This is a genomic window from Stenotrophomonas sp. YJH_SMC_80 (assembly GCF_059372495.1).
Map to the genome: position 1 here is coordinate 57,672 of NZ_JCAFVP010000007.1, position 111,895 is coordinate 169,566.

The 111,895-nt window shown below is 67.6% G+C and carries 102 protein-coding genes, 1 other RNA gene, 1 pseudogene and 1 riboswitch (2 of these 105 only partly in view); of the genes and pseudogenes, 55 read left to right on the forward strand and 49 right to left on the reverse strand.

Translation table 11 applies throughout. The features are described 5' to 3' along the window. Positions 1–1,888 carry the 3' portion of an acyltransferase family protein gene (locus AC5P99_RS13055; protein WP_322534333.1) on the forward strand. The gene continues 134 nt to the left of window position 1, outside the view, so only the last 1,888 of its 2,022 coding nucleotides appear in the window; its start codon lies beyond the left edge, outside the window; its stop codon occupies positions 1,886–1,888. 100 nt (positions 1,889–1,988) lie between these two features. On the opposite strand, the gene AC5P99_RS13060 is transcribed toward AC5P99_RS13055, so the two are convergent. The 4 genes from AC5P99_RS13060 to AC5P99_RS13075 all read right to left on the reverse strand — a co-directional run bounded on the left by AC5P99_RS13060 (position 1,989) and on the right by AC5P99_RS13075 (position 6,205). Continuing rightward, entirely contained in the window at positions 1,989–3,374 is a 1,386-nt protein-coding gene (locus AC5P99_RS13060) for an FAD-binding oxidoreductase (RefSeq protein ID WP_049451407.1), read from the reverse strand. Then, positions 3,371–4,015, reverse strand: a complete 645-nt coding sequence (locus tag AC5P99_RS13065; RefSeq protein ID WP_049451408.1) for a metal-dependent hydrolase — start codon at positions 4,013–4,015, stop codon at positions 3,371–3,373. The genes AC5P99_RS13060 and AC5P99_RS13065 overlap by 4 nt, the downstream gene beginning before the upstream one ends. Positions 4,016–4,125: 110 nt before the next feature. Continuing rightward, positions 4,126–4,494, reverse strand: coding sequence for a YraN family protein (locus AC5P99_RS13070; protein WP_024957270.1), 369 nt, complete (start codon positions 4,492–4,494; stop codon positions 4,126–4,128). Next, entirely contained in the window at positions 4,484–6,205 is a 1,722-nt protein-coding gene (locus AC5P99_RS13075) for a penicillin-binding protein activator (RefSeq protein ID WP_049451409.1), read from the reverse strand. Before AC5P99_RS13075 ends, AC5P99_RS13070 begins: the two co-directional genes overlap by 11 nt. 81 nt (positions 6,206–6,286) lie before the next feature. Between AC5P99_RS13075 and rsmI the strand changes: the two genes are divergently transcribed. Beyond that, positions 6,287–7,105 carry a 16S rRNA (cytidine(1402)-2'-O)-methyltransferase gene (gene rsmI / locus AC5P99_RS13080; protein WP_005408070.1) on the forward strand — a complete coding sequence of 273 codons (819 nt, stop codon included), beginning with the start codon at positions 6,287–6,289 and terminating at the stop codon, positions 7,103–7,105. Between the two features lie 155 nt (positions 7,106–7,260). Continuing rightward, positions 7,261–7,612: RNase P RNA component class A (gene rnpB / locus AC5P99_RS13085), an RNA gene on the forward strand. Positions 7,613–7,750: 138 nt separating this feature from the next. Here rnpB and AC5P99_RS13090 read toward each other — a convergent pair. Next, the gene (locus tag AC5P99_RS13090) at positions 7,751–8,230 is read right to left on the reverse strand and encodes a DM13 domain-containing protein (RefSeq protein ID WP_495213227.1); all 480 of its coding nucleotides are present in this window, start codon (positions 8,228–8,230) and stop codon (positions 7,751–7,753) included. A 317-nt stretch (positions 8,231–8,547) separates the two neighbouring features. After that, positions 8,548–9,300, reverse strand: a complete 753-nt coding sequence (locus AC5P99_RS13095) for an NRDE family protein (protein ID WP_099605851.1) — start codon at positions 9,298–9,300, stop codon at positions 8,548–8,550. Positions 9,301–9,623: 323 nt separating this feature from the next. Between AC5P99_RS13095 and mraZ the strand changes: the two genes are divergently transcribed. From mraZ to lpxC, 15 genes and pseudogenes are all read left to right on the forward strand, one after another. Next, entirely contained in the window at positions 9,624–10,070 is a 447-nt protein-coding gene (gene mraZ, locus AC5P99_RS13100) for a division/cell wall cluster transcriptional repressor MraZ (RefSeq protein WP_004143635.1), read from the forward strand. A 14-nt stretch (positions 10,071–10,084) separates the two neighbouring features. Then, positions 10,085–11,053 (forward strand): 16S rRNA (cytosine(1402)-N(4))-methyltransferase RsmH, encoded by a 969-nt coding sequence (gene rsmH, locus AC5P99_RS13105; RefSeq protein WP_012479154.1) that lies wholly within the window; start codon positions 10,085–10,087, stop codon positions 11,051–11,053. Continuing rightward, positions 11,050–11,313, forward strand: a complete 264-nt coding sequence (ftsL, locus tag AC5P99_RS13110; RefSeq protein WP_005412242.1) for a cell division protein FtsL — start codon at positions 11,050–11,052, stop codon at positions 11,311–11,313. The genes rsmH and ftsL overlap by 4 nt, the downstream gene beginning before the upstream one ends. Continuing rightward, a complete protein-coding gene (locus tag AC5P99_RS13115; RefSeq protein WP_049451412.1) occupies positions 11,310–13,154 on the forward strand; it encodes a peptidoglycan D,D-transpeptidase FtsI family protein in 1,845 nt (614 codons plus the stop codon). Before ftsL ends, AC5P99_RS13115 begins: the two co-directional genes overlap by 4 nt. Next, positions 13,151–14,659 carry a UDP-N-acetylmuramoyl-L-alanyl-D-glutamate--2,6-diaminopimelate ligase gene (locus AC5P99_RS13120; RefSeq protein WP_495213228.1) on the forward strand — a complete coding sequence of 503 codons (1,509 nt, stop codon included), beginning with the start codon at positions 13,151–13,153 and terminating at the stop codon, positions 14,657–14,659. Before AC5P99_RS13115 ends, AC5P99_RS13120 begins: the two co-directional genes overlap by 4 nt. Continuing rightward, entirely contained in the window at positions 14,656–16,050 is a 1,395-nt protein-coding gene (locus AC5P99_RS13125) for a UDP-N-acetylmuramoyl-tripeptide--D-alanyl-D-alanine ligase (protein WP_123958220.1), read from the forward strand. Before AC5P99_RS13120 ends, AC5P99_RS13125 begins: the two co-directional genes overlap by 4 nt. Beyond that, positions 16,040–17,125: a phospho-N-acetylmuramoyl-pentapeptide-transferase gene (gene mraY, locus AC5P99_RS13130; RefSeq protein WP_004154219.1), complete on the forward strand. Its 1,086-nt coding sequence runs from the start codon at positions 16,040–16,042 to the stop codon at positions 17,123–17,125. The genes AC5P99_RS13125 and mraY overlap by 11 nt, the downstream gene beginning before the upstream one ends. 1 nt (position 17,126) lies before the next feature. Beyond that, positions 17,127–18,446 (forward strand): putative lipid II flippase FtsW, encoded by a 1,320-nt coding sequence (gene ftsW / locus AC5P99_RS13135; RefSeq protein WP_005408078.1) that lies wholly within the window; start codon positions 17,127–17,129, stop codon positions 18,444–18,446. After that, a complete protein-coding gene (gene murG / locus AC5P99_RS13140; RefSeq protein WP_088436074.1) occupies positions 18,443–19,531 on the forward strand; it encodes an undecaprenyldiphospho-muramoylpentapeptide beta-N-acetylglucosaminyltransferase in 1,089 nt (362 codons plus the stop codon). Before ftsW ends, murG begins: the two co-directional genes overlap by 4 nt. 40 nt (positions 19,532–19,571) lie before the next feature. Further along, positions 19,572–21,008, forward strand: coding sequence for a UDP-N-acetylmuramate--L-alanine ligase (gene murC / locus AC5P99_RS13145; RefSeq protein WP_005408080.1), 1,437 nt, complete (start codon positions 19,572–19,574; stop codon positions 21,006–21,008). Beyond that, complete coding sequence (locus AC5P99_RS13150) at positions 21,005–21,967, forward strand: D-alanine--D-alanine ligase (protein WP_049402364.1); 963 nt, start codon at positions 21,005–21,007, stop codon at positions 21,965–21,967. Before murC ends, AC5P99_RS13150 begins: the two co-directional genes overlap by 4 nt. Further along, positions 21,964–22,641 (forward strand): annotated as a pseudogene (locus AC5P99_RS13155) (cell division protein FtsQ/DivIB); the annotation flags it as partial. The gene AC5P99_RS13150 and the pseudogene AC5P99_RS13155, both read left to right, overlap by 4 nt. A gap of 68 nt (positions 22,642–22,709) precedes the next feature. Continuing rightward, the gene (gene ftsA / locus AC5P99_RS13160; RefSeq protein ID WP_005408083.1) at positions 22,710–23,945 is read left to right on the forward strand and encodes a cell division protein FtsA; all 1,236 of its coding nucleotides are present in this window, start codon (positions 22,710–22,712) and stop codon (positions 23,943–23,945) included. A 168-nt stretch (positions 23,946–24,113) separates the two neighbouring features. Beyond that, entirely contained in the window at positions 24,114–25,349 is a 1,236-nt protein-coding gene (gene ftsZ, locus AC5P99_RS13165; protein ID WP_005408084.1) for a cell division protein FtsZ, read from the forward strand. Positions 25,350–25,541: 192 nt separating this feature from the next. Continuing rightward, positions 25,542–26,453, forward strand: coding sequence for a UDP-3-O-acyl-N-acetylglucosamine deacetylase (gene lpxC / locus AC5P99_RS13170; protein ID WP_005408085.1), 912 nt, complete (start codon positions 25,542–25,544; stop codon positions 26,451–26,453). A 282-nt stretch (positions 26,454–26,735) separates the two neighbouring features. Here lpxC and AC5P99_RS13175 read toward each other — a convergent pair whose 3' ends face one another. Beyond that, entirely contained in the window at positions 26,736–27,185 is a 450-nt protein-coding gene (locus tag AC5P99_RS13175) for a DciA family protein (protein ID WP_005408086.1), read from the reverse strand. A gap of 12 nt (positions 27,186–27,197) precedes the next feature. On the opposite strand from AC5P99_RS13175, the gene AC5P99_RS13180 reads away from it, so the two are divergent. From AC5P99_RS13180 to AC5P99_RS13190, 3 genes are all read left to right on the forward strand, one after another. Next, on the forward strand, positions 27,198–28,154 hold the full coding sequence (locus AC5P99_RS13180; protein WP_005408087.1) for a M23 family metallopeptidase: 957 nt from the start codon (positions 27,198–27,200) through the stop codon (positions 28,152–28,154). 278 nt (positions 28,155–28,432) lie between these two features. Further along, positions 28,433–31,165 (forward strand): preprotein translocase subunit SecA, encoded by a 2,733-nt coding sequence (gene secA / locus AC5P99_RS13185; RefSeq protein WP_005408088.1) that lies wholly within the window; start codon positions 28,433–28,435, stop codon positions 31,163–31,165. A 102-nt stretch (positions 31,166–31,267) separates the two neighbouring features. Beyond that, a complete protein-coding gene (locus AC5P99_RS13190) occupies positions 31,268–32,224 on the forward strand; it encodes a Nudix family hydrolase (RefSeq protein WP_322534330.1) in 957 nt (318 codons plus the stop codon). Positions 32,225–32,275: 51 nt separating this feature from the next. Here the strand turns inward: AC5P99_RS13190 and AC5P99_RS13195 are convergent, their stop codons facing one another. Both AC5P99_RS13195 and metF read right to left on the reverse strand, forming a co-directional pair. Next, positions 32,276–32,860, reverse strand: coding sequence for a DUF4124 domain-containing protein (locus AC5P99_RS13195; protein ID WP_049451417.1), 585 nt, complete (start codon positions 32,858–32,860; stop codon positions 32,276–32,278). Positions 32,861–32,900: 40 nt separating this feature from the next. Next, entirely contained in the window at positions 32,901–33,728 is an 828-nt protein-coding gene (gene metF, locus AC5P99_RS13200) for a methylenetetrahydrofolate reductase [NAD(P)H] (RefSeq protein ID WP_012479162.1), read from the reverse strand. Positions 33,729–33,931: 203 nt separating this feature from the next. Here metF and AC5P99_RS13205 point away from each other — a divergent pair, with 203 nt between their 5' ends. The 3 genes from AC5P99_RS13205 to AC5P99_RS13215 are packed head-to-tail and all read left to right on the forward strand — an operon-like array spanning position 33,932 to position 36,657. Beyond that, positions 33,932–34,858, forward strand: coding sequence for an alpha/beta fold hydrolase (locus AC5P99_RS13205; protein WP_099605838.1), 927 nt, complete (start codon positions 33,932–33,934; stop codon positions 34,856–34,858). Between the two features lie 24 nt (positions 34,859–34,882). Next, positions 34,883–35,929, forward strand: coding sequence for a sensor histidine kinase (locus tag AC5P99_RS13210; RefSeq protein WP_099605852.1), 1,047 nt, complete (start codon positions 34,883–34,885; stop codon positions 35,927–35,929). Next, positions 35,926–36,657 carry a LytR/AlgR family response regulator transcription factor gene (locus AC5P99_RS13215; protein ID WP_005408094.1) on the forward strand — a complete coding sequence of 244 codons (732 nt, stop codon included), beginning with the start codon at positions 35,926–35,928 and terminating at the stop codon, positions 36,655–36,657. The genes AC5P99_RS13210 and AC5P99_RS13215 overlap by 4 nt, the downstream gene beginning before the upstream one ends. A 6-nt stretch (positions 36,658–36,663) precedes the next feature. Here AC5P99_RS13215 and AC5P99_RS13220 read toward each other — a convergent pair whose 3' ends face one another. Further along, a complete protein-coding gene (locus AC5P99_RS13220) occupies positions 36,664–38,181 on the reverse strand; it encodes an amidohydrolase family protein (protein ID WP_164221720.1) in 1,518 nt (505 codons plus the stop codon). 137 nt (positions 38,182–38,318) lie between these two features. Here AC5P99_RS13220 and AC5P99_RS13225 point away from each other — a divergent pair, with 137 nt between their 5' ends. Then, positions 38,319–38,876: a DUF3228 family protein gene (locus AC5P99_RS13225; protein WP_107379122.1), complete on the forward strand. Its 558-nt coding sequence runs from the start codon at positions 38,319–38,321 to the stop codon at positions 38,874–38,876. 75 nt (positions 38,877–38,951) lie between these two features. On the opposite strand, the gene AC5P99_RS13230 is transcribed toward AC5P99_RS13225, so the two are convergent. The 3 genes from AC5P99_RS13230 to ahcY form a co-directional block, all read right to left on the reverse strand. Further along, positions 38,952–39,437 carry a hypothetical protein gene (locus tag AC5P99_RS13230; RefSeq protein ID WP_033834447.1) on the reverse strand — a complete coding sequence of 162 codons (486 nt, stop codon included), beginning with the start codon at positions 39,435–39,437 and terminating at the stop codon, positions 38,952–38,954. Next, on the reverse strand, positions 39,437–39,910 hold the full coding sequence (ybaK, locus tag AC5P99_RS13235; RefSeq protein WP_164221718.1) for a Cys-tRNA(Pro) deacylase: 474 nt from the start codon (positions 39,908–39,910) through the stop codon (positions 39,437–39,439). Before ybaK ends, AC5P99_RS13230 begins: the two co-directional genes overlap by 1 nt. A gap of 199 nt (positions 39,911–40,109) precedes the next feature. After that, entirely contained in the window at positions 40,110–41,555 is a 1,446-nt protein-coding gene (ahcY, locus tag AC5P99_RS13240) for an adenosylhomocysteinase (protein WP_004154241.1), read from the reverse strand. Between the two features lie 36 nt (positions 41,556–41,591). After that, positions 41,592–41,675: riboswitch (S-adenosyl-L-homocysteine riboswitch) on the reverse strand. Between the two features lie 120 nt (positions 41,676–41,795). On the opposite strand from ahcY, the gene AC5P99_RS13245 reads away from it, so the two are divergent. Then, positions 41,796–44,312, forward strand: coding sequence for a S9 family peptidase (locus AC5P99_RS13245; protein ID WP_329753366.1), 2,517 nt, complete (start codon positions 41,796–41,798; stop codon positions 44,310–44,312). A 170-nt stretch (positions 44,313–44,482) separates the two neighbouring features. Beyond that, complete coding sequence (ppc, locus tag AC5P99_RS13250) at positions 44,483–47,194, forward strand: phosphoenolpyruvate carboxylase (protein ID WP_329753854.1); 2,712 nt, start codon at positions 44,483–44,485, stop codon at positions 47,192–47,194. Positions 47,195–47,281: 87 nt separating this feature from the next. Here ppc and AC5P99_RS13255 read toward each other — a convergent pair whose 3' ends face one another. Then, a complete protein-coding gene (locus AC5P99_RS13255; RefSeq protein ID WP_005412266.1) occupies positions 47,282–47,788 on the reverse strand; it encodes an acyl-CoA thioesterase in 507 nt (168 codons plus the stop codon). A 160-nt stretch (positions 47,789–47,948) separates the two neighbouring features. Next, positions 47,949–49,160, reverse strand: a complete 1,212-nt coding sequence (metK, locus tag AC5P99_RS13260; protein WP_005408103.1) for a methionine adenosyltransferase — start codon at positions 49,158–49,160, stop codon at positions 47,949–47,951. Positions 49,161–49,485: 325 nt separating this feature from the next. Here metK and olsF point away from each other — a divergent pair, with 325 nt between their 5' ends. The 3 genes from olsF (at position 49,486) to AC5P99_RS13275 (ending at position 53,218) form a co-directional block, all read left to right on the forward strand. Continuing rightward, the gene (gene olsF, locus AC5P99_RS13265) at positions 49,486–51,201 is read left to right on the forward strand and encodes a bifunctional ornithine lipid synthase OlsF (protein ID WP_049459460.1); all 1,716 of its coding nucleotides are present in this window, start codon (positions 49,486–49,488) and stop codon (positions 51,199–51,201) included. Further along, positions 51,198–51,998, forward strand: coding sequence for a UDP-2,3-diacylglucosamine diphosphatase (locus tag AC5P99_RS13270; RefSeq protein WP_043035375.1), 801 nt, complete (start codon positions 51,198–51,200; stop codon positions 51,996–51,998). The genes olsF and AC5P99_RS13270 overlap by 4 nt, the downstream gene beginning before the upstream one ends. A gap of 161 nt (positions 51,999–52,159) precedes the next feature. Further along, positions 52,160–53,218: a metal-dependent hydrolase gene (locus AC5P99_RS13275; protein ID WP_049451427.1), complete on the forward strand. Its 1,059-nt coding sequence runs from the start codon at positions 52,160–52,162 to the stop codon at positions 53,216–53,218. A gap of 48 nt (positions 53,219–53,266) precedes the next feature. Here AC5P99_RS13275 and AC5P99_RS13280 read toward each other — a convergent pair whose 3' ends face one another. The 4 genes from AC5P99_RS13280 to AC5P99_RS13295 all read right to left on the reverse strand — a co-directional run bounded on the left by AC5P99_RS13280 (position 53,267) and on the right by AC5P99_RS13295 (position 56,753). Next, a complete protein-coding gene (locus AC5P99_RS13280; RefSeq protein ID WP_005408109.1) occupies positions 53,267–54,094 on the reverse strand; it encodes a class I SAM-dependent methyltransferase in 828 nt (275 codons plus the stop codon). A gap of 57 nt (positions 54,095–54,151) precedes the next feature. After that, the gene (gene dusB / locus AC5P99_RS13285) at positions 54,152–55,147 is read right to left on the reverse strand and encodes a tRNA dihydrouridine synthase DusB (RefSeq protein ID WP_012479176.1); all 996 of its coding nucleotides are present in this window, start codon (positions 55,145–55,147) and stop codon (positions 54,152–54,154) included. A gap of 147 nt (positions 55,148–55,294) precedes the next feature. After that, on the reverse strand, positions 55,295–55,726 hold the full coding sequence (locus tag AC5P99_RS13290) for a hypothetical protein (RefSeq protein WP_032966440.1): 432 nt from the start codon (positions 55,724–55,726) through the stop codon (positions 55,295–55,297). 109 nt (positions 55,727–55,835) lie between these two features. Then, a complete protein-coding gene (locus AC5P99_RS13295) occupies positions 55,836–56,753 on the reverse strand; it encodes a LysR family transcriptional regulator (protein WP_049451428.1) in 918 nt (305 codons plus the stop codon). A gap of 92 nt (positions 56,754–56,845) precedes the next feature. On the opposite strand from AC5P99_RS13295, the gene AC5P99_RS13300 reads away from it, so the two are divergent. Beyond that, on the forward strand, positions 56,846–58,066 hold the full coding sequence (locus tag AC5P99_RS13300; protein WP_164222618.1) for an MFS transporter: 1,221 nt from the start codon (positions 56,846–56,848) through the stop codon (positions 58,064–58,066). 64 nt (positions 58,067–58,130) lie between these two features. Here AC5P99_RS13300 and AC5P99_RS13305 read toward each other — a convergent pair whose 3' ends face one another. Both AC5P99_RS13305 and AC5P99_RS13310 read right to left on the reverse strand, forming a co-directional pair. Beyond that, a complete protein-coding gene (locus AC5P99_RS13305; protein WP_005408114.1) occupies positions 58,131–59,096 on the reverse strand; it encodes a ribokinase in 966 nt (321 codons plus the stop codon). A 25-nt stretch (positions 59,097–59,121) separates the two neighbouring features. After that, complete coding sequence (locus tag AC5P99_RS13310; RefSeq protein WP_005408115.1) at positions 59,122–60,420, reverse strand: NupC/NupG family nucleoside CNT transporter; 1,299 nt, start codon at positions 60,418–60,420, stop codon at positions 59,122–59,124. Between the two features lie 193 nt (positions 60,421–60,613). On the opposite strand from AC5P99_RS13310, the gene AC5P99_RS13315 reads away from it, so the two are divergent. The 5 genes from AC5P99_RS13315 (at position 60,614) to AC5P99_RS13335 (ending at position 66,157) form a co-directional block, all read left to right on the forward strand. Beyond that, positions 60,614–61,585, forward strand: coding sequence for an aldo/keto reductase (locus AC5P99_RS13315; RefSeq protein ID WP_024957304.1), 972 nt, complete (start codon positions 60,614–60,616; stop codon positions 61,583–61,585). A 376-nt stretch (positions 61,586–61,961) separates the two neighbouring features. Beyond that, entirely contained in the window at positions 61,962–62,156 is a 195-nt protein-coding gene (hemP, locus tag AC5P99_RS13320) for a hemin uptake protein HemP (RefSeq protein WP_005412278.1), read from the forward strand. Positions 62,157–62,309: 153 nt separating this feature from the next. Next, a complete protein-coding gene (locus tag AC5P99_RS13325) occupies positions 62,310–64,553 on the forward strand; it encodes a TonB-dependent hemoglobin/transferrin/lactoferrin family receptor (protein WP_349675283.1) in 2,244 nt (747 codons plus the stop codon). Between the two features lie 4 nt (positions 64,554–64,557). Continuing rightward, a complete protein-coding gene (locus AC5P99_RS13330) occupies positions 64,558–65,157 on the forward strand; it encodes a ChuX/HutX family heme-like substrate-binding protein (RefSeq protein ID WP_005408118.1) in 600 nt (199 codons plus the stop codon). A 73-nt stretch (positions 65,158–65,230) separates the two neighbouring features. Further along, entirely contained in the window at positions 65,231–66,157 is a 927-nt protein-coding gene (locus AC5P99_RS13335) for a DUF6607 family protein (RefSeq protein WP_049451431.1), read from the forward strand. A gap of 107 nt (positions 66,158–66,264) precedes the next feature. Here AC5P99_RS13335 and AC5P99_RS13340 read toward each other — a convergent pair whose 3' ends face one another. Then, entirely contained in the window at positions 66,265–68,781 is a 2,517-nt protein-coding gene (locus tag AC5P99_RS13340; RefSeq protein ID WP_262091255.1) for an ABC transporter permease, read from the reverse strand. Next, on the reverse strand, positions 68,778–69,425 hold the full coding sequence (locus tag AC5P99_RS13345) for an ABC transporter ATP-binding protein (RefSeq protein WP_495213229.1): 648 nt from the start codon (positions 69,423–69,425) through the stop codon (positions 68,778–68,780). Before AC5P99_RS13345 ends, AC5P99_RS13340 begins: the two co-directional genes overlap by 4 nt. 75 nt (positions 69,426–69,500) lie before the next feature. Between AC5P99_RS13345 and AC5P99_RS13350 the strand changes: the two genes are divergently transcribed. From AC5P99_RS13350 to AC5P99_RS13360, 3 genes are all read left to right on the forward strand, one after another. Then, positions 69,501–70,145 (forward strand): arylesterase, encoded by a 645-nt coding sequence (locus AC5P99_RS13350; protein WP_495213230.1) that lies wholly within the window; start codon positions 69,501–69,503, stop codon positions 70,143–70,145. Positions 70,146–70,232: 87 nt separating this feature from the next. Then, on the forward strand, positions 70,233–70,946 hold the full coding sequence (locus AC5P99_RS13355; protein WP_002811889.1) for a response regulator transcription factor: 714 nt from the start codon (positions 70,233–70,235) through the stop codon (positions 70,944–70,946). A gap of 156 nt (positions 70,947–71,102) precedes the next feature. Further along, positions 71,103–72,374, forward strand: coding sequence for a sensor histidine kinase (locus AC5P99_RS13360; protein WP_005412286.1), 1,272 nt, complete (start codon positions 71,103–71,105; stop codon positions 72,372–72,374). A 231-nt stretch (positions 72,375–72,605) separates the two neighbouring features. On the opposite strand, the gene AC5P99_RS13365 is transcribed toward AC5P99_RS13360, so the two are convergent. Continuing rightward, entirely contained in the window at positions 72,606–73,307 is a 702-nt protein-coding gene (locus tag AC5P99_RS13365; protein ID WP_049450179.1) for an SGNH/GDSL hydrolase family protein, read from the reverse strand. A gap of 212 nt (positions 73,308–73,519) precedes the next feature. On the opposite strand from AC5P99_RS13365, the gene AC5P99_RS13370 reads away from it, so the two are divergent. From AC5P99_RS13370 to AC5P99_RS13410, 9 genes are all read left to right on the forward strand, one after another. Then, on the forward strand, positions 73,520–73,915 hold the full coding sequence (locus AC5P99_RS13370) for a diacylglycerol kinase (protein ID WP_005408126.1): 396 nt from the start codon (positions 73,520–73,522) through the stop codon (positions 73,913–73,915). A gap of 33 nt (positions 73,916–73,948) precedes the next feature. Next, complete coding sequence (locus AC5P99_RS13375; RefSeq protein ID WP_005408127.1) at positions 73,949–74,698, forward strand: TerC family protein; 750 nt, start codon at positions 73,949–73,951, stop codon at positions 74,696–74,698. Between the two features lie 224 nt (positions 74,699–74,922). Further along, positions 74,923–76,083 (forward strand): MFS transporter, encoded by a 1,161-nt coding sequence (locus AC5P99_RS13380; RefSeq protein ID WP_012479186.1) that lies wholly within the window; start codon positions 74,923–74,925, stop codon positions 76,081–76,083. Between the two features lie 547 nt (positions 76,084–76,630). After that, positions 76,631–77,251 (forward strand): LemA family protein, encoded by a 621-nt coding sequence (locus AC5P99_RS13385; RefSeq protein ID WP_012479189.1) that lies wholly within the window; start codon positions 76,631–76,633, stop codon positions 77,249–77,251. A 3-nt stretch (positions 77,252–77,254) separates the two neighbouring features. After that, positions 77,255–78,142 carry a TPM domain-containing protein gene (locus AC5P99_RS13390; protein ID WP_149500727.1) on the forward strand — a complete coding sequence of 296 codons (888 nt, stop codon included), beginning with the start codon at positions 77,255–77,257 and terminating at the stop codon, positions 78,140–78,142. After that, positions 78,142–78,636, forward strand: coding sequence for a TPM domain-containing protein (locus AC5P99_RS13395; protein ID WP_033834745.1), 495 nt, complete (start codon positions 78,142–78,144; stop codon positions 78,634–78,636). Before AC5P99_RS13390 ends, AC5P99_RS13395 begins: the two co-directional genes overlap by 1 nt. 51 nt (positions 78,637–78,687) lie before the next feature. Continuing rightward, positions 78,688–79,575: a prolipoprotein diacylglyceryl transferase gene (lgt, locus tag AC5P99_RS13400; RefSeq protein ID WP_012479192.1), complete on the forward strand. Its 888-nt coding sequence runs from the start codon at positions 78,688–78,690 to the stop codon at positions 79,573–79,575. Beyond that, positions 79,572–80,366 carry a thymidylate synthase gene (locus AC5P99_RS13405; protein ID WP_012479193.1) on the forward strand — a complete coding sequence of 265 codons (795 nt, stop codon included), beginning with the start codon at positions 79,572–79,574 and terminating at the stop codon, positions 80,364–80,366. Before lgt ends, AC5P99_RS13405 begins: the two co-directional genes overlap by 4 nt. Before the next feature lie 5 nt (positions 80,367–80,371). Then, positions 80,372–80,863 carry a dihydrofolate reductase gene (locus tag AC5P99_RS13410; RefSeq protein WP_024958640.1) on the forward strand — a complete coding sequence of 164 codons (492 nt, stop codon included), beginning with the start codon at positions 80,372–80,374 and terminating at the stop codon, positions 80,861–80,863. Positions 80,864–80,988: 125 nt separating this feature from the next. On the opposite strand, the gene AC5P99_RS13415 is transcribed toward AC5P99_RS13410, so the two are convergent. The 10 genes from AC5P99_RS13415 to AC5P99_RS13460 form a co-directional block, all read right to left on the reverse strand. Then, positions 80,989–81,651, reverse strand: coding sequence for a DUF1287 domain-containing protein (locus tag AC5P99_RS13415; RefSeq protein WP_033834748.1), 663 nt, complete (start codon positions 81,649–81,651; stop codon positions 80,989–80,991). Further along, positions 81,648–82,673 carry a symmetrical bis(5'-nucleosyl)-tetraphosphatase gene (locus AC5P99_RS13420; RefSeq protein ID WP_495213231.1) on the reverse strand — a complete coding sequence of 342 codons (1,026 nt, stop codon included), beginning with the start codon at positions 82,671–82,673 and terminating at the stop codon, positions 81,648–81,650. The genes AC5P99_RS13415 and AC5P99_RS13420 overlap by 4 nt, the downstream gene beginning before the upstream one ends. A gap of 15 nt (positions 82,674–82,688) precedes the next feature. Then, positions 82,689–83,072 carry a Co2+/Mg2+ efflux facilitator ApaG/CorD gene (gene apaG, locus AC5P99_RS13425; RefSeq protein WP_005412297.1) on the reverse strand — a complete coding sequence of 128 codons (384 nt, stop codon included), beginning with the start codon at positions 83,070–83,072 and terminating at the stop codon, positions 82,689–82,691. 13 nt (positions 83,073–83,085) lie between these two features. Continuing rightward, positions 83,086–83,889 (reverse strand): 16S rRNA (adenine(1518)-N(6)/adenine(1519)-N(6))-dimethyltransferase RsmA, encoded by an 804-nt coding sequence (gene rsmA, locus AC5P99_RS13430; protein ID WP_005408139.1) that lies wholly within the window; start codon positions 83,887–83,889, stop codon positions 83,086–83,088. Then, positions 83,886–84,866 carry a 4-hydroxythreonine-4-phosphate dehydrogenase PdxA gene (gene pdxA, locus AC5P99_RS13435; RefSeq protein ID WP_005408140.1) on the reverse strand — a complete coding sequence of 327 codons (981 nt, stop codon included), beginning with the start codon at positions 84,864–84,866 and terminating at the stop codon, positions 83,886–83,888. Before pdxA ends, rsmA begins: the two co-directional genes overlap by 4 nt. A 3-nt stretch (positions 84,867–84,869) precedes the next feature. Then, positions 84,870–86,213, reverse strand: a complete 1,344-nt coding sequence (locus AC5P99_RS13440; RefSeq protein WP_005408141.1) for a peptidylprolyl isomerase — start codon at positions 86,211–86,213, stop codon at positions 84,870–84,872. Beyond that, entirely contained in the window at positions 86,210–88,717 is a 2,508-nt protein-coding gene (gene lptD, locus AC5P99_RS13445; RefSeq protein ID WP_495213232.1) for an LPS-assembly protein LptD, read from the reverse strand. Before lptD ends, AC5P99_RS13440 begins: the two co-directional genes overlap by 4 nt. A gap of 89 nt (positions 88,718–88,806) precedes the next feature. Beyond that, entirely contained in the window at positions 88,807–89,745 is a 939-nt protein-coding gene (locus tag AC5P99_RS13450) for a histone deacetylase family protein (protein WP_005412302.1), read from the reverse strand. Positions 89,746–89,754: 9 nt separating this feature from the next. After that, entirely contained in the window at positions 89,755–90,309 is a 555-nt protein-coding gene (locus AC5P99_RS13455; protein WP_088436773.1) for a cob(I)yrinic acid a,c-diamide adenosyltransferase, read from the reverse strand. Positions 90,310–90,317: 8 nt separating this feature from the next. Next, positions 90,318–90,902, reverse strand: coding sequence for a hypothetical protein (locus AC5P99_RS13460; protein ID WP_495213233.1), 585 nt, complete (start codon positions 90,900–90,902; stop codon positions 90,318–90,320). Between the two features lie 106 nt (positions 90,903–91,008). Here AC5P99_RS13460 and ubiH point away from each other — a divergent pair, with 106 nt between their 5' ends. Beyond that, positions 91,009–92,217 (forward strand): 2-octaprenyl-6-methoxyphenyl hydroxylase, encoded by a 1,209-nt coding sequence (gene ubiH, locus AC5P99_RS13465; protein ID WP_495213234.1) that lies wholly within the window; start codon positions 91,009–91,011, stop codon positions 92,215–92,217. Continuing rightward, on the forward strand, positions 92,214–93,395 hold the full coding sequence (locus AC5P99_RS13470) for a UbiH/UbiF family hydroxylase (protein ID WP_495213235.1): 1,182 nt from the start codon (positions 92,214–92,216) through the stop codon (positions 93,393–93,395). Before ubiH ends, AC5P99_RS13470 begins: the two co-directional genes overlap by 4 nt. A gap of 235 nt (positions 93,396–93,630) precedes the next feature. Here the strand turns inward: AC5P99_RS13470 and AC5P99_RS13475 are convergent, their stop codons facing one another. The 6 genes from AC5P99_RS13475 to AC5P99_RS13500 form a co-directional block, all read right to left on the reverse strand. Then, the gene (locus AC5P99_RS13475; RefSeq protein WP_005408148.1) at positions 93,631–94,026 is read right to left on the reverse strand and encodes an EF-hand domain-containing protein; all 396 of its coding nucleotides are present in this window, start codon (positions 94,024–94,026) and stop codon (positions 93,631–93,633) included. A 51-nt stretch (positions 94,027–94,077) separates the two neighbouring features. Further along, the gene (gene rlmM, locus AC5P99_RS13480; RefSeq protein WP_088436776.1) at positions 94,078–95,145 is read right to left on the reverse strand and encodes a 23S rRNA (cytidine(2498)-2'-O)-methyltransferase RlmM; all 1,068 of its coding nucleotides are present in this window, start codon (positions 95,143–95,145) and stop codon (positions 94,078–94,080) included. Beyond that, positions 95,129–95,689 (reverse strand): nucleoside deaminase, encoded by a 561-nt coding sequence (locus AC5P99_RS13485; protein WP_164222601.1) that lies wholly within the window; start codon positions 95,687–95,689, stop codon positions 95,129–95,131. Before AC5P99_RS13485 ends, rlmM begins: the two co-directional genes overlap by 17 nt. A gap of 97 nt (positions 95,690–95,786) precedes the next feature. Next, positions 95,787–96,509 (reverse strand): DUF6348 family protein, encoded by a 723-nt coding sequence (locus tag AC5P99_RS13490; protein ID WP_495213236.1) that lies wholly within the window; start codon positions 96,507–96,509, stop codon positions 95,787–95,789. Positions 96,510–96,560: 51 nt separating this feature from the next. Beyond that, positions 96,561–97,214 (reverse strand): membrane protein, encoded by a 654-nt coding sequence (locus tag AC5P99_RS13495; RefSeq protein ID WP_012479203.1) that lies wholly within the window; start codon positions 97,212–97,214, stop codon positions 96,561–96,563. Between the two features lie 43 nt (positions 97,215–97,257). Beyond that, the gene (locus AC5P99_RS13500; RefSeq protein ID WP_495213237.1) at positions 97,258–99,006 is read right to left on the reverse strand and encodes a glutamine--tRNA ligase/YqeY domain fusion protein; all 1,749 of its coding nucleotides are present in this window, start codon (positions 99,004–99,006) and stop codon (positions 97,258–97,260) included. A gap of 259 nt (positions 99,007–99,265) precedes the next feature. On the opposite strand from AC5P99_RS13500, the gene AC5P99_RS13505 reads away from it, so the two are divergent. Then, on the forward strand, positions 99,266–99,529 hold the full coding sequence (locus AC5P99_RS13505) for a putative signal transducing protein (RefSeq protein ID WP_088436069.1): 264 nt from the start codon (positions 99,266–99,268) through the stop codon (positions 99,527–99,529). 30 nt (positions 99,530–99,559) lie between these two features. Next, positions 99,560–100,225, forward strand: coding sequence for a peptide-methionine (S)-S-oxide reductase MsrA (gene msrA, locus AC5P99_RS13510; protein ID WP_032965999.1), 666 nt, complete (start codon positions 99,560–99,562; stop codon positions 100,223–100,225). 30 nt (positions 100,226–100,255) lie between these two features. Here the strand turns inward: msrA and AC5P99_RS13515 are convergent, their stop codons facing one another. The 6 genes from AC5P99_RS13515 to ahpC all read right to left on the reverse strand — a co-directional run bounded on the left by AC5P99_RS13515 (position 100,256) and on the right by ahpC (position 105,897). Then, on the reverse strand, positions 100,256–100,390 hold the full coding sequence (locus AC5P99_RS13515) for a hypothetical protein (RefSeq protein ID WP_495213238.1): 135 nt from the start codon (positions 100,388–100,390) through the stop codon (positions 100,256–100,258). Positions 100,391–100,934: 544 nt separating this feature from the next. After that, complete coding sequence (locus AC5P99_RS13520; RefSeq protein WP_049450146.1) at positions 100,935–101,891, reverse strand: transaldolase; 957 nt, start codon at positions 101,889–101,891, stop codon at positions 100,935–100,937. Between the two features lie 50 nt (positions 101,892–101,941). Next, positions 101,942–102,346, reverse strand: coding sequence for a nucleoside diphosphate kinase regulator (gene rnk / locus AC5P99_RS13525; RefSeq protein WP_005408156.1), 405 nt, complete (start codon positions 102,344–102,346; stop codon positions 101,942–101,944). A gap of 123 nt (positions 102,347–102,469) precedes the next feature. Beyond that, a complete protein-coding gene (locus AC5P99_RS13530) occupies positions 102,470–103,432 on the reverse strand; it encodes a LysR substrate-binding domain-containing protein (protein WP_049450147.1) in 963 nt (320 codons plus the stop codon). Positions 103,433–103,517: 85 nt separating this feature from the next. Continuing rightward, positions 103,518–105,110: an alkyl hydroperoxide reductase subunit F gene (gene ahpF, locus AC5P99_RS13535; protein WP_005408158.1), complete on the reverse strand. Its 1,593-nt coding sequence runs from the start codon at positions 105,108–105,110 to the stop codon at positions 103,518–103,520. 223 nt (positions 105,111–105,333) lie between these two features. Continuing rightward, positions 105,334–105,897 carry an alkyl hydroperoxide reductase subunit C gene (gene ahpC / locus AC5P99_RS13540; protein WP_005408159.1) on the reverse strand — a complete coding sequence of 188 codons (564 nt, stop codon included), beginning with the start codon at positions 105,895–105,897 and terminating at the stop codon, positions 105,334–105,336. A gap of 297 nt (positions 105,898–106,194) precedes the next feature. Here ahpC and prmC point away from each other — a divergent pair, with 297 nt between their 5' ends. Together prmC and pip are read left to right on the forward strand one after the other, a co-directional pair. Beyond that, positions 106,195–107,052: a peptide chain release factor N(5)-glutamine methyltransferase gene (gene prmC, locus AC5P99_RS13545; RefSeq protein WP_049450148.1), complete on the forward strand. Its 858-nt coding sequence runs from the start codon at positions 106,195–106,197 to the stop codon at positions 107,050–107,052. A gap of 48 nt (positions 107,053–107,100) precedes the next feature. Next, positions 107,101–108,042 carry a prolyl aminopeptidase gene (gene pip / locus AC5P99_RS13550; RefSeq protein ID WP_495213239.1) on the forward strand — a complete coding sequence of 314 codons (942 nt, stop codon included), beginning with the start codon at positions 107,101–107,103 and terminating at the stop codon, positions 108,040–108,042. Positions 108,043–108,215: 173 nt separating this feature from the next. Here the strand turns inward: pip and AC5P99_RS13555 are convergent, their stop codons facing one another. Next, positions 108,216–109,115 (reverse strand): LysR family transcriptional regulator, encoded by a 900-nt coding sequence (locus AC5P99_RS13555; RefSeq protein ID WP_012479212.1) that lies wholly within the window; start codon positions 109,113–109,115, stop codon positions 108,216–108,218. A 91-nt stretch (positions 109,116–109,206) separates the two neighbouring features. Between AC5P99_RS13555 and AC5P99_RS13560 the strand changes: the two genes are divergently transcribed. Next, positions 109,207–110,625 carry an MFS transporter gene (locus AC5P99_RS13560; RefSeq protein ID WP_049450150.1) on the forward strand — a complete coding sequence of 473 codons (1,419 nt, stop codon included), beginning with the start codon at positions 109,207–109,209 and terminating at the stop codon, positions 110,623–110,625. A 138-nt stretch (positions 110,626–110,763) separates the two neighbouring features. Here the strand turns inward: AC5P99_RS13560 and AC5P99_RS13565 are convergent, their stop codons facing one another. Both AC5P99_RS13565 and AC5P99_RS13570 read right to left on the reverse strand, forming a co-directional pair. Then, complete coding sequence (locus AC5P99_RS13565) at positions 110,764–111,561, reverse strand: N-formylglutamate amidohydrolase (RefSeq protein ID WP_495213240.1); 798 nt, start codon at positions 111,559–111,561, stop codon at positions 110,764–110,766. After that, positions 111,554–111,895, reverse strand: the 3' portion of a protein-coding gene (locus AC5P99_RS13570; RefSeq protein WP_005408165.1) for an NUDIX hydrolase. Its footprint extends 213 nt past the window's final position; 342 of the gene's 555 nt are visible here — the last part of the coding sequence; its start codon lies off the right edge, out of view — the gene reads right to left on this strand; it ends in the stop codon at positions 111,554–111,556. Before AC5P99_RS13570 ends, AC5P99_RS13565 begins: the two co-directional genes overlap by 8 nt.

Sequence of the window (111,895 nt, forward strand, 5' to 3'; positions counted from 1 at the left end):
CACCAATGCGAAGTGGCTGCCCGGTGGCTTCACCGGTGTGGACCTGTTCTTCGTGGTGTCCGGCTTCGTGATCAGCCAGTCGTTGGCCTCGCGCACCCATGCGTCGCTGGGCGCGATGCTGCTCGACTTCTACCGGCGCCGCGTGCTGCGCCTGTTGCCGGCGCTGCTGGTGATGTTGATGGCCACCTTCGTGCTGTCGGCGCTGTTCATTCCCCGCGCGTGGCGCAACGAGCAGTTCGACCAAGCCGGCTGGGCTGCGCTGGTCGGCTTCAGCAACATCGTGCTGGCCGGGCAGCAGGACGACTATTTCTCGCCCGGTGCGGAACTCAATCCGTTCCTGCACACGTGGACGCTGGGCGTAGAGGAGCAGTTCTATCTGGTCTTCCCGCTGCTGTTCTTCGTGTGGCTGCGCGGGCGTGAGCGCTGGCCGTGGTCGCGTTGGCTGTTGCCGGTGCTCACCCTGCTGTCGCTGGCGTGGGCAGGCTGGCAGGCGCAGACGGCGCCGGCGGCAGCGTTCTACCTGCTGCCGGCGCGGTTCTGGGAGCTGGCTGCGGGCGCGCTGCTCTACCAGTGGATGCGCACGCGTACGCCGGGCCGGAGCGGTGATGCGGTTGCAGTGGCCGGTCTGGTGCTGCTGGGTGCAGGCGTGGTGATCGCACCGCAGCTGGCGATGCCGGTGCCGGGCGTGCTGGCCACCACGGCCGGTACGTTGATGCTGTTGGCGAGCGTGTCGGCACCAGGTACATCGCGCATTGAGCGCGCGCTGGGCTGCGCACCGCTGGCCTACCTGGGCCGGTTGTCCTATTCGCTGTACCTGTGGCATTGGCCACTGCTGGTGCTGCTGCGCTGGACGTATGGCCTGCATGGCGTCGCGCTGTGGCTGTATCCGGTGTTGTTGCTGGCGGTCTCCGCCGTGTCGTATCACTTCATCGAGCGTCCACTGCGGAATGCGGCATCACTGCTGAGCCTGGCACCGGCCAAGGTGCTGGGGATGGCGCTGCCAGTGGTCGCGCTATGCGGCGCAGGCGCCTGGGCCACGGTGGAGTACCACGAGCAGGTCTCGCTGAGCGTGACCCGCGATGGCTACGCATGGCAGGCGCGCCGCTACCCGGCGTGGCGCCCGCTGGAGCCGGTGAGTGCGCCAGCGCTTGAAGGGCGGCGCCTGTTCGTGGTGGGCGACTCGCATGCAGCGGCGTATCGCACCATGACCAGCATGGTCGCGCGCCAGACCGGCATGGAGGTGCGCCAGCAGGATCGCGGCGGTTGCAGCTTCGTCAACCTGCTGCGGGCCAGCCCGGCCGACTGCCAGGACTTCATTGAGGACGCGCTGTCGACCATCGAGAGCGAGGCACGTCCTGGTGACATCGTGCTGCTTGCGGCATTGCGCATGCCGGAGCTGCGCGGATTCGACTGGCAGCGACAGGATGCACAGCAGATCTATCGTCAACTGCTTGCCGAGCGCACCCCGACCAATGCGCAGGCCGCGCGTGATGAGGCTGATCGTGTTCTTGGACGTCTGCAGAAGCTGGGCGTGCATGTGGTTTTGGATGCACCGCTGCCGTTGTTCAAGGCCGGGGCGTACCGTTGTTCGGACTGGTTCAACCGCCGCAATCCGGCCTGCGCCGGTGGCCTGAGCATGCCGCGCGCCGACCAGGACAGGCTGCGAGCGCCGCAGATGGCGTTGCTGTCCGAACTGGCAGCGCGCTATCCATCGCTGACGGTGTGGGATCCGTTGCCACTGTTGTGCGGGCCGCAGACCTGTTCGGCGGTGGAAGGGGGGGAACCGCTGTTCTTCGACAACGATCATCTGAGCGGACATGGCAACCGCGTGCTGTTGCCCGGCTTCAGGCAGACCCTGATCGGTATTGCGAACGACAAGCCTTTGTAGAGCCGAGCCCACGCTCGGCTGCTCTTCGTTCCGCAGGCGGGAAGTCCGCGCTGCGCGCGGTGAGCCGAGCATGGCTCGGCTCTACAGGAGTGCGCGCGGTCTATGCCGGCGGCAACACCTTGCCCGGGTTGAGAATGCCATCCGGGTCCAGCGCGGCCTTGATCGCACGCATCGTCGCCAAGGTAGCCGGGGTGAAGGCCTGCGCCATGAAATCGCGCTTGGCCAGGCCGATGCCGTGTTCGCCGGACAGCGTGCCACCCAGTGCCAAGGTCAGCTCGAAGATCTTCGGCAGTGCGGCATGCGCGCGCGCGTTCTCTTCGGCATCGTCCGGGTGATAGAGGATGTTGACGTGCAGGTTGCCGTTGCCGGCATGACCGAAGGTGACGATGGTCAGCGTGTAGTCGCGTGCCAATGCCTGCACGCCAGCCACCAGCTCTGGAATACGCGACACCGGCACCACCACGTCTTCATTGATCTTGCCGGGCGCGACGGTGCGCAGTGCCGGCGACAGTGCCTTGCGCGCGGCCCACAGCTGGTCGCGTGCACGGCCTTCCATCGCCACGTCCAGTTCGATCATGCCGTCGCCTTCAGCGGCGCTGGCCAGGGCCTGCAGCAGATAAGGCAGGGTGTCGTGGTCACCATCGGCTTCCACCAGCAGCATTGCACCGGCCTCCGGCACGTCGGCACCGTTCAGCCGCAGCAGCTCGAGGCTACGTGCGTCCATGAACTCCAGGCGGGTGGGTACTACCGGCTGCGACATCAATCGCGATACCGCGGCTGCGGCGGCATCGGCATCGCGGTACAGCACGCGCAGCCCGGCTTGGCTGACCGGCAGCGGGGTCAGTTTCAGCGTGGCTTCCACGATCAATGCCAGCGTGCCTTCGCTGCCCACCAGCAGATGGGTGAGGTCGTAGCCAGTGGCGTCCTTGGTGTAGGCGCCGCCGCAGCGGATCACATCGCCGGTGCCGGTCACTGCCACCAGGCCCAGCACGTTGTCGCGGCTGGTGCCGTACTTCACCGCGCGCGGGCCGCCCGCATTGCAGGCCAGGTTGCCACCGACGCTGCAGATCTCGGCGCTGGAAGGATCCGGCGCCCAGAACAGGCCATGCGGGGCCAGTGCCTGCTGCAGGGCGCCATTGAGTACGCCCGGTTGCACCACCGCGCAGCGATCGCCGGCGCGGATCTCGACGATGCGGTCCATGCGGGTGAACGACAGCACGATGCTGCCGGGCAGCGGCACGGCCGCGCCGGTGGTGCCAGTGCCGGCGCCACGTGCGACCAGCGCTACGTGATGGGCCCGGCATGCGCGCACCAGTGCCTGCACCTGTTCGATGCTGGCAGGCTGCGCGACGGCGGCGGGGCGTTGATGACGCCACGAGTTGTCCTGCGCGTTGGCCTCCAGCGCGCTGTCATCCATGCGCCAGCCCTCCGCGCCCAGCAGGGCGGACAGTTCGGCAACCAGGGCAGCAGGCAGGGCAGGACTCATGACGGATCTCGTGGGGCAGCAGGAGCGGGTTGGATCAGTTTCCAGGCAACAACGGCGCCAGCCAGTGGCAGCCACACCCAGCGCAGTTCCGACAGCAGGGTGGCCAGGCCGCGCGCGCTGAAGAACTGTGGGGCGAACGGTGAAACGCGGATCGGTCGCCACGGCGCGAAGAAGCGTTGTTCGCTCCAGGGCCAGGCGAGGGCCACGCCGAGGCCGCCGGAGGTCATCGCATCCAGCAGCGGGTGGCTGGCAGCGCAGACGAAGACGAATACAGCGGCTTGTACGGTCGATGCCACCGTTGGCCCTGCCTTGGTAGGTGCCAACCTTGGTTGGCACGAAGCCGCCGACCAAGGTTGGCGACTACCGGAGCTGTGTGGTGCCGACCAAGATCGGCGGTTACCAAAGAACGCCAGCACCGCGGCGAATGCCGCCAGCACGCCGGCAAACAGCAGCGAATGGCTGGCGCCGCGATGGCCGAACGCATCGGCGTAGGGAATGTGCAGCGCGAAGGCCAGTACATCGGCATCGGGCAGCATCGCTGCAATCACGCCGGCCGCCAGCAGGCGCGGCGGGATGCGGCCGCGATCAGCGGCGCACCACAGCGCCAGCGGCACAGCAGCATGGGTGATGATCGAAGGCATCAGTCACACACCGTGGTCGTGCCGGCCTGGCTGCGCTCTGGCAGGTGCCAACCTTGGTTGGCACAGAAGCGCCGACCAAGGTCGGCCTCTACCAGAGCGGACGGTACCCATCAGCAATCATCCAGCCGGAACGCATCACGCAGCCACCGCAGCTGCGGCGGCTCGCCGGTGGCGTCGACCACATCAAAACGGCAGGGTGCATTGGCCAGCGCCGGGTTGTCCTGCAGGTACAGCTGCGCGGCGTGCGCCAGGCGTCGGCACTTGCGCACATCCACCGAAGCGGCACCGCCACCGAAATCCGATCGCGCGCGATAGCGCACTTCCACGAACACCACGGTGCCGGCATCGTCCATCACAAGGTCCAGTTCACCGCCGCGATAGCGCACGTTGCGCGCACGCGGCTGCAGTCCCGCCTGTTGCAGATGCTGCTCGGCGGCGGCTTCCACCGCCGAGCCACGTTGGCTGCGCTCAGCGACCACCGACGATCGGCATCGGCCGGCCGCCATTGAAGGTGGACCATGCCGGCTGGCGCAGGATGTTGCCGTTGCTGTCCAGGAACAGGGTGCCGGTGGCACCGTCCAGGCCGCCTTCGTTGGACAGCTTGTCCAGATAGGCGGTGATCTTCCAGGCATCGGCGCCGAACGCGAACAGGCGGCCGGCTGCACCGCGTGCGCTGGGCAGGGTGCTGGCGACCTGGCTGGCCGACGGCAGGCCCGACACGCTGCGCACGTTCCAGGCCTCATTCGGGTAGACGATGCCGTCCAGCGCCACGTCTTCTTCCACCTTGCCGCTGCCGATGGTCAGCTGCGAGGTGCCGACGCGGGTGGCGCCGCCGGCACCGGCCAGCGCCAGCTGCGGCGCCAGCAGGCGCGCCTGCGGCGCACGCACGGCGAGGAATACGGCATCGACCTGGCCGGCATTGCGCACCTGCGCACCGACATCGCCGACTGCATCGCTGACGCCGATGGTGGCCACCACCTGGCCGCCACGCTGGGCGAAGCGCTGGGCGAAGGCGGCGGCGGCACGGCGGCCGGTATCGTCGGCGCTGTTGATCACCAGCGCCTTGCCGCGCTCGCGACCACGCAGGTATTCAGCGGCGACGATGCCGTCATCTTCCGGTGCCAGCGAGAAACCGGCGCTGCCGGCCGGCGGCCCATCCTTGCCACGGTTCAGCGCCAGCACCGGCACCTGCAGCTGCTTACGGCCGTACACCGCGTCCACTTCGTCGCGGCCCAGCGGGCCGACCACGAAGTCGGCACCGGAGGCCACGGCCTTGTCATAGGCGGCGAGGGCACCGGCCGGGGTACCCGCGGTGTCGATGAAGTTGATGTCCGGGCGGCGGCGGGTCTCGCCGTAGTACGCGGCCAGCAGGCCATCGCGCACCGGCTGCGCGGCGGTGGCCAGGCGGCCGCTGAGCGGCAGCAGCACAGCCAGCTTGGCCGGCGGGCGGTAACCGTCGCTCATCGCCGGCGGGCGCTTGCTGGTGTCGAACTGGGCGGCGCCATCGCGGTCGAACGGTCGCGGCAGCGGCAGGCCGCGTGCGATCAGTGCGCGGCCGGCGAAGTTGTACAGCGGGTCGTTGGCCGGCAGGGCGGCGGCACGGCTGCGCAGGGTGGCGTCGTCGAGGGTACCGAGCAGGCCGGCGATGGCGGCCTGGTTCTCGCTGCGCGCACTGCCGGTCAGGCTGGCATGGGCGCGGGCGCGTTCGGTGGCAGCGCCGAAGGCATCGCCGGTGCCCTGCAGCGCAGTGGCGCGGGCCAGATACCAGCGCGTCCGCAGTGCCGGCAGAACGTTGTCGCCGTGGTCCTTCAGCAGGGCCAGGGCCTGCCCCGGCTGCTTGTCGGCCAGCGCCAGCTCGGCACTGGTCAACTGGTAGCGCTGCAGGCTGGCGCCGGTCAGCTGGCGGGCGGTGAGCTGGCCCAGCAGGCTGCGCGCGCGGGCGCTGTCGCCGGCCAGGTGCCAGGCCCAGGCCGCATCGGCCAGGGCATTGGCGCGGGCTCCGCCGCGCAGGGTGGCAGCCAGGCCTTCCAGCTGCAGTGCGGCGTCGCGCGGCTTGCCCTGGTCGATCAGCGCCAGCGCCTGGCTCTGGGCCGGCGATTCGGGCGCGCTGGTCAGGCTGGTGGTGGCGCAGCCGGCCAGCAGCATCAACGACAGCGACAGGGCGGAGATCCGTGCGGCGGGCTTGTTCATGATCGGGTCCATGCGATGAGGGCAGCGGCCTTGGCCGGGTACACGCTACGATTCTACCCTTGCCCCGTGAGTACCGCTGAAATGAGTGTGCCAACCCTGTACGTCGTCGCCACCCCGATCGGCAACCTGGCCGATCTGAGCCCGCGCGCGCAGGAGGTGCTGCGCTCGGTGGCGGCCATCTGTGCCGAAGACACCCGCCGCAGCGGCCAGCTGCTGTCCCATTTCGGCATCCAGCAACCGCTGGTGGCCCTGCACGAGCACAATGAGGAAGCGCTGTCGCAGCGCCTGGTCTCGCGCCTGCAGGCCGGTGAGTCGCTGGCGCTGGTGAGCGATGCCGGTACCCCGCTGGTCAGCGATCCCGGCTTCCGCCTGGTGCGTGCCGCGCGTGCGGCGGGCATCAAGGTCAGCCCGATTCCCGGCGCCTGTGCCGCCATCGCCGCGCTGAGCGTGGCCGGCCTGCCCAGTGACCGCTTCAGCTTCGAGGGTTTCCTGCCGGCCAAGGCCAGCGGCCGCCGCGACCGCCTGCAGGCGCTGGCCGGTGAAGTACGCACGATGGTGTTCTACGAATCCTCGCATCGCATCGCCGAGTCGCTGGCGGACATGGCGGCGATCTTCGGCGGCGAACGCCCTGCGGTGCTGGCGCGTGAGCTGACCAAGCTGTTCGAGACCGTGCTCGATGGCGATCTGGCCGGACTGCTGGCGAAGGTGGAAGCTGACGAAAACCAGCGCAAGGGCGAGTTCGTGGTGATGGTGCAGGGCGCTGGCGACGATGAAGAAGCGCAGCTGGCGCATGGCCGCCGCGTCTACGCCAAGCTGAGCGAGCATCTGCCGCCGTCGACCGCGGCGAAGCTGGCGGCAGAGTTGACCGGTGCACCGCGCAAGGCGTTGTACGGCAGTTGATGGATCGTGCGGACCAAGGTCCGCACCCACCAAAGCGGAATCCGCACCCACCAGAGCAGCGGAGTCGGTAGATCCACGTCATGCGTGGATGGATGAACCGGATGCCGCTATCAGCACGGCAGGAAGGGCGCGCGTAGGCTAGAATGTGCGCTGGCGGAGCCGGCCAGACAGTCGCGTCATCCCTTCGGGGGTGCCGAGGAAAGTCCGGGCTCCAAAGGGCAAGGTGCCAGGTAACGCCTGGGCGGCGCAAGCCGACGGAAAGTGCAACAGAAAGATACCGCCTACGTCTTCTTCGGAAGGCCGGTAAGGGTGAAATGGTGCGGTAAGAGCGCACCGCGAGTCTGGCAACAGACCGGCACGGCAAACCCCACCTGGAGCAAGACCAAATAGGGATCCTTTGGCGCGGCCCGCGTTGGATCCGGGTAGGTTGCTTGAGCGTTGCGGTGACGTAACGCCTAGAGGAATGACTGTCCACGACAGAACCCGGCTTATCGGCCGGCTCCGCCTCTTTCTTCTACATGCGTGCTTCCATATGGGTGAACCGCGCATCGGTAGTGCCGGCCGCTGGCCGGCAGCTTCACGCTGCCAGCAGCGGCGGACAGAATACCGGCCAGCGGCCGTCACTACCTCGACGTCGCGCGGTCTTCAACCCGGCGTACGGTACTGCCCGGCGGAGATGAACTGCTCGAACCGTTCACACCACACCACCACGGTGGTGTAGTCGTCCACGTCCACGTTCGCAGGCACCTCCACCAGGAAACGGTTGAAGGTCTTCACCTCGCCGATGCGCTGGGCCTGTGCCTTGATCTTCAGGAAATCGGCCTTGTTGTCGACGAAGTCGCGCACGAGGTAGACCTTGTAGTCCGGCCCCGGGCCCATCTTGCCGTCGAACGCGACCTGGCGCGGGCTGACGCTGACCTTGCCGTCGGCCCAGTGCACCGCGTCGCTGCCCTTGAGGTCACGGCGGAACGTGGTGTGATGAGTGGCGTCGCTCATGGCAGCCTGCACCTGTGCCACCGGCGGATCATCAGGAGCGATCAGGATCGGGAGGAAGTACACGCCCAGGCCGAAGCCGAGGCCGAGGGTGAGCAGGTGGGTGGCGAGCAGGATGAGGGTGCGGCGCATGGGGCCTCCATGTGGATGTGGATCGCGCGGCCTGGTGCCGGGCACGACCACCTTGAGAGGTTGCGGGCGGCATTTATAGACACAGTGGCAGACGCAAAAAGGGCACAGTGGGATGGCCGCGGTGGCGCAGGCCCTGTGGTACGGGCGAGAAGGCGCTGCGCCGGGAAGCTGAATGACGCCGTTGGCAGTCCTGGAGCGGGTAGTGCCGGCCGCTGGCCGGCAGCTGCGTGGCCTGCCCGAAGATCCGGAGGTTGCCGGCCAGCGGCCGGCACTACCCTGCTGGAAAGAGATTCCGGCCAGCGGCCAGCATGACCGGGTCAGAAAATGACGTGGCTCTGTCCGTTGGCTGCGCCCTGCGGGCCAAAGCGGCGCTCGTGGATCTCGCCGTGGCCATCGGCGTCGATCAGCAGCACGGTGCTGGCGCGGGTGCCGTAATCGTCGCCGCGGATGAAGGCCGGGCTCAGCCAGCGCTCGCGTTCCAGGCCGATGCCGGTGTCGGGCAGGTCGCTGTCGGCGGGGCGATGTTCGTCGGCCAGCGCGGCCCAGAGTGGGGTCAGGTCCTCATCGCCGGCCTGCAGCCACGCCGACAGCGCATCCATCAGCCGTCGGGTCTTCGGCCAGGGCGCGTCCAGCGCGCCGTTGGACATGCCATGCACACCCGGGCCCAGGCTCTGGCGCTCGGCGGGGTGGTTGCCCAGGTACTCGAGGCTGTCGCCATCGGCCAGCAGCAGGTTGAAGGGCGCATACGCGCCCGCCACGGTGGCCAGCCGGTCGATATGCACGGCGGCGGGGTCGCGGCCGCGCAGGAAGTCGGCTACCAGTGCACCCCGGGACGGCCCGGTCTGTGCGGCCAGCGGATCACGGACATTGGTGACCACGGCCATGCGGCCGCCGGCGCCGACGCCGGCCCAGCCACCGCCGGAGCGCAGGTCGCGCCCTCCGATGACGGAGGTCTCATCCTGCCAGGGGGCCAGCGCCGCAGTCGGGCGGGCGTGGAACTCATCACGGTTGCCGGTCATCACCAGCCGCCAGCGCGGGTGGTGCATCCAGCCAAGAGCGAGCAGGCACATGGCCTCATTGTGCATCGTTTGCGCAGTCCGGCGGCGTTTCCGGCCGGTTCCGGATGAATGCGCGGGCGATGTTTCACGCCTTGTCCACAGCCCTGAACTTCCGTTCAATCTCAAAAATTGAGACGGATCAGCAACTTGTGGATAAGCCTTGAACAATTCTCTAAAGGTTGTTGCAAGCCATTGATGCGGCTGGCGATTTCCCCGCTGAAAAGTTGTTGACAACCCTTCGGCCGCTGCTAAGGTGGGCATCAGAGGGAAATCCGGGTGTTTTGTGGGTTTTCGTGGTTCAATGTTTCACCGGGCGAAGGATAGGTGCACGCGTCGTGTTCCAGGGCGAGACGGCCATCACAGTTGACGATAAAGGGCGCATGGCGGTTCCCACCGCTTACCGCGACCTCGTCGCGCGCGCCAGCAACAACCGTCTCGTGCTGACCTACAACCCGTTCGAAGCCGGCTGCCTGTGGCTGTATGCAGAGTCGGAATGGGAGCGGGTCCGCGACGACGTCATGTCCAAGCCCAACACCCAGCGCGTCGTGCGCCTGTTGCAGCAGAAGCTGGTCGGCTCGGCCGCCCATCTGGAACTGGACGGCAACGGTCGCATCAGCATCCCCGCCAGCCACCGCGGTGCGGTGGGCATTGAGAAGAAGGCGGTATTGCTCGGTATGGGCGACAAGTTCGAATTGTGGAGCGAGCAGGCGCATCGGGCCCTGATCCAGCAGACGTTGTCTGACGAGGATCTGGGTGATGGGTTGCTCGACCTGAAGTTGTGAGCCGGGGTGCCCGGATGCGCCCAGAAGCGCAGACCGGTCACCTCCCGGTGTCGCAGTCGCCGGCGGTGCACCTGCCGGTCCTGTACACCCAGGTCCTTGAAGGCCTGAGGGTGATCGAAAACGGACGTTATCTGGATGGCACGTTCGGTCGTGGCGGTCATGCACGTGGCGTGCTCACCCAGCTCGGTCCCGAGGGGCGCCTGCTGGTCATGGACAAGGATCCGGAAGCCATCGCCGTTGCCGAGCGCGATTTCGCGCCGGACCCGCGCGTGTCCATCTTCCGTGGCAGCTTCGCCCAGCTGCTGCAGTGGGATGCGACGGCCGAAGGCCTGGACGGCGTGCTGTTCGACCTGGGCGTGTCGTCGCCGCAGCTGGACGTGGCCGAACGTGGCTTCAGCTTCGGCAAGGACGGCCCGCTGGACATGCGCATGGACCCGGACAGCGGTGAAAGCGCCGCGCAGTGGATCAACCGCGTGGAAGAGCGCGAAATTGCCGACGTGCTGTGGACCTATGGCGAAGAACGCCAGAGCCGCCGCATCGCCCGTGCCATCGTGGCCCGTCGTGAGAAGCAGCCCTTCTCCCGCACCGCCGAACTGGCCGAGCTGATCGCCTCGGTGATGCCGCGTGGGAAAGACAAGATCCACCCGGCCACGCGCAGCTTCCAGGCCATCCGCATCCACATCAACCGCGAGCTGGCCGATCTGGAAGCCGGGCTCGATGCGGCCGTGGAGCGGCTCAAGCCCGGTGGCCGCCTGGCGGTGATCAGCTTCCATTCGCTGGAAGACCGCATCGTCAAGCAGTACATGAACCGCCTGGCCAAGGCGCCGCCGGCCAACCGCCGCCTGCCCGAGGCGGTCGCGTTCGTGCCGACGCTGGACCTGATCGGCGGTGCCATCAAGGCCACCGACGAAGAGCTGGCCGCCAACCCGCGCGCCCGCAGCGCCGTGCTGCGCGTGGCCCAGAAGCGGGAGGCCGACGCATGAGCCGGCTGCTGCTGATCATCCTGCTGGCGTCCACCGTGGCCTCGGCGATCGGCGTCGTGTTCGTGCGTCACCGTCACCGGCAGACGTTCATCGAGTTGTCGCGCGCCGAGCGCAAGCGCGATGACATCAATCTGGAATTCGGCCGCCTGCAGCTGGAGCAGGCCACGCTGGCCGAAGCCAACCGTGTCGATCGCATCGCCCGCGAGAAGCTCGGCATGAAGTTCCCCGAGGCCGCCGACATCGTGGTGGTGCGGCCATGAGCAAGACCGGCCGCAACCGCCCGCGCAACGCCTTCAACCTGCGCCAGCGCCTGCGCTGGGTAGCGCTGGCGCTCGGCCTGTGCTCGGTGTCGCTGGTCGGTCGTGCCGCCTACGTGCAGATCATCAACAGCGACTTCTACCAGCGCCAGGGCGAGGCCCGTTACCTGCGCGAGCTGCCGATCAAGACCTCGCGCGGCATGATCACCGACCGCAACGGCGAGCCGCTGGCGGTGTCCACCCCGGTCGCCTCGATCTGGGTCAATCCGCAGGACCTGCTGCGTTCGCCCGAGCGCATTCCGGAGCTGGCCCAGGCGGTCGGCATGTCGGTGGATGAGCTGAGCAGCCGCTTGTCGCAGAAGTCGGACAAGGAATTCATGTACCTGCGTCGCCGGATCAATCCGGACGAGGCAGAGAAGGTGGTCGCGCTGAAGATTCCGGGCGTGGCCGCGCAGCGCGAGTTCCGCCGCTTTTACCCGCAGGGTGAGGCGATGGCGCACGTGCTGGGCTTCACCAACATCGACGACCGCGGCCAGGAAGGCCTGGAGCTGGCGTTCGACGAATGGTTGCGCGGCAAGGCTGGTGCGAAGCGGGTGATCCGCAACCGCAAGGGCGAGACCGTCGAGAGCGATCTGCTGCGCGCCGCCGAGCCGGGCAAGGACCTGACCCTCAGCATCGACCGCCGCATCCAGTACCTGGCGTTCAAGGAACTGCGCAACGCGCTGGTGGCCAACAAGGCAGCGGGCGGTTCGATGGTGATCATGGACGTGACCACCGGCGAGATCCTGGCCATGGTCAACCTGCCGACCTACAACCCGAATTCGCTGACCGGCGCGCTGCCCGATGCGCGCCGCAACCGTGCGGTGACCGATCTGGTCGAGCCGGGTTCGACGATGAAGCCGTTGACCATCGCTACCGCGCTGCAGGCCGGTGCGGTGACCAAGGACACCATCATCGATACCAATCCGGGTTACATGACCCTGGGCCGCTTCACCATCCGTGACGTGCCGCGCAACAACGGCGTGCTGAACGTGACTGGCGTGATCACCCGCAGTTCGAACGTGGGTGCGGCCAAGGTCGCGGCGAAGATGCCGGACCAGGTGTTCTACGACGGCGTGCGCCGCTTTGGTTATGGCTCGGTACCGCACAGCGGTTTCCCCGGTGAATCCGGCGGCGTGGTGCTGCGCCCGGCGCGCTGGTCGGGTACCACCAAGACCACGATGTCCTACGGCTACGGCCTGAACGTGACGCCGCTGCAGATCGCTACCGCCTATTCGGCACTGGCCAACGGCGGTCGTCTGATCGCGCCGACCTTCGTCAAGGGCCAGCGCAATGAAGGCCAGCAGATCATCGACGAAAACGTCGCCAGGCAGGTGGTGGCGATGATGGAAACCGTGGTCACCCAGGGCGGCGCCAAGCAGGCGGCGGTGCTGGGCTATCGCGTGGCCGGCAAGACCGGTACTGCGCGCAAGGCCGGCCCGGGTGGTTACGAGCGTGGCCATTACAACGCGCTGTTCGCTGGCGTGGTACCGGCCACCAACCCGCGCTTCGCCACCGTCATCGTCATCAACGATCCGCAGGCCGGCAAGTTCTACGGCGGCCTGGTGTCGGCGCCGGTCTACCACAACGTGATGGAAGGCACCCTGCGCCTGATGGACGTGCCACTGGACGACCTGCAGTCGTGGCTGGCCGCACAGCAGTCCGGCAAGGTTGGCCACTCGGCCTCGATCCTGCCTGCGCCGCCGGCCGAGACCGCGCTGCCAGTGGATGCCGCCGCTGAATTCGATGCTGCGCTGCCGAGCGCGCACGCCCAGACGCCGCCCACTACGGGAGGCACGCAATGAGTCCTTCGATGTTGCTTTCGCAGTTGCTTCCGGATGTTGCCCTTGCAGGGCACGACCCCGTTCTGACCGGCCTGGTGCTGGACAGCCGCGCCGTGCGTCCCGGCAATGCCTTCGTCGCCATCGCCGGTTTCGGCGCGCATGGCCTGGGCTTTGTCGAGCAGGCCCGCGCCGCCGGTGCCAGCGCCATCCTGTTTGAACCGCCGGCGCCTGCCGAACTGCCGGCACCGGCCGATGCGATCGCCGTGCCGGGCCTGCGCGCACGCATGGGTGCGATGGCCGACCAGTTCCATGGCGCGCCGTCGCGGGCGATGGCGATGGTCGGTGTCACCGGCACCAACGGCAAGACCTCCACCGTGCAGCTGCTGGCCCAGGCCTGGCACCTGCTCGGTACGCCCAGTGGCAGTATCGGCACGCTGGGTGCCGGACTTTATGGCGCGGTCGAGCCGACCGGCTTCACCACGCCGCTGGTGCTGCAGATGCATGCGCTGCTGGCGCAGCTGCGCGACGCCGGTGCGCGCGCGGTGGCGATGGAAGTCAGCTCGCATGCGCTGGACCAGGGTCGCGTGGATGCCGTGCACTACGACGTGGCGGTGTTCACCAATCTCACCCGCGACCATCTGGACTACCACGGCGACATGGCCAGCTACGGCGCGGCCAAGGCGCGGCTGTTCCACCGTCCGGGCCTGAAGGCCGCGGTGATCAATCTGGACGACGCGTTCGGCCGCCAGCTGTTCGCCGGCCTGCCGGCGGGCGTACAACCGATCGGCCTGAGCTCGCGCGGTGCCACCGACGCCAGCGTGCGCGCCGAGGCGCTGCAGCTGGATGGCCGTGGCATTGCCTTCGAACTGGTCATCGACGGCCAGCGCGCGGCGGTGCAGTCGCCGCTGCTGGGCCGCTTCAACGTGGACAACCTGCTGGCGGTGGCCGGTACCCTGCATGCGCAGGGCCAGCCGCTGCCGCGCATCGCCGAAGTACTGTCGGCGCTGCAGCCGATCCGTGGCCGCATGAACCGCCTGGGCGGCGAAGACGGCCTGCCGACCGTGGTGGTCGACTACGCACACACCCCGGACGCGCTGGAACAGGCGCTGGACAGCCTGCATGGCCACCTGCAGGGCACGCTGTTCTGCGTGTTCGGCTGCGGCGGCGAGCGTGATACCGGCAAGCGCCCGCAGATGGCGGCCATTGCCGAGCGTCTGGCCAACCAGGTCATCGTCACCGACGACAACCCGCGTGGCGAGGATGGCGACGTGATCGTGGCCGACATCCTGGCCGGCTTCACCGATGCCTCCGCCGTGACGGTGCAGCGCAGCCGCGCGCGTGCGATCGGCCTGGCGGTGAAGCGTGCCGGTGCCGGTGACATCATCCTGATCGCTGGCAAGGGCCACGAGCCGCACCAGGAAGTGAATGGCGTGCGCCATGATTTCGACGACACCGAAGTGGCCGCCGCTGCACTGGCGGCCAAGGCCGGTGTACTAGAGGCGCAGGCCGGGGAGGGCACCGCATGAAGCGCACCCTGCTTTCGCTGATCGCACACTGGGCCGGCGGCGAGATCCACGGCGACGACGTGGCCATCGATGCGGTCAGCAATGACACCCGCAGCCTCGGCCCGGGCAGCCTGTATGTGGCGCTGCGCGGCGAGCGTTTCGACGGCCATGACTTCGCGACTGACGCGCAGGCGCGCGGTGCCAGTGCGGTGCTGGTCGAGCGCCTGCTGCCGATCGAACTGCCACAGGTGCTGGTGGCCGACAGCGAACTGGCACTGGCGAAGATCGCCACCGGCATGCAGCGCGACCGCGGCACCGAGGTGTTCGCGATCACCGGCAGCAACGGCAAGACCAGCGTGAAGAGCCTGCTGCTGTCGATCCTGCAGCAGGTGGCACAGCACGCCCACAAGGTGGTCTACGCCAACCCGGGCAACCGCAACAACGAGATCGGCCTGCCGCTGGCGGTGATCGATGCGCCGGAAGATGCCGACTACGCCGTCTACGAGATGGGCGCCGGCAAGCCGGGCGATATCGCCTACCTGACCGACATCGCCCGCCCGCGCTATGCGCTGGTCAACAACATTGCCCCGGCGCACCTGGAACGCATGGGCAGCCTGCTCGGCGTGGCGGTGACCAAGGGCGCGATCTATGCCGCGCTGCCGGCCGATGGCGTGGCGGTGATCAATGTGGACGATGCCTACGGCCGCTGGTTCGAACAGCATTTCGTCGGCACCCCGCCGCGTTGCCGCGTGCTGCGCTACGGCCTGGAACATACCGCCGAGGTGACCGCGCGCGACATCCGCGCCGGCGCGCAGGGCAGCCAGTTCACCCTGGTCGCACCGAGCGGCGAAGCCCGCGTGGTGCTCGGCCTGCCCGGTCGCCACAACGTCAGCAATGCGCTGGCCGCCGCCAGCCTGGCGCTGGCCGCCGGTGTCGACCTGGCGCTGATCGCGACCGGCCTGGCCGAAGCGCAGCCGGTGCCGGGCCGCCAGATTGCCCATCAGCTGCGCAATGGCGCGGTGCTGGTGGACGATAGCTACAACGCCAACCCCGGTTCGCTAGCTGCGGCCATCGACGCCCTGGCCGCCGCGCCGGAAGAGGGCTGGCTGGTGCTGGGCGACATGCGCGAGCTGGGTCCGGACGGCGAGGCGCTGCATGCGCAGGCCGGCATCCGTGCACGCGCCGCCGGCCTGAAGCGGCTGTATGCACTGGGTCCGCTCAGTGCCGCCGCTGCGGCCGCCTTCGGTGAAGGCGGACGCCATTTCGCTACCCATGGTGCGCTGTCGCAGGCGCTGCAGGACGAGTTGCACGCTGGTGTGCGCTGCCTGGTCAAGGGTTCCCGTGGCAGTGCCATGGACCTGATCGTCAAAGCGCTGCTGGCGCAAGGAGAGGAATCCCCGCATGTTGTATGAACTGGCTCGATGGTTGCAGCAGTTGGAGAGCCTGTTCGGGCTGTTCAACTACCAGACGTTCCGCGCCATCCTTGCCGCGCTGACGGCCCTGTTCCTGTCGCTGTGGCTTGGCCCGGCGATGATCCGCAAGCTTGCCCAGTTCAAGGGCGGCCAGCCGATCCGCAAGGACGGTCCGCAGACCCATTTCTCCAAGGCCGGTACGCCGACCATGGGCGGTTCGCTGATCCTGCTCACCATCACCCTGTCGGTGCTGATGTGGGCCGACCTGCGCAACCGCTACGTGTGGCTGGTGCTGGCGGTGATGCTGTGCTTCGGCGCCATCGGCTGGTATGACGACTGGATCAAGATCGTCCGCCGCGACCCGAACGGCCTGAAGTCGCGCTGGAAATACCTGCTGCAGTCGATCTTCGGCCTGGCTGCTGGCCTGTTCCTGTTCTACACGGCCGACGTGCCGGCGGCGCTGACCTTCTACATCCCGATGTTCAAGTCGGTGGCGTTGCCGCTGGCCGGCATCGGCTTCGTGGCCATCGCCTACTTCTGGATCGTCGGCTTCTCCAACGCGGTGAACCTGACCGACGGCCTGGACGGCCTGGCCATCATGCCCACCGTGCTGGTGGCCTGCGCGCTGGGCGTGTTCGCGTATGCCTCGGGCAACGTGGTATTCGCCAACTACCTGCAGATTCCGCAGATTCCGGGCGCCGGCGAGCTGGTCATCATCTGTGCGGCCATCGCCGGTGCGGGCCTCGGCTTCCTGTGGTTCAACACCTATCCGGCCATGGTCTTCATGGGCGACATCGGCGCGCTGGCGCTGGGCGCGGTGCTGGGCACGATCGCGGTGATCACCCGCCAGGAACTGGTGCTGGTGATCATGGGCGGCGTATTCGTCATCGAAACACTGTCGGTGATGATCCAGGTGGCCTCGTTCAAGCTGACCGGCAAGCGCGTGTTCCGCATGGCGCCGATCCACCACCATTTCGAACTGAAGGGCTGGCCCGAGCCGCGCGTGATCGTGCGCTTCTGGATCATCTCCGTCGTGCTCGTGCTGATCGGCCTGGCCACGTTGAAGGTGCGCTGAGATGAACGACCTGTCCCGCCAGGCAACACGCCTTGAAGCCATCGAAGGCAGCTACGACAAGTGGCTGCTGGGCGCGATCATCGCGCTCACCGGCGTGGGCGTGGTGATGGTGGCGTCCAGCTCGATCGCCTTGATGAGCAGTCCGTTCTACTACCTCAACCGCCACCTGATCTTCCTGGCGGTGGGTATCGTGCTGGCGGTCATCGCCGCCCGCACTGAACTGAAGTCCATCGAGCAGTACAACCAGATGCTGCTGCTGGGCTGCTTCGTGCTGCTGCTGGCGGTGTTCGCACCGGGCCTGGGCAGCACGGTCAACGGTGCGCGCCGCTGGATCAACCTGGGCATCTCCAAGTTCCAGACGGTCGAAGCAGTGAAAGTGCTCTACATTGTCTGGCTGTCCAGCTACCTGGTGCGTTTCCGCGACGAGGTCAACGCGACCTGGCCGGCGATGCTCAAGCCGCTGGGCGTGGCCGGGGCGCTGGTGGTGCTGCTGCTGCTGCAGCCGGACTTCGGCTCGTCCACCCTGCTGCTGGCGATCACCGCCGGCATGCTGGTGCTGGGCGGGGTGAACATGCCGCGCATGTCGATGCCGGTGATCATCGGCCTGGTCGGCATGAGCGCACTGGCGATCATCGAGCCGTACCGCATGCGCCGCATCACCTCCTTCCTGGACCCGTGGGCCGACCAGCAGGGCGACGGCTACCAGCTGTCCAACGCGCTGATGGCGGTGGGCCGTGGCGAGTGGACCGGCGTCGGCCTGGGCAACTCGGTGCAGAAGCTGTACTACCTGCCCGAAGCGCATACCGACTTCATTTTCTCGGTCACCGCCGAGGAATTCGGCTTCCTGGGCACCTGCGTGATCGTGGCCCTGTACGCGCTGCTGGTCGGCCGGACCTTCTGGCTGGGCATGCGCTGCGTGGAGATGAAGCGGCACTTCTCCGGCTACATCGCCTTCGGCATCGGCCTGTGGATCAGCATGCAGACCTTCGTTTCGATCGGCGTGAACCTGGGCATCCTGCCGACCAAGGGCCTGACCCTGCCGCTGATCTCTTCCGGCGGCTCGTCGGTGCTGATGACCTGCGTGGCGATGGGCCTGCTGCTGCGCGTGTCATATGAACTCAAGCGCGCCGAGCGCCGCCAGGCCGTGCGCATCGGCGGCACCGAAGACGCCGCTGCCGAGCCGAGCGACGAGCCGGCCGCGCCGGTGGCCGCCAGCGTACCGATGAGCGCCGAGCCGGTGGCTGCCGCTGCAGCGAACGCTGCGCGTGGCACCAGCCGCCTGCAGTCGCGCATCGAACCGACCTTCGGGAGGCTGTCATGAGCACAGCCACCGGCAACGTGCGCCCGGTGATGATCCTGGCCGGTGGTACCGGCGGTCACATCTTCCCCGGCCTGGCCGTGGCCCGCGTGCTGCGCGCGCGCGGCGTGCCGGTCACCTGGATGGGCGCCGACGGTGCGATGGAAACCCGTCTGGTGCCGCAGCACGACATTCCGATCGACACGCTGGCCATCACCGGCCTGCGCGGCAAGGGCAAGCTGGCCCTGCTGGGCGCGCCGTGGCGGCTGATGCGCGCGCTGCGCGCGGCCGGCATGATCATCCGCAAGCGCCAGCCGCGTGCGGTGGTGGCCTTCGGTGGATTCGCCTCCGGTCCCGGCGGCATGGCCACGCGCCTGCATGGCCTGCCGCTGATCGTGCATGAGCAGAACCGCGCACCGGGCCTGACCAATCGCATCCTGTCGCGCTATGCACGCCGTCTGCTGACCGGCTTCCCAGGCACCTTCGCCAAGGGCGAGGAGTTTGTCGGCAACCCGGTGCGTGCGGAGATCGCCGCCATCGCACCGCCGGAACAGCGCTTCGCCGACCGCCAGGGTCCGCTGCGCGTGCTGGTGGTGGGCGGCAGCCAGGGTGCACGCGCGCTCAATACCGGCGTGCCGCAGGCTATCGCTGCGCTGGGCGCCACAGTGCCGGTGCAGGTGCGCCACCAGAGCGGCGAGAAGATGCATGCCGAAGCGGTCGAGGCGTATGCCAAGGCTGGCGTGCAGGCGGAGATCACCCCGTTCATCGCCGACATGGCCGAGGCGTTTGCCTGGGCCGATCTGGTCGTATGCCGCTCCGGCGCGTCCACGCTGGCCGAGCTGTGCGCGGTCGGTGTCGGCAGTGTGCTGGTGCCATTCCCCGCTGCCGTCGACGATCATCAGACCCGCAATGCGGAGTACCTGGTCGAGCGCGGCGCAGCGGTTTTGCTGAAGCAGGACGGAACGCTGGCCGACGGCATTGCCGCACTGCTGCGCGATCTGTCCGAAAATCCCGCCCGCCGCATGCAGATGGCGCAAGCCGCGCGTGCCCTGGCCAAGGTCGATGCCGCCGAGCGCATCGCCGATATCATTCTCGAGGAAGCTGTATGAAGAAGGCATGCCACCGCGCCTGCCCTGCGCGAGGCCGCGCATGATCCGCCGCCTGCACGACACCAACGACCTGGTGCGCGCGTTCCCGCGCGTGCATTTCGTCGGCATCGGCGGCACCGGCATGAGCGGTATCGCCGAAGTGATGCTGACGCTGGGCTATGAAGTGTCCGGCTCGGACAACGCCGACAACGTGGCGACCCGCCGCCTGGCCAGCCTGGGTGCGCGCATCATGCGCGGCCACTCGGCGGCCAACGTGCTGGGCACCGACTGCGTGGTGGTCTCCAGCGCCATCCGCGAAGACAACCCGGAACTGATGGAAGCGCGCAGCCAGCGCATTCCGATCATGCCGCGTGCGGCCATGCTGGCCGAGCTGATGCGCTTCCGTCGCGGCATCGCCGTGGCCGGTACGCATGGCAAGACCACCACCACCAGCCTCACCGCTGCGGTATTGAGCGAAGGCGGCCTGGACCCGACGTTCGTGATTGGTGGCCAGCTGCTGGCCGCCGGCGCCAACGCCAAGCTGGGTGGTGGCCAGTGGCTGGTGGCCGAGGCCGACGAAAGCGATGGCAGCTTCCTGCGCCTGAATCCGTTGATGTCGATCATCACCAACATCGATGCCGATCATCTGGAGAACTACGGCAACGACTTTGCCCGCGTGCAGGCGGCGTTTGCCGAGTTCCTGCAGCGCCTGCCGTTCTATGGCCTGGCGGTGCTGTGCATCGACGACCCGGAAGTGGCTGCGCTGGCCGCCAGGACCCCGCGCCACGTGATGAGCTACGGCATGAGCCCGCAGGCCGACGTGCGCGCCGAGAACGTGGTGCAGGAAGGGTCGCGCATGCGCTTCACCCTGCGCCTGCCGCAGGGCACCAGCCAGGAAGTGGTACTGGCACTGCCGGGCAGGCACAACGTACTCAACGCACTGGCCGCCGCCGCAGTGGGCTGGCAGCTGGGCGTGGCCCCGGACGCCATCGCGCGTGCGCTGGAAGGCTTCGCCGGTGTCGGCCGTCGCTTCAACGATCTGGGCGAAGTGACCACCGCCAGTGGCGCCAAGGTGCGCATCATCGATGACTACGGTCATCACCCGAGCGAGCTGGAAGCCGTGTTCGCCGCCGCCCGTGGTGGCTGGGCCGACAAGCGCCTGGTGGTGGCCTTCCAGCCGCACCGCTACAGCCGAACCCGCGACCAGTTCGACAAGTTCGCCGCAGTGCTGTCCAGCGTCGATGCGCTGGTGCTGAGCGAGGTCTACCCGGCTGGCGAGGAACCGATTGCCGGTGCCGACTCGCATGCGCTGGCCCGCGCCATCCGCGCGCGCGGCCGCAGCGAACCGGTGGTGGTTGGCAAGGCCGCCGAGCTGGCCAGCGTGCTGCCGGACGTGCTGCAGGACGGTGACCTGCTGCTGATGATGGGGGCGGGCGACATCGGCGCCGTGGCTACCCACATCGCGGTGGAAGGCTTCAAGGGGGAGGGCGAGGCGTGAGCGCGCTGACCTTCCCGCCGCTGCGCGTGACCGACCCGGCTGTATTCGGCCGCGTCGCCGTGCTGCTCGGTGGCACTTCCAGCGAACGCGAGGTGTCGCTGGATTCCGGCCGCAACGTACTGGAAGCACTGCAGTCGCGCGGTGTCGATGCGTTCGCGGTGGATGGCATTCCGGCGCTGGCCAAGGCGCTGGCTGCCGGCGGCATCGACCGTGTGTTCAACATCCTGCACGGCCACAACGGTGGTGGTGAGGACGGCATCGTGCAGGGCCTGATGGACGCCTTCGGCGTGCCGTACACCGGCTCGGACGTGCTGGGCTCTGCGCTGAGCATGGACAAGATCCGTACCAAGCAGGTGTGGTTGTCGCTGGGCCTGCCGACCCCGCAATACCGCAAGGTCGACGCATCGAACGTGCATGCACTGGCGGCCGAGCTGGGCCTGCCGGTGGTGGTGAAGCCGGCCAACGAAGGCTCCAGCGTGGGTATCAGCCGGGTCACCGACGACGCCGGCCTGGATGAGGCCGTGGCCCTGGCTGCGCGCTACGACGGCCAGCTGCTGATGGAGCAGATGGTGGTCGGCGACGAACTGACCGTGGCCATTCTCGGCGACGTCGCGCTGCCGTCGATCCGCATCGTGCCCAAGGGCCAGTGGTACGACTACAACGCCAAGTACATCGCCGAGGACACCCAGTACCTGTGCCCGGGCCTGGACGGTGGCGACGAAGAGGAAATCCGCCGCATCGCGCTGGCCGCGTTCCGCGCTGCTGGCTGCCGTGGCTGGGGCCGCGTGGACGTGATGCGCGACCGCAGCAGCGGCCGCTTCTTCCTGCTGGAAGTGAATACCGCGCCGGGCATGACCAGCCATTCGCTGGTGCCCAAGGCCGCAGGCCAGGCCGGCATCAGCTTCGAAGAGCTGGTGTGGCGCGTGCTGGAACAGACCCTGGAGGCCTCGCACGCATGAACGCGGTGCTGCGCATCTTCGTCTGGCTGTTGGCGCTGTCGGTGGTTGCACTGCCGGTGGTGGCCGTGGTCAATGGCTGGGTCGGCGCCGAGCGCTGGCCGCTGGCGAAGCTGCGCGTGCATGGCGAGTTCAAGCGGGTACCGGCCGAACAGCTGCAGCAGGTGCTGCTGCCGTATGCGCGCGCCGGGTTCTTCGCGGTCAAGCTGCAGGATGCCCAGGACGCACTGGAAAAGTTGCCGTGGGTGGAAAGCGCACGGGTACGCAAGCAGTGGCCGGATGTGCTGGAAGTAACCCTGGTCGAGCACAAGCCGTTCGCGCGCTGGGGCAACGACCGCCTGGTTTCCGAGCAGGGAAAGCTGTTCCCCACGCCGAAGAAGCTGGCCGACCTTGCGCTGCCCGAACTGGATGGCCCGGACAGCCAGACCGAAGAAGTGATGAAGCTGTACAGCGACTCGCGTGCATTGTTCGCACCGGCCGGCGTCGATGTGCGCCGGGTGACGATGGATGCACGCGGCAGCTGGTCGCTGGTGCTGAGCAACGGCACCGAAGTGGTGGTCGGCCGCGACGACGCGCGCTCGCGCATGCAGCGCTTCGTCAAGGTACTGCCGCAGCTCAACCGTCAGGACGCGCCGATCGAGCGCGCCGACCTCCGTTACACCAATGGTTTCACGCTGAGCTGGGGTACCCCGGCCACGCCGGCGAAAACGCCGGCGACCCCGGCCAGAAGCACGCAGGAAAGGACATGAATCGCAAGGGTGACAAATCGCTGATCGTTGGCCTGGACATCGGCACCTCCAAGGTGGTGGCGCTGGTGGGCGAGTATTCGCCGGGCAACCCGATCGAAGTGATCGGCATCGGCTCGCACGAGTCGCGCGGTTTGAAGCGCGGCGTGGTGGTGGACATCGAATCGACCGTGCAGTCGATCCAGCGCGCGGTGGAAGAAGCCGAGCTGATGGCCGGCTGCGAGATCCGCTCGGTGTACGCCTCGATCTCCGGCAACCACGTGCAGTGCAAGAACTCGCCGGGCATCGTGCCGATCCGCGACGGGGAAGTGACCTGGGGCGACCTGGATCGCGTGCTCGATGCGGCCAAGGCGGTGGCGATTCCGGCCGACCAGAAGATCCTGCACGCGATCCCGCGCGAGTACGTGCTGGACGATTCGCAGGAAGGCATCCGCAATCCGGTCGGCATGACCGGCGTGCGCCTGGAGGTGCATGCGCACCTGGTGGTGTGCGCACAGTCGGCCGCGGCCAACATCAGCAAGTGCGTGCAGCGCTGCGGCCTGCAGGTGGACGACCTGGTGCTGTCCTCGCTGGCCTCCAGCGTTGCGGTGCTGACCGCCGACGAACGCGAGCTGGGCGTGGTGCTGGTCGACATGGGCGCCGGCACCACCGACATCGCGGTGTTCGTGCAGGGCGCGATCTGCCACACGGCTTCGCTGCCGATCGCCGGCGACCACGTCACCAATGACATCGCGCACATGCTGCGCACGCCCACCCCGGAAGCCGAGCAGATCAAGGTGCGCTACGCCTGCGCCCTGGCCCAGCTGGCCACCGCCGAGGAAAGCATCCAGGTGCCGTCGGTGGGCGACCGTCCGCCGCGCCGCATGCCGCGCCATTCGCTGGCGCAGGCGGTGCAGGGCCGTTACGAGGAAATCTTCGAGATGGTGCAGGCCGAACTGCGCCGGTCCGGCTTCGAGGAACTGGTGCGCGCCGGCATGGTGCTGACCGGTGGTGCCTCGAAGATGGAAGGCGTGGTCGAGCTGGCCGAGGAAATGCTGCAGATGCCGGTGCGCGTGGGCATCCCGCAGCACGTTACCGGCCTGGGCGAAGTGGTGGGCAACCCGGTGCATGCCACCGGCGTGGGCCTGCTGCTGATGGGCAGCCAGATCGAGCACCCGCGGCGGCCGTCGCTGCCGACCGGGCGCGCCGGAAGCATGTTCAAGAAACTCAAGACCTGGTTCCGCGGCGAGTTCTGACGCGGAACCCGTAACACCGGGGTCACCCGGCGCAGCACCTGCAGTACCCGCATCACAACGCAGCAACGCAATACACAACCCACACAGCCGCAACGGCAACATGACACGCGAAGGCAGGAGGCCCGACCGTCCATGCCACCGACAAGCGGATACAACGAGGACACGGACATGGCGCATTTTGAACTGATCGAAAAGATGGCACCCAATGCGGTGATCAAGGTGGTTGGCGTGGGCGGCGGCGGCGGCAATGCCGTGGCGCACATGGTCAACTCGGCGGTGGACGGCGTGGAATTCATCACCGCCAACACCGACTCGCAGGCCATCAAGAATTGCGGTGCCAAGCTGCAGCTGCAGCTGGGTACCAACGTGACCAAGGGCCTGGGCGCAGGCGCGAACCCGGAAGTCGGCCGCCAGGCCGCGCTGGAAGACCGTGAGCGCATCATGGACGCCCTGCAGGGCGCGGACATGGTGTTCATCACCGCCGGCATGGGCGGCGGCACCGGTACCGGCGCTGCACCGGTGGTGGCGCAGCTGGCCAAGGAAATGGGCATCCTGACCGTGGCCGTGGTCACCAAGCCGTTCCCGTTCGAAGGCCGTCGCCGCATGCAGGTGGCGCTGAAGGGCATCGAGGAACTGAGCCAGCACTGCGACTCGCTGATCACCATCCCGAACGAGAAGCTGATCACCGTGCTGGGCCGCAATGCGACCATGATCCAGGCATTCCGCGCCGCCAACGACGTGCTGCAGGGCGCCGTGCAGGGCATCGCCGACCTGATCGTGCGTCCGGGCCTGATCAACGTCGACTTCGCCGACGTGCGCACCGTCATGTCCGAAATGGGCCTGGCGATGATGGGTACCGGCACCGCCCGTGGCGATGACCGCGCCCAGGCCGCTGCCGAATCGGCCATCCAGAACCCGCTGCTGGACGACGTGAACCTGGCCGGTGCCAACGGCATCCTGGTCAACATCACCGCCGGTGCGGACTTCACCATGGCCGAGTTCGACGAGATCGGCCGCACCATCGACGGCTTCGCTTCGGAAGACGCCACCGTGGTGGTCGGCACCGTGCTCGACCCGGACATGCAGGACGAAGTGCGCGTGACCGTGGTTGCCACCGGCCTGAACCGCGTGTCGGCCAGCAAGGCCCAGCGTCCGGGCGAGCGCGCGCCGATCAAGCTGGTCCGCAACGCCACCACCGGCCAGCCGGAGTTCGGCGACTTCGACAACGGCGGCGACGCCGTGTCCAAGGCCGTCGGCGGCATGGGCCTGGGCCTGCGTCGCGCCAGCAGCGATACCGCGGCGGCTTCGGCCCCGTCGGCGCCGTCCTCTTCGGCCCCGGCCGCGGCAGAACTTCCGAACGATTACCTGGACATCCCGGCGTTCCTGCGCCGCCAGGCGGACTGAGCGGGCCGGCCCGGGGTTGTCCTCCCCGGGTTGCGCCACCATGTCCTGAAAACGCGGGCGCCGGGCCAGGATGGGCCCGGCCGCCCTGCTTCATGTGCGTCCCATTGGCGCGCCGGTGTGTCCTGCCTGCCTTTCAGCCGGGGTAGGGGACCGTGCGTGTTAATCTAATGTGTCACTTCCGGTCCATCCCCCATGATCCAGCAACGCACCCTCAAGAACACGATCCGCGCCACCGGCGTTGGCCTGCACAGCGGCGACAAGGTCTACATGACCCTGCGCCCGGCACCGGTCAACCATGGCATCGTGTTCCGCCGCGTGGACCTGGACCCGGTGGTGGAAGTGCCGGCCAAGGCCGAGCTGGTCACCGAAGTGACCCTTTGCACCGGCCTGACCTGCAACGACGCCAAGATCCAGACCGTCGAACACCTGATGTCGGCGCTGGCCGGCCTGGGCGTGGACAACATCATTGTCGAACTGTCCTCGGCCGAGCTGCCGATCATGGACGGTTCGGCCGGCCCGTTCGTGTTCCTGCTGCAGTCGGCGGGCATCGTGGAACAGGATGCGCCCAAGCGCTTCATCCGCGTGCTGAAGACCGTGGAAGTGACCGAGGGCGACAAGGTGGCCCGCTTCAGCCCGTACGAGGGCTACAAGCTGGGCTTCACCATCCAGTTCGACCACCCGATGATTCCGGCCAAGCAGTCGCGCCAGGAAATCGAGTTCTCGACGCTGGCCTACACCAAGGAAATCTCCCGCGCGCGCACCTTCGGCTTCATGCGCGACCTGGAATACATGCGCGAGCGCAACCTGGGCCTGGGCGGTTCGATGGACAACGCCATCGTGCTGGACGAGTTCCGCGTGCTCAACGAAGACGGCCTGCGCTATGCCGACGAATTCGTGCGCCACAAGATCCTCGATGCGATCGGCGACCTCTACCTGGCCGGTGGCCAGGTGCTGGGTGCCTACGAAGGCTTCAAGTCCGGTCACGCCCTCAATAACAAGCTGGTGCGGGCGCTGATGGCCGACGCCACTGCTTGGGAATGGGTCAGTTTCGACTCGCCGGCGACGCCGGATCCGGTGGAATATGCCACTCCGGCCTACGCTTGATTTCTGTAGGCTGTTGAATTAAAAGACAAAAGCGCCGCCTTCCAGGGCGGCGTTGTCGTTTCAGGCGTGTTCGGCGCATTCAGCATGCTTGACACGCGTCAAGGCCGGTTCGAGGTCACGGTTTTGTGAACCTGTTGGATCGGAAGCCTGAATTTAACGCAGTTTTAACAACAATCTAACGACAGGCCCCCGGATGGCAGCTAGGATGCGACCCGGCCCCCGAAATGTTTCACGCCGTGGTGACACGCGCGACGGGGAGCGGAGCCGGATGCTCCGTTGTCGTCAGGACCGCTTCTTCGGCTTCGAAGGAACGTCCTGCAGGCAAGCCAAGGCGTCGCGTAGCCCTTTGTGCGTGGCGGCTGAAACTGCGTGGGGTCCATTCCGGTTGTCGAGCGCTGGGGAGCGCGTGGGAGTGGGAGACGCAGTCTTGATGGTCACCCTGGTGGCCTTCAGCCCGATGGAACGGGCCGCGTCGAGCAACTGGGCTTCGGCAAGCCGCAACTTGGCATGCCAGACCGGGGACTCGACGAGAAAAACGAGGTGTTCCCCGTCCACATTGGCCAGCCGGCAACGGCTGCGCAGAGGTGGCGGCAACTGGGGGCGCAACTGACGGTCCAGCGCGTCGAGCCACAAGGCACGCCGCAGCGGGTTCCCGCTTTTGTCCGCCATCACCGCATCCAGCGCCGGCTTCGGCACTGACGCGGGGCGAACGCTGGATTTCGGCTCAGACATGAAAACTCACTGATGGCATTCAAAAAGATCGTAATCAAAACGCGTGAAGGACAGGCCAAGTCGTCGCCGATCGCGCGTTTGCGGTTCTATTTCGAGGACCGCCCCCGCGCCCTGCTGGGCAGCGTGCTCGGGGTAGGCTGCATTATCGGCCTTGCTGGCGGCATTGGCGCCAGCGCGCTGAATGATTCCCGGCTGCAGGCCAAGGTCGAGCGCCAGGATGCGGAACTGGCCAAGGTCAAGCGCGATGCGCAGACCCAGGTCAACGCGCTGGCGGCACGCCTCGGCGAGCTGCAGGCGCAGGCTACCCGCCTGAACGCCCTTGGCGAACGGCTGACCCAGATGGGCAAGCTGGAAGACGGCGAGTTCGACTTCAACGAGACCCCTGGCCTCGGTGACGGCGATGCCGGCGGCCCGACCAGCGACATCCCGGTCAAGGACGTCAACGCCGACTTACAGGTGCTGGAGCAGCGTTTCGCTGCTTCAGGCCGCCAGTTGTCGGTGATGGAATCGCTGATGTTCGACCACCAGCTGCAGCAGAACGCCGTGCCGTCGCGCATGCCGATCCGCAACAGCTACGTGACCTCCGGCTTCGGCACCCGTGCCGACCCGTTCGGCCGCGGTGCCGCCACCCACAAGGGCATGGACTTCCACGCCAAGGTCGGCGACCCGGTGATGGCCGTGGCCGAAGGCGTGGTCAGCTTCGCCGGCGTGAAGGGCGGCTACGGCAACGTGGTCGATGTCGACCACGGTAATGGCTACGTCACCCGCTACGCGCACAATTCGCGCCTGGTGGTGAAGGCCGGTGACCTGGTCCGTGCCGGGCAGGAAGTGGCCAAGGCCGGTTCCACCGGCCGTTCGACCGGCGCCCACGTGCACTTCGAGGTGTGGGAGAACGGCAACGTGGTCAACCCGCGCAAGTTCCTCGGCGACGGCGGCAACACGCCGGTCGGCCGCATCAGCCGCGGCTGATGCCCGGGTCGGATCCCTTCCGCGCCGCGGGAGGGCTTTGACCCGATGCGGTTGATCTGGTAGTGCCGGCCGCTGGCCGGCAACCTCATGATCTTCGGCAGCATCGCGGGTCACCGGCCAGCGGCCGGCACTACCCCTCGGGGTTGAAACCTCAGCCGCCCGTCCCAAGCTACAATGGGTGTTGCCATCGACAGGGCGCCAGGCGCCCTGTTTCGTTTGCGGCGGACGGATCCCAAGGGGGAGGCCGGGCGTCGTGTCCATCCAACCCGGTTCCTTCAATGATCAACAGCCTGCTTACCCGCGTATTTGGCAGTCGTAACGAACGACAGCTGCGCCAGCTCAACCGCATCGTCGCCAAGATCAATGCGCTGGAGCCGGAGATCGAGAAGCTTTCCGACGAGCAGCTTCAGGCCAAGACGCCGGAGTTCAAGCAGCGCATCGCTGACGGTGAAGCCCTGGACAAGGTGCTGCCGGAAGCCTTCGCGGTCTGCCGCGAAGCCGGCCGCCGCGTGCTGGGCATGCGCCACTACGACGTGCAGCTGATCGGCGGCATGGTGCTTCACCTGGGCAAGATCGCAGAAATGCGCACCGGTGAAGGCAAGACCCTGGTGGCGACCCTGCCGGTGTACCTCAACGCGCTGGAAGGCAAGGGCGTGCACGTGGTCACCGTGAACGACTACCTGGCCCGCCGCGACGCCGCGCAGATGGGCAAGCTGTACAACTGGCTGGGCCTGAGCGTGGGCGTGGTCTACCCGGGCATGCCGCACAGCGACAAGCGCGAAGCCTACGCCGCCGACATCACCTACGGCACCAACAACGAATTCGGCTTCGACTACCTGCGCGACAACATGGCGCTGTCCAAGGCCGACCGCTACCAGCGCGGCCTGCACTACGCCATCGTCGACGAAGTCGACTCCATCCTGATCGACGAAGCGCGTACCCCGCTGATCATCTCCGGCCCGGCCGACGATTCCCCGGAGCTGTACATCCGTGTCAACCGCGTCGTGCCGCACCTGGTCAAGCAGGAAGCGGAAGACGGCGAGGGCGACTTCTGGGTCGACGAGAAGGGCAAGCAGGTGCACCTGTCCGAAGCGGGCATGGAGCACGCCGAGCAGCTGCTGGTGGAAGCCGGCATCCTCAACGGCGAAACCGAAGGCCTGTACGCGGCGCAGAACCTGACCGTGGTCCACCATCTCAACGCCGCCCTGCGCGCGCACGCGATCTACCAGCGTGACGTTGACTACATCGTGCGCGACGGCGAAGTGGTCATCGTCGACGAGTTCACCGGCCGTACCCTGGCCGGCCGCCGCTGGTCCGATGGCCTGCACCAGGCGGTGGAAGCGAAGGAAGGCGTGCCGGTCCAGCGCGAGAACCAGACGCTGGCGAGCATCACCTTCCAGAACCTGTTCCGCATGTACAAGAAGCTGTCCGGCATGACCGGCACGGCCGATACCGAAGCCTTCGAGTTCCAGAGCATCTACGGCCTGGAAGTGGTGGTGATCCCGACCAACCGCCCGACCATCCGCAAGGACAGCCCGGACCAGGTGTTCCTCAACCGCAAGGGCAAGTTCAATGCGGTGCTGGCCGACATCGAAGAGTGCGCCAAGCGCGGCCAGCCGGTGCTGGTCGGTACCACCTCGATTGAAACTTCGGAAATGCTGTCCGAGCACCTGAGCAAGGCCGGTGTGAAGCACGAAGTGCTCAATGCCAAGCAGCACGACCGCGAAGCGACCATCGTCGCCAACGCCGGCCGTCCGGGCGCGGTGACCATCGCCACCAACATGGCCGGCCGTGGTACCGACATCGTGCTGGGCGGTTCGCTGGAAGCAGAGCTCCACGCGCTGGGCGAGGACGCGACCGACGAGCAGAAGGCCGCAGTCAAGGCCGACTGGCAGAAGCGCCACGAGGCAGTGAAGGCGGCGGGCGGCCTGCACATCGTCGGCACCGAGCGCCATGAGTCGCGCCGTATCGACAACCAGTTGCGTGGCCGTTCGGGCCGCCAGGGTGACCCGGGTTCGTCCCGCTTCTACCTGTCGCTGGAAGACAATCTGATGCGCATCTTCGCCTCCGACTGGGTGCAGAAGGCCATGCGCATGATGGGCATGAAGGAAGACGACGTCATCGAAGACCGCCTGGTCAGCCGCCAGATCGAGAAGGCGCAGCGCAAGGTCGAGGCCCACAACTTCGACATCCGCAAGAACCTGCTGGACTTCGACGACGTCAACAACGACCAGCGCAAGGTGATCTACGCCCAGCGCGACGAACTGCTGGACGCCGAGTCGGTGAAGGACAACGTCGACGGCATCCGCGACGATGTGATCTTCGACGTGGTGGCCCGCTTCGTGCCGCCGAACTCGATCGACGAGCAGTGGGACCTGCGTGGCCTGGAAGCGACCCTGGAGTCGGACTTCGGCCTGCAGATGTCGCTGACCGACCTGGTCAAGGAACACGAGGAGCTGGACGCCGAGGCGATTGCCGCCAAGGTGCAGGAACGCGTCAACCAGCACTTCGCCGAGAAGGAAGCCGGCGTGGGCGAAGAAACCATGCGCGCGCTGGAGAAGCACGTGATGCTGACCGTGCTGGACCAGAGCTGGAAGGAGCACCTGGCGCGCATGGATTACCTGCGCCAGGGCATCTACCTGCGTGGTTACGCGCAGAAGCAGCCCAAGCAGGAATACAAGAAGGAAGCCTTCGAGCTGTTCTCGGACATGCTGGAAAACGTCAAGCGCGAAGTGGTGACCCTGCTGTCGCGCGTGCGCATCCGCAGCGACGAGGAAGTGCAGGCGCTGGAAGCGGCCGAACGCCAGCAGGCCGAAGCCCGCCTGAGCCAGTCGCAGTTCCAGCACCAGGACGTGGGCGGTTACAGCGCCGACGAGGAAGCCGCGCAGGTGCAGGCTGCCCAGCAGGGCGTGGCGCAGATGCAGCGCGACGAGCCGAAGATCGGCCGCAACGATCCGTGCCCGTGCGGCAGTGGCAAGAAGTACAAGCACTGCCACGGCCAGCTGAGCTGATGCCGAAGAGCCCCGCGAAAGCGGGGCTTTTCGTTTGTGGCAGGGGAGTTGCAGCGCATCCGTGATTGCGCCGGCCGCCCTGTTCTGGGCATGCTTCCCCCCATGCCTTCCCCCACCCGATCGATCCATGTCGTGGCCGCCGTCATCACCGACGCCCGTGGCCGCGTGCTGCTCAACCGCCGTACCGAGAACCGCGACATGGCCGGCCTGTGGGAGTTTCCCGGCGGCAAACGCGAATCCGGCGAGAACTCCGAACAGGCGCTGGTGCGCGAGCTGCGCGAGGAACTGGGCATCGAGGCCGATGTCGGCGAGTGGCTGATGGATGTGCCGCAGCGCTATCCGGACAAGCACCTGACCCTGGAGGTGCGCCACGTGCGCAGCTGGAAGGGGACACCGCGTGGGCGGGAGGGCCAGGCAATCACCTGGGTGGCGCCGGACAAGCTGGGCCGCTATTCAATGCCACCGGCCGACCTGCCGGTGGTGGCTGCCCTGCGCCAGCCCGACAGCTACCTGATCACCCCGGCGCCGGCCGATGATGAGGGCGGCGTGCAGCATTGGCATGAACAGCTGCAGCGCGTGGTGGCCGCGGGCCAGCAGCGCATCCAGCTGCGGTTGCCGACGGCGCATCCGCAGCGGCAGGCGATGGTCGAACAGGCCGTGCGCGCGCATCGTCGCAGTGGGGTGCAGTGGCTGCTCAATCGCGATATCGAACTGGCGCGTGCGTTGGGCGTGGGCGTACACCTGGGCAGCGAGCAGTTGCAGGAACTGTCGCAGCGTCCACTTCCCGAAGGCCAGCTGGTGGCCGCATCCTGCCACGACCTGCAGCAGCTGCAGGCCGCACAGCAGCTGGGCTGCGACTTCGCCGTGCTGGGCCCGGTGCAGGCCACGGCCAGCCATCCGGACGCGGTACCGCTGGGCTGGGATGCCTTCGCCGAGCTGCGCGCGCAGGTGTCACTGCCGATCTATGCGCTGGGCGGCGTGGGTCGCGGTCACATCGCCGAAGCGCGTCGCCATGGCGGGCAAGGCATTGCCGCCATTCGCGGGCTGTGGCCGGAGTGAGCCGGCATGCGGGGTCAGATCCCTGCGCAGCAGGGCTCTGACCCCTCCCGATCACAGCGTGATCCAGAAACACCCGTACTGCCGCCGCAATCCCAGCACCGTCGAGGCGCGCGCCACGCTGCCCGGCAACGTCTGCTCCAGGCGCAGGCCGACCGGATGGCGCACGGCCGGCGGCTCAGGGTCGGACCCCTGCGCAGCAGGGCTCTGACCCTCCTCCGGCTCTGCGACCTGGTCCTGCCACGGATACACCGGCACCACGTCCACCAGCGGCCGCCGCGCCAACGATTCCAGTTGGCCGAGAATGCGCTGCGCGCCCGCGTCGGACACCGAGCCCCACAGGTACAGTGAAGACAGCCGATTGACGTCGTTGCTGAGGATGCCGTTGCGCAATGCGTCCACGAGCTCGCTCAGCCGGCGCGGGCAACGTGCACCCAGCGTGTCGCGCGCTGCGGTATTGCCGGTGGGGGAGGGCGGCGGCAGCCGTGACCGTGCACCCACGCTGTCGCAGGGCCGGTCGGTATACACGCTCTGGCCCTGCGCATCGGTGCAGCGGTTCAGGCGCGTGGACTGTGCGTGGGCGACGCTCGACAGCACGCATAGCGGCAGCAGCAACAGCAGGAAGGAAAGCCGGATCATCCTCGCAGGGTAGCGCCGATCCGGTCCGCATGGCGTGCTTTCAGCCCCGTAGCAGTTTCAGCACCGAGGTGGTCGGCTTGGCCAGGTTCAAGGTGTAGAAGTGCAGGCCGGGCGCGCCGCCTTCGATCAGGCGCTGGCACAGCCGGGCCACCACTTCCGTGCCGAATGCACGTACCGACTCGGCGTCATCGCCGTAGGCCTGCATCTTGCGGCCGATCCAGCGCGGTATTTCCGCGCCGCACTGCTCGGAGAAGCGGCGCAGCTGGCTGAAGTTGGCGATCGGCATGATGCCGGGCGTGATCGGCACCTGCACGCCGAGCCGGCGCACTTCATCGACGAAGTGGAAGTAGGCATCCGGGTTGAAGAAGTACTGGGTGATCGCCGCATCGGCACCGGCATCGATCTTGGCCTTGAAGTGCTTCAGGTCAGCCAGCGCATCGGTCGCCTGCGGATGCGTTTCCGGATACGCGCCCACTTCGATGTGGAACGCATCGCCATGCTCGGTGCGGATGAAGTCGATCAGCTCGGCGGCGTAGCGCATGTCGCCGGGGAAGCCCATGCCCGAGGGAAGGTCACCGCGCAGCGCGACCAGGCGACGGCAGCCGATGGCGCGGTACAGCTTGAGCAGTTCGCGGATCTCCTGGCGGGTGCCGCCCACGCACGACAGGTGCGGCGCGGCATCGAAGCCATGGTGCTGGTTGAGGTGGCGCACGGTCTCGGAGGTGTAGCTCAGGGTCGAGCCACCGGCGCCGAAGGTACACGACACGTATTCGGGGGCGTAGTCCTTCAGCTTGGCCGCAGCACGGTCCAGCTGGCTGCGCTGTTCGTCGGTCTTGGGCGGATAGAACTCGAAGCTGATGGCGGTCATGGCGCGGATGGCGGCGGTCGGTGCGAAGCAGTATATCTCTTCATCAAGATGGATTCTTGAAGATTGCGTGAGAGCCCGCCGTCCCCGGCCCGCGACCGTTCGCCCCGCCGTGCGGCCGCTGCTCCGAAATCGCAACCGGGGTGCCTCCGCCAGGCCCACGCTGCTCCCATCCCGGCACCACCCACCCAATGAAGGAGCAGACGATGAAGATCTTCCTGGCACTCTGGTACGCAATGAAGGCCCTGGCCCGGCTGGCGATGATCGGCATGGCGATGGCCGTGCTCGGTTCCGGCTCGGCGCATGCGGCGGCCGCCACCGGCACCGGCAAGGTGCAGGTCGAGGTGGTCGGCAAGGGCCGTCCACTGCTGATGATCCCCGGTCTTAACAGCAGCGCCGAGGTCTGGCGCGAGACCTGCCTGGCGCTGAAGGACGTGCAGTGCCATCTGGTGCAGCTGCCGGGCTTTGCCGGCGCTGCGCCCGCCGACCCGCGCCCGGCCGAATTCCTGCCGGCCATGCGCGGGCAGCTGCTGGCCTACCTGCATGACCAACAGCTGGGCCCGGTGGTGGTGATCGGCCACAGTCTTGGCGGCCTGCTGGGGCTGCAGATGGCGCAGGCCGAGCCGAAGGCAGTCAGTGCGCTGGTGGTGGTCGACGCATTGCCGTTCCTGCCGGCCGCGCGTGACCCGAACGCCACCTCAGACAGCGTGCGGCCAATGGCTGACCAGCTGCGCAAGGGCATGCTCGCCGCCGATGCCGCGCAGTGGCAGGCGCAGCTGAAGGCCGGCCTGCCGGGCATGACCCGCGATCCGCAGCGGCAGGCCGAGCTGGGGCGCTGGGGCGAAGCCAGCGACCGCCAGACCACCGCTGACGCCATGCATGCGGTAATGACCACCGACCTGCGTGACAGCATCGCCTCGATCACCGCACCGACGCTGGTGCTGGGCAGCTGGGCCGGCTACCAGCCGATGGGCGGCACCGAGGACAGCACGCGCGCGGTGTTCCAGGCGCAGTACGCGAAACTGCAGGGCGTGCAGATCGCGATGAGCGCGCAGGGTTTCCACTTCCTGATGTGGGATGATCCGCGCTGGCTGCGCGGTCAGGTGCAGGCCTTCCTCGACCACCACCACTGAGTTTCAACACGCCTCGGAATGGACATGCCGGATTCCTCCTCGACGGTACGCTTCTGGCTGCTCAATGCGCTGGTGTGGGCGCTCTATGGTGTTGCCGGAATCGGCCTGCGCCAGGCCTATTTCAGCGATGCCGGAAGCGCAGGCGTGTTGATCACGCTGGGCCTGGCGTTGGCCCTGTTCGGGTGCAGCGGTGCCATCCGCGCGCTGGCGCTGCGTGCCGACTGGTGGGCGCGCGGCACGGCCGGGCTGTTGCTGCGGCTGGCGCTGTCGGTGGCATTGGGCGCGGCAGTGGCGCAGCTGCTGGTGAACATCGCGCTGCGCTCGGCGCTGGCCTGGAACTGGGTGAGCCTGGGGCGGCAGACAGCCGACTTCAGCCCCAAGGCGCTGCTGCTCTACTGGTACACCACTGCGGTGATGCTGGCCCTGTGGGCAGCGCTCTGGGCAGGCCTGCACAGCCTGCGCCGGATACGCAGTGCGGAACTGGCGCGCCTGCGTGCCGAGGCCGAGCGCAGCGCGCTGGAGCGCGATGCACTGCGTGCACGGCTCAACCCGCATTTCATGTTCAATGCGCTGAACAACCTGCGTGCGCTGATCCTGGAAGACCCGGAGCGTGCGCGCGACATGGTCACCCGCCTGTCGCGCACGCTGCGCCAGGCGCTGGCACACAACCGCAGCGAGCAGGTCACCCTGGCCGAGGAACTGGTGGTCGTGGACGACTACCTGGCCATCGAGGCAGTCCACTTCGAACAGCGCCTGCAGGTAAGCCAGCACATTGATGCCGATGCCCTGCAGGCACAGCTGCCGGCGATGGCGCTGCAGTTGCTGGTGGAGAACGCGATCAAGCATGGCATCGCCAGCCGCCCGGGCGGCGGTGAGATGCAGATCCGCGCCACGCTGGACAATGATGTGCTGCGTCTGCAGGTCGACAATCCGCTGGGCGGCGTCAGCGAACCCGCCCACGGCCATGGCGTCGGCCTTGCCTACCTGCGTGCGCAGCTCGGCACGCAGGGTCGTTTCACCCTGCAGCCGGTCGGCGACCGCATGCAGGCCCTGCTGGAGATTCCGCAATGAGTGGCGTGCTGCGTGTGTTGATCGTTGATGATGCACGGCTGGCGCGGCAGGAGCTGCGCACGCTGTTGTCGGCGCTGCCGTGGGTGCAGTGCGTGGGCGAAGCAGACGATGTGCCCGCTGCACGCGAGGCGATCGCCACACTGGCGCCGGACCTGGTGCTGCTGGATGTGCAGATGCCCTCCGGCAGCGGCTTCGATGTGCTGGATGGGCTGGAGACGGTGCCGGCGGTGGTCTTCGTTACTGCCTACGACACCTACGCGGTGCGCGCCTTCCAGGCCAATGCGCTGGACTATCTGGTAAAGCCCGTCGAGGCGCCGCGCTTGCTGGAAGCGTTGCAGCGGGCGCGCCAGCGCGAGGTGGTGGCGGGCGAAACGCCGGAGCCGCGCAGCACGCTGGGCGCGCAGGACCAGGTGTTCGTGCGCGAGGGCGAACGCTGCTGGTTCGTCGCGGTCTCGGAGATCCGTCGGCTGGTGGTGGATGGCAACTACACACGGCTATGGTTCCGCGACCAGAACGCCCTGCTGACCCGCAGCCTGAGCGCGCTGGAAGCACGCCTGCCGCCGGAGTTGTTCTTCCGTGCCAACCGCAACACGCTGGTCAACCTGCGCCGCATCCGAGGCGTGACGCCCAGCATCGCTGATGGCTACGACCTGGCGCTGGACGACGGCAGCGAGGTGGAGGTATCGCGGCGGCAGGCACGTGAACTGCGCGAGCGGATGGCGTTGTAGCTGCCGCTACAGCTCGGCACTGACCGGGCTGGTGATGAATCCCCACAGCAGGCGTGCCATCACTGCGGGCGAGCGTGCCTGCCTGCGCGCATAAGTCTGTAGCGCATCCAGCCGCGGGCGGTCATAGAGGTGGCCGGCCAGCAGCACGGCATGCACGCGGCGGGTATTGGCGATGTCGTGCAGCGGGTTGCCATCAAGCAGCACCAGGTCTGCGGCTTTGCCGACCTCGACGCTTCCATGCGATGCCTGCCGTTGCAGATGACGTGCGGCCTGCAGCGTAGCTGCGCGCAGCACGTCGGCCTGGCTCAGGCCGGCCTGTCGCAGCCACTGCAGTTCATCGTGGTAGCGGAAGCCGCCCAATCCGGTATCGGTGCCGACCAGCACGGTGACGCCGGCACGATGGGCCGCACCGGTGAGAGCCAGGCCATGCTCGAAGTAGGTCTTCAGTGCGTCTTGGCCGCGTCGGCCGGGATAGCGCGCTGCGGTGGCCTGCAGGTCATCACGCCACGCCCAGCGTGAAAGCGGGTCCAGATAGGCCAGGCGCGGATCGTCGACGAAGGCGGGGTCGCTTGCGCGTGCATCTTCTTCGCGGGTGACATGGGTCGGTACGAACGCGGCACCGCTGGCCTGCATCAAAGCGAACGCCTTGTTGCAGAGCGTGGGCTGATAGCTGGCAACCATGCGTTCGGCCAATACGATCGGGTCTTCGCCGTCGAGCGTGCCACCGCGCCATGCCGCCGCGTTGTCGAAGCAGTGGCGCACGAACAGATGGGCGTGCTCGAAGCTGCGCTGGCCCGCCTGCACCGCGTCGTCCAGAGGCACCGCCTTGGGCAGGTGGCCGACCAACGGACGGCGCAGCTGCTGCGCCTCGGTGGCCAGCCGCTGATAGGTGTCCGCACGCAGCCGGTTGTAGACCTTCAACGCGTCGACCCCGCGCGCGCTGTACGTCCGTGCACGCGCAGCGGCGGCCTCCGGCGTGAGTGACGGATCTTCGAAGTAGAAACTGGCGATCTGTACGAAGCGCGGTGCAACCTGCTGCCCGGCAATGGCCTGTGCGGTCCAGCGGCGCTTGTCGGCCACGCAGGCGATCAGCGGATCGGTGGTCTGCGGGCAGTCCATCATGTCGCGGGTGCCGGTGATGCCGTTGGCCAGCATCAGCGGGAACTGCAGCTGCGGCGACAATTGCAGTGCATGGGTGTGCATGTCCCAGAAACCGGGCAGCAGCCAGCGGCCGCCGGCGTCGAGCACGGGAAGCCGCGCGTCCTGCGGATCTTCCCCAATGGCAGTGATGGTGCCGTGGCGCACTGTCACGGTGGTGGGTTCGCTGACCTGGCCGCGCGCCACGTCCACCACCCGCGCGTTGACGATCACGCGGCTGTTGCCCGGCTCGGGCAACGGCGGAGCCGACAGCGGCCAGAGCAGAGCGGCGGCGAACAGCAATGGCGGCGCCAGCAGGAGGATGACCAGTACAATCGGCCACTGCCGACGGTGGGCGGAACGGGGCAATGCGCATGCTGCATCCATGAGCCGGCGATCCTTGTAGTGGGTCGCCCGCAGGGTGCTGCAAGCGGGACGCTGGCGCCAGTGACCATCGGCATCCGGCCCTGTCTGCCTCCAGGGCGGCTACCCTGTGCAGCAGAACTCCTGATCACACCCGCGCCATGTCCATCGTTCTCACCGATTTCGCCCGTCCCCGCCTGTTCCCGCGCGTGCCGCGTGGCAACACCATCCAGGACTGCACTGCCGAGCAGTTCGAGGCACACCTCAATGCGCATGCGCCGCTGAAGGTGCTGGATGGCTACGCGCCGTTCTGCAAGCTGTTCGTCTACGAGAACTGGACCAGCACGCGCTGCCTGACCGTACCGATCACCGAGGCCAACCGCCACCTGCTGCGCAGTGGTTACGAAGCGCGCAACCGCGAGGAACTACCGGTGCTGGTGCGCTGGTTCGAGGGCGTGGAATCACCGCGTGCGAGCTACCTGGTGGTGATCCTGTACAGCGCCGAGCAGCTGGCCAGGGAAGGCTCGCCGATCGAGGCCGACTGGGGCATCGTCGGCTGCATCTACACCGCCGAACCGGAAGAGGTACCGATGGCACCGATCACGATGATGCGCAATGCGCTGGGCGTGGACGAGGGCGGATCCGGCGTGCCGCTGGACCGCGAAGCCTACCGGCGTTCCGTCGAGTTCTGGGAGAACAACGCGAACTGGCGGCCGTGAGCAACATTTGTCATCCACGCATCGCGTGAATGTGCGGACCGCAGTAGAGCCACGCCATGCGTGGCCGCTTGGCCTTCAGGCAGCTTTCCATTCCCACCACGGGTAATGGTACTCGCGGTCGATGGCCTGCCAATGCTGGCCGCATTGCGTGCAGGCAACGGTGTGGCAGTCGCCCCAGCAGCCCTCAGCCTCTTCCACCGAGAGCAGCTGCATCTGTCCTTGTTCAATCAGGCGACGGGGATCGAAGAACGGGTAGCCGGGGTTGAGCGCGCACAGGCAACCCTCGCGTGCACGCCAGTAACGCAGCCGACGCAGGGCGGCCTTCAGATACGCCTGGTTGCTGATCAGCATGCCGCCAAGCGCGATGCCCTGGCAGCGTTGTTCGATCAGATCCACATGTGCGCTCAACGCGTCCAACGATGAGGCACTGAACAGTCGTGCGACGACGCGGGCGGCATCGGTGATGCGCGTTGCGTCGCGCGACAACAGGTCCTGCAGCAGCACATCGGCCTGTGCATCGTCGAGCCGGGGTATCGGCGCTGCAGACCACGGCCAGCGCATCAGCGTGACTTGCCGATGGCGGCGCAGTGGCCGGCGGTGAGGCGCAGCAGATCGGTGGGTGCCAGTTCCACTTCCAGACCGCGGCGACCGGCGCTGACATGCAGCGCGGGCAGCGCTTCGGCACTGGCGTCCAGGAAGGTGCGCAGGCGCTTCTTCTGCCCGAGCGGGCTGATGCCACCCACCAGGTAACCGGTTGCGCGCTGCGCGGCGTCAGCAGCAGCCATCTCGCACTTCTTGCAGCCGGCGGCTTCGGCCAGTGCCTTCAGGTCCAGCTGGCCGGCCACCGGCACGATCGCCACCAGCAGTTCGTGTGTCTCGGTGCTGGCCAGCAGGGTCTTGAACACCTGGGCCGGATCGAGGCCGAGCTTGTCCACGGCTTCGCCGCCATAGGATTCGGCGTGGGCGTCGTGCACGTAGCTGCGCACGGTGTGGGCGATCTTCTCGCGCTTGAGCAGGTTGATGGCCGGGGTCATGGCTGCATCGTAGCGCGCGCTGGGCGCGTTGCCTTGACCGAAGCTACTGCCGGAGCATCCACGCATGGCGTGGATCTACCAGTGGGGACTGGATGCGGGGTGTACGACCACGCGCAAACGCAGAACGGACGCCCGAAGGCGCCCGTTCCGTGTGTTGCATGCACCGGTGGTGCCGGCCGCTGCCGGCACCCCGCAGGCATCAGTAGCGGTAGTGGTCCGGCTTGAACGGGCCTTCCACCGGCACGCCGATGTAGTCGGCCTGTTCCTGGCTCAGGGTGGTCAGCTTCACGCCGATCTTTTCCAGGTGCAGGCGGGCCACTTCCTCGTCCAGCTTCTTCGGCAGCAGGTAGACCTTCTTCTCGTAGCTGTCCTTGTTCGCCCACAGGTCGATCTGTGCCAGGGTCTGGTTGGCGAAGCTGTTGGACATCACGAAGCTCGGGTGGCCGGTGGCGCAGCCCAGGTTCACCAGGCGGCCTTCGGCCAGCAGGAAGATCGCGTTGCCGTTCGGGAAGATGTACTTGTCCACCTGCGGCTTGATGTTGACGTGCTTGATGCCGGCGAACGACACCAGCGCATCGACCTGGATCTCGTTGTCGAAGTGGCCGATGTTGCAGACGATGGCCTGGTCCTTCATCGCGCTCAGGTGCTCGATGCGGATGATGTCCTTGTTGCCGGTGGTGGTGACGTACAGGTCGGCACGGCCCAGGGTCGATTCGATGGTGTTGACTTCATAGCCTTCCATCGCCGCCTGCAGGGCGCAGATCGGGTCGATCTCGGTGACGATCACGCGCGCGCCGTAGGCACGCAGCGAGGCCGCGCAGCCCTTGCCGACGTCGCCGTAACCGCAGACCACGGCCACCTTGCCGGCCAGCATCACGTCCATCGCGCGCTTCAGGCCGTCGGCCAGCGACTCGCGGCAGCCGTACAGGTTGTCGAACTTGCTCTTGGTGACCGAGTCGTTGACGTTGATCGCCGGGATCAGCAGGGTGCCGGCCTGGGCCAGCTGGTACAGGCGGTGCACGCCGGTGGTGGTCTCTTCGGAGACGCCCTTCCAGTCCTTGACCACGCGGCCCCAGTAACCCGGGCGTTCCTTGGCGACGCGCTTGAGCAGGTTCTTGATGACCTGTTCTTCGTGCGAGGAGGAGGCGGTGTTGACCCAGTCGCTGCCGTTTTCCAGCTCGTAGCCCTTGTGGATCAGCAGGGTCACGTCACCGCCGTCGTCCACCACCAGCTCCGGGCCGGTCAGGGTGCCATCGGCCAGGGTGAAGGTCAGCGCGTCCAGGGTGCAGTCCCAGTACTCTTCCAGGGTCTCGCCCTTCCAGGCAAACACCGGGGTGCCGGTGGCCGCAATGGCGGCAGCGGCGTGGTCCTGGGTCGAGAAGATGTTGCACGAGGCCCAGCGCACGTCGGCGCCGATGTCCTTCAGGGTCTCGATCAGCACCGCGGTCTGGATGGTCATGTGCAGCGAGCCGGTCACGCGCACGCCCTTCAGCGGCAGCTCGGCCTGGTACTTGCGGCGGATCGACATCAGGCCCGGCATTTCGTGCTCGGCGATGTCCAGTTCCTTGCGGCCCCAGTCGGCCAGCGTGATATCGCGGATCTTGTAGTCACCTTCGGTGGAGAAGGTCTTGGCAACAGCGTTCATTCGTGTGCTCCGGTTGTGGACGAGCGGGTGCTCGCATCTAGCCGGGCGCCGTTGTTACAAAGCCACCTTACCGAGCCTGGCCGGGCCTCGTGGGATCCGGTCGCAGCGCCCCTCGGCAGGGGAGAACCCCCATTATATCGCGGCCCCGGCATGACATCGGCATGACCCAACCATCGGCAGATGGGGCCGCGTGCACGGCCTGTTAAGGTCGGTGTTTTCACGCATCACACAGGTGGAACGATGAGCATGCACGCGCGCCGCACACGGCGCTGGACCGGCCTGGTCCTGTCGATGGGGCTGCTGGCGGTGGCCCCGCTGGCTTGGGCGGCCGCCTCGCAGCCAGCTCCGGCGCAGGCGCAGGGCGTCAATGGCTACGAACTGCCATCGGCCGCACTGCAGGCAGTGGTCGACGCCCCGCGCGCGCCGTCGTTGTTCCTGTCGCCGCGCCGCGACGTGGCCGCGATGATGCAGATGCCGTCGCTGCCTTCGATCCAGGTGGTGGCGCAGCCGGAACTGAAGCTGGCTGGCCTGCGCATCAACCCGCGCACGTTCTCCGACAGCCGCTTCAGCTTCGGCGAGAAGCTGTGGCTGATGAACGTGGCCGACGGCAAGGAGCGGCAGATCAGCGGCCTGCCGGCCAAGCTGTCGATCGCCAGTGTGATGTGGTCGCCGGACCAGAAGTGGCTTGCCTTCAACCAGGTCGACGCTGCCAGTGGCGCCAATGAACTGTGGCTGGTGGACGTGGCCGGCGGCAGCGCCCGCCGCTTGGTTGCCGGCCTGAACACGGTGATCGGCAGCGGCTACCAGTGGTTGCCGGACAGCCGCGGCCTGGTGGTGTTCACGCGCCCGGCCAACCTCGGTGCGGCCCCGGTCGCCGATGGCATTCCGACCGGCCCGGCCGTGCAGCAGACCAGCCAGGGCGGCGGCGTGGTGTCGATCCGTACCTACCAGGACCTGCTGAAGAACGAGGCCGACGCACGCCAGTTCGACTACTACGCCACTACCCAGCCAATGGAAGTCGGCCTGGATGGCAGCACCCGCGCGATCGGCGCGGCCGGCATCTTCATGGGCTTCTCGGTGTCGCCGGATGGCCGCTTCGTGCTGCGCCAGCCGGTGCAGCGCCCGTACTCCTACGTGGTGCCGGTGAGCAGTTTCCCGCGCCGCATCGAAGTGATCGACCGTGCCAGCGGCAAGCTGGTGCACACCGTCGCCGTTCGCTCGCTGGTGGAAGGGCTGCCGACCGGCAACGATGCCGAAGTGACCGGCGTGCGCGACATCCGCTGGCGCGGTGATGCCGACGCCACTCTGGTCTGGGCCGAAGCGCAGGACGGCGGCGACCCGAGCAGGGAGGCCAAGGTGCGCGATGCGGTGCTGATGCAGGCCGCGCCGTTCGACAAACCGCCAGTCACCCTGGCCCAGCTTGGCAGCCGTCTGGCCGGCATCAGCTGGGGCCGCGGTGACCTGGCCCTGCTGACCGAATCGTGGTGGAAGACCCGCAGGACCAAGACCTGGCTGATCGCCCCGGACAACGCCGGTGCCGAGCCGCGCCTGCTGTGGGATCGTGACGCGCAGGACCGCTATGCCGATCCGGGCCGGCCGCTGCTGGCCAGTGACGAGCGGGGCCGTTCGCTGCTGCAGACCAGCCCCGATGGCAGCAGCCTGTACCTGGCCGGTGCCGGTGCTTCGCCGGAAGGCGACCGTCCGTTCGTGGACCGCTTCGACATCGCCACGGGCAAGGCAACGCGCCTGTTCCACTCGCAGGCGCCGAGCTATTCGCTGCCGGTGGCGTTGCTGGACGACCAGGCCAGCTCGCTGCTGCTGAGCCGCGAGAGCCCGGATGAGCCGGCCAACTTCTACGTGCAGTCGCTGGCCGATGCCGGTGCTGCACCGCGCGCGCTGACCCATTTCGCGCACCCGCTGCCGCAGTTGAAGGGCATGCAGAAGGAGCAGATCCGCTACAAGCGCAAGGATGGGGTCGACCTGACCGCGACCCTGCTGCTGCCGCCGGGCTACGACCCCAAGCGGGACGGCCCGCGGCCGCTGCTGATGTGGGCCTACCCGGGTGAGTTCAAGAGCGCGGCTGCGGCCAGCCAGGTGACCGATTCGCCGTACCGCTTCAACGCGGTCAGCTACTGGGGCCCGCAGGCGTTCCTGGCCAAGGGCTATGTGGTGCTGGCCAGCCCGTCGATGCCGATCATCGGTGAGGGCGACAAGGAGCCGAACGACACCTACATCGAACAGCTGGTGGCCAACGCGCAGGCAGCGGTGGATGAGGTGGTGCGCCGTGGCGTGACCGATCGCGATCACATCGCCATCGGCGGCCATTCCTACGGTGCGTTCATGACCGCCAACCTGCTGGCACACACCCGCCTGTTCAAGGCCGGCATCGCCCGCAGCGGCGCCTACAACCGCACGCTCACCCCGTTCGGCTTCCAGGCCGAGGAACGCAACTACTGGCAGGCACAGGAGGTCTACCAGAAGATGGCGCCGTTCAACTACGCCGACAGGATCAAGGACCCGATCCTCTTCATCCACGGCGTGGACGACAACAACTCCGGCACCTTCCCGATGCAGAGCGAGCGCATGTTTGCTGCGGTGAAGGGTCTGGGTGGTACCGCGCGGCTGGTGATGCTGCCGAACGAATCGCACGCCTACCGCGCACGCGAATCGATCATGACCATGCTGGCCGAGAGCGAGCGCTGGCTGGAGCAGACCATCGGCCCGGCCGAGCAGGGCAAGGCGAAGAAGAAGCGCTGACCGGGCCTGGTAGTGCCGGCCGCTGGCCGGCAACCTCATGGACATGCAACCTGAGGTTGCCGGCCAGCGGCCGGCACTACCAGATGAAACCATTTTTGCATCGCAGCACGACGCCCGATCTGGGATAGGCTTGGGGCCTGGATCCGTTGACCGAGGCCTGTGCGTCGCCGATGAACGAGTACCGCAGCAGCATCGAGTTTGCTTCTCCCGATCTTCCGCTTCGCGATGATGTGCGCCGGCTTGGCGCACTGGTCGGCGACCTGCTGGTCGAACAGGTGTCGGCCGCGTTTCTTGATGACGTCGAGGACGTGCGTACCCGCGCCATCGCCCGTCGCGAAAACCAGGCGCCGCTGTCGGAGCTGGCCGATGGCCTGGCCGGGCGCACGCCGCAGCAGGCCGAGACCATGGTGCGGGCGTTCAGCACCTACTTCCAGGTGGTCAACATCGCCGAGCGCGTGCATCGCATCCGCCGTCGCCGTGACTATCAGCGCGCCGGTACCGCAGGTGCACAGCCTGATGGCCTGCAGGACGCGCTGCAGCACCTGAAGGCGCAGGGCGTGGGCCTGGACGAACTCGCGCAGTGGCTCCCGCGCATCGACATCGAACCGGTGTTCACCGCGCACCCTACCGAGGCGGTGCGCCGCGCGCTGCTGGAAAAAGAGCAGCTGATGGTGGCCAGCCTGGTCGACAACCTCGACGGCCAGCGCACGCCAGGTGAGGCCGCGGCCGACGCCGCGCGCTTCCGCATGGCGCTGACGGCCTCGTGGCAGACCACCGACTCCTCGCCGGTGCGGCCCACCGTGGATGACGAACGCGAGCACGTCGGTTTCTATCTGGTGCAGGTGCTGTACCGGGTGATCCCGGTGCTGTACGAATCGCTGCAGCAGGCGCTGCGCGATACCTACGGCGAAGAACTGCCGCTGCCGCGCCTGCTGCGTTTTGGCACCTGGGTGGGCGGCGACATGGACGGCAACCCGAACGTGGATGCCCACACCATCCGCAATACGCTGGATGCGCAGCGGCAGGCGGTGCTTGGGCGCTACCAGAAGGAACTGCTTCAGCTGGCCAGCCTGCTCAGCCAGTCCACCGAGCGGGTGGGCGTGAGCGAAGCGCTGCAGGCGCGCGTGGCGCACTACCAGCAGCTGCTGCCGCAGGTGCAGTCGCGCCCGCGTCATGCCGACATGCCGTACCGCCTGCTCAATGACCGCATGCGCGCACGCCTGCAGGCGACGCTGGATGATGGCAGGGGCGCCTACGCCGGCCCCGCCGAACTGATCGACGACCTGCAGCTGATCCTCGACAGCCTGCGCGCCAATCGCGGCGAACATGCAGGCGGCTTCGCCGTGCAGCGCCTGCTGTGGCGGGTGAAGACCTTCGGCTTCCATCTGGCGCGGTTGGATGTGCGCCAGGAATCGAGCGTGCATGCGCGCGCACTGGCTGCGGTGCTGGGCGGCGAAGAAAGCTGGCAGGCGCTGGATGCGCTGGGTCGTGCGCGCCTGCTGGGCCCGCATGCCAGCGGGGAAGACACGCTGCCCAATGGCGATGACGAGGGCAATCAGCGGCTGGATGCGGTGTTCGCTGCGCTGGCCGATGCGCGTGCGCGGCATGGCTGCGATGCGCTGGGCAGCTACATCATCTCGATGGCGCACGACCGCAGCGACGTGCTGGCGGTGCTGGCGCTGGCACGCCGTGGCGGCCTGGTGGAAGAGAACGGATCAGTACCGCTGGATATCGCACCGCTGTTCGAGACGGTGGATGATCTCAAGTGCGGCACCGCGACCCTGCGTGACCTGCTGGCCGACCCGATCTATCGCGCGCATCTGCAGGCACGCGACGACGTGCAGATGGTGATGCTGGGCTATTCGGACAGCAGCAAGGACGGTGGCATCGCCGCCTCGCGCTGGGGCCTGCAGCGCGCGCAGGTGGAACTACTGGAGGTGGCGGCCGAGGCCGGCATCCGGCTGACCTTCTTCCATGGCCGTGGCGGCTCCATCAGCCGTGGCGGTGGGAAGACCACGCACGCGGTGGATGCTTCACCGCGCGGCAGCATTGATGGCCGCCTGCGGGTGACCGAGCAGGGCGAGGTGATTCATCGCAAATACGGCATCCGCGCGCTGGCCCTGCGCTCGCTGGAACAGGCCACCGGCGCGGTGCTGCGCGCCAGCCTGCGCCCGCGTGCCGCCGAGCCGCGCGAGGATGAGTGGCGACCGGTGATGGATGCAGTGTCATCGGCCAGCAGCGAGGTGTATCGCGCGTTCGTTGGCCAGGCCGGCTTCATGGATTACTTCCGTACCGCCACGCCGATCGATGTGATCGAACGGATGACGCTGGGCTCGCGTCCGTCGCGCCGGCTCGGCCAGGACGCAGCACTGGGCAACCTGCGTGCGATTCCCTGGGTGTTCGCCTGGAGCCAGGCGCGTGCCGTCATTCCCGGCTGGTACGGCGTAGGCAGCGGCCTGCAGGCGGCGGTGGATGCTGGCCATGAAGAGACGCTGCGCGAAATGGCGCGTGACTGGCCGTTCTTCCGCACCTTCCTGGATGACATCGCGATGGTGCTGTCCAAGGGCGATATCACCATCGCCGAGCAGTTCTCGCTGTTGTCGGGCGGCCTGCACGACCGCTTCTTCCCGCAGGTGCAGCGCGAACTGGAACTCACCCGGCACTGGCTGCTGGCATTGATGGACCAGCAGACGCTGCTGGACCACGATGCGCGACTGGCGCTGTCGATCCGCCTGCGCAATCCCTATGTCGATCCGATCAGCGTGCTGCAGGTGGACCTGCTGCAGCGCTGGCGGGCCAGCGGACGCGAGGATGACGATCTGCTGCGCGCGCTGGTGGCCTGCGTGAACGGTGTTTCGCAGGGTGTGCAGAACACCGGGTGAGGTGTCGCGGTAGTGCCGGCCGCTGGCCGGCAACCTCATGATGTCTGGCGGCACGCACGAGGTTGCCGGCCAGCGGCCGGCACTACCTCATTCCTCCGGCGACGGCGGGTTCGACGCCAGCAGTTCCAGATGGCGCTGCTCCATTTCCTGGCGCAGCTGGCGGCGGATCAGCGCAGCCGCCTGGCGGCGCTTTTCGTCCGAGGTGACCGGCTGCAAGGGTGGCACCGGCGTCGGCCGGCCTTCCTCATCCACCGCCACCATGGTGAAGAAGCAGCTGTTGGCGTGGCGCACGCTGCGCTTGAGGATGTCCTCGGCCACCACCTTGATGCCGATCTCCATCGACGAGGTGCCCGTGTAGTTCACCGATGCCAGGAAGGTGACCAGCTCGCCCACCGCGATGGGCTGGCGGAACATCACCTGGTCCACCGACAGGGTGACTACGTAGCTGCCGGCGTAACGGCTGGCGCAGGCGTAGGCGACCTGGTCGAGCAGGCGCAGGATCGCACCACCGTGGACCTTGCCGGAGAAATTGGCCATTTCCGGCGACATCAGCACGGTCATGGACAGCTGGTGGGTTTTCAGTTCGGTCGACATGCGGCGGATTGTATCGGCAACCGCGCGATTGTTTCCGGAGGCCATGAAAAAGCCGGCCAGCGGCCGGCTCTACCAGAAAGCAGAAGGGCCGCTTGCGCGGCCCTTCTTCAAGGTCAGCCGACTAACAGTCGGCTCTACCGGTCGGCTCTACCCGCCGGCTTTACTTCAGCTTCGCATCGGCGCGCAGGGCGGCGGCGCGGTCGGTCTTCTCCCAGGAGAAGGCGGTGGCGTTGACGGTCTCGCCTTCGCCGTTGAGGTAGCTGAACTCCTTCGGCTTGCGGCCGAAGTGGCCGTAGGCCGCGGTCTGCTGGTACATCGGGTGGATCAGGTCCAGCATCTTGATGATGCCGTACGGTCGCAGGTCGAAGTGCTTGCGGATCAGCTTCTCGATCTTGTCGTCGCTGATCTTGCCGGTGCCGAAGGTGGTGACCGAGATCGAGGTCGGCTCAGCCACGCCGATGGCGTAGGAGACCTGCACTTCGCAACGGTCGGCCAGGCCGGCGGCAACCACGTTCTTGGCGACGTAGCGGGCCGCGTAGGCCGCCGAACGATCGACCTTGGACGGGTCCTTGCCGGAGAAGGCGCCACCACCGTGACGGGCCCAGCCGCCGTAGGTGTCGACGATGATCTTGCGGCCGGTCAGGCCGCAGTCGCCCACCGGGCCGCCGATCTCGAACTTGCCGGTCGGGTTGATGTGGAACTTGGTGCCCTTGTGCAGCCACTTGGCCGGCAGCACCGGCTTGATGATCTCTTCGCGGACGGCCTCGATGAGGTCCTTCTGCTTGATGCCCGGGGCATGCTGGGTCGACAGCACCACGGCGTCGATGGCCGAGACCACGCCGTTTTCATAGCGCAGGGTGACCTGGCTCTTGGCGTCCGGACGCAGCCACGACAGCGGCGAGTTCTTCTTCTTGCGGATCTTGGCCTGCTGCTCGACCAGGCGGTGCGACAGGTGGATCGCGGCCGGCATGTAGCTGTCGGTCTCGTTGGTGGCATAGCCGAACATCAGGCCCTGGTCGCCCGCGCCCATTTCTTCCGGCTTCTTGCGGTCCACGCCCTGGGCAATGTGCGGCGACTGCTTGCCGATCAGGTTCAGCACGCCGCAGGTGGCGCCGTCGAAGCCGACGTCGGAGCTGTCATAGCCGATGTCCGTGATGACCTTGCGGGTCAGGGCTTCCAGGTCGATCCAGGCGCTGGTGGTGATTTCACCGGCCACGATGGCAACGCCGGTCTTGACCATGGTCTCGCAGGCCACGCGGGCGCGCTGGTCCTGGGTCAGGATCGCGTCCAGCACCGCATCGGAGATCTGGTCGGCAACCTTGTCCGGATGGCCTTCGGAGACCGACTCGGAGGTGAAGAGATAGCTGGACATCAGGCGTAATATCCCTTGATTCGGATGGAAAGATGGGCGCGCATGATACACGGGGTGCGCCGCCTGTGCATTGTGAACCTGTACCGGTTGCCGGTGGTTAAGCCCGCGTAGGCCCGGCAAGGGCCGTCCTGACGGGATTGGGCCCCGGCCTCGAGGCCCAGTGTTCCACCAGCGTGACAGCGGGCCGGGTGCCGAGGGGGGGCGGTTGCGGCCCCCTCCGGCCGGGGACGACCGTCATCGTTCTGCCCCGAAACCGCCATCTGGCTGCCGCCTGCCGGGCGCAGGCTGTCGGCCAATACGGCCGCCGGGCATGAGTGGATCCGCCATGCAGGAACTTGAACAGCGTCTCCAGCAACGCTTTCCCGATTGGTTCCATGGCCGTCGTGGCCAACTGGCGCGGCCATTGCTGCGCAGCGTCGGGCGTTGGTCGCGGTTGGACCAGATCGAAGCATTCCTGCAGCGCAGTGCAGGATTGCGCGGATTCGGCTTCGTCGCCGCCGGGCTGGAGTTCATCGATGGCCAGTACCAGGTGGATCCGGCCGCGTTGGCGAAGATCCCGGCCACCGGTCGCTTGCTGATCGTCGCCAACCACCCGTCCGGCGCACTGGACGCGCTGGCCCTGCTGGACGCGGTCGGCCGCATCCGCCGCGATGTGCGGATCGTGGCCAACGACCTGCTGGGGGCGATTGCGCCACTGCAGGACCTGCTGTTGCCGGTGCGCATCCTCGGTGGCAAGGCCCAGCGTGGCAGCCTGCACGCCGTGGAGGAGGCGTTGGCCGCCGAGCAGTGCGTGATCGTGTTCCCGGCCGGCGAGGTCTCGCGCCTCTCGCTGCGAGGCATCCGCGATGGTCGCTGGCAGCGCGGTTTCGTCCGCTTTGCCCGTGCCGCCGGCGCGCCGGTGCTGCCGGTACGGGTGGAAGCGCGCAACTCGGCGCTGTTCTACGGCGCCTCGACCCTGTTCAAGCCGGCCGGCACCGCGCTGCTGGCGCGCGAGATGTTCACCCGCCGCGGCCGCCCGCTGCGCCTGAGCATCGGTGAGCCGATGCAGCTGGGCAAGGGCGGTGACCCGGGCGCGCAGCTGCTGTCGGTACGCCGCGCGCTGTATGCGCTGGGCCGCAATGGCGCGGCCGGCAATGCCGCTGCCTTCGCAGGCCCCGAGCCGCTGGCGGCCCCGGTGCCACCCTCGCAGGTCGCCGCTGGGATTGCCGCAGCCACCCAGCTGGGCCAGACCGCCGACGGCAAGCAGATTCTGCTGGCCACTTGTACTGCCGATTCGCCGCTACTGCTGGAGCTGGGCCGCCTGCGCGAACTGACCTTCCGCCAGGTGGGCGAGGGCACCGGGCGCAGCCGGGACCTGGACGATTACGACCCGCAGTACGAGCACATCGTGATCTGGGACGCGGCCGCGCAGCGCATCGCCGGCGCGTACCGGATCATGCGCGGCGCCCATGCGCTGGCCCGGCACGGACTGTCCGGGCTCTACAGCGCGTCGCTGTTCCGCTATTCCGACGATGCCATCACCCACATCGCCGAAGGCCTGGAACTGGGCCGCAGCTTCGTGGTGCCCGACTACTGGGGCAGCCGCAGCCTGGACTACCTGTGGCAGGGCATCGGTGCCTACCTGCAGTGCCGGCCGGGTATCCGCTACCTGTTCGGCGCCGTGTCGATCAGCGCGGCGCTGCCACGCGATGCGCGCGAGCAGCTGGTGGCGTACTACCAGCGCTATTACGGCGGTACCGCCGGCCTGGCCGAATCGAACCGCCCGTTCCAGTACTTCGCCGCGCCGCCGAGTTTTGGCGAGCTGGATGCAGGCGCCGCGTTCGACGTGCTCAAGGCCAACCTGGCCGCACTCGGCACCGGCGTGCCGACGCTGTATCGCCAGTACACCGATCTGTGCGAACCCGGTGGCGCGCGCTTCCTCGCCTTCGGTGTCGACCCGGACTTCAGCGATTCGATCGACGGCCTGATCGAAGTGGACCTGTGCGCGATCCGGCCGAACAAGCGCAAACGCTACCTGCGCGATGCGGGGATGCCGGCATGAGCGTGCTGGCGAACCTGTCGCCGCACCGGCGCGCAGTGTTCGTCTCCGACGTGCACCTGGGTTCACGTCATTGCCATGCCACCGAACTGGCACGTTTTCTCTCGCAGCTGCGCTGTGAGCGTCTGTACCTGGTCGGTGACATCATCGACCTGTGGTGGATGGCCCATCGCCGTGCCAACTGGCGGCAGTCGCACAGCGAGGTCATCCAGGCCCTGCACGCGCTGCGCCGTGCCGGCACCGAGATCGTCTACATCCCCGGCAACCACGATGCCTCGCTGCGCCAGGTGTGCGGGCTGATGCTGCCAGCGATGCAGGTGCGCCGCCGCGCCATCCATGTGACCGCCGATGGCCGTCGCCTGCTTGTCGCGCACGGGGACGAGTACGACGGCGTGACCCACTTCGGCGGCCTGCAGGAAAAGTTCGGCGACTGGCTGTACTACCGCATCCTGACCGGCAACCAGGCGCTGAACGCGGTGCGGCGCCGGCTGGGCATGCGCTACTGGTCGCTGTCGGAATTCCTGAAGAAGCGCAGTGGTGCCGCCGAACGCTACATCGAGCGTTTCGTGCAGGCCGGGCTGGATGACGTGCGCCGGCGCGGACTGGATGGCATCGTCTGTGGTCACATCCATCGCGCTGCGTTGATCGAACGCGATGGCCTGGTCTATGCCAACGACGGCGACTGGGTGGAGAGCCTGACCGCACTGGCCGAAGACCATGATGGCGCGCTGCGCCTGCTGGACCACAATGGCCAGACTCTGGTGGAACTGCCGGGCGCGCGCTTGTCGCAGGCGGCGTAACCCGTTTCCGTAAAGTCGACTGTTCGTCAACTGTCGCGCGTAGCGCGTGGTTTCCGCAGCCTGATGGGAGAGCAGTCGACCAGCAGTCGACCAGCAGTCGACTCTACAGACGCGGTGTCCGGGAGTGAGACGGCGCGCCCGCAAGCCGCTAGCATCGGCCCATGGATTCCCTGACCCAGATCGTGCTCGGCGGCGCCGTCGCTGCTGCCATCGCTCCGCCCGGCCATCGCCGCGCGGCCCTGCTGGCCGGTGCCGCGCTCGGCACCCTGCCGGACCTCGATGCCCTGTGGTTGGGCTTCACCGCCGCCGACCCGGTGGCGAACATGATCGAGCACCGCAGCTTCAGCCATTCGCTGCTGGTGCTGCCCTGGGTGGCGGCACTGATCTGGTGGTTGTTCAAGCGCTTCGGCAACGGCCGCGTCGCGCAGTCACCGGTGCGCTGGTTCTGGGCAATCCAGCTGGCGCTGGTCACCCATCCCGTGCTGGATGCGTTCACCGTCTACGGCACCCAGTTGTGGTGGCCGCTGCGCCCACACCCGACCATGGGTTCCAGTGTCTTCATCATCGATCTTGGCTACACGGTGTGGCTGCTGCTGGGTTGCGTGCTGGCCTGGTTTGGCCGCGCCCGCCCCTGGGCTGGCAAGGTGCTGGGCGTGGCGTTGCTGCTCAGCAGCGCCTACCTGGGCTGGGGCCTGATCGCAAAGGCCCAGGTCGACCGTGCTGCCCAGCAGAGCCTGGCGGCGATGGGTCTGGGCGATGCACCGCGCTTCTCGGTGCCGATGCCGTTCAACACCCTGCTGTGGCGCGTGGTGGCGATGACGCCGAACGGCTACGTGGTGGGCGACCGCTCGCTGGTGGCCGACCATGGACCGATGCAGTTCGAAGGCCATGCGTCCAATGTGCAGGCGTTGCGCGAAGCAGGGAGCATCCCTGCAGTGCAGCAGCTGACGTGGTTCAACCGGGGCTTCATGCGTGCACAGGTGGTGGATGGGCGGCTGGTGCTGAGCGACCTGCGCATGGGGCTGGAGCCCGACTACACCTTCAACTTCGCCGTGGCCGAGCAGGTCGACGGGCAGTGGCGACCGATCACGCCGGAGCAGGTGCGGACGGATTACAGCAGCCCGACCGCGCGCGCGGATGCCGGGCGCCGGCTGGCGGCGATGTGGCAGCGGATCTGGCACGAGCCGGCAGCCTCAGGGACTGGTGCGGCGCACCCGTAGATCCACGCCATGCGTGGATGGCGGGACCATCGGCAGTGCTGCGTTGGCTCAATACACCGTCGCGCGGCCCTGCACGAACGAGTAGAAGAACACCGCGTTCGGGTCGTTCTGCACCAGGCGGAACTCGCGGCGCATGCCTTCCACGGTTTCCTCGTCCACCGAGCCGGCCTGCAGCAGCTGGTCGGCGGCCGACAGCAGCAGCTGTTCCCAGAACGCGATCATCGTCTTGCGACGCGCCGGCTCGCGGTTGTCCAGGTGGATGGTCTTGATCTCGGTGTGCACGTCGCGGAAGCCGCCGGCCAGCAGCAGGTTGCCCAGCTTGGCGCCGACGAACGGGTCGCCCCCGTGGTCGTACTGGAAATCGTTGAAGGCCATCCAGTAGCGCCAGATGTGCGGCGAATACGGATCGAGCAGGAACGAAGCATTCATCACTTCGGTGATGTACACCGGCGAACCCGGTGCCAGCACCCGGCGCACTTCGCTCAGCACACGTGCGGGTGACGGCACGTGCTCCAGCACCCAGCACAGGAACGCCGCGTCGAAGCTGCGTGCCTCGAACGGCAGCTCGCCGGCATCGGCCTGCTGCAGGGTATAGCGGTCGCTGCACCACGGCGTGCGCGCCAGGTTCTCGCGCGCGGTGGCCAGCTGCGTTTCGCTCAGGTCCACGCCGGTCACGTGCAGCTCGGGGAAGCGGCGCAGCAGGATCTCGGTCTGTGCGCCCACGCCGCTGCCGACTTCCAGCAGGCGCCGCGCGCCGCTGTAGTCGATCTGGCCGAAGATGCTCGATTCCAGCAGCCGGGCCTGGGTCATCAGGCGCTGCTGCTCGGTGCCGGAAAACCCGTGCAGATAGGTCGGGGAGGAAATCGGCGGGGTCATGGTGGGCTCTTGTAGCGTCGAGCTGGCTCGACTGTTCGCAGACGCGGGGCTGGTGGCTCAGGCCGCCGAAGGCAGCGCCGGTTCCCCGGCGATCAGGCGGTCGAAGTATTCGGTGGTCAATGCGATCTGGCTGGCCGGATCCTCGGCACGGTTGACCACCGCGCGGAAAGCGGCATTCTCCGGCCGGTCCTTGGCATACCAGCCCAGGTGCTTGCGCGCGATGCGCACGCCCTGCGGCTCGCCATAGAACGCATGCAGCGCGTGCAGGTGGCCAAGCAGGATGTCGCGCACTTCCGCCAGTGATGGCGGTGGCAGTTCCTCGCCGGTGGCCAGGTAGTGCGCCACTTCGCGGAAGATCCACGGCCGGCCCTGCGCCGAGCGACCGATCATCACCGCATCCACGCCGGTTTCCTTCAGGACGTAGGCGGCCTTCTGCGGCGAATCGATATCGCCGTTGGCGATCACCGGAATGCGCAGCGCGGCCTTGATCTCGCCGATCGTGGCGTACTCCGCCTGGCCGGTGTAGTGCTGGTCGCGGGTACGGCCGTGCACCGCCAGTGCCGCGATACCGCTGTCCTCGGCGATGCGTGCGATCAGCGGGCCATTGCGATGGTCGCAGTCCCAACCGGTGCGGATCTTCAGCGTGACCGGCACGTCCACCGCGTTGACCACGGCCTCGAGGATGCGCGCCACCAGTTGCTCGTCGCGCATCAGCGCCGAACCGGCCCAGGCGTTGCACACCTTCTTGGCCGGGCACCCCATGTTGATGTCGATGATCTGCGCGCCGTGGTCGACGTTGTAGCGCGCGGCCTCGGCCAGCTGCTGCGGCTCGGTGCCGGCGATCTGCACGCTGATCGGGGCCGGTTCGCCGTCATGGTCCATGCGGTGGATCGACTTGCGCGTGTTCCAGAAGCGCGGATCACTGATGGTCATTTCCGAGGCGGCCAGACCCGCGCCCAGCCGTTTGCACAGCAGGCGGAAGGGCTTGTCGGTGACGCCGGCCATGGGCGCCAGCACGACGTTGGGGGCAATGGTGTAGGGGCCGATCTGCATGCGCCCATTGTAGGGCGCGGGCGGCGGTACGGCCGTGTCAGCCCCGCCCCGGTTCAGGCCCATCGGCACCGACCTCATGCCGTACCGGCATCAGCAGATGCTTGACGGTTGCTTCCGCCGCCCCCAAGGGCGGGCGATGGTAGGTGGCTACCCCAGGCTCTGCCAGGCCTGCCGGGTCCCCAGCGCGAAGGCCAGCCCCAGGCAGAGGCAGACCAGTGAACTGGCTACCCAGAAGCGCCGGCCGTTGTAGCCGGGCCGGAGCAGCGCCAGGCCGAAGCCCATCGCCGCGCGCAGCAGCAACAGCAGGGCGATGCCCGTCAGGACCAGACGACTGGCCGGCAGCGGCGAATGCCAGCCCGCGGCGGCCAGTGCGTACAGCGCCCAGGCCACCAGCACGGCAGTGATGCCGGCGGTCATCAGCGGCGGCCACCAATGCCCGGCCTGTGCCAGCCGGACCATGCGCTGGCCAGCACCAAAGTACCTGTACCACGCGGCGCCGAAGGCAATGCAGCCGATATGCAGCAAGGCTGCGATGGCACTACCGGCGGCGGCAACCAGCAACCAGGGGAATCCGTCCATGTCCTGCCCACGCTGAAACGCTGCGCGGATGGTGGGTGAGGGGCGGGATGCGGGCAATGCGACCGGCAGTCGCAGCTGTTCGATGCGACCGCCGCCGATGGCGCTTCGCTCAGCGCGGCGGATCGATCGGCAACCCGGCGCCGAGACGGTCCAGGGCCACGTCCACGCGTGGCAGCCGTTGCCGGCCCTGCGGCCACAGCAGGCGCAGCGGCAGGCCGCGGCAGTCCAGCGACGGCAGGATCGAGACCAGGCTGCCGCGCGCCAGCGCGTCATCGACCAGCCAGGTGGCCAGCTGCGCGATGCCGAAGCCGGCCTCGACCGCCGCCACCTGGGCCTCGGCGCTGCCAACCACCAGGCGCGCGCGGGCCTGCAGCGGTGTACTGCGCTGCCTGCCATCGGCCACCTGCCACGGCCCGATGCTGCCGTCCGCGCGTCCGAACAGCACACCGTCATGCCCGGCCAGCTCGGCGGCCGAGCGGGGCTGGCCATGCCGAAGCAGGTAGGCCGGGGAGGCGCAGAAGCGCAGGCATTCGTAACCGAGCAGGCGGCTGCCCAGCGTGGCGGGCAGCGGCTCGGGACCGCCGATGCGCACGGCGAGGTCGACGCCGTCCTCGGCGAGGTCGCTGAAGCGGTCGCTGAAGGTCACCTGCGGATGCAACTGTGGAAACTCGGCGGCCAGCTGCAGCAGCAACGGCCAGACTTTGAGGCGCCCGAAGGTGGCCGGCGCATCCACCCGCAGGCGGCCCACGGGCGCGTCTGCGTGCGAGACCAGCACCGACTCGGCATCGGCCAGCTCGCCCAGCACCCGCACGCAGGTGCGATAGAAGCCCTCACCAGCCTCGGTCAGGCGAAGGCGGCGCGTGCTGCGTTCGAACAACCGCGCGCCCAGGCGTGCCTCCAGCCGTGCGATGGTCTTGCCCACCGCCGAACTGGTCAGGTGCAGGCGTTCAGCGGCGGCAGTGAAGCTGCCGGCATCGGCGGTGGCGACGAAGGCCTCGATGCCGCGCAGGCGCTCGGTGGGAAGCATGGGGAATTTCTGTCCGGAATCGATGGAAAACATAGCAGTAATCGGAATCCGGGGAGGAAATAGGCTGGCGGCCCCTGTTCTGATGCCCGCCCATGTCCTCCCTCGATTCCGCCGCGGCCGTTGTCCACGCAAACGGCCGCGCACGCCTTTCGGTTGTCCTGCTGGCGGTGTCCGCCTTCGTCATCGTCACCACCGAGTTCCTGATCGTCGGCCTGTTGCCGGCGCTGGCGCGCGACCTTGGCCTGGGCATCGCCCGCGCCGGGCAACTGGTTACCTTGTTCGCGTTCACCGTGATGCTGGCCGGGCCACCGTTGACCGCGCTGCTGTCACACGTCGGCCGGCGCCGCCTGTTCGTGGCCATCCTGCTGTTGTTCGCGGGTTCCAACGCGCTGGCCGCGATGGCCACGCAGCCGTGGCTGCTGGCGCTGGCGCGGGTGCTGCCGGCACTGGCCCTGCCGGTGTTCTGGGGCACCGCCAGTGAGACTGCTGCGCAGCTGGCCCCTGCAGGGCAGGGAGGTCGTGCGGTCGCGCGGGTCTACCTGGGTATCACCGCCGCAATGCTGTTCGGTATCCCGCTGGGTACGTTGGCTGCCGACGCCCTCGATTGGCGCGGCAGCTTCTGGCTGTTGGCGGCCCTGTCGCTGTTGATGGCCAGCGCGCTGGCGTTGTGGATGCCGGACACCGTGGCCGGACCGCGGCGCGCGCTGGGCGAACAGGCACGAGTACTGCGCCAGCCGCAGTTGCTGGGCGATGTGCTGCTGTCGGTGCTGGTGTTTACCGCGATGTTTGCTGCCTATACCTACCTGGCCGATGTGCTGGAGCGGCTGATGCAGGTACCGGCGGCACAGGTGGGCTGGTGGCTGATGGGCTTCGGAGCTGTCGGGTTGATCGGCAATGCACTGGGTGGGCGCTGGGTCGATCGTGCGCCGCTGGGCGCGACCCTGGTGTTCTGCGCGGTGCTGGCGCTGGGCATGCTGGCCAGTGTCGGGCTGGCCGGCCACGGCACGCTCGTGCTGATCGCACTGGCCCTGTGGGGTGTGGCGCATACCGCATTGTTCCCGCTGTGCCAGGTGCGGGTGATGCGTGCGGCGCCGCAGGCGCAGGCGCTGGCGGGAACCTTGAATGTGTCCGCGGCCAACGCCGGCATCGGCCTGGGCGCGCTGCTGGGAGGTGGCGCCATCGAACGCTTCGGGCTTGCCTCGCTGGGCGTGGTGGCCGCTGCCGTGGCGCTGCTGGCAATCGTCGCGGGCCTGCTGCTGCGGTGGCTTGCCCGGTCCCGTTCATCCACGCATGGCGTGGATCTGCCTCATTGAAAGGCAAACAGAAAAGCCCGGGTGTCTGCACACCCGGGCTTCTTCATCCACGCATGGCGTGGATCTACTTTGCTTCGGCGTCGGCCGGGGTGAAGCGCGGCATCGCCGCTGCAGCGCCTTCCTTCTCGGTCGAGCGACCGGCGAACTGGTTGGCGAAGCGCACGTGGCGGGCGAACGGGGCGTCGGCCACCTGCGCCAGCGACGCGGCCAGCGCACCGTTGAAGGCGTCACCGGCACCGGTGGTGTCGATCGCCTGCACCTGTTCGGCACCCACGCGGTAGTACGGCTGGGTATCGCCGCGCAGGTTCTCGTCGGCATGCGACACGAACACGCCCACCGAGCCCAGGGTGACCACCACGGTGCCGTTGCCGACCAGCTTGCGGCACAGCGCGTGCAGGCTGGCTCCATCCAGCGCGGCGACGTCGTTGGCATCCACGCGCTCACCGACATGGCGGCCGAGCAGGGCAGCGAACTCGGTTTCGTTCGGGGTGATCACATCGGCCAGCTTGAGCAGGCCGATGGTCGAGGGGGCATCGGCCGGTGCGGTGTTGAGCACGGTGGTGACGCCGGCCTCGCGGGCCGTGGCCAGTGCCGCTTCGATGGTCTGCACCGGCGATTCCAGCTGCACCAGCACCACCCTGGCGCCGGTCAGCAGGGCCTGCTGCTGTTGCAGGAAGTCGGTGCTCAGCGCAGCGTTGGCACCCGGGCCGATCACGATGGTGTTGCGGCCACGGGCATCGACGTAGATGCCGGCGGTGCCGGTCGGTTCGCTGCTGGCTTCGGCGATGAGGCCGAAACCATCCTGCGCCGCCAGTTCGCGCGCGGTGGCGCCACCGGCGTCGTCGCCCAGCGCGCACACGAAGTGCGTCTCGGCACCGGCGCGGCAGGCCGCCACGGCCTGGTTGAAGCCCTTGCCACCGGGGCCGGTGCTGTAGCGGCCGGCAATGGTCGCGCCAGGTGCCGGCAGCGACTCGCACCGCCACACGTGATCGACATTGAAGGAACCGACGACAACGACACTGCTGCTCATAGGGAATCTTTTCTCAACCAAGGGTTCAACTGAAGTGCGTCAGCACGCCGGCGATGGTCGCCGTCATGAAGGTGGCAATGGTACCGCCCAGCACCGCGCGCAGGCCGAACTTGGCCAGGTCGTGGCGACGTTCCGGGGCCAGGCCACCGATGCCGCCGATCTGGATCGCGATCGAGCTGAAGTTGGCGAAGCCGCACAGCGCGTAGGTCGCGATCAGGCGACCTTCGCTGGACAGGCTGACGCCAGCCACCTGGCCGTTCACGATCTGCGACAGCTCGGTGTAGGCCACGAACTCGTTGATCACGACCTTCTGGCCGATCAGCGAACCGACGGTGGTGGCATCGGCCCACGGCGTACCGATCACCCAGGCGATCGGGGCCAGCAGGTAGCCGAAGATGGTCGACAGGTTGGTCGGCTTGCCGATCTGCGCAGCCAGGCCGGTCACTTCACCGATCCAGGTCAGCGGGGCGTTCAGCAGCGCGATCAGGGCGATGAAGGCCAGCAGCATCGCGCCGATGTTCAGCGCCAGCTTCAGGCCGTCGCCGGCGCCGGCCGCAGCCGCGTCGATGATGTTGCTGGAGGTCTTTTCGACTTCCATCTTCACCGTGCCGCGGGTGAGCGGGGTGCCGGTTTCCGGGATCAGCAGCTTGGCCACGACCAAGGTGGCCGGCGCGGCCATGATGCTGGCCGCCAGCAGATGCTTGGCGTAGAAGGCCTGCTGCGCTGGGTCGCCGCCGCCAAGCATGCCCACGTAGGCCGCCAGCACGCCGCCGGCGATGTGTGCCATGCCGCCGATCATCATGGTCAGCAGCTCGGACTGGGTCATCCTGGCGATGTACGGGCGCACGGTCAGGGGCGCCTCGGTCTGGCCGATGAAGACGCTGGCGCAGACGCTGGTGGTTTCCGCACCGGACACACGCATGACCTTGGTGATCGCCCACGCCATCACGCGCACGATCGCCTGCATGATGTTCAGGTGGTACATCACCCCCATCAGCGCCGAGAAGAAGATGATGGTCGGCAGCACCTGGAAGGCGAAGATGAAGCCGTAATTCTTGGTGTCCATCAACGAGCCGAAGATGAAACCGGAACCCTCGTTGACGAAGCTCAGCACCTTGACGAAGCCGTGGCCCAGCGCGTCGAACACGTCGCGCCCGCCCGGCACCAGGATCACCAGCGCCGCGAAGGCGATCTGCAGGGTGATACCGGTGGCAACCAGCTTCCAGTCAACCGCGCGCTTGTTATTGGAAAACAACCAGGTGATGCCGATCAGCACCGCCAACCCGAACAGGCCGAAGCCGATCCTGCCCAAACCTTCGACCATGTGAGTGACTCCCCTGGGGCGTCGCGAAAAACGGGAAGCCTAGTGCAGGGCAGGGGCCGGGGCAAGAAAAAGCAGCGTGCGCGCGGCCAACGGTACCGATCAGGCCAGCAACGGCAAGGGCTTGCGGCTGGCGGCGGCAGGTAGAATGGGGGTCGATCCCGGCCCGGATGCGGGCCCGCAGCAGGAGATTCGCATGCAATACCGTCGCCTGGGCTCCACCGGCCTGCCGATTTCCGCCCTTTCCTTCGGCGCCTGGGTGACCTTCGGTGACCAGATCCCGCGTGATGAGGCGCGCAACCTGGTGGCCGCCGCCTGGGATCATGGTGTCAACTTCTTCGACAACGCCGAGGGCTATGCCAACGGCCGTGCCGAACAGGTCATGGGTGACGTGATCGCCGACCTGCGCCTGCCGCGCGACGGTTTCTGCGTGTCCAGCAAGGTGTTTTTCGGCAGCGCCAAGGACCCGCGGCCGACCCAGCGCGGGCTGTCGCGCAAGCACGTGACCGACGCCTGCCACGCTGCACTCAAGCGCCTGCGGGTGGACTACCTGGACCTTTACTACTGCCACCGCCCGGATCCGGACGCGCCGATCGCCGAGACCGTGCATGCGATGGACACCCTGGTGCGGCAGGGCAAGATCCTCTACTGGGGCACCTCGGAGTGGTCGGCGGTGCAGATCCAGCAGGCGCTGGACATCGCCGAGGCGCGCAACCTGCAGGGCCCGTCGATGGAGCAGCCGCAGTACAACCTGCTGCACCGCGAGCGGGTCGAGGTCGAGTACGCGCCGCTGTATGCCGGTGCCGGCCTGGGTACCACCATCTTCTCGCCGCTGGCGTCGGGCCTGCTCACCGGCAAGTACGACCAGGGCATTCCGGCCGATGCACGGCTGGGGCGGGAAGGCATGGAGTGGTTGCAGGACCTGGTGCTGGGGGCCGACGCCGGGGCCCGCCTGGGCCAGGTGCGGCGCTTCAGCGAGGTGGCACGCGCGCTGGGCCACGCCCCGGCCACGCTGGCCATCGCCTGGTGCCTGCGCAACCCGAACGTTTCCAGCGTGATCCTCGGCGCCAGCCGGGTCAGCCAGCTGCTGCAGAACCTGCAGGCACTGGACGTGCTGGAGCAGGTCGACGCGGCCGGCTGGGCGCAGGTCGAAGCCGTCTTCGCCTGAACCCCGGGGCTGGCCGGGCCTCGGGGGCCTCGGTCGGGCCGGTTCGGCCGAGGGAACAGGACGGGAACTGGAACTGGAACTGGAACTGGAACGGGAACGGGAACGGGAACTGGAACGGGAACGGGAACGGGAACGGGAACGGGAACGGGAACGGTAGAGTCGCCTGTTAGTCGACTGCTTCGAATAACCGACTGCTTCGAGCAACAGCAGTCGACCAACAGTCGACTCTACACACCTGCGTCGCCATTTAATTGATGCGATCTATCGAATTACGGAATTCGATCATTAATCCCATCAATGAAATTGAGAATGGTTGTTGATTGTCAACTGAGAATCATTATCATTTAACTCGTCCCTCGCACGAGTCCAGATGCTCATGAATGCTCAACCTGTACTGCTGCGCCCCGAAACGCTGACCCTCCGCGATCGACCGGTCCGCGTCGTTCCGCCGGAAGAGGTCATCGACAGCGAAGCCCTGCTCAAGGGCCGTCGTGAAATCCTGATCCAGCACGGCGACCGCTTCTATCGCCTGCGGCACACCAGCAACGACAAGCTGATCCTGACCAAGTAATCGCGGTCTGGTCGCCCGCCTCCCTCCCTCCTGCCGGCAGCGCCGACAGGGTGGGCGACCCGTCCGCTCCCGCTCTCTCCCCCTCGGTCTACCGCGTGCACCTTCCGGGTGTGCCGGTAACCGGGGGTTCCCCTGCCTGACCGAACGAACCCGATGACCCGCCATACCGCCCTTTGCCTTGCTGTCTGGATGGCGCTGCCGCTGTCCGCCCACGCTGCTGCCACTGCTGCCCCCGATGCGCGCGAATTCGATCGGGTGCAGGTCACCGCCACCCGCACCGAGCGGGCGGTGAGCGACGTGGCGGCCACGGTGGATGTCATCGACCGTGAGCAGATGGACCGGCACCTGGTGCAGGACATCAAGGATCTGGTGCGCTACGAGCCGGGCCTGTCGGTCACCCGCAGCGCGACCCGCTTCGGCCTGGATGGTTTCCGCATCCGTGGCCTGGACGGCAACCGCGTGCGCATCCAGACCGACGGCATCGTCATGCCGACCCGGTTCGACATCGGTTCGTTCGCCAGTTCCAACCGCAACTTCACCGACCTCGATACGCTCAAGCGCGTCGAGATCGTGCGTGGCCCGGCCAGCTCGCTGTACGGCTCCGATGCACTCGGTGGCGTGGTCGCGTTCGTGACCAAGGACCCGGCCGACTACCTCAAGGACGGCAAGAACAGCTACTTCGGCCTGAAGTTCGGCTACGACGGCGAGTGGAAGGGCCTGCTCGGCGGTGCCACGGCCGCCTTTGGTGGCGACCACTGGAGCGGCCTGGTCAACGTCAACCACCACCAGGGCCAGGAAACGGACAACAAGGGCACGGTGCGCAGCGACAACGACACCCGCACCGCGTCCAATCCGCAGGATCGCGACGGCCGCAGCCTGCTCAGCAAACTGGTCTATGCACCCAGCGAAGACCAGCGCTTCCGCCTGACCGTGGAAGGCAACGAAGACACCACCGATACCAATGTGTTGTCGGCGATTGCCAGCGTTGCACCGCGCCCCGGCGCGATGGCTGCGGCCACTGGCATGAAGTCCCACGACACCCAGAAGCGCAACCGCGTGTCCTTCGCCCACGAGATGGATGCGCTGGACCAGCCGTTCGCCGACAGCCTGCATTGGCAGGTGTACGCGCAGAACAGCGAAACCCGGCAGCAGACCGACGAGACCCGCACCGACGGCACCCGCCGCCACCGCGTGTTCTCCTTCGACCAGCATGCCTATGGCCTGCAGGCGCAGTTCAACAAGGCGTTCACCACCGGCAGCGTCGAGCACGCACTGACCTATGGTTTCGAAGGCACCCGTACCGAGATCCGCCAGAAGCGCGACGGCTATCAGGTCAGCAAGGCTGGCGTGGTCAGCAACACGGTGCTGCCGGACACCTTCCCGGTGCGTGACTTCCCGATCAGCAAGACCACCGAGCTGGGCCTGTATGCACAGGATGAGATGCGCTTTGCCGATGGCCGGCTGTCGCTGGTGCCGGGCGTGCGCGTGGACCGCTACGAGCTGAAGCCGGAAGTGGACAGCATCTTCGCCGAAGACAACCCGACCACGGCCGTGGCGCAGCTGAAGAAGACCAGCGTGTCGCCGAAGCTGGGCATGGTCTGGCGCTTCACCGACGAATGGTCGCTGTTCGCCGGTTATGCGCGTGGCTTCCGTTCGCCGCCGTACAACGACGTCAACATCGGCCTGACCAACGTCGCCTTCCGCTATACCGCCATCGCCAACCCGGATCTGAAGCCGGAAACCAGCGACGGCTACGAACTGGGCCTGCGCTTCATCGCGCCGGCGGCGTACGTCAGCGTCAGCGGCTACTACAACGACTACAAGGATTTCATCCAGTCCAACGTCGATACCGGTCGCAACGCACAGGGTTTGACCGTGTTCCAGTCGCAGAACATCGCCGACGCGCGCATCTATGGCGCGGAAATGAAGGCCGGCATCGAATTCGGCGAACTGAGCCCGGCACTGAAGGGCTGGGCGCTGCGCAGTGCGTTGGCATGGTCGCGTGGTGACAACCGGACCGATGACGAACCGCTGGCCTCGGTCGATCCGCTGCGTGGCACGCTGGGCCTGATGTACGACACCGATACCTGGGGCGTCGAACTGGCCGGTACCTTCGTGCAGCGCAAGAAGCGCCTGCCGCCGCCTGCGGCGCAGACCAATCCGAACGCACCGGCGCCGTTCGTCTACCAGCCGGCCGGCTACGGCGTGCTGGACCTGATGGCGCACTGGAACTTCGCGCCGGGTGCCACCTTCAATGTCGGCGTGTTCAACCTGGCCGACAAGCGCTACATCGAATGGTCGTCGATCACCCCGAGCCTGATCACCGATCGCGCACTGAGCGATCGTTTCAGCAGCCCGGGCCGCACCTTCTCCGCCAGCCTTGCCGTTTCCTGGTGACCTCATGAGCCGAGCACTGTCCGCACGCAGGAATGACTCCATCGCCGCGCCGAACAGCGCGGCCTGGCCGACCCCGGCACAGCTGGCCACGCTCGGCACCGTGTTGTGCCTGTACCACGCCGACGGCAACGAGCTGGGCGGCTGGCGCCAGGCCGTACGCGTACACGCCTGCCAGGGCGTGGACAGCGAGGGCCTGCGCGAAAGTTTGTGCTTCCTTGATGGCCGTGGCCGCTGCGTGTGGCGCCTGTACCTGCTGCCCGACAGCGATTTCCTGGCCTGGGACCGTCTGGTCGCGGCGCTGCCGCCGGGACCGGAACACGACAGCGAGGCGAGCGTTGGCGAACGCCTGTGGCGGCGCCTGGCCGGCCATCTTGGCGGCCAGCGCTGGCGCCTGTGCGCGCTGCGCCTGCATGCCGCCGACGACGGACGCACGCTGGCCGCCAGTCTGTCGACCCTGTCCTCGCTGGGCGCGGCCACCGCGCGCCGCATCGCACGCCTGGAAGGTGCTGAAGGCGAGCTGGCGATCGACGACTGCTGCTGTGCCGACGCCGCCCGGCGTCCGGCTCCCCAGATTCCCGGCGACCTACCGCTGATCCGCCTGTGACCCTCTCCTGATGGAACGCCCGTTGGCCACGGATGGCCCCTCAATGAATCTGCAACCCCGAAGGAAGACCCCGATGAAGCTCCAGACAGCCAGCGCCATGCTGCTGCTCGCCGCCAGCGGCGTGGCCAGCGCGCAGCCCTCCGATATCGCCCGCGACCACGACAGCATCCTCGCCATGCAGGGTGAGTACACCGTGGACTTCGCCTTCGACGAGACCGTGCTGCTGAAGCCGGGCTACGAGCGTGCACCGGCGATGCGCAGCGGCGGCAGCGAAGTGGTCATCGTGGTCGAGGACACGCCGAAGCGCATCGTGCTGCAGCACCTGCTGCTGGATGAAAAGAGCGGCCACATCACCAAGCACTGGCGCCAGGACTGGGTGTACGAAGCACCGAACCGTTTCGAATTCAGCGCCGACCAGACCTGGAAGGTGCGCAATATTCCGTCGGCGGTGAACCAGGGCGCCTGGACCCAGTGCGTGTACGAAGTGAGCGACGCACCGCGCTACTGCGGCACCGGCACCTGGACCTACACCAACAACGTGCCGAGCTGGACCAGCGATCTGAGCTGGCGCCCGCTGCCGCGCCGTGAGTACACCAAGCGCAGCGACTACAACGCGCTGGCCGTGGTCAACCGCCACACGCTCACGCCCAATGGCTGGACCCACGAGCAGTTCAACACCAAGGTGCAGCGCAACGCCGATGGCAGCCAGGTGGAGATCGCACGCGAGTTCGGCTTCAACGACTACGTGAAGACCACCGAGGTCGACTTCACCCCGGCGCGCAACTACTGGAAGGCCACCGCCGGCTACTGGGCCAAGGTTCGCCAGCGCTGGGACGGTTTCCTGACCCAGGCCCCGGGCGTGCACCTGAAGACCAGGATCGACGGCATGGCGATGATCATCCCGCTGTTCACCCAGGCCGAAGAGATCCAGTCCGGCAAGAAGGTGAAGGACACGCAGATCGACGAAGTGTTCGCCAAGTACGTGGAAAAGGCCCAGTAGATCCACGCCATGCGTGGATGTGCTTGTTCCTTGAACACTGGCAACGCCGTCATGTGCACTTGGTAGGTGCCGAGCTTGCTCGGCACGCGCCCCGGTCCGGCGCTGCTTCAGGCCTCGCGCAGCGCCAATGCCGGCGGCGTATGCAGGATCGCCCGCGTACCCCACCAGCCCGCCAGCAGGCTCAGCCCGATGCCGACCACGCCGCCGACCAGCAGGCCCGGCCACGGCGGCAGCAACGGCAGCTCGAACACCTTCTGCGAGACCGCCACGCCGATCGCAGCCGCGGCGCCTACCGCCAGCAACGCGGCCAGCGTGCCCAGCGCGCCGAACTCCACCAGCACCGCACCGCGCAGCTGGCGCCGGGTCGCGCCCAGCGTGCGCAGCACCGCGCTGTCGTAGCGACGCTCGCCCGCCGTGGCCTGCAGCGCGGCCAGCAGCACCAGCACGCCGGCCAGCAGGCTGAACACCATCACCAGCTGCACCGCCTGTGCCACCCGTTCCATCACATCGCGCACCTGCGAGATCACCGCGTCCACGTCCAGCAGCGACAGGTTGGGCTGCGCGCGTATCAGCTCGCCCAGTCCGGCTGCCTTGCCGGCCGGCAGGTGGAATGCCGACAGCAGGTTGTGCGGTGTATCGCCCACCGCGTTCGGGTTCAGCAGCACGAAGAAGTTCGGCCGGAAGGTGTTCCAGTCGGCCTTGCGTACGCTGGTCACGGTGAATTCGCGTTGCTGCTCGCCTACTGCAATGGTGATGCGGTCGCCGGGATACACGCCGTAGCGCTTGGCCCAGCCGATCTCAACCGACGCCTCCGACGCCGTGCTGTCGGGCGTCCAGAAGGTGCCGTTCATCAGCGTATTGGCCGGCGGGAAGCTGCTGCGCCAGCTGAAGTTCAACGGCCGGTTCTCGTCGTCGTCATCGCGCTGGGCTTCGCCTGACGCCGGCTGTCCGCTCTGGTCCGGCGAGCGATCCACGCGCAGCGGCGGCTTGCCGTTGATCGCGATCAGGCGGCCGGTGGCCATCGGTTCGATGCTGGCGTCGTTGGCACCCAGTCCACGCAGCGCGGCCAGCACGCTGTCGCGCTGTTCGGGCTGGATGTTGATCAGGAAGTAGTTCGGCGTGTCCGCAGGCAGTCGCTCGCGCCACTGCTGCAGCAGGCCGGGGCCGGTCACCGCCAGCAGCAACAGCGCGCACAGCGACAGCGACAGCCCGACCAGCTGCATCACCGCCAGCATCCGGCGCCGCGTCAGCGCCGCCAGGCCCAGCCGCCAGTGGCCGTGCAGACGGTGCTGCAGGCCGCGCAGCAGCTGCAGCAGCACGAAACCGACCATGCCGGCCGCCACCGCCAACGCGGCCAGGCCGCCCAGCACCCATAGCGCCAGCTTGAGATCACCGGTCACCTGCACCGCCAGCAGCAGGCTGGCCGCCAGCGCTGCTACGTAGGCCAGCAGCGAGGCCGGGGGCAGGGCGGCGAAGGAGCGGTTGAGCACGCGCATCGGCGGCACCCCGCGCAGGCGCAGCAGCGGCGGCAGGCCGAAGCCGAACAGCAGCAACAGGCCGATGCCGGCGCCGGTCAGCGCCGGCATTGCCTCGGGTAGCGGCAAGCGCTGCGGCACCAGGCTGCCCAGCACCTGCACCAGGCCTTCCTGCGCGGCCATGCCCAGGCCGATGCCGAGTGCGCAGGCCGGCACCGCCAGCATCAGCAGCTGCAGCGCCAGGCCAAGCAGGATGTCGCGCTGGCGCGCGCCCAGGCAGCGCAGGATCGCCACCTGGTCGATGCGGCGCAGGGCAAAACGGTTGGCCGCCAGCGCGGTCGCCACGCCGGCCAGCAATACCGCCAGCAGCGCGCTCAGGCCGAGGAAGCGCCCGGCAAGATCAAAGGCCTGGCGCACGCCGCGCTGGGTGTCGTCCACGCTCAGCAGGCGAAGGCCTTTTACCTGTGGCAGCAGCCACTGGCGCAACGCGGCAACCTGGTCGGCGGAGCCGGCGAACATGAGCCGGTAGTTGATGCGGCTGCCGGGGCCAAGCAGGCCGGTGCCCTCCACATCGGCGCGGTTGACCAGCAGGGTGGGGGAGAGCGTCAGCAGGTCGCCGCCGGCATCCGGCTCGGCCTCGATGATGCCGGCGATGCGCAGCGTGCCGGCGCCGAATTCGAGATCATCGCCGGCCTTCAGTCCCAGCCCCTGCAGCAGGCGCGGGTCGGCATAGGCCTGGCCCTTGGGGGGCATGCCGGCGTTGGCGATCAGCGCGCCACCGGGCGTGCTGCGCACCCTCAGCGTGCCACGCAGCGGATAGCCCGCCTGCACCGCCTTGATGCTGGCCATCTGGCTGGCATCACCGTTGAACAGCACGCTGCCGAAGCTGGCGATGCGGGTGAAGGCCAGTCCACGCCGCTGCGCCTCGTCGGCGAATGCCTGCGGCGGGTCATCGCGCCCGGCGATGCCGAGGTCGCCGCCGAGCATTTCCGCCGCGCTGCCGGTCAGTGCCAGGTTGACCCGGTTCACCAGCGTGCCGACCGCGGTCATCACCGCCACGCCCAGCACCAGCGCGGCGAACACGGTCAGCAGGTCACCGGCCAGCGCCTCGCGGCGCAGCGCGCGCCACGCATGCCGCAGCAGGTTCATGCCTGCGCCCCACGCTCGACCGGCAGCAGGCGGCCGTCGTCGATGCGGTGGATGTACTGGCAACGCTGGGCCAGGCGCAGGTCGTGGGTGACCAGCACCCGGGTGGTGCCGCTGCCGGCGTTGAGTTCGAACAGCAGGTCGCTGATGTGCTGGCCGGTGGCGTGGTCCAGCGAGCCGGTCGGTTCGTCGGCGAACAGGATGCGCGGGCGGGTGACGAACGCACGTGCCAATGCCACGCGTTGCTGCTCGCCGCCCGACAACTGGCGCGGATAGTGGCGGGCGCGATGGGCCAGCCCGACCTGGGCCAGCACTTCATCGACCCGCGCCCGGTCTTCGCGCCCGGCCAGTTCCAGCGGCAGCGCGACATTCTCGGCGGCGGTCAGCGCCGGCAGCAGGTGGAAACTCTGGAACACGAAGCCGACCTCACGCGCGCGCAGCTGGGCGCGGGCCTCCTCGTCCAGCGCCGACAGGTCCTGGCCAGCCAGCGCGATGCGGCCGCGACTGGGCAGGTCCAGCCCGGCCAGCAGGCCAAGCAGGGTGGTCTTGCCGGAACCGGAGGCGCCGACGATGGCCACGCTGGTGCCTTCATGGACCGTCAGGGTGATGTTGTCCAGTATGTGGACTTCACCCTCCGGGCCCTGCACGGACTTGCCGACCTGGTCGACGGCGATGGCGACGGGCGCGCTGCGGGGGGACAGGCTGTCGATGAGGAGACTCCAATGCGCAAGACGGGATGGAGCCGGCGAGCCGGCGCGATGATGGTGCTGCTGCTAGGGTTCCTGCTGCTGCCGGGGCTGGCCTGTGCCAAAGGTCCGGCCGGCACCGTGCTGGTGCTCGGCGACAGCCTCAGTGCTGCCCACAATATCCCTGCCGACGCCGGCTGGGTCAGCCTGCTGCAGCAGCGGGTCAGGCAGCAGTCGAAAACCCCGGCGCGCATCGTCAACGCCAGCATGAGCGGCGAGACCACCGCCGGCGCGCTGACCCGCCTGCCTGGCCTGCTGGCGAAGGAAAAGCCGACCGTGGTAGTGATCGCCCTTGGCGGCAACGACGCATTGCGCGGGCTGACCCCGGCGCAGGTGCAGGGCAACCTGGGAAAGATGGTGCAGGCCAGCCAGAAGGCCGGCGCGAAGGTGCTGCTGCTGGGCATTGACGTGCCGCCCAACTACGGGCCGGCCTATCGCCAGCGCCTGGCGGCGGCCTACAACGCGCTGGCCACGCAGTACAAGGTGCCGCTGCTGCCCTTCCTGCTGGAGGGCGTCGCCCTGCAGCCGGGCATGATGCAGGCCGACGGCCTGCACCCGACCGCACAGGCGCAGCCAAAGGTGCTCGAAAACGTCTGGCCGCTGCTGAGGCCGCTGCTCTGAACCGTTTGTGTACCTCTTGACGGAACTTCACATCGCGTCCACCGTCGATCCGGCATGTTTCACAAAGCTGAAGTTAGAGGGAATCACATGCGTCAGACGAAGGAGACCTCCGGCTTGGTGCTGGTGGTCGAAGACAACCGCAACATCTCCGAGATGATCGGGGAATACCTGGAAGGTCGCGGCTTCGAAGTCGACTATGCACAGGACGGCCTGGATGGCTACCGCCTTGCGGCGGAGAACAGCTATGACGTCGTGGTGCTCGACTTGATGTTGCCGCGCCTGGATGGCATCGAAGTGTGCCGTCGCCTGCGCAACGATGCGCGCAAGTCCACCCCGGTGCTGATGCTCACTGCACGCGACACGCTGGACGACAAGCTCACCGGCCTGGGTTTCGGTGCCGATGACTACCTGACCAAGCCGTTCGCGATCCAGGAGCTGGAAGCCCGCCTGCGCGCGCTGATCCGTCGCGAACGTCGCCAGGTCGGTTCGGAAGTGCTGAAGGTGGCCGACCTGGTGCTCGATCCGGTCAGCATGCGTGCGACCCGTGCCGGCACCGAGCTGCAGCTTTCGCCGATCGGCCTGCGCCTGCTGACCATCCTGATGCGCGAATCGCCGCGCGTGGTCACCCGCCAGGAGATCGAGCGCGAGATCTGGGGCAATGGCCTGCCGGATTCGGACACCCTGCGCAGCCACCTGTACAACCTGCGCAAGATCATCGACAAGCCGTTCGACCGTCCGCTGCTGCACACCGTGCAGAGTGCCGGCTACCGCATTGCCGACATCGCCCAGCCGATGGCCTGAGCAGGATACTCGCCGGTGCAGCAGCAGGCCCGGCCGGGTTGTGGCCACGTACGAGGGCAGGGCATGACCGGTCGGCACTGCCGCCGGTCATCGCCCATGCACCCGCACGGCGTGGCGCGCTGCCTATAATCGCAGCGCTCTGACCGGGACTCCGCAATGCCGCACGGCCTGCCGCGCAAGATCCGTATCGCCTTCATCCTGCAGGCAGTGCTGGCCAGCCTGGGCATCCTGCTGGGTGCGTGGCTGGTCTCGCTGGTGATCAAGCACAGCCTGGTGGGCGCTGCCCTGCGCGAGGAGGCGGCGTACTACTGGACGCTGCACGAAGCGTCCCCGGTGCAGCCACCGCCCAATACCCAGAACATCCGCGGCTACCTGCTGGAAAGCGGGCAGTCGGCACTGTCGTTGCCGGCCAACCTGCGCAATCTGGAGCCCGGCTTCCACGAACTGCCCAAGGACGACCAGCTGGTGCTGGTTGATGTGCGCCCGGCTGGCCGCCTGTACCTGGTGTTCCTGCGCTCGCGCGCCGAGATGCTGGCGTTCTGGTTCGGCATCGTGCCGGTGCTGCTGACCCTGTTGGCGGTGTATGGCGCCAGCTGGGTGACCTACCGCGCGTCCAAGCGCCTGGTGTCGCCGGTGAACTGGCTGGCTCGGCGCGTCTCGCGCTGGGACCCGGGGCATCCGGAAGCGGCCGACCTGGAGCCCAACAAGCTGCCGGCGGACATGCAGGGCGAGACCCGGCAGCTGGCGGCCGCGTTGCACTCGCTGGCCAACCGGGTCAGCGCGCACGTGGCACGCGAGCGCAACTTCACCCGCGATGCCAGCCATGAACTGCGCACGCCGCTGACCGTCATCCGCGTTGCCAGCGACATGGCACTGGGTGATGAAAGCCTGCAGCCGCGCCTGCGCCGCAGCCTGCAGCGCATCCAGCGGGCCGGCCGCGACATGGAAGCGGTGATCGATGCGTTCCTGATCCTGGCCCGCGAGGCAGACGTCGAACCGCAGATCGAGCTGTTCGACGTCAACGACATCGTCCGCTATGAAGTGGACAACGCCAACGAACTGCTGGGGGCTCGCCCGGTGTCGGTGCACCTGCACAGCGATGGCCCGGTGCAGCTGCATGCGCCGCCGCGGGTGCTGCAGGTGGTGGTCAGCAACTTGGTGCGCAATGCATGCAGCTACACCGACGAGGGGCGCATCGACGTGCATGTGCACAACGATCGGGTGGTGGTGCACGATACCGGCATCGGCATGTCCCCCGAAGCGCTGTCACGGGCGTTCGAACCGTTCTATCGCGCCGAACCCAGCCGGCCGCAGGGTACCGGCCTGGGCCTGTCGATCGTACGCAGGCTGTGTGATCGCTTCGGCTGGAAGGTCAGCCTGGCCAGCGAGCCGGGTCAGGGCACCGAGGCAACGGTGATCTTCCGGTAGAGGGATTTTGCCGGGCTGCGCCCGGCACCCGCCGAGGCAACATCAACATCAAAAGCGGGCATTCCGTGGAATGGCGGGGCGGTGTGGGTTTGCAGGACACGCCGTAAACCCGTCCATGGGGGCTCGATGGCGCCATCCATGGCGCCAACGGTCCTGCAAACCCACACCGCCCCGCCTTCGACAGTTTCCCGCGATCCGCAGTACATCCACGCCATGCGTGGATGGGGTTGCTCAGTTGCAGTTGACCTTCGGCGCCAGCGCCTTGGTCCAGATGTCATAGCCGGCCGGGGTCATGTGCAGCATGTCCTCGCGGAACAGCGTTGCATCCGGCTGGCCATCCGCGCGCAGCATCGGCGTGTAGATGTCGGTGAAGCCGGTGTTGGGCAGCTTGGCCAGCGCAGCCTTGATCAGCGTGTTGGCCTCGTTGATCGCCGGCAGCAGGTGCGCACGCGACGGGCTCGGCTTGATCGACAGGTACTCGACCTTGGTCTTCGGCAGGTCGCGATGCACGCGCTGCACGAAGGCGACCACGTCGTCGCGCACCTGGGTCGCGGTGCGGCCGCTGTTGAGGTCGTTGTCACCGGCGTAGAAGAACACCTTGCACGGCGCATACGGCACCACGATCTGGCCGGCATACCAGGTGCTGTCGCGCACTTCCGAGCCGCCGAAACCGCGGTTGAATACAGGCTGGCCGGGGAAGTCGGTGGCCAGGCTCTCCCAGAAGCGGATGGAGGAGCTGCCGATGAATTCGATGCCACCGCGGGGCGGCGGGTTGGCCTGGTCGGCGCTGGCGAACCGGGCCATGTCGCCGGCCCAGGCCACGTTGGAGACCTGTTCGGGTACCCGGGGCGACGTGGTCGGGCCCAGGGCCTGGGCCAGCGGTGCGGCGGTCAGCAGGCCCAGCATCAGCAGGCAGGTACGGCGACGGGACATCAGGCGCTCCAGCAGGGAAGGGAACGCCATCATAGAAGCTGGGGCGGGCCGGGGCTTGCCCCTGGCGGTCCATTCACCGGGCCGGTGCCGGGATGCGGCTGGTGGCCTTGTGGCAAAATGGCGGCCATCTGCCTATTCCTGTGCACCCATGATTCCCTGCCGTGCGTCTGAGCGGTCGCTGCGCCGCGCCCCTGTTGCTGGATGTTCCACCCGTGGCTGATCAGTTCGGCCATCTGCCCCGCGGCCCGCGCCGCATCTTCCAGGCCGCCCGCTGGTCCTGGCAGGGCCTGCGCGCCGCCTGGCTGCACGAATCGTCGTTCCGGCTGGAGGTCTACCTGCTGATCCTGCTGGCCCCGGTCGCGGTCTGGCTGGGGCAGACGCCGGTCGAGCGTGCGCTGATGATCGGTTCGATGCTGCTGGTGCTGGCGATGGAACTGGCCAACTCGGCGATCGAGGCGGTGATCGAACGTTACGGCAGCGAAATCCACGAGTTGGCTGGCCGCGCCAAGGACATGGGCTCGGCGGCGGTGTTCGTGCTGATGATGAACGTGCTGTTGTGCTGGGCCCTGGTCGTGGTTCCGCACGCGCTGGCCGGCAGCTACGGCTGAAACCCCATTCCCCCACTGCCTTGAAGAGATTCCATGTCCTTTGAGTTCCTCGCCGACCCCAATGCCTGGGTAACCCTGTTCACGCTCAGCGCGCTGGAAATCGTGCTCGGCATCGACAACCTGGTATTCATTTCCATCGCGGTCAGCAAGCTGCCGGAAGAACGTCGCCCGTTCGCACGCAAGCTCGGTATCGCCGTGGCCTGCATCACCCGTATCGGTCTGCTGGTGTCGCTTGCGTATCTGGCGCACATGGCGGCCAACCTGTTCACGGTGGCCGGCATGGGCATCTCCATCCGTGACCTGGTGCTGATCGTCGGTGGCCTGTTCCTGATCATCAAGGGCTGCATGGAGATCAAGGAACTGATCAGCGGCGGCGAGGATGAAGATCCGAGCACCACCAAGGCCTCGGCCGTGTTCGGCTACGTGATCGCGCAGATCGCGGTGATCGACATCGTGTTCTCGCTGGACTCGGTGATCACCGCGGTTGGCATCGCCGACCACATCCCGGTCATGGTCGCCGCCATCCTGCTGTCGGTGTTGGTGATGCTGCTGGCCGCCAACCCGCTGGGCCGCTTCATCGACGCCAACCCGACCGTGAAGATGCTGGCGCTGGCCTTCATCCTGATGATCGGTGCGGTGCTGATCCTGGACGGCCTGGACGTGCACGTGCCCAAGCCCTACATCTACGCCGCGATGGGCTTCTCGGTGCTGGTGGAATGGCTGAACCTGCTGATGCGCCGTCGCGCGCGCGAGCACAACGTGCCGGGCGCTGGTAACTGGTAAGCGCCTCTGGCATGTAAGTCCCTCAGAACCCCCGGCCCGGCCGGGGGTTCTGCGTTTGTGGGGGGCACGGCTCTGCTACGGCGCTGCGGTTTTTGCACTTGCAGCGGGTTTCCGTGCCTCACTTGTGAACCAGAATCAACAGTGTTTTCCCGGGGCGAGGCTTAATCCGCCACAGCAAAGCGCGCAGGCTACGCACTCCCGAATCCCTCCCCCAGGACCCCCCCATGAATTCCAGAGCGGCCTTGCTGGCGCTTGCCGTCGGCGCCTTCGCCATCGGAACCACCGAGTTTGCGCCGATGGGCCTGTTGCCGGTCATCGCCGACGGCGTGGGCGTGGGCATTCCCACTGCCGGCATGCTGATCACCGCTTACGCCGTGGGCGTGATGCTGGGCGCACCGGTGATGACCCTGCTGATGGGCCGCTTCGGCAAGCGCACCGCGCTGATGCTGCTGATGTCGATCTTCGTGGTCGGCAACCTGCTCTCGGCACTGGCCCCGAACTACGGCCTGCTGTTGCTGTCGCGCCTGGTCACCAGCCTCAACCACGGTGCCTTCTTCGGCATCGGTGCGGTGGTTGCCGCCAGCCTGGTGCCGAAGGACAAGCAGGCCGCCGCCGTGGCCACCATGTTCATGGGCCTGACCATCGCCAATATCGGCGGCGTGCCGCTGGCGACCTGGGTGGGCCAGCAACTGGGCTGGCGCCTGTCCTTCGCCGGTACTGCAGTGTTGGGCCTGATTGCGATCACCGCGCTCGGCTTCGCGCTGCCGGCATCTGCACCGGGGCCGCGCCCGGACGTGCGCCGCGAACTGAAGGCCATCCTGCAGCCGCAGGTACTGCTGGCGATGGGCACCACGGTGCTCGGCGCGGGTGCGATGTTCACTCTGTACACCTACGTGGCGCCGGTGCTGACCGAACTGACCGGCGCCTCCAACACCTTCATCGCGATGTCGCTGGCCCTGATCGGTATCGGCTTCACGTTTGGCAATGGCATCGGTGGGCGCATGGCCGACTGGTCGCTTGATGGCGCGACCCGCATCCTGCTGGCGGTCCTGGCCGTGCTGATGTTCGTGCTGCCGCTGGCCTTCATGCACCACGCCACTGCGGCGCTGGGCGTGCTGCTGTTCGGCGCGGCGACCTTCGCCATCGTGCCGCCGCTGCAGATCCGGGTGATGCAGGCGGCGAGCGAGGCGCCGGGCCTGGCGTCGTCGATCAACGTGGGTGCGTTCAACCTCGGCAATGCGGTGGGTGCCGCGCTGGGGGGCGCGGTGATCAGCTCGGGTTTGGGTTACGCGGCGATTCCGGTGGCCGGTGGCCTGCTGGCGGCATCGGGCCTGCTGCTGGCGTGGCTGGGGCGTCCCCGCACTGCGGTGGCTGAGGCCTGCTGAGGGGTGTTGGATTCCGGCAGGGCTTGCAGCCCTGCACCCGCTGCAATCAACGTCAACGTCAACGGCAAAAGCCTGCATTCCGTGGGTTGGCGGGGTGGGTCCGGTGGCGGGGGACGCCGTAAACCCGTCCCTGGGGGCTTGGCCGCGGCATCCATGCCGCGGACACCCCCGCCACCGGACCCACCCCGCCTTCGACAATTTCCCGCGGTCTGCCGGAACGGCGTTCCGCTCCGGTAGGTGTCGACCTTGGTCGACACGAATGCCTGAAGAACCGCGTTTTGCTTTTGATTTTTCTTTTGATCTTCCCGCGGTGCGCAGGAAATTGTCCGTGGCCGGGAGGGTGGGTTGGCTGGGGGCGTGAGCCGCATGGATGCGGCGATCAAGCTTACATGGACGTACTTGCAGCGCCCCCCAGCCAACCCACCCTCCCGGCCGACCCCGATAACGCTTCCTCGCCAACCACCGCGGAGGGGGGGCGGCGCCCGATGGCCGGTCTTTCACCCGAACCGTGGCATGCTCGGTGCCCAGTCCACCCGGAACCTCCGCCATGCGCCTGTTCACCCGTGTCCTGCCCCTGATGCTGCTGGCCTCCCTGCTGTCCGGCTGCGGCTACAACGCCATCCAGCAGAAGGATGAAGCGGTCAAGGCCAGCTGGTCCGAAGTGCTCAACCAGTACAAGCGCCGCGCCGATCTGGTGCCCAACCTGGTGCAGACCGTGAAGGGCTTCGCCAGCCAGGAAGAGCGCGTGCTGACCGAAGTCACCAACGCCCGCTCGCGTGTTGGCCAGATCAACGTCAACGCCGACGACGAAGCCTCGCTCAAGCAGTTCCAGCAGGCCCAGGGTGAACTCGGCAGCGCACTGTCGCGGCTGCTGGTGGTCACCGAGAACTACCCGGTGCTGAAGTCGGACCAGAACTTCCGCGACCTGCAGGCCCAGCTGGAAGGCACTGAAAACCGCATCACCGTCGCCCGCGGCCGCTACATCCAGCAGGTGCAGGACTACAACACCTACATCCGCTCGTTCCCGCAGGTGATCACCGCCAAGATCTTCGGTTACAAGACCAAGCCGAACTTCACCGTGGAAAACGAAGCGCAGATCTCCAACGCGCCGGCGGTCGATTTCGGCAGCGCGCCGCAGCAGCAGCCGGCACCGCAGCCGGGCCACTGACCCATGCGCCTGGCCACTGCGCTCCTGGCCCTGCTGCTGTGGCTGCCGCTGGCTTCGCATGCACAGCAGCTCGCTCCGATTCCGGCGCTGGATTCGCCGGTGGTCGATACCACCGGCACGCTGGACGCCACGCAGAAGCAGGCGCTGGTGCAGCAGGCGATTGAGCTGCAGCAGCGCAAGGGCAGCCAGCTGCAGGTGCTGGTGGTGCCCACCACCCAGCCGGAAGACATCGCGCAGTACACCACGCGGGTCTTCGACCAGTGGCAGATCGGCCGCAAGGGCGTGGACGACGGGGTGCTGCTGGTGGTGGCCAAGGACGACCGGCGCGTGCGCATTGAACCCGGTTATGGTCTGGAGGGAGCGATTCCCGATGCCATCGCCAACCGGGTCATCCAGGAGTACCTGGTGCCGCGCTTCCGCAGCGGCGACTACGCCGGTGGCATCACCGACGCCACGGCGGTGCTGGTCAAGCTGATCGACGGTGAAGCGCTGCCGGCGCCGGTCAGCGGCCATCGCGGGCGTGAGCCCAGCGGCGGTGGCGATACTTGGTTCCTGACGCTGTTCATCGGTGTGTTCGCCGGCAGCATCCTGCGCGGGATCTTCTCGCGCGTGCCGCGTCCGCTGCGTGGCCTGCTCGGCGGTGCCGGTGCGGCGCTGGCGGCATTCCTGTTCACCTCCACACTACTCGCCAGTGGCCTGGCTGGCGTCGTGGGCCTGATTGTTGCCATGCTCTCCGGTCACCCGGGCCGCTTTGCCGGTGGCGGTGGCTGGGGCGGTGGCAGCTGGGGCGGCGGAGGCGGCTTCGGCGGGGGCGGTGGATTCGGCGGCGGCGGCGGTTGGGGCGGCGGCGGTGGCCGCTCCGGCGGTGGTGGTGCTTCGGGGGGCTGGTGATGATCCAACGACTGTGTCGTCATGTATTTTCGCCGTCGGTACGGCGCGCGTTCCCGCCGGCCACGCTGCAGGCGATCACCGAGGCCATCGCAGCCGGTGAGCAGCGCCACGGTGGCCAGGTGATGTTCGCGGTGGAAGCGGACCTGCCGCTGGCCGCGCTGTGGCACAAGGTCACCCCGCGCCAGGCCGCCGAACATGCCTTCGCGCGCCTGCGCACCTGGGATACCACCCACAACAACGGTGTGCTGATCTACCTGCTGCTGGCCGACCACGCCATCGAGATCGTCGCCGACCGTGGCCTGCAGGGCCGGGTCAGCCCGGCACAATGGCAGCGGGTCTGCACCCACCTGCGCGAGGGCCTGCGTGGCTCCAATCCGGTGGAAGCGCTGCAGGATGCCATCGACGAGGTCTCCAGCCTGATCGAAGGGCACTTTCCGGCCTCGACCCGGTCGAACGATGACGCGTTGCCGAACTCGCCCCAGCTCCTTGGTTGAGCCGGGGCGGCACTGGCCCGAGAATAGGCGTTCAACCGCAAGGCACCTTCCATGATCTATTTCCACGACATCGACCCCATCGCCCTCTCGCTGGGGCCGATCAAGGTGCATTGGTACGGCATCATGTACCTGTTGGGCTTCACCGCCGCCTGGCTGCTGGGACGCAAGCGCATCGCCGCCGGCCGCCTGCCGGGCGTCGACGCCAATGGTTTCTCCGACCTGCTGTTCTACGCCATGCTCGGCGTGGTGCTGGGCGGGCGCATCGGCTACATGCTGTTCTACGCGCTGGGCGATTTCCTGCACAACCCGCTGCTGCTGTTCAAGGTGTGGGATGGCGGCATGAGTTTCCACGGCGGCCTGCTGGGCGTGCTGGGCGCCTGCTGGTGGTGGTCGCGCAAGCACAAGCTGCATTTCTTCGACACCATGGATTTCATGGCGCCGCTGGTGCCGCTGGGCCTGGGCTTCGGCCGCATCGGCAACTTCATCGGTGCCGAGCTGTGGGGCAAGTACACCGACGGCACGTGGGGCGTGGTGTTCCCGTCCGGCCTGCCGGCGCCGCTGAACCAGCTGGACCACGCGACCCTGCAGGCGCAGTTCGCCACCGGCGCGCTGAACCAGTTCGCGCGCCATCCGTCGCAGCTGTATGAAGCCTTCCTGGAAGGCCTGGTGATGTTCGTGGTGCTGTGGGCCGTGTCGGCCAAGCCGCGCCACCGTTACCTGGTCGGCGGTCTGTTCGCGCTGATGTACGGACTGTTCCGCTTCGCGGTGGAGTTCGTCCGCATGCCCGACAACGGCGTCTACGTGGCCTTCGACTGGCTGACCCGTGGCCAGATCCTCAGCCTGCCGCTGATTGCCTTCGGCCTGGTGCTGCTGGTGATGTCGCGCCGTGCGCCGGTACTGCAGCCGCAGCTGCCGGTGACTGCCGGGGGCAAGGCATGAAGGCTTACCTGGACCTGCTCTCGCATGTGCTCGAGCACGGCGCCGAGAAGAGCGACCGCACCGGCACCGGTACCCGCAGCGTGTTCGGCTGGCAGATGCGTTTCAACCTGGCCGACGGCTTCCCGCTGGTCACCACCAAGAAGCTGCACCTGCGCTCGATCATCCACGAGCTGCTGTGGTTCCTGAAGGGCGACACCAACATCGGCTACCTGAAGGACAACCAGGTGCGGATCTGGGACGAGTGGGCCGACGAGAACGGCGATCTCGGCCCGGTGTACGGCAAGCAGTGGCGCAGCTGGGCCACCGCCGATGGCCGTGAGATCGATCAGATGCAGTGGCTGGTCGACGAGATCAAGCGCAACCCCGATTCGCGGCGGCTGGTGGTCAGCGCCTGGAACGTGGGCGAGCTTTCGCAGATGGCGCTGATGCCGTGCCACAACCTGTTCCAGTTCTACGTGGTGGACGGCAAGCTCAGCTGCCAGCTGTACCAGCGCAGCGGCGACATCTTCCTCGGCGTGCCGTTCAACATCGCCAGCTACGCGCTGCTGACCCACATGGTGGCGCAGGCCACCGGCCTGGGCGTGGGCGATTTCGTGCATACGCTGGGCGACGCGCACCTGTATTCGAACCACTTCGAGCAGGCGCGCGAGCAGCTGTCGCGTGAACCGCGCGCGCTGCCCAAGCTGTGGTTGAACCCGGAGGTGACCGATCTGTTCGGCTTCCAGTTCGACGACATCCGCATCGACGGCTACGATCCGCACCCGGCCATCAAGGCGCCGGTGGCGGTATGAGCGCGATGAAGCTGTCGATGATCGTGGCGCTGGATCGCAACCGTGGCATCGGTCAGGGCAATGCCATGCCCTGGCACCTGCCGGATGATTTCAAGCACTTCAAGGCGCTCACCCTGGGCAAGCCGATCCTGATGGGCCGCAAGACGGCCGAATCGATCGGCCGCGTGCTGCCGGGACGGACCAACCTGGTGCTGACCCGCAGCGGCCAGGTGCCGTTCGAGGGCATGCGCGCGGTGGCGTCGCTGGACGAGGCGAAGGCGATTGCCGAAGGCGAGGGCGCCAGCGAGCTGTGCATCATCGGCGGCGGCGAGATCTTCCACCAGCTGCTGGACCAGGCCAGTGACCTGTACCTGACCTGGGTGGATGCCGAAATCCCCGCTGATACCCATTTCCCCGAAGTCGACATGCAGGACTGGCGGGAAGTGAGCAGCGAGCCGCACCCGGCCGACGAACGCCATGCCTACGCGTTCCGCTTCGCGCACTACGTGCGCCGCTGATCGCGCAAATACCAACGAAAACACCGACGGGGATGTCGACGGGGTAGAGTCGACTGTTGGTCGACTGCTCTCGGCGGTCACCCGAAAAACCCACGCTGCGCGCGATAGTCGACTGACAGTCGACTCTACCTGGGCTGTCGCTGCGGCATCCGGTAATGCCCGATGATGGCGTGCTGGAACAACAGGTTCTCTTCGCGCGTGCCGCGCGCGATGTTGTGCAGCACCAGCGGCGTGCCATTGGCCAGCCGCCGGTCGGAGACGATGCCCACGTGCAGCAGGCCGTTGCCGTTGAGCTTCCAGGCGACGATGTCGCCGGCCGCATAGTCGGTGGCGGCGGCCGTGATCGGTTGCTGCCAGCCCTGCCGTTCGAACCAGCGCATCAGGTTCGGCACACGGCGATGATCGATGTTGCGGTCCGGCCGTGACAGGCCCCAGATCGCGGGATAGGCACTGAAATTGCCGCGCATGTCTTCATGCACGCGCGCCTGCAGGTCCAGGCCCTGGCTGCGCAGGGCACGCACCACCACGTCGGTGCACACGCCGCGATCAACCGGAACGTCGCCGCCGGGATAGGCCAGCACCTGATAGGCAGGGTCGTAGCGGGTGGTGACGCCGACCTGTGCGCGCGCCGCTGCCACCAGCGGCGGCGAAGGCGCCTGCGGCTGCGATGGCGTGAGGCCGGCGTTTCCGCCGTCGGCGGGGGCCGGGGCCGAAGGGGGCTGGCAGCCGCTGGCCAGGGCCACCGTCAGCAGCAGCACCGTCCATGGTGCCCCACCGCGCCGCGTCATGCCTGCGGCGGGGGACTGTTGCTGCCGGGGCCCGCAGAGCCACCACCCGCGCCGCCGCCACGGCGCCGACGACGGCGTGGGCCGCGGTTGCCCGGGTTGGCGGCCGGGGTGTTGCCGCCGCCCTGTTCCTTGCCCTGCGCCGATGCCGCCGGGCGCTCGTGCGCCGGTCGCGCTGGCGGGCGTGCGTTGGGCACGGGTGCGGGGACATCGCGGCCCGGCACCTGCACCACGCGCAGTTCATCGGTATCGAGCTGGATCGCGGTCAGCTTGCCGCCCCAGACTGCGCCGGTGTCGATGGCATGCACGCCCTGGGTGATGGTCAGGCCCAGCGCCGACCAGTGGCCGCAGACGATCTTCAGATCGCGCTCGACCCGGCCCGGCACTTCGAACCAGGGGTACAGTCCCTGTTCCTGCGTGCCCGGCGTGCCCTTGTCCTCGATGCCGATGCGCCCGCGCGGGGTGCAGTAGCGCATGCGGGTGAGCACATTGATGATCGCGCGTGAACGGTCGTAGCCGGACAGGTTCGGTGCCCAGCTCGGCTTGTCGCCGTACATGTTGCGGAACAGCTTGCGGTAGCCGGCACCGTGCAGTTGCGCCTCGACCTCGGCGGCATGCTTTTCGCCCATCTGCGTGGTCCACTTCGGCGCCAGGCCGGCGTGCACCATCATCCAGCCCAGCTCGCGGTCCACGTGCACCAGCTTCTGCAGGCGCAGCCACTCCAGCAGTTCGTCGCGGTCCTCGGCCTGCACGATGCGCAGCAGGTCCGGGTTGACCTTGCGCTGTTCCTCTTCGGTGCGTGCACCGACGGCCAACAGCGAAAGGTCATGGTTGCCCAGCACCACCACGCTGTGCTCGCGCAGCGAATGCACCAGCCGCAGCGTTTCCAGCGACTGGCCACCGCGGTTGACCAGGTCGCCGCAGAACCACAGGGTGTCCTGCGCCGGGTCGAAGCGGATCTTCTCCAGCAGCCGCTGGGTGACGTCATAGCAGCCCTGCAGGTCGCCGATCGCCCACACACTCATCGTCCGGCCTCCGTGTCAGTGCAGGGTACGCGGGATGGCCAGCACGAAAGGTGCGACCGGCGCGGCGAATTCGGTGCCGTCGTCGGCGACCATGTCGTAGTGGCCCTGCATGGTCCCGTGATCGGTCCCCAGCATGACACCGGACGTGTAATGGAAGTCTTCACCGGGACGCAGGCGTGGCTGCTCGCCGATCACCCCGTCGCCATCGACATGCTCGACGCGGCCGTTGGCATCGGTGATGCGCCAGTGGCGTGCGACCAGGCGCGCGGCAACACGCCCCTGGTTGTGGATGCGGATCGTGTAGGCGAACGCATAGCGTCCGTCTTCCGGCGCGGATTGATCGTCGAGGAAGCGCGGTGCGACTTCGACGGAGATGGCGTAAACGTCAGCGTCTTCCATACCGGCAGTGTAATCAGGAGGCATTGGCCAAAGCGATGAATTCGGCCACGTCCAGCTGTTCGGCGCGGGCATCGGGACGCACGCCGGCGGCAACGAACTGTTCGGCGGACACCACGTTGTTCAGGGCGTTGCGCAGGGTCTTGCGGCGCTGCCCGAAGGCGGCCTTGACCACCTCGGCGAAACGCTTGTGGTCGTTGATGTTGATCGTGGCCGGATCACGCGGCACCAGCCGCACCACGGCCGAATCGACCTTCGGCGGCGGCCGGAACGCGCCCGGCGGCACCACGAACAGCGAGGTCACCTGGCAGTAGGCCTGCAGCATCACGCTGAGCCGGCCGTACACCTTGCTGCCGGGGCCGGCGGCCATGCGGTCGACCACTTCCTTCTGCAGCATGAAATGCATGTCGCGGATCACCGCGGCATGTTCCAGTGCATGGAACAGGATCGGCGAGGAGATGTTGTAGGGCAGGTTGCCGACCAGGCGGATCGGCTGGCCGGCGGCCAGCTCGGTGAAGTCCACGCGCAGCACGTCGCGGTGGACGATGGTCAGCTCGCCCAGCGGCTCGGCGGCGGCGGTCAGCGGCGCGATCAGGTCACGGTCGAACTCGATCACCGTCAGTTTCGGATGCACGCGCAGCAGCGGCAGCGTGATCGCGCCCTGGCCGGGACCGATCTCGACCAGGCGGTCACCGTCTTTCGGGTTGACCGCCATCACGATCTTGTCGATGTAGTGGCGGTCGGCCAGGAAATGCTGGCCAAGCTGCTTCTTGGCCGGGGCGGTGAACACCGGGCCGGAGGGGGAATGCGGGGAATTCATGCGCTCAGTGTACGTTGCCGCGCAAGCTGCGCACACAACGTCGTTGCCGCCTGCAGGCTGGAAGGATCGGCAACACCACGGCCGGCAAGGTCCAGCGCGGTGCCGTGGTCCACTGCAACGCGTGGGTAGGGCAGGCCCAGGGTCAGGTTCACCGCCTGCTCGAAGCCCGAGTACTTCAGCACCGGCAGGCCCTGGTCGTGGTACATCGCCAGCACGGTGTCGAAGCCGGCCAGCTTGGCCGGCAGGAAGGCGGTATCGGCTGGCAGCGGCCCGATCAGGTCCATGCCCTCCGCGCGCAGGCGCTGCAGCAGCGGGATGACCAGGTCCAGTTCCTCGCGGCCCAGATGGCCGTCTTCGCCGGCGTGCGGGTTCAGGCCGAGCACGGCGATGCGTGGCGCGGGCAGGCCGAACTCGCGGCGCAGCGCGGCGTGCACGGTGCGAAGGGTGTGTTCCAGGCTGGGCGCGGTGATCGCGTCGGCCACCTCGCGCAGTGGCAGGTGGGTGGTGGCCAGGGCCACGCGCACGATGTGGTTGGCCAGCATCATCACCACCTTCACCCCAGCCTGGTCGGCCAGCAGTTCGGTGGTGCCGCTGTAGGCGATGCCGCCTTCGTTGATGACTGCCTTGTGCACCGGGCCGGTCACCACGCCGTGCAGTTCGCCTGACAGGCAGGCCTGGCCGGCACCGAGCAGGGCGCCGATGACCGCGCCGGCATTGGCCGGATCGGCCTGGCCGAAACGGCTCGGGGTGGCATTGGCAACCACGCGCAGGCGCAGGTCGCCGGGGACGCGCGCTTCGGCACCCTCGGGCAACAGTTGCAGCGGCAGGTTCAGCGCGGCCGCGGCCGCGCGCAGGGTGTCCGGGTCGGCGAAGGCCAGCAGCCGGCAATCTTCACGCGGCTGCTGGACGAGGCGGACGCACAGCTCCGGGCCGATCCCGGCGGGCTCGCCCGGTACCAGAGCGAGCTCGGGGCGCATCGATCAGGACTGCGGCGGCGTGGCGGTGTTTTCCGCACGGTCGCCACTGCGGAAGCTGACGTAGGCTTCGCCGCGCAGTTCCTGCAGGAAGCGGTTGTACTCGTCTTCCAGCTTGCGGCGGCCAATGGTCTCGCGGACCTGGGCACGCTGGTTGTCGTTGGTCACGTCGGTCTGGCGAGTGGCCACGCGCTGCAGGATGTGCCAACCGGCATCGGTGCGGAACGGCTGGCTGACGCCGCCGTCCTGGATGGCGGCCACCTGCTGGCCAAAGGCCGGACCGAACGCATCGGCCGGGAACCAGCCCAGATCGCCGCCCTGGCCCTTGCTGTTGTTGTCCTCGGAGGACTCCTTGGCCACGGTCTCGAAGTCCGCGCCACCGGCAATGCGGGCACGCAGGGTATCGATCTTGGCTTTGGCGGCCGCGTCGGTCTGATGATCGTCCACGCGCACCAGGATGTGGCGACCGTGGTACTCGGTGACGGTGCTGGCGCCAGCGGTGGCGCTGGCATCACGCACTTCCACCAGCTTCAACAGCTGGAAGCCGCTGGGGCCACGGATCGGGCCGACCACTTCGCCGGGCTTCATCTTTTCCATCATCTGCGCGAAGGCCTGCGGGATTTCATCCAGGCTGCGCCAGCCCAGGTCGCCGCCTTCCAGCGCATTGGGGCTGTCGGAATAACGCACGGCCGCCGCGTTGAAGTCCAGCTCGCCCTTGTCCAGCAGGGCCTTGACGCCATCGGCCTTCTTCTGGCCGGTGGCGATCTGGTCGGCGTTGGCGCCGTCCGGCAACGCGACCAGGATGTGCGCCAGGTGGTACTGGTTGCCTACCGTGGCCTGCTGCTTCAGCGCGGCATCGACTTCACCCTCGCTGACGCTGATGCGGCTCTGCGCGAAGCTCTGGCGCAGGCGCTGCACGGTGATCTCATCACGCACCGATGCGCGGAAATCGTTGAAATCGATGCCGTCGTGGGCCAGGCGCTGGCGCAGGGCGTCCAGGTTCGAACCGTTCTGCTGGGCGATGGAGTTCATCGCCTGGTTCAGCTCCTGATCGCTGACACGGATGCCGCTGCCCTGGGCGCGGGCCACCTGCAGCTTGACCAGCACCAGGCGCTCGAGCACCTGGCGGCTGAGCACGTCTTCCGGCGGCAGCTGGTTCTCCCGCCCGGCGTACTGCGCCTTGATGTTGGCGATCGCACGCTGGAGCTCGCTCTGCAGGATCACGTCCTCATCGACGACGGCGGCGATGCGGTCGAGCGGCTGCGCCTCCTGGGCAAGCACCTGCAGGGGGGCGGACACGCTGGACACCGCCAGCAGCGAGGCGAGTAGAACGGGGAAGCGCTTGGTCATGGGATCAGATTCGGATCGTAGTCATCGCGGGTCGCCCCGGTGTTGCTGGGCGGCACGAGATAGAGGTCGTCGCGGTTGTAGCCGAGGATAGCACGGCGCAGAGTGCGGTCCGTGTCCTGGCCGATGGAGCTCAGGCCCTTCAGGACGAACTCCACCTGGATGGAGTTGTTCATCTCGCCTTCGCGATTGCGGACATAGCGGCGGCCGACCACACGCACGGCCAGGCAGCAGCTGTCCCACTGGACACCGCCGATGATTTCCAGCGGCTCCTTGTCCTGCAGCGAGTAGTAATAGCGGCCGACGAGGCTCCAACGCGCATTCAGCGGGTACAGGAACGACAGGTCGGCCTGCTCCAGCAGGGTGCGGTCATGCTTGTTGGCACCGGGCAGAGCACCGGCATTGATGCGGTAGCGGTAGCGGTAGCTCAGGTTGACCACGCCGTCGTTGGGCATCAGGTAGCGGGCACGGACGCTGGCCAGATCCTCGCGCTTGTACTTCGGGTCCCACTGGTAGGTGGCGCCCAGGGTCCAGCGGTCGTTGATCATGTAGTTGCCATCGGCGATCCAGGCCGACTTGCCCTTTTCCACCGGGGCGCCGCCGGGGGTGACGGTCACCCGCGACTCATCGAAGTACTGGATCTGGCCGATCGAGGCCGAGAAACGTTCCTTGCCGGTGGTCTGGTCGATGAACCGGGTGCTCACCGCCAGGGTCAGCTGGTTGGCGTCGTTCTGGCGGTCGGCGCCGGTGTAGCGCGAGTCGCGGAACAGCTGGCCCCAGCTGAAGGTGAAGTCACGGGTGTCGAAGATCGGCAGCTCGTCCTGGTTGCGGTACGGCGTGCGCAGGTAGAACAGGCGCGGTTCCAGGGTCTGCAGGAACGACTTGCCGCGGATGCTGGTTTCGCGATCGAAGAACAGGCCGGCGTCGATGCTGCCGATCGGCAGGCTGCGGCTGGGCGAGGTATTGCCGCGCAGCTGCTCGGGCGTGGCCGTGTTCGGGTCGATGCCCTGCGAACTCAGGATCTGGGCCTGGATGCCTCTCACACCATCCACCAGGCCTCGGTCCAGCTGATAGGCGGTGTAGCGGTAGGCCAGGGTCGGGGTCACATACCAGGCCGCGCCGCTGATCGGGAACGACACATACGGCTTCACGTCCAATCGCGAACCGCCGCTGACACCGACGCCGTCGGTCCACTGCACTCCGTTGCGGGTGTACTGCAGATCCTTACCGGTGCCGACGGCGTTCTTGAAGTTGATGTCGTCGTGGGTGAAGCGCACCGCTTCGGCGTAGATGCCGGCTTCCAGCCAGGGCCGGACCGGCTTGTCCCAGTTGAAGTACAGGCGTGGCTGGCGGTTGTAGGGCAGGGCGCGCTCGTCGAGCGTGTAGTCGGTCAGCTGCCAGCGGTCGGCCATGATGCCGGCCGTCCAGTTCGTGCCGGTGCCATACAGGCCCACCGTGCTCTGCAGGTTGGAGGCGGTCACCCCCACCAGGCGGTTGGCGAAATCCTCGACATAGCGCTCGTCGCTGACCCAGGCCAGGTTGGCGCGGGCCTGCCAGTGGCTGTCCACGTTGTGGTAGCCGGTGAACATCACCCGGCCGCGGTCACGGTCACGCAGGCGGTCGTTGGGCATGAACGAGGTCAACACCTCGCCGCGGCCGCCGTTGTAGAGGTAGCGGAACTCGTTGTCGAGCAGCAGGCCGCGCCGGCTCATGTAGCGCGGGGTCAGCGTGTCGTCGTAGTTCGGCGCCAGGTTGAAGTAGATCGGCTGGGCGTAGTCGAAGCCGTTGCGCCCGGACATGCCCAGCTGCGGGAACAGCAGGCCGGTCTTGCGGCGATCATCGATCGGGAACTTGAAGTACGGCGCCCACAGCACCGGCACCTTGCCGATGCGCAGCACGGCGTTGCGCGCGGTGCCGAAGCCCTCGTCGTTGTCCACTTCGATCTGCGGCGCAGACAGCTTCCACACCGGCTGCGAGGGGTCGCACGTGGTGTAGGTGGAGCGGTGCATCTGGCCGACCGCACCCTGCAGGTCGACCGACTCGGCATCGCCGTTGCCCCGGCGCGACACCAGCTGGTACTTGATGTCGGAGATCTTGTGGGTATCGCTTTCCTGGTTGCCTTCGGCACGCTTGGCGACCATCCGGATCGACCCGTCCTGGTAGCGGACATTGCCGTCGGCGATGTAGTTGCCGGTCTCGGTGTCGAAGCTGAGCTTGTCAGTACCGACGAACTGGTCACCCCGGCGCAGCGCCACGTTGCCCTCGTACTGCGGCACGGTGGTGGTGCCCAGCAGCTGGTCACCCTCGATGTCGGTCGGCTGCTGCTCGCGGGCGGCCGCGGCGGCAGCCTTGTCCTGGGCCGGGACCGGGGTGGGGGCGTCAGTGAACGCGGGAATGACGTCGGTGGCCGGGCACAGGCCCCAGTTGAGCGGCTTTTCATCGGCCATCGCCGGCAGGCTGATGGCGATGCTCAGAGGCAGGGGAAGCAGGCGGAGGGCTCGGCGCACGCGGTTCGGATTCGGGCGAAAACGGACGGTAGCTTGCCCCATCCCTTGCATAGGGGCAATGAAGGACGCCAGAGCCTGCCGGTTCGGGTTCATCCGGCGGAGGTGCCCACGGACGGCGTGAGCAGGGCCTGGACATGGGCCACGCTGCACTCGGCCAGGGCCTGCAGGTCGTAGCCACCCTCCAGCATCGAGACCACCCGGCCGGCCGCGTGACGGCGTGCCAGCGCGTGCAGTTCACCGGTGATCCAGGCGAAATCGTCGGTCTCCAGCATCAGGTCCGCCTGCGGATCACGCAGGTGGGCGTCGAAGCCGGCCGAGATCAGCAGCAGCTGCGGGCGGAAGTCGTCGATGGCCGGCAGCATCTCGTCGGCCCAGACGTTGCGGAAGCGGAAGCCACCGCTGCCCGGCGGCAGCAGGATGTTCATCAGGTTGCCGGCACCGCGGTCACGGCGCAGGCCGGAATTGGGGAACAGCCCGGCCTGGTGGGTGCTGTAGTACGAGACCCGGGCGTCGTGCTGGAAGATGTCCTGGGTGCCATTGCCGTGGTGGACGTCGAAGTCGACCACCGCGATCCGTTCCAGGCCGTGGCGGTCGCGGGCATAGGCGGCGGCGATGGCGATGTTGTTGAGCAGGCAGAAGCCCATCGCCGTGCTGCTGGTGGCGTGGTGGCCCGGCGGGCGTACCGCGCAGAAGGCCAGCGGGTCGTCGCCCAGCATCACCGCATCGACCGCGGCCACGCCGGCACCGGCGGCGTGCACGGCGGCGCTGGCCGAGCCGGGTGAGGTCCAGGTGTCCATGTCCAGCTGGCGCAGCGGTGCGGTCTGCGGTTGCAGCACGAAGTCGAGCAGGGCGCTGTCGTGGACCCGGGTCAGTTCACCGAACTTGGCCGGTGGCGCTTCGCGCCACTCCAGCTGGCCGGGGAACGCGGTGTGCAGCGCGTCCAGCACATGCTGCAGGCGTTGCGGGCACTCGGGATGGCCCGGACCGGGGTCGTGCAGCAGGCAGGACGGATGGGTGTAGACCAGCATCGTGCAGGCTCAGCGCTGGCGCTGCTGTGGTTGCCACAGCGCTTCGCCCTGGCCGTCGGCGCGGGCCAGCACCCGGGCCAGCACGAACAACAGGTCCGACAACCGGTTCAGGTACTGCAACGCCTCGCTGCGCACGGCCTCGTGGCGGGCCAGGGTGACCGTTTCGCGCTCGGCGCGGCGGACGATGGTGCGGGCCAGATGGCAGCGCGCGGCGGCTTCGCCGCCGGCCGGCAGGATGAATTCCTTCAGCATCGGCAGGTCGGCGTTGTAATGGTCCAGCTGCTGTTCCAGGGCCGAGACATCGGCGGCTTGGATCGCCGCGTGGCCGGGGATGCACAGTTCGGCGCCCAAGTCGAACAACTGGTGCTGCAGATGCACCACCAGCGCGCGCACATCCTCGGGCAGGGGCACGGCCAGCAGCAGGCCGAGCGCGGCATTGGCCTCGTCGACGGTGCCGTAGGACGCCACCCGGGCGTCATCCTTGGGCACGCGCTGGCCGTCACCGAGGCCGGTACTGCCGTCGTCGCCGGTGCGGGTGTAGATGCGCGAGAGGCGATGACCCATGTCGCGGCTCAGTGGTGGATGTCGCGGCGGGCCTGCTGGAGCTTCAACACCTGCTCCACGGCCAGCTGCAGGGCGGCGGCCAGCGCCACGTAGATCGCCGTGGTGCGCAGGTAGGGGCCGAACCACTGCGCGTAGTTCTGTGCCCAGCCGGCCAGGGTCGGCTCGGCCACGTTGCTGCTGCTCCAGTAGAAGCCGCCCTGCGCCAGCAGGTGACAGACCGCCACCGAGGCGACCAGCAGCAGCGCGCCCTTGGCCAGTACCGGCCAGCGCGCGCTCTGGTAGTTGCGGCCCAGCAGCATGCCGCCGGCCCACAGCGAGAAATAGGCCGGCAGCAGCAGCCAGTAGCCCGGCGACACGCAGTAGTGCTGCCAGAAGTCCAGGCCGCTGCTGCGGATCACGATCCAGTCCACCAGCACCGCGAACACCATCAGCAGCGGGAACGCCCAGCGCGTCCAGCGGGCCAGGTAGAAGCCACCGATGAAGAACACCGCCCATGAGGCATCGGGGATCGCCGCGAAGTGATTGACACGGGTCGCTGCCAGCACCAGAACGAGCACGGACAGGACGAAGGCGCGGTTGGCAGTGTCGGACATGGTGGCGGGCCCGGAGCGGATTCAGGTTTCATTCTAGCCCGCCGCGCGGGTTGGCGCAGGACCGGCCGTTCGGCGTACAGACGGGGCGAGCGCGTATCATGAACGCATGAGTGAACGACATGACGTGCTGATTGTCGGTGGTGGCCTGGTCGGCGCCAGCCTGGCCATTGCCCTGGACCGCCTCGGCCGCGACGTGGGCCTGCTCGAGGCCAGCCCGGCCGGCGAGCTGCCGACGGTGTTCGACCAGCGCAATCTCAGTTTCGCCGCTGCCACCGTCAATGCGCTGACCGCGCTGGGGGTGATGCAGAAGCTGGCGATGGCACCGGGCCCGATCCGGCGCATCCACGTCAGCCGTGCCGGCGATTTCGGCCGCGTGCAGCTGGAAGCGGCCGATTACGACCGGCCTTGGTTCGGCCAGGTGGTGGTCGCCCGCGACTTCGGCCAGGCGCTGGAAGCGCGGCTTCAGGAGCTGCCGCGGCTGCGCCGTTACCGGCCGATGCGGTTCCTGGGCCTGGGTGAAGTGGTCGACGGCTACCGCCAGGTGCGGGTCGCCGATGAGGCCGGCGAGCGCATATTGCTGGCACGGCTGGTGGTGGGTGCCGACGGTACGACCAGTGGCGTGCGTGGTGCACTGGGCATCGAGGTCGACCGCCATGATTTCCAGCAGACCCTGTTCGTGGCCCGTGTACGCAGCCAGCGCGCGCCGGATGGCACCGCGTGGGAGCGTTTCACCGATACCGGCCCGACGGCCCTGCTGCCGCGCGGCGATCGTCACTTCGGCACCGTGCATGGTGTTGCGCGCGACCAGGCCGATGCGGTGATGGCGCTGGACGATGCCGCTTGGCTGCAACGCCTGCAGAACGCGATCGGCTGGCGTGCCGGCCGCCTGCTCGAGTCCGGCCCGCGCAGCGCCTACCCGCTCATCCAGGTGCTGGCGCGCGCCCTGGCCGGTGAGCGCACGGTGCTGCTGGGCAACGCCGCGCAGACCATTCATCCGCTGGGTGCACAGGGCTTCAACCTGGGCCTGCGCGATGCGCTGACCCTGGCCGAGCTGCTGGAGGATGCGCATGAAGATGCCGGCAGTGATGCACTGCTGCAGGCCTATGTCGCGCGCCGCGAGGAAGATCGCCGGCAGACGGTGGCGTTCTCCGGCGGCCTGGCGCGCCTGACCAGCAACCCGGCGCCGCTGATGCGGCCGCTGCGCAGCCTCGGCCTGGTGGCCGCGCAACGCGCATCGGTGCAGTCGATGCTGGTCGGTGGCGCGATGGGCTTCCGCGGCGAAGTGCCGCGCCTGTGCCGCGGAGAAGCCGCATGAGCCGGCGCATGCGCCTTGATGTGGCCATCGTCGGTGGTGGCGTGGTCGGTGCCGCGTGCGCGCTGGCGCTGGCCGATGCCGGCCTGTCGGTTGCGCTGGTGGAAGGTCGTGAGCCCGCGCCGTGGCAGGCCGCACAGCCTGACCTGCGCGTGTTCGCCTTCGCTGCTGACAACGTACAACTGTTGAACCGCCTGGGCGTGTGGCCGGCGATCGTGCAGGCCCGCGCCTGGCCCTACCGGCGCATGCAGGTGTGGGATGGGGCCGGTGGCGAAGATCTGCTGTTCGATGCCGATCGCTTCGGCCGTCGTGAACTGGGCTACATCGTCGAGAACGGCCTGCTGCAGGATCGCCTGTGGGCGGCGTTGCCGGCGGCGGGCGTGCAGCTGCACTGCCCGGCGCGGGTGGAAGCGCTGGAGCAGGACGACGACGGCGTGCGCCTGCGCCTGGATGACGGTCGTCGCCTGGAAGCGGCGTTGGCGGTAGCCGCCGACGGCGCCGAATCGACCCTGCGCCAACTGGCCGGGATCGAGGTTGAAAAGCATGACTACCACCAGCGTGGCGTGGTGGCCTACGTGGACAGCGATCTTCCCAACCAGGCCACCGCCTGGCAGCGTTTCCTGCCGAGCGGGCCGCTGGCGCTGCTGCCGGTGGCCGAGCGCCGCAGCTCGATCGTCTGGACCCTGCCCGAGGACGAGGCCGCGCGCGTGCTGGCGCTGGACGAAGACAGCTTCAACCGCGAACTGACCCGCGCCTTCGCGGCGCGGCTGGGTGAGCTGCGGCTGGCATCACCGCGCGCAGCCTTCCCGCTGCGCCGCCAGCTGGCACGTCACTACGTGGCCGGCCGTGTGCTGGCATTGGGTGATGCCGCGCACGTGGTGCATCCGCTGGCCGGGCAGGGCGTGAACCTGGGCCTGCGCGATGTGGCCGCCCTGCAGCAGTGGCTGGCGCCGTCGGCCGAGCGCCGTGGCCAGCCGCGGCTGTCGCCGCAGCGCCTGCAGCGCTGGGCACGCGAACGGCGCAGCGACAACCACATCGCCGCCTACAGCTTCGATGCGATCAACCGCCTGTTCTCCAACGACGAAATGCACCTGACCCTGGCCCGCGGTCGCGCGCTGGGCTGCGTCGGCAAATGGCCGCCGCTGGTGCAGGCATTCTGGAAGCGCGCCGCCGGGGTGTAGCCGGAGCGCGAACCGCACGATGCTGCGGGCACCGCTGGCGCGGTAGCAACCACGGGATCCCGCTCTGGTACGTGCCAACCTTGGTTGGCACGTCTGCCAGGTCACGTCGGCCCAGATGGGGCGACGGAGTTCCGATGTTGTGCCAACCAAGGTTGGCACCTACCGAAAGCGGGCGCTGCTACCGCCGTTGCTCCAGTAGATCCACGCCATGCGTGGATGAAGATCGCGGGTGGATTCAATCCACCAGCCAGCCGGCCAGGTCGGCACGATCCAGCTTGCCGCGACGCTTCACGTCCAACGCATTGAACTCATCGGCCAGCGCCGGATTCGCCTGCGCTTCCTCGCGGCTGATGAAACCATCGCCGTTCACATCCAGCGCAGCGAAGTGGATCCGGTACTGGCCAACCACGCTGCTCGGTTCCAGTGAACGCACGGTCACCTGCGCCTCGCCGGCCGGCTGCGGAATCTCGACGCTGCCGCTGACCCGGCCCGCATCCAGCGGTTGCTGGCGGATCGCGCCGCCGGTGGGGCCCAGCGGCTGGCTTTGTGCCGGGGTGTGCGGCAATTGCTGGGCCACCGCTGGTGCGGCGGCCAGCAGGGTGATCAGCAGCGGAATCGTTCGATGTCGCATGGATGCTCCTCCCTCTGCGGCGCCGGGGTATGCCCGGCGGACGTGATGGCCTCAGCGCAGCGGCGAGGCCAGTACCGTGATCTCCTCACGGTCGTGATAGAGCTGCTTGGCACGCACCACCAGCGGCTTGCCGGCCTGGTCCTGGAACAGGTCCAGGCACAGGCGGGTTTCGTCCCAGCGCTTCTTCATCGGCAGCTTCAGGTTGAAGATCGCGTGCCGGCACCAGCCTTCGCGGAACCAGGTGGCCATGCGTTCGGCTACGCGGCGCGGCTGCTCGACCATGTCGCAGACCATCCAGTCCAGCGGCTGTTCCGGATGCCAGTGGAAGCCATCGGCGCGCAGGTGCTCGACCAGGCCGGTGTCCAGCACGTGCTGGCGCAGCGGGCCGTTGTCGATGCTCAACACGTGCATGTGCTGGCGGGTCAGCACCCAGGTCCAGCCGCCGGGGGCGGCACCCAGGTCGGCCGCACGCATGCCGGGCTGGGCCAGTGCTTCGCGTTCTTCCGGCGTCAGCAGGGTCAGCAGTGCTTCGTCCAGCTTCAGCGCCGAACGCGAGGGTGCTTCGGGCAGCAGCTTCAGGCGCGGGATGCCCAGTGCCCACGGCGCGCTGTCGGCCGGGTCGGCCACGCAGACGAAGGCGTGGGTGCCGTCGACGAACACCACGTGCAGGCGCGGCAGGCGGTTGTTCGGCTTGTCAGTGAGCTTGCCGGCCTTGCGCAGCGCCGGGCGCAGCGCATTGCCGAAGGCACGGGCCAACCCGGACAGCGGCTTGCCGGCGTCCGAGTCCGGGTGTTCCACCCACAGGTCGCCGAAGCGCGGCGCATCAGCCAGCACGTCGAGCATCGGGGTAATGCGGTCGGCCGGGTCCAGCTGCGGCAGCTCGGCCAGCACCACCAGCTTCTGCCGCGCGAAGATCAGCTCGCGCCAGCGCAGGCGCGGCGCCAGCGCGGCGGCTTCGTCGCACATGAAAAGCACGTAGCCGTCATTGCGCTGGGTACGCGCATAACCTGCGAAACCGGCTTCGCCGGCGCGGAACTGCAGCTCGCCGGCCAGCTCGGGCTCGAAGCCCTGCCGGCACAGGCACAGCAGGCCGATGCCGGTGTCAGTAACGGGCGCCATCGCTTTCCCCATAGGCGCGCAGCACGGTGCGCGCGGCGTCGCGGTTCAGGCCCTGCACCACTTCGATGCCACGCTTGTTGAGCTCGCCGACCCAGTCGGCCGGCAGCGGGCCTTCATCGAACGGGGTCAGTTCCTCGACGTCGGCCGAGTTGGCACCGATCAGCAAGCGGTCGATGCCCGCCCACACGGTAGCGCCATAGCACTGGCAGCACGGCTGCGAACTGGTGGCCAGGGTGACCGGCGACAGCACCGCGTTCAGGCGCGGGGTCTGCAGGCGCTGCTGGGCCAGCATGTAGGCCATGTTCTCGGCGTGCGCCAGCGAGGTCGCGTGCGGCATCACCCGGTTCACGCCAGCGGCGATGACCTTGTCGTCCGGGCCGAACACCACCGCACCGAACGGGCCGCCACTGGCGTGCTCGACGTTCAGCCGCGACAGCTCGATCGCCAGCGCGACCTTGGCCTCATCGCCCGGATATCGACGATCCAGGTCGATCTGGTCGTGGATCCAGGCGGGAAGGGTCAGGTGGACTTGCGCGTACAGCATCGCGGGGGTGCCTCGTGTGGGATGGGAAAAAGTGCGGTTGCTTGGGAAGCCGGCGCGCAGTGTAGCCGCACCGGCCTGTACCGGGTGTGGGCGTGGGTCAGCCTGGCGAGCCGGTGCGGATCACCACGTACTGCTTGCGGAACTCCAGCCCGGCCTGCGGCCAGCTGGCAGCGTAGGCGCGCAGCAGGGGCAGGGCGGCGGCGAAGTCGTGGCCGTTGACCCGGCAATCGGCCTCGCACAGGCCGTCGGCATCGCGCGAGGCGAACAGGCGGATGGCGAGGAATTCGCGGGCTTTCAGCAGCTCGTCGAAGGCGTCCATGCTGCGGGTGAACAGGCAGCAGGGGCAGGAGCCATGATCGTCTTCGCTGCAGGTGGAGGCATCCACTTCCTGTGCACGGTAGTGCGCCAACGGCCCCAGCACTACAGTGCGCTCGTGTTCCTCGCCATTGTCACCGGCCGGATAGGTCAGGCCCATCATCGGCAGGCCCTGTGCGTCTTGGGCGCCGATCGCGGTCTGCAGGGTCACCAGGTCCACCCGGGCCCAGGCCTGGAAGCCGGACAACAGCGATGCCTGCTCATCGGCACCATTTGCGTGCTGGTACTCGAACAGACCATCGGCGAACAACCGCGGATGCCGGCTTTCAATGACGGTGGAGGTCTGCCAACCACCGTTGTCGCGCGCGTGTGCGGCCATTGCATGCGGGGTCAGGCGCAGGCCGCTGTCCAGCAGCAGCGCGTTGCCGTCGACGTGGCTGGCGACGCCCGCGTCCTGAAGGACCTGCTGCAGCAGCGGGAGGAGAGCGGCGGAGGTCGTGGTCATGTCAGGCCTGTGGGGTGGATGGGGTGGAACATCCAGGCAGGGCCTGGGCATCTAGCGGTCGAGCGCGTCGAGTTCGGCGCGATATCGCTGCGCGTCGGATTGCTGCTGCGGATCGTTGCCGTGGTCGCGCAGCCAGCTTTCCAGCTCGCGGCGATAGTCCGCGCGGAAATCGGCATTGCCCGGGCTGAAATGCAGCTTGCGTGCCGCCACCTCCACCCGCTCGCGCGCGCTGGCCCGGGCCTGGGCGACGCCGTGCGGGGATTCATTGGTGAGGATGACGAAGTTGCGTGGGAAGCCCGGCGTGTACTTGACCACGAACGGCTGGTCGCGCGCCGGGATACGGATGGCGTTTTCCAAGGGCCACAGCGAAGCGGTGTTGGTGTGGAACACCACGTCCACGTCGCGGCCCTCGGCGGTACGCAGCACCCCTTCGTAGCGCCAGATGTACTGTTCGTTGAGCGTGGAGCTGGTTCGCTCGGCCTTGACGATCACCGCTTCACCACGCTCGCCCACCACGTTGAGGAAGGTGGCGTTGAGGAAGTGGCCGAGGAACATGTTGAGCATCGCCAGCGGGAACACCACGATGGCGTAGCCCGGAAAGCGCCGCCACCACGAGACCAGCCCGGCCAGCACCATCGCTGCAAAGAACGTCAGCAGCGGATGCTGCGAGATGAACCAGAACAGGACGGAGAGGGCGGTGATCATTGTCGATGGCGTGCGGGCGCCGTGCTGGCGCCCGCGCAGGTCCTCAAGCCGACCAGGTATCGCGCAGGGTCACGCTGCGGTTGAACACCGGCTTGGCTTCGGTGTGGTCGCGGCGGTCGGCGACGAAGTAGCCGGTACGTTCGAACTGGAACGACTGCTCCGGCGCGGCGCTGGCCGCGGCCGGCTCGACATAGCCGGTGACGGTGCGGCGCGATTCCGGATTGAGGTAATCGCGGTAGGTCTTGCCTTCCGATTCATCATCCGGGTTCGGCACCGAGAACAGGCGGTCGTACAGGCGGATCTCGGCGGGCACGCCATGCATGGCGCTGACCCAGTGGATGGTGCCCTTGACCTTGCGGTTGGCGCCTTCCATGCCCGGACGCGATTCCGGATCCAGCCAGCCGCGCAGCTCGGTGATGGTGCCGCCGGCATCCTTGATCACTTCGTCGCAGCGGATGATGCCGGCGCCGCGCAGGCGCACTTCGCCACCCGGCACCAGGCGCTTCCAGCCCTTCGGCGGCACTTCGGCGAAGTCCTCGCGGTCGATCCACACTTCCCGTGCGAACGGCACTTCGCGGCTGCCGAAGCTCTCGTCTTTCGGGTGGTTGCTGAAGGTCAGCTGTTCTTCATGGCCTTCCGGCAGGTTGGTCAGCACCAGCTTGACCGGATCGACCACCGCCATGCGGCGCGGCGCGGCGCTGTCCAGGTCTTCGCGCAGCGCGCCTTCCAGCACGCTGAAGTCGATCAGCGAATTCTGCTTGCTGATGCCCACGCGCTCGGCGAACAGGCGCATCGCGGCCGGGGTGTAGCCACGGCGACGCAGGCCCTGCAGGGTCGGCATGCGCGGGTCTTCCCAGCCGTCCACCAGCTGCTCGGTGACCAGCGCCATCAGCTTGCGCTTGCTCATCACCGTGTAGTTGATGTTCAGGCGCGAGAACTCGATCTGGCGCGGCTTGGCGGCTTCGCGCGGCAGGCCGGCATCGACCAGCGGCTGGGTCAGCGCATCGTCATGGGCGAAATCGACGTTGTCCACGCACCAGTCGTACAGCGGGCGGTGGTCTTCGAACTCCAGTGTGCACAGCGAGTGGGTGATGCCCTCGATCGAATCACCCAGCGCGTGGGCGAAGTCGTACATCGGGTAGATCGGCCACGCGTTGCCGGTGTTCTGGTGCTCGACGTGCTTGATGCGGTACAGCGCCGGATCGCGCAGGTTGATGTTGCCGCTGGCCATGTCGATCTTCGCGCGCAGGGTGCGCGCGCCATCCGGGAATTCACCGGCGCGCATGCGGCGGAACAGATCGAGGTTTTCCTCGACGCTGCGGTCGCGCCACGGCGACGGGCGGCCCGGCTCGGTGAGGGTGCCGCGGTAGGCGCGCACTTCCTCGGCCGACAGGTCGCAGACATAGGCCTTGCCCTGTTCGATCAGCTTCTCGGCGGCCAGGTAATAGGCCTGGAAGTAGTCCGAAGCATGGCGCAGCTCGTTCCACTCGAAGCCCAGCCAGCGCACGTCGTCCTGGATCGCGGCCACGTATTCCGGGTCTTCCTTGGCCGGGTTGGTGTCGTCGAAGCGCAGGTTGCAGACGCCGCTGAATTCGCCGGCGATGCCGAAGTTCAGGCAGATCGACTTGGCATGGCCGATGTGCAGGTAGCCGTTCGGCTCCGGCGGGAAGCGGGTCTTGATCGCCTGGTGCTTTCCGCTGGCCAGGTCCTCGCGCACGATCTGGCGGATGAAATCGCGCTTCTCGTGGCTGTCGGCGGGGGTCTCGGGGCTGGCGGGGGTGTGCTCGGACATGAGTCTGGGGCGAAAAAGGGCAGAAAGACCAACAGTCTAGCGCGTACGGGGCAGGGCTGCCCGGTGGGGGGTGGGGATGCCGGCCCGCGGCCGGCACTACCCAACTGCACGGCGATCCACATTCCGCCGGCCCGCTGCCGGCGCTACCGGAAGGTGGATGGGTAGTGCCGGCCGCTGGCCGGCAGAACGGTCATGCGCCGTCAGCACCACCATTCAGCCCCCGGGCGTATGCTGGAACCCTGTCCCACGGAGCCGCCGCATGCACATCGTGTACAAGGCCGACAACCTGTTCGACGCCCACCTGGTCAAGCACGCGCTGGAAGATGCCGGCATCCCGGCCTTCGTGTTCGGCGAGCAGCTGCTGGGCGGCATGGGCGAGCTGCCGCTGTTCGGTGTGCTGCGGGTGGGAATCCCCGAAGCGGCACGCCCGCAGGCCGAGGACATCGTGGCGGCGCTGGACTTGGGCCACGCGCCGGACGCCCCCATTTCAGATGCAGACGACATAGCCGGACTTCCGGCGTAGGAGCGCATCATGTTGGGAATTGGCCAGGGCATCCTCGGCATCGGCGCCTTCAAGCAGCGCCTGCCGCGCCCGGAAGAGGCGCTGCCGGGGCGTGACCAGCCGCTGCCGCTGCACAGCAACCAGCACTTCGTGAACAGCCATCCGCTGAAGGACCGTTTTGCCGGCCTGCAGCAGATCCGTTTCGCGCTGGGCTGCTTCTGGGGCGCCGAGCGCAAGTTCTGGACCGAACCGGGCGTGTACAGCACCTCGGTGGGCTATGCCGGGGGCATCACTCCGAACCCGACCTATGAAGAGGTCTGTTCGGGCCTGACCGGCCACACCGAAGTGGTGCAGGTGGTGTTCGACCCGGCGGTGGTGAGCCTGGAGCGCCTGCTGCAGCTGTTCTGGGAGAGCCACGACCCGACCCAGGGCATGCGCCAGGGCAACGACACCGGCACCCAGTACCGCTCGGCGATCCACACCACTGACGAAGCCCAGTACAAGGCCGCGCTGGCCAGCCGCGAGGCCTACCAGGCGCAGCTGGATGCGGCCGGCTACGGCCCGATCACCACCGAAATCGTGTACCCGGCACCGGCGTACTACTACGCCGAGGACTATCACCAGCAGTACCTGGCGAAGAATCCGAACGGCTACTGCGGCATCGGCGGCACCGGCGTGAGCTGCCCGATCGGATTGGATGTGGAGGCGCCGCGCTGACGCGCGGTGGTCCGCCTGCGGCGGGCAACGTCAACGGCTGAAAGCCAAAGCAAAAGCAAAGCCAAAGCCAAGGCCAAGGCCAAAGCCAAAGCCAAAGCCAAAGCCAAAGCCAAGCGGCTCTGGTTTGCTGTGAGTTTGGCGGGACGGGTGCAGATGGCGGGACACGCCGTAAACCCGTCCTTGGGGGCTCGGCCACGGCATCCATGCCGTGGACGGTCCCGCCATCTGCACCCGTCCCACCTTCGACAGTTTCCCGGTGACGGTGGGCGAGAGCATTGGTTACTGACGAACTGAAGAAAAACAAAAAGGACGCGGCGTTCGCCGCGTCCTTTTTGTTTGGTTCTGCAGTGCTTTCTGTAGAGCCGAAGGCAGCGGCAGGAGCCGCTGCCAACGTCGCTTGCGCGACGGCCCGGAGGGTGCCGGTCAGGACGACCGGCATAGCCATGCTCGGCTCCGAGCAAGCGAAGCGCGCGACCCGCTGTTGCTCTTCTTTCTTTCTCCCGTGGCGGGCGGCCGCAGGAAATTGTCAGAGGGCGGGCGGGTTGGGTTCGCGGGGGTGTCCGCGGCATGGATGCCGCGGCCAAGCCCCCATGGACGGGTTCACGGCGTCCCCCGCGAACCCAACCCGCCCGACCCAGCACGGCTGTTGCTTCATGCCCTTCGCGACCAACCGACCCGCCACGAGGGGCTCAGCCGTTGGCAGTAATCCTCACAGTGCCGCGCGGATCCGCTCGCGCAGTGCTTCCAGATCCTTGGCAAACGCCTCGATGCCGGTCGCCAGCTTCTCGGTGGCCATCGGATCGGCCGCCAGGTCCGCCGCGAACTTCGCCGCATCGATCGGGGTCACCGCCGCGCCGTCCGCTGCAGCGGCCACCAGCTTGCGCGGCAACTCGCCGTGGTCAGCGTCCAGCTTCTCCAGCAGGTCCGGCGAAATCGTCAGGCGGTCGCAGCCGGCCAGCGCTTCGATCTGTGCGGTCGAACGGAACGAGGCACCCATCACCACCGTCGGCGAACCGCGGCGCTTGAACTCGGCGTACACGCCACGCACGAACTTCACGCCCGGGTCTTCGTCGATGGTGGCCGGGGTCTGGCCGTTGGCCACGTACCAATCGAGGATACGACCGACGAACGGCGAGATCAGGAACGCGCCGGCTTCGCTGCAGGCCAGCGCCTGGGTCGGGTTGAAGATCAGGGTCAGGTTGCAGTCGATGCCCTCGGCCTGCAGGATGCGCGCGGCTTCCACGCCTTCCCAGGTCGCGGCGATCTTGATCAGGATCTTCTCGCGCGGCACGCCGGCATCGGCGTACATCTGGATGAACTGGCGGGCCTTGGCCACGGTGGCGGCGGTGTCGTGGGCCTGGTCGGCGTCCACTTCGGTGGACACGCGGCCCGGCACCAGCGTGCTCAGCAGCGCGCCGACGCCGATGGTCAGGCGGTCGGCCACGGCGTGCACCACGGCTTCGCGGTCGCCACTCTGCTGGCGGCCCCAGGCCAGTTCGCGTTCGATCAGCTCGGCGTAGACCGGCAGGTCCAGCGCCTTCTTCACCAGGGTCGGATTGGTGGTGCAGTCCACCGGCTGCAGGCGCTTGATCGCCTCGTAGTCACCGGTATCGGCAACGACCACGGACAGTTCGCGCAGCTGGGACAGTTTGGACGGGGTACTCATTACGGCTCCTGGTGCAGGGGGATCGAATCGCGCGCAGTGCGCAGCGGTAATCAGGGGCGGTCGTTGTGGACCGCGGTCACGCGCAGGCGCAGCTTGCGGCCGCCGGGCGCATTCCAGTCGATGCTCTGGCCGATCGAAAGGCCGAGCAGGGCACTGCCGACCGGGGCCAGCACGGAAACCTTGCCTTCATCGACGTTGGCTTCGCGGGGGAAGACCAGGGTCAGGACGTGCTTCTCGCCCGACACTTCATCTTCGCACTCCACGCGCGAATGCATCATGACGATGCCTTCGGGAATCTGGTCCGGTGCCAGCACGGTGGCCCGGTTGAGTTCTTCAGCAAGCGCGAGCGCGGCAGGCGTCTGGCTCAGCGCAGGGGATTCGAGCATGGCGTCCAGGCGGTCCATGTCGAAGGTGGAAACGGTGATCGACGGCGGCAGGCCGCTGGCGGTACTCATGGTGAAGCTCCTTGGTTGAAAGCCATGCAAAAGGCGGCACCTGCTGGCGCCGCCTGTCTGTATTGTGGGGACAAATGCGGCCGGAATCGACTCCTGCCGATTCCAGGCCGGTGCTGCGGGGGTTCAGCCGTTCAGGGCGGGGCCGGGCAGGGCGGTCGCGTCGCCGGTGGCATTCACCGCATCAAGGGTGAACAGCGCCTGCGGCAGGCGCTTGAACTGGTCGGCCAGTTCCATCAGGAAGTCGTTCATGGCCGAGCTGCGGCGCCAGATCATGGCGATGCGACGGCTGGGACGGCCCTCGCCGGTGAAGTCGAGCAGGCGGATGTTGTTCGAGCGCGGCACTGGCGGCTGCACCGACAGGCTGGGCAGCAGGGTGATGCCGACGTCGGCGGCAACCATCTGCCGCAGCGTCTCCAGGCTGGTGGCGCGGAACTCGGACTTCTCGTTGGCGCCGAACAGGCGGCACACTTCCAGCGCCTGGTCGCGCAGGCAGTGGCCATCTTCCAGCAGCAGCAGCTTCTGCGTGGCCAGTTCCTGCACATCCAGGTGTTCGCGCCGGGCCAGCGGGTGGCGCCCGGACACCGCCAGCAGGAACGGTTCCTCGAACAGGAACTCGGCGTGCAGCTGGTCGTCGATTACCGGCAGCGCCAGCAGCGCGGCGTCCAGCTTGCCTTCGCGCAGGCGGTCCAGCAGCACATCGCTCTTTTCCTCGACCAGCAGCAGTTCCAGCTCCGGGAAGCGCTCGCGGATGCGTGGGATCACATGCGGCAGCAGGTACGGACCGAGGGTCGGGAAGATCCCCAGGCGCACCGTCCCGGCTTCCGGGTCGCGGCTTCGTCGCGCCGCCTCCTTCAGCTGCTCCACTTCGGATACGATCACCCGTGCCCGTGCCGCCGCTTCCTGGCCGGCCGGGGTCAGCATCACCTTGCGCGGTGCGCGTTCCACCAGCGGCAGGCCCAGTTCTTCTTCCAGCTTGCGGATCTGCGTGGACAGCGTGGGCTGGCTGACGAAGCAGGAGGCGGCAGCCCGGCCGAAATGCTTGTGGTCGGCCAGGGCTACCAGGTACTTCAGATCACGTAGGTTCATCCTTACACCCCAGGGGTAACGGACCGGCTGACGGCGTGGTTACCCGACAGGCAGACAATGTTCCCGGTGATCTGGGAACGGTGGATCAGGCCGCTTCAGCAACGGCACCGCTGCTGTTGCTCACCGACGAGCGGATCAGGTGGTCGAACGCGCTCAGTGCGGCGGTCGAACCGGCGCCCATGGCAATGATGATCTGCTTGTAGGGTACCGTCGTGCAATCGCCAGCAGCGAACACACCCGGCAGGTTGGTCTGGCCGCGGTCGTCGATGACGACCTCGCCACGCGGCGACAACGCCACCACGTCCTTCAGCCACTCGGTGTTGGGCAGCAGGCCGATCTGCACGAAGATGCCTTCCAGCTCGACGCGGTGGGCGTCGCCGCCGACGCGGTCCTTGTAGACCAGGCCGGTGACACGGCTGCCGTCGCCCAGCACTTCGGTGGTCTGTGCGCTGGTCAGCACGGTGACATTGGCCAGGCTGCGCAGCTTCTTCTGCAGCACTTCATCGGCGCGCAGGCTGGAATCGAACTCCAGCAGGGTTACATGCGACACGATGCCGGCCAGGTCGATGGCCGCTTCCACGCCGGAGTTGCCGCCGCCGATCACCGCCACGCGCTTGCCCTTGAACAGCGGGCCATCGCAGTGTGGGCAATAGGCCACGCCCTTGTTGCGGTACTGGTCTTCGCCCGGCACGTTCATCTGCCGCCAGCGTGCGCCAGTGGACAGGATCACCGAACGCGACTTCAGCACTGCGCCATTCTCCAGCTGCACCTGCACCAGGCCGTCTTCACCGGCCGGCACCAGCGCGCTGGCGCGCTGCAGGTTCATGATGTCCACCTCGTACTCGCGCACGTGCTGTTCCAGTGCCGTGGCCAGCTTCGGGCCTTCGGTCTCCTTCACCGAAATGAAGTTCTCGATCGCCATGGTGTCCAGCACCTGGCCACCGAAACGCTCGGCGGCGATGCCGGTGCGGATGCCCTTGCGTGCGGCGTAGATCGCCGCTGCAGCACCGGCCGGGCCACCGCCCACCACCAGCACGTCGAAGGCGTCCTTGGCGGCGATCTTCTCGGCATCGCGCTTGCTGGCATTGGTGTCCAGCTTGGCCACGATCTGCTCGAGGGTCATGCGGCCCTGGTCGAACACTTCGCCGTTGAGGTACACGGTCGGCACCGACATGATCTCGCGCTTCTCGACTTCGTCCTGGAACAGGGCACCGTCGATGGCCACGTGCTGGATGCGCGGGTTGAGCACCGCCGCCAGGTTCAGCGCCTGCACCACGTCCGGGCAGTTCTGGCAGGACAGCGAGAAGTAGGTTTCGAACCTGTACTCGCCTTCCAGGTTCTGCACCTGCTCGATCAGCTCGGCCGTGGCCTTGGACGGATGACCGCCCACCTGCAGCAGCGCCAGCACCAGCGAGGTGAACTCATGGCCCATCGGCAGGCCGGCGAAGGTCAGATGGATGTCCTGGCCCGGGGTGCCCAGGTCGAAGGACGGCACGCGGCCCTGGCCATCGCGCAGCACCTGCAGCGAGATCTTGTCCGACAGGCTTTCCAGGGTCTGCAGCAGTTCCAGCATCTCCTGCGACTTGGCGCCGTCGTCGGCGTGCGCGGTGATCTGGATCGGGCGGGTCACGCGCTCCAGATAGGTCTTCAGCTGCGACTGCAGGTTGGCGTCCAACATCGGTCTTCTCCTGGCTTCAGGCAAACAGGGGGCGTGGCACCGCTGTACAAGGTAGCGGACCAGCTGGGGGTAGGGGTGAACCCAAGACAGCGACCGTGGAAGGGGCTGGCTGGCCAAGGCGGGCGAGCGTTGGCTGTCTTGGGTTCACCCCCACGCCGGTAGGGCACCGGCATGGGGATGAAGGGCGCGCCGTGGCGTGGGGCCACGGAAGGCCGGTACTGCGTTAGATCTTGCCGACCAGGTCCAGCGACGGGGTCAGGGTCTTCTCGCCTTCCTTCCACTTGGCCGGGCAGACCTGGTTCGGGTTGGCGGCGGTGAACTGGGCAGCCTTCAGCTTGCGCAGGGTCTCGGAAACGTCACGGGCGATCTCGTTGGAGTGGATCTCCAGGGTCTTGATCACGCCTTCCGGGTTGATGATGAAGGTGCCACGCAGGGCCAGGCCTTCTTCCGGAATGTGCACGCCGAAGGCGTTGGTCAGCTGGTGGGTCGGGTCGCCGACCAGCGGGAACTGGGCCTTGCCGACGGCCGGCGAGGTTTCGTGCCACACCTTGTGCGAGAAGTGGGTATCGGTGGTGACGATGTAGACCTCGGCGCCAGCCTTCTTGAACTCGGCGTAATGGTCAGCCGCGTCTTCGATCTCGGTCGGGCAGTTGAAGGTGAAGGCGGCCGGCATGAAGATCAGGACGGACCACTGGCCCTTCAGGCTGGCGTCGGAAACCTTGATGAACTCGCCATTGTGGTAAGCGTTGGCTTCGAACGGCTGGATCTGGGTGTTGATCAGGGACATCGTTTTTCCTCTGGTGAAGGGGAGTGGGTGAATCGACAGGAGCTAGGTTACCGACTCGCTGGCGATAAGAACAATCCATTGATTGCATCTATTCGATAGATGGAGTCTATCATTTGGTCATGAGCAGGCACTGAACCTTGCCGCTCCCATCCTGCAACTGGCTGTGTGACAAGGGAAATCTCCCGGAGGCGCGGAAAGGGGCCGATAGCCCCTCCTTATTCCCTCCGGCAGAACCTGAACGGATTGCAGCTTTTTGCAGTGTCGAGCCACGCTCGACTGCGGCTCTACAATTGCGGCATGTCTTTCCAAACCGAACCCTCCCTGCGCCAGACCGTGGCTGAGGCCAGTGCCCGTCTCGGCGGCATCGAGGCCCGCCACGAGGCTGAACTGCTGCTGCTGCACGTACTGGACCGCCCGCGCAGCTGGCTGTTCGCCCACGCCACCGATCCGCTGGCCGCCAATGACCAGGCCGCCTTCGAGGCGTTGCTGGCCCGCCGCGTGGCCGGTGAGCCGGTGGCCTACCTGACCGGCCGTCGCGGATTCTGGACGCTGGACCTGGAGGTCGACCTGGCCACGCTGATCCCGCGTCCGGAAACCGAGCTGCTGGTCGAGCTGGCGCTGGAGCGCCTGCCGCCAGACCAGTCGCTGCAGCTGGCCGACCTGGGCACCGGCAGTGGTGCGATTGCACTGGCACTGGCCAGCGAACGGCCGCAGGCGCAGGTGCTGGCCACCGACGCCAGCCCGGGCGCGCTGGCCGTGGCCGCGCGCAATGCCGCCCGCCATGATCTGCGCAACGTCCGCTTCGCTGAAGGCGGGCACGACTGGTATGCGCCGCTGCAGGGCGCGCGTTTTGATCTGATTGCCAGCAACCCGCCGTACATCGCCAGCGACGATCCGCATCTGGAGCAGGGTGACCTGCGCTTCGAGCCGGCCACCGCACTGGCCTCGGGTCCGGATGGCCTGGACGACATCCGCCGCATCGTCGACGGTGGCCAGGCCCACCTGCTGCCCGGCGGCTGGCTGCTGATCGAGCATGGTTGGGACCAGGGCGAGGCGATCCGCGCGCTGTTCGAGGCGGCGGGGTTTGCCGAGGTGCAGACCGTGCAGGATCTGGAGCAGCGCGACCGCATCACCCTGGGCCGGCGTCCGGCCTAGAATGGAGGTTCTCCTGCCACGGCAGGGCATCACCCTGGAGCTGCAAGCATGCGTACGCTGTACCCCGCCATCACCCCCAATGACGTCGGCACCCTGAAGGTCGACGACCGCCACACGCTGTACTTCGAGCAGTGCGGCAACCCGGACGGCAAGCCGGTGGTGATGCTGCACGGTGGCCCGGGCGGTGGCTGCAGCGACAAGATGCGCCAGTTCCACGACCCGTCCAAGTACCGCATCATCCTGTTCGACCAGCGCGGTGCCGGCCGTTCCACCCCGCACGCCGACCTGGTGGACAACACCACCTGGGACCTTGTTGCCGATATCGAGAAGCTGCGCGAACACCTCAAGGTCGATCGCTGGCAGGTGTTCGGTGGCAGCTGGGGTTCGACCCTGGCGCTGGCCTATGCCGAAACCCATCCGCAGCGCGTGACCGAACTGGTCCTGCGCGGCATCTTCATGCTGCGCCGCTGGGAACTGGAGTGGTTCTACCAGGAAGGCGCCAACCGCCTGTTCCCGGATGCGTGGGAGCACTACCTCAAGCCGATCCCGTCGGTGGAGCGCCATGACCTGATCTCGGCCTTCCACCGCCGCCTGACCAGCGACGACGAAGCCACCCGCCTGGAAGCGGCCAAGGCGTGGGCGGTGTGGGAAGGCGCGACCAGCTTCCTGCATGTCGATGATGACTTCATCAACAGCCACGAAGACCCGCACTTCGCGCTGGCGTTTGCCCGCATCGAGAACCACTACTTCGTCAACGGCGGCTTCTTCGAGGTGGAAGACCAGCTGCTGCGCGACGCGCACCGCATCGCCGATATTCCCGGCGTGATCGTGCACGGCCGCTACGACGTGGTCTGCCCGCTGGCCAACGCCTGGGACCTGACCAAGGTCTGGCCGAAGGCGAAGCTGGAAATCACGCCGGCCTCGGGCCATTCGGCGTTCGAGGCCGAGAACGTGGACGCGCTGGTGCGCGCCACCGACAGCTTCGCCTGATCGGTAGTGCCGGCCGCTGGCCGGCAACGCCGCACCGGTAGCGCCGCGCCATGCGTGGCGCTACCAACCCTCGTCCACGCATGGCGTGGATCTACCACAGCCTGGTAGTGCCGGCCGCTGGCCGGCAAACCTGAAACGGGTGGATTCCTGCAGGCGCCGGCCAGCGGCCGGCGCTACCAATCCCCGGCCAGCAACGCGTCGGCCAGCACCTGCAGCTTCGGCGAATGCTGGCGCGACGGCGGGTAGATCAGTGACAGCGCGCGGCTGCGTCCCTCGAACGGCTGCAGCACGCGCTGCAGGCGGCCGTCGGCCAACGCATCGGCCACCGCGAAATCCATCACCTGCACGATGCCGATGCCGGCGATGGCCGCTTCCACCAGCGGATCGCCGCTGTCGAACACCATCCGCGTTGGCGGCGTGAACTCGCGCAGTTGCCCGTCCTGCAGGAACTGCCAGTCCACCAGCCGGCCACTGCGCAGGTTGCGCACCGCCAGGCAGGCGTGATCCTGCAGCGCGGCCACATCGTCCGGTGCGCCACAGCGGGCCAGATACGCGGGGCTGGCCACCGTCACCCAGCGCAGCGGCCGCAATGGCCGCGCGACGATGCGCTGGTCGGCGATGACGCCGGTGCGCAGCGCGGCATCGAAGCCTTCCTCGACCAGATCGACCAGGCGGTCGCTGAGCACGGCTTCCACCTGCAGTTGCGGATGCTGTTCCAGTAATGGCGCCAGCATCGGCACCAGCACCTTGCGCCCGAACATCGACGGCGCACTGATCTTCAACGTACCCGAGGGCGTGCACGGGCGGTCGGCCAGTTGCCGCTCGGCATCGTCCAGGCCGGCCAGCAGCGGTGCCACCTGTTCCACGAACTGGCGGCCATCCGGGGTCAACGCCACGTTGCGGGTGTTCCGCTGCAGCAGCTTTACCCCCAGCGTGGCTTCCAGCCGCCCGATCGCGCGCGACAGGCCGGACTGGCTCAGGCCCAGCTGCCCGGCAGCGACGGTGAAGCTGCGTGCCTCGGCCACCTGCACCAGCATGCGCACGGCATTGAGGTCCAACGAGGATCCATTCATGCCGAAGATCATGACAGATATGGTCGGGCAGGGGTTTATTGATTAGCCCGCATCAATGAGACTGCGCTCCCCCCATCGATCCAGACCGCCGATGCCTCCCCTCAAATACCCGCGCTGGGCGTTGACCCTGCTGGCCACCGCGCAGCTGATCATCGCCCTGGACGCCACCATCATCTTCGTCGCCCTCCATGACATGGGCCGCGCGCTGCAGATCAACGCGCAGCAGCTGCAGTGGGTGGTCAGTGCCTACACCGTGGCGTTCGGTGGCAGCCTGCTGCTGGGTGGCCGCACCGCCGACCTGATTGGCCGTCGCCGTTTCTACCGGCTGGGCATGCTGCTGTTCGCACTGGCGTCGCTACTCGGTGCGTTGGCGCCGAATGCCACCTTGTTGATCATCGCGCGCGCCGCGCAGGGCGTCGGTGCGGCCCTGCTGTTCCCCGCCACGCTGGCACTGATCAACACGCTGTACGCCGAAGGCCCGGTGCGCAACCGCGCGCTGGCGATCTGGAGCATGGCCAGTGCGGTCGGCCTGGCGCTGGGCACGCTGCTCGGTGGCGTGCTGACCCAGACGTTCGGCTGGCCGGCGGTGCTGGCGGTGATCGTGCCGCTGGCCACGGCGTGCGCGGTCGCAGCCGGTGCGTGGTTGCCGTCCGATGGTCCAAGGGTGCGCGGCCGCTCCTTCGATCTGGCCGGTTGCCTGACCGTCACCGCCGGCGGCAGCCTGCTGGTCACTACCCTGGTTCAAGGGCCGGAGTGGGGCTGGACGGCACCGGCCACGCTGATCTGCCTGCTGCTTTCAGCCGTGCTGTTGACGGTGTTCGTACAGATCGAAAAACGCAGCCGTGACCCGCTGATGCAGTTTTCGCTGTTGCGTCTGTCGGGCCTGCGCGCGGCACTCGGCCTGACCTTCGCCTTCATGAGCAGCTATGGCGTGCAGTACTACTTCCTGGCGCTCTACTTCCAGGATGGCTATGGCTGGAGCCCGCTGCAGGCCGGCATGGCCTTCCTGCTGCCGACGTTGGTGTGCACCTTCGGCATCCGTATTGCCGAACGCATGCTGCGGCGCCGTTCGCCAAGGCAGGTACTGGCCTGGGGCTTCGCCGCCGGTGCCATCGGCATTGCCGCGGTGGCGCTGGCGATGCCGCACGGTGCCAGCTACTGGCCGCTGCTGCCGGGCATCGTGGTGCTCAGCATCGGCCAGGGCATGAGCTGGACAGCGATGTGGATCGTGGCCGGGCAGGGCGTGCCGGGTCCGCAGCAAGGCGTCGCGTCCGGCATGGCGGCCACCGCCCAGCAGATCGGCGGCGCGTTGGGACTGGCGGTGCTGGTGATGGTGGCCAACGCCGCGCGCGGCACGCAGGCCGCAACCAGTGCCGACGCCCTGCAGGGCATGGTCAATGCACAGTACGGCGCCGCGTTGTTCGCCGCGCTCGGCGTGGTGATCGCGCTGGGCCTGCGCCCGGCGCCGGTCGAATCGGCCGCCACCGTCTGCCCGGTCAGCGATGCATGATTGAAGGCGCTGGCGTGGGTGGTGGATGTGCCACGCCTGCGGTAGTGCCGGCCGCTGGCCGGCAATGCAATGATCCAACTACCCTGAGGTTGCCGGCCAGCGGCCGGCACTACCGATCCGGAATGGATCCACGCGCGTTCAACCGAACGCCAGCAACTGCGGCTGCAATGCGCTGAAGATCCGCGCCAGCCGCTCCGCCCACGCCTGCTGCCCAGCCACATCGGCAATCAGGTCCTGGCGGATTTCCAGTTCCACGTGCACCAGCCCGCGGCCTTCGCCATGCACCGGCACTGCGTAGTCGCTGGTGCTGCTCACCGAATACGGTTCATTGTCACCCACCACCAGGTCGCCTTCCTCGCGCAGTGCCTGCAGCAAGGCATGGGCGAAGCGCGTGTCCTGGTGGTACAGCACGCCGGCATGCCACGGTCGCTGCGCGCCGTTCATCGCCGGAGTGAAGCTGTGCATCATCACCAGCAGGGTGGGGCGGCCGGCATCTCGGCGCGCATCCAGTTCCGCGTCGATGCGCGCGTGGTAGGGCGCGTGGATCGCATCGATACGCTGCTGCCGCTGTGCCGCCGACAACCCGGCATTGCCCGGCACCACGGTGTGGTCGCTCACCTCCGGAATCAGCGTCGGCGAGGCCAGCGGGCGGTTGCAGTCGATCAGCAGCCGCGAATAGGTCTGTTCGATGGCCCAGGCATCCAGCCGTTCGGCCAGTGCGCGGGTGGTGCCGGCAATGCCGATGTCCCAGCCGACATGGCGGTCCAGTTCGGCCTGCGGCAAGCCCAGGCCTGCGAGGGCACGCGGCACCTGCTGGCCGGCATGATCGGCCAGCAGCAGGTACGGCGAGGCACCCTGAGGCCGGTGGATCGTATGGATCGCCGGGTCGTCGGCGCCGAGCAGCGCCGGCAGCGCGTGCAGGTCGGCGTCAGCCACGCGGGCGTCCGTCCAGATGGTGCTCGATCATCCACAGCCCGGCCCAGAGCTTGGCGTCCAGCTCGTAGCCTTCGCCCATCTTCTGCACCAGCCAGGCCGCTGCCTCACTGCGCGGAATCTCGTGCACGATGATGTCTTCGCTGTCGTCACCACCGCCCTCGCCAACGCGGCGCAGGCCGGTAGCGCGCACGAAGGCGATCTTCTCGCTGCTGGCGCCGGAAGAGGTCGGGCCGATCAGCAGCACTTCGGCGTGATCGGCGGTCCAGCCGGTTTCTTCTTCCAGTTCGCGCACGGCCGAGACTTCGATCGATTCGCCGGCGTGGATGTCCCCGAC

Excerpts from the sequence above, each read along its gene's own strand:
- rlmM (WP_088436776.1), bottom strand. The coding sequence starts at position 95,145 with ATGGCGCCCGTTACTGACACCGGCATCGGCCTGCTGTGCCTGTGCCGG.
- AC5P99_RS13290 (WP_032966440.1), bottom strand. The coding sequence starts at position 55,726 with ATGGACGGATTCCCCTGGTTGCTGGTTGCCGCCGCCGGTAGTGCCATC.
- AC5P99_RS13490 (WP_495213236.1), bottom strand. The coding sequence starts at position 96,509 with ATGACCACGACCTCCGCCGCTCTCCTCCCGCTGCTGCAGCAGGTCCTT.
- ppc (WP_329753854.1), top strand. The coding sequence starts at position 44,483 with ATGAACGAGTACCGCAGCAGCATCGAGTTTGCTTCTCCCGATCTTCCG.
- AC5P99_RS13195 (WP_049451417.1), bottom strand. The coding sequence starts at position 32,860 with ATGATCCGGCTTTCCTTCCTGCTGTTGCTGCTGCCGCTATGCGTGCTG.
- AC5P99_RS13330 (WP_005408118.1), top strand. The coding sequence starts at position 64,558 with ATGAGCCGAGCACTGTCCGCACGCAGGAATGACTCCATCGCCGCGCCG.
- AC5P99_RS13315 (WP_024957304.1), top strand. The coding sequence starts at position 60,614 with ATGCAATACCGTCGCCTGGGCTCCACCGGCCTGCCGATTTCCGCCCTT.
- rnk (WP_005408156.1), bottom strand. The coding sequence starts at position 102,346 with ATGAGTACCGCCAGCGGCCTGCCGCCGTCGATCACCGTTTCCACCTTC.
- AC5P99_RS13120 (WP_495213228.1), top strand. The coding sequence starts at position 13,151 with ATGAGTCCTTCGATGTTGCTTTCGCAGTTGCTTCCGGATGTTGCCCTT.
- metK (WP_005408103.1), bottom strand. The coding sequence starts at position 49,160 with ATGTCCAGCTATCTCTTCACCTCCGAGTCGGTCTCCGAAGGCCATCCG.
- AC5P99_RS13270 (WP_043035375.1), top strand. The coding sequence starts at position 51,198 with ATGAGCGTGCTGGCGAACCTGTCGCCGCACCGGCGCGCAGTGTTCGTC.
- ahcY (WP_004154241.1), bottom strand. The coding sequence starts at position 41,555 with ATGAACGCTGTTGCCAAGACCTTCTCCACCGAAGGTGACTACAAGATC.
- AC5P99_RS13415 (WP_033834748.1), bottom strand. The coding sequence starts at position 81,651 with ATGACGCGGCGCGGTGGGGCACCATGGACGGTGCTGCTGCTGACGGTG.
- murC (WP_005408080.1), top strand. The coding sequence starts at position 19,572 with ATGATCCGCCGCCTGCACGACACCAACGACCTGGTGCGCGCGTTCCCG.
- AC5P99_RS13065 (WP_049451408.1), bottom strand. The coding sequence starts at position 4,015 with ATGCCTTCGATCATCACCCATGCTGCTGTGCCGCTGGCGCTGTGGTGC.
- ahpF (WP_005408158.1), bottom strand. The coding sequence starts at position 105,110 with ATGTTGGACGCCAACCTGCAGTCGCAGCTGAAGACCTATCTGGAGCGC.
- pip (WP_495213239.1), top strand. The coding sequence starts at position 107,101 with ATGCGTACGCTGTACCCCGCCATCACCCCCAATGACGTCGGCACCCTG.
- ftsA (WP_005408083.1), top strand. The coding sequence starts at position 22,710 with ATGAATCGCAAGGGTGACAAATCGCTGATCGTTGGCCTGGACATCGGC.
- AC5P99_RS13300 (WP_164222618.1), top strand. The coding sequence starts at position 56,846 with ATGTCCTCCCTCGATTCCGCCGCGGCCGTTGTCCACGCAAACGGCCGC.
- AC5P99_RS13395 (WP_033834745.1), top strand. The coding sequence starts at position 78,142 with ATGATCCAACGACTGTGTCGTCATGTATTTTCGCCGTCGGTACGGCGC.
- AC5P99_RS13255 (WP_005412266.1), bottom strand. The coding sequence starts at position 47,788 with ATGTCGACCGAACTGAAAACCCACCAGCTGTCCATGACCGTGCTGATG.
- AC5P99_RS13075 (WP_049451409.1), bottom strand. The coding sequence starts at position 6,205 with ATGAACAAGCCCGCCGCACGGATCTCCGCCCTGTCGCTGTCGTTGATG.
- secA (WP_005408088.1), top strand. The coding sequence starts at position 28,433 with ATGATCAACAGCCTGCTTACCCGCGTATTTGGCAGTCGTAACGAACGA.
- rsmI (WP_005408070.1), top strand. The coding sequence starts at position 6,287 with ATGAGTGTGCCAACCCTGTACGTCGTCGCCACCCCGATCGGCAACCTG.
- AC5P99_RS13500 (WP_495213237.1), bottom strand. The coding sequence starts at position 99,006 with ATGTCCGAGCACACCCCCGCCAGCCCCGAGACCCCCGCCGACAGCCAC.
- ftsZ (WP_005408084.1), top strand. The coding sequence starts at position 24,114 with ATGGCGCATTTTGAACTGATCGAAAAGATGGCACCCAATGCGGTGATC.
- olsF (WP_049459460.1), top strand. The coding sequence starts at position 49,486 with ATGCAGGAACTTGAACAGCGTCTCCAGCAACGCTTTCCCGATTGGTTC.
- AC5P99_RS13355 (WP_002811889.1), top strand. The coding sequence starts at position 70,233 with ATGCGTCAGACGAAGGAGACCTCCGGCTTGGTGCTGGTGGTCGAAGAC.
- AC5P99_RS13210 (WP_099605852.1), top strand. The coding sequence starts at position 34,883 with ATGCCGGATTCCTCCTCGACGGTACGCTTCTGGCTGCTCAATGCGCTG.
- AC5P99_RS13095 (WP_099605851.1), bottom strand. The coding sequence starts at position 9,300 with ATGTGCCTGCTCGCTCTTGGCTGGATGCACCACCCGCGCTGGCGGCTG.
- AC5P99_RS13325 (WP_349675283.1), top strand. The coding sequence starts at position 62,310 with ATGACCCGCCATACCGCCCTTTGCCTTGCTGTCTGGATGGCGCTGCCG.
- AC5P99_RS13470 (WP_495213235.1), top strand. The coding sequence starts at position 92,214 with ATGAGCCGGCGCATGCGCCTTGATGTGGCCATCGTCGGTGGTGGCGTG.
- AC5P99_RS13180 (WP_005408087.1), top strand. The coding sequence starts at position 27,198 with ATGGCATTCAAAAAGATCGTAATCAAAACGCGTGAAGGACAGGCCAAG.
- AC5P99_RS13280 (WP_005408109.1), bottom strand. The coding sequence starts at position 54,094 with ATGACCCCGCCGATTTCCTCCCCGACCTATCTGCACGGGTTTTCCGGC.
- pdxA (WP_005408140.1), bottom strand. The coding sequence starts at position 84,866 with ATGCGCCCCGAGCTCGCTCTGGTACCGGGCGAGCCCGCCGGGATCGGC.
- prmC (WP_049450148.1), top strand. The coding sequence starts at position 106,195 with ATGTCTTTCCAAACCGAACCCTCCCTGCGCCAGACCGTGGCTGAGGCC.
- AC5P99_RS13295 (WP_049451428.1), bottom strand. The coding sequence starts at position 56,753 with ATGCTTCCCACCGAGCGCCTGCGCGGCATCGAGGCCTTCGTCGCCACC.
- AC5P99_RS13555 (WP_012479212.1), bottom strand. The coding sequence starts at position 109,115 with ATGAATGGATCCTCGTTGGACCTCAATGCCGTGCGCATGCTGGTGCAG.
- AC5P99_RS13225 (WP_107379122.1), top strand. The coding sequence starts at position 38,319 with ATGTCCATCGTTCTCACCGATTTCGCCCGTCCCCGCCTGTTCCCGCGC.
- AC5P99_RS13440 (WP_005408141.1), bottom strand. The coding sequence starts at position 86,213 with ATGACCAAGCGCTTCCCCGTTCTACTCGCCTCGCTGCTGGCGGTGTCC.
- AC5P99_RS13520 (WP_049450146.1), bottom strand. The coding sequence starts at position 101,891 with ATGAGTACCCCGTCCAAACTGTCCCAGCTGCGCGAACTGTCCGTGGTC.
- AC5P99_RS13455 (WP_088436773.1), bottom strand. The coding sequence starts at position 90,309 with ATGGGTCATCGCCTCTCGCGCATCTACACCCGCACCGGCGACGACGGC.
- AC5P99_RS13390 (WP_149500727.1), top strand. The coding sequence starts at position 77,255 with ATGCGCCTGGCCACTGCGCTCCTGGCCCTGCTGCTGTGGCTGCCGCTG.
- AC5P99_RS13495 (WP_012479203.1), bottom strand. The coding sequence starts at position 97,214 with ATGATCACCGCCCTCTCCGTCCTGTTCTGGTTCATCTCGCAGCATCCG.
- ubiH (WP_495213234.1), top strand. The coding sequence starts at position 91,009 with ATGAGTGAACGACATGACGTGCTGATTGTCGGTGGTGGCCTGGTCGGC.
- AC5P99_RS13530 (WP_049450147.1), bottom strand. The coding sequence starts at position 103,432 with ATGAACCTACGTGATCTGAAGTACCTGGTAGCCCTGGCCGACCACAAG.
- dusB (WP_012479176.1), bottom strand. The coding sequence starts at position 55,147 with ATGCAGATCGGCCCCTACACCATTGCCCCCAACGTCGTGCTGGCGCCC.
- AC5P99_RS13175 (WP_005408086.1), bottom strand. The coding sequence starts at position 27,185 with ATGTCTGAGCCGAAATCCAGCGTTCGCCCCGCGTCAGTGCCGAAGCCG.
- AC5P99_RS13340 (WP_262091255.1), bottom strand. The coding sequence starts at position 68,781 with ATGAACCTGCTGCGGCATGCGTGGCGCGCGCTGCGCCGCGAGGCGCTG.
- AC5P99_RS13275 (WP_049451427.1), top strand. The coding sequence starts at position 52,160 with ATGGATTCCCTGACCCAGATCGTGCTCGGCGGCGCCGTCGCTGCTGCC.
- AC5P99_RS13335 (WP_049451431.1), top strand. The coding sequence starts at position 65,231 with ATGAAGCTCCAGACAGCCAGCGCCATGCTGCTGCTCGCCGCCAGCGGC.
- AC5P99_RS13410 (WP_024958640.1), top strand. The coding sequence starts at position 80,372 with ATGAAGCTGTCGATGATCGTGGCGCTGGATCGCAACCGTGGCATCGGT.
- ftsL (WP_005412242.1), top strand. The coding sequence starts at position 11,050 with ATGAGCCGGCTGCTGCTGATCATCCTGCTGGCGTCCACCGTGGCCTCG.
- rsmH (WP_012479154.1), top strand. The coding sequence starts at position 10,085 with ATGCGCCCAGAAGCGCAGACCGGTCACCTCCCGGTGTCGCAGTCGCCG.
- AC5P99_RS13245 (WP_329753366.1), top strand. The coding sequence starts at position 41,796 with ATGAGCATGCACGCGCGCCGCACACGGCGCTGGACCGGCCTGGTCCTG.
- murG (WP_088436074.1), top strand. The coding sequence starts at position 18,443 with ATGAGCACAGCCACCGGCAACGTGCGCCCGGTGATGATCCTGGCCGGT.
- AC5P99_RS13310 (WP_005408115.1), bottom strand. The coding sequence starts at position 60,420 with ATGGTCGAAGGTTTGGGCAGGATCGGCTTCGGCCTGTTCGGGTTGGCG.
- lpxC (WP_005408085.1), top strand. The coding sequence starts at position 25,542 with ATGATCCAGCAACGCACCCTCAAGAACACGATCCGCGCCACCGGCGTT.
- AC5P99_RS13460 (WP_495213233.1), bottom strand. The coding sequence starts at position 90,902 with ATGTCCGACACTGCCAACCGCGCCTTCGTCCTGTCCGTGCTCGTTCTG.
- AC5P99_RS13560 (WP_049450150.1), top strand. The coding sequence starts at position 109,207 with ATGCCTCCCCTCAAATACCCGCGCTGGGCGTTGACCCTGCTGGCCACC.
- AC5P99_RS13205 (WP_099605838.1), top strand. The coding sequence starts at position 33,932 with ATGAAGATCTTCCTGGCACTCTGGTACGCAATGAAGGCCCTGGCCCGG.
- AC5P99_RS13365 (WP_049450179.1), bottom strand. The coding sequence starts at position 73,307 with ATGTCCCGTCGCCGTACCTGCCTGCTGATGCTGGGCCTGCTGACCGCC.
- AC5P99_RS13505 (WP_088436069.1), top strand. The coding sequence starts at position 99,266 with ATGCACATCGTGTACAAGGCCGACAACCTGTTCGACGCCCACCTGGTC.
- lgt (WP_012479192.1), top strand. The coding sequence starts at position 78,688 with ATGATCTATTTCCACGACATCGACCCCATCGCCCTCTCGCTGGGGCCG.
- AC5P99_RS13485 (WP_164222601.1), bottom strand. The coding sequence starts at position 95,689 with ATGCTGTACGCGCAAGTCCACCTGACCCTTCCCGCCTGGATCCACGAC.
- AC5P99_RS13475 (WP_005408148.1), bottom strand. The coding sequence starts at position 94,026 with ATGCGACATCGAACGATTCCGCTGCTGATCACCCTGCTGGCCGCCGCA.
- AC5P99_RS13305 (WP_005408114.1), bottom strand. The coding sequence starts at position 59,096 with ATGAGCAGCAGTGTCGTTGTCGTCGGTTCCTTCAATGTCGATCACGTG.
- AC5P99_RS13060 (WP_049451407.1), bottom strand. The coding sequence starts at position 3,374 with ATGAGTCCTGCCCTGCCTGCTGCCCTGGTTGCCGAACTGTCCGCCCTG.
- ahpC (WP_005408159.1), bottom strand. The coding sequence starts at position 105,897 with ATGTCCCTGATCAACACCCAGATCCAGCCGTTCGAAGCCAACGCTTAC.
- ftsW (WP_005408078.1), top strand. The coding sequence starts at position 17,127 with ATGAACGACCTGTCCCGCCAGGCAACACGCCTTGAAGCCATCGAAGGC.
- hemP (WP_005412278.1), top strand. The coding sequence starts at position 61,962 with ATGAATGCTCAACCTGTACTGCTGCGCCCCGAAACGCTGACCCTCCGC.
- AC5P99_RS13375 (WP_005408127.1), top strand. The coding sequence starts at position 73,949 with ATGTCCTTTGAGTTCCTCGCCGACCCCAATGCCTGGGTAACCCTGTTC.
- AC5P99_RS13380 (WP_012479186.1), top strand. The coding sequence starts at position 74,923 with ATGAATTCCAGAGCGGCCTTGCTGGCGCTTGCCGTCGGCGCCTTCGCC.
- AC5P99_RS13090 (WP_495213227.1), bottom strand. The coding sequence starts at position 8,230 with ATGCGCCGCACCCTCATCCTGCTCGCCACCCACCTGCTCACCCTCGGC.
- AC5P99_RS13350 (WP_495213230.1), top strand. The coding sequence starts at position 69,501 with ATGCGCAAGACGGGATGGAGCCGGCGAGCCGGCGCGATGATGGTGCTG.
- rsmA (WP_005408139.1), bottom strand. The coding sequence starts at position 83,889 with ATGAATTCCCCGCATTCCCCCTCCGGCCCGGTGTTCACCGCCCCGGCC.
- ybaK (WP_164221718.1), bottom strand. The coding sequence starts at position 39,910 with ATGACCCCGGCCATCAACCTGCTCAAGCGCGAGAAGATCGCCCACACC.
- AC5P99_RS13230 (WP_033834447.1), bottom strand. The coding sequence starts at position 39,437 with ATGCGCTGGCCGTGGTCTGCAGCGCCGATACCCCGGCTCGACGATGCA.
- AC5P99_RS13220 (WP_164221720.1), bottom strand. The coding sequence starts at position 38,181 with ATGGATGCAGCATGCGCATTGCCCCGTTCCGCCCACCGTCGGCAGTGG.
- AC5P99_RS13190 (WP_322534330.1), top strand. The coding sequence starts at position 31,268 with ATGCCTTCCCCCACCCGATCGATCCATGTCGTGGCCGCCGTCATCACC.
- AC5P99_RS13450 (WP_005412302.1), bottom strand. The coding sequence starts at position 89,745 with ATGCTGGTCTACACCCATCCGTCCTGCCTGCTGCACGACCCCGGTCCG.
- apaG (WP_005412297.1), bottom strand. The coding sequence starts at position 83,072 with ATGGAAGACGCTGACGTTTACGCCATCTCCGTCGAAGTCGCACCGCGC.
- metF (WP_012479162.1), bottom strand. The coding sequence starts at position 33,728 with ATGACCGCCATCAGCTTCGAGTTCTATCCGCCCAAGACCGACGAACAG.
- mraY (WP_004154219.1), top strand. The coding sequence starts at position 16,040 with ATGTTGTATGAACTGGCTCGATGGTTGCAGCAGTTGGAGAGCCTGTTC.
- AC5P99_RS13115 (WP_049451412.1), top strand. The coding sequence starts at position 11,310 with ATGAGCAAGACCGGCCGCAACCGCCCGCGCAACGCCTTCAACCTGCGC.
- AC5P99_RS13420 (WP_495213231.1), bottom strand. The coding sequence starts at position 82,673 with ATGAGTGTGTGGGCGATCGGCGACCTGCAGGGCTGCTATGACGTCACC.
- AC5P99_RS13215 (WP_005408094.1), top strand. The coding sequence starts at position 35,926 with ATGAGTGGCGTGCTGCGTGTGTTGATCGTTGATGATGCACGGCTGGCG.
- AC5P99_RS13385 (WP_012479189.1), top strand. The coding sequence starts at position 76,631 with ATGCGCCTGTTCACCCGTGTCCTGCCCCTGATGCTGCTGGCCTCCCTG.
- AC5P99_RS13125 (WP_123958220.1), top strand. The coding sequence starts at position 14,656 with ATGAAGCGCACCCTGCTTTCGCTGATCGCACACTGGGCCGGCGGCGAG.
- AC5P99_RS13360 (WP_005412286.1), top strand. The coding sequence starts at position 71,103 with ATGCCGCACGGCCTGCCGCGCAAGATCCGTATCGCCTTCATCCTGCAG.
- AC5P99_RS13405 (WP_012479193.1), top strand. The coding sequence starts at position 79,572 with ATGAAGGCTTACCTGGACCTGCTCTCGCATGTGCTCGAGCACGGCGCC.